The 107,601-nt window shown below is 70.6% G+C and carries 95 protein-coding genes and 1 pseudogene; 44 read left to right on the top strand and 52 right to left on the bottom strand.

The annotated features are described in order from the left end of the window. Nucleotides 1-30: 30 nt before the first annotated feature. Complete coding sequence (locus ACWGDX_RS19050) at nt 31-1,650, bottom strand: MDR family MFS transporter (RefSeq protein WP_453626954.1); 1,620 nt, start codon at nt 1,648-1,650, stop codon at nt 31-33. 119 nt (nt 1,651-1,769) lie between these two features. Between ACWGDX_RS19050 and ACWGDX_RS19045 the strand changes: the two genes are divergently transcribed. After that, entirely contained in the window at nt 1,770-2,348 is a 579-nt protein-coding gene (locus tag ACWGDX_RS19045) for a TetR/AcrR family transcriptional regulator (protein ID WP_453626952.1), read from the top strand. A 24-nt stretch (nt 2,349-2,372) separates the two neighbouring features. Here the strand turns inward: ACWGDX_RS19045 and ACWGDX_RS19040 are convergent, their stop codons facing one another. Further along, complete coding sequence (locus ACWGDX_RS19040; RefSeq protein WP_453626950.1) at nt 2,373-3,065, bottom strand: M23 family metallopeptidase; 693 nt, start codon at nt 3,063-3,065, stop codon at nt 2,373-2,375. Between the two features lie 521 nt (nt 3,066-3,586). Further along, nucleotides 3,587-6,109, bottom strand: a complete 2,523-nt coding sequence (locus ACWGDX_RS19035) for an ATP-dependent Clp protease ATP-binding subunit (RefSeq protein WP_453626948.1) — start codon at nt 6,107-6,109, stop codon at nt 3,587-3,589. A 433-nt stretch (nt 6,110-6,542) separates the two neighbouring features. On the opposite strand from ACWGDX_RS19035, the gene ACWGDX_RS19030 reads away from it, so the two are divergent. Beyond that, nucleotides 6,543-7,184: an SCO3374 family protein gene (locus ACWGDX_RS19030; RefSeq protein ID WP_363082711.1), complete on the top strand. Its 642-nt coding sequence runs from the start codon at nt 6,543-6,545 to the stop codon at nt 7,182-7,184. Here the strand turns inward: ACWGDX_RS19030 and ACWGDX_RS19025 are convergent. The 10 genes from ACWGDX_RS19025 to ACWGDX_RS18980 all read right to left on the bottom strand — a co-directional run bounded on the left by ACWGDX_RS19025 (nt 7,163) and on the right by ACWGDX_RS18980 (nt 15,745). Then, entirely contained in the window at nt 7,163-7,498 is a 336-nt protein-coding gene (locus ACWGDX_RS19025; protein WP_066953721.1) for a histone-like nucleoid-structuring protein Lsr2, read from the bottom strand. The genes ACWGDX_RS19030 and ACWGDX_RS19025 overlap by 22 nt on opposite strands. Nucleotides 7,499-7,645: 147 nt before the next feature. Next, on the bottom strand, nt 7,646-8,185 hold the full coding sequence (locus tag ACWGDX_RS19020) for an amino-acid N-acetyltransferase (protein ID WP_363082710.1): 540 nt from the start codon (nt 8,183-8,185) through the stop codon (nt 7,646-7,648). 9 nt (nt 8,186-8,194) lie between these two features. Continuing rightward, nucleotides 8,195-8,626, bottom strand: a complete 432-nt coding sequence (locus tag ACWGDX_RS19015; RefSeq protein WP_453626946.1) for a BlaI/MecI/CopY family transcriptional regulator — start codon at nt 8,624-8,626, stop codon at nt 8,195-8,197. A gap of 161 nt (nt 8,627-8,787) precedes the next feature. Then, a complete protein-coding gene (locus ACWGDX_RS19010) occupies nt 8,788-8,985 on the bottom strand; it encodes a hypothetical protein (protein ID WP_453626944.1) in 198 nt (65 codons plus the stop codon). Between the two features lie 14 nt (nt 8,986-8,999). After that, nucleotides 9,000-9,746, bottom strand: a complete 747-nt coding sequence (locus ACWGDX_RS19005; RefSeq protein WP_453626975.1) for a hypothetical protein — start codon at nt 9,744-9,746, stop codon at nt 9,000-9,002. A gap of 219 nt (nt 9,747-9,965) precedes the next feature. Next, the gene (locus ACWGDX_RS19000) at nt 9,966-10,763 is read right to left on the bottom strand and encodes a type III pantothenate kinase (protein WP_382863084.1); all 798 of its coding nucleotides are present in this window, start codon (nt 10,761-10,763) and stop codon (nt 9,966-9,968) included. Continuing rightward, a complete protein-coding gene (gene nadC, locus ACWGDX_RS18995; RefSeq protein WP_453626942.1) occupies nt 10,763-11,800 on the bottom strand; it encodes a carboxylating nicotinate-nucleotide diphosphorylase in 1,038 nt (345 codons plus the stop codon). Before nadC ends, ACWGDX_RS19000 begins: the two co-directional genes overlap by 1 nt. Next, entirely contained in the window at nt 11,797-13,731 is a 1,935-nt protein-coding gene (locus ACWGDX_RS18990) for an L-aspartate oxidase (protein WP_453626941.1), read from the bottom strand. Before ACWGDX_RS18990 ends, nadC begins: the two co-directional genes overlap by 4 nt. Continuing rightward, entirely contained in the window at nt 13,728-14,750 is a 1,023-nt protein-coding gene (gene panC / locus ACWGDX_RS18985) for a pantoate--beta-alanine ligase (RefSeq protein ID WP_453626939.1), read from the bottom strand. Before panC ends, ACWGDX_RS18990 begins: the two co-directional genes overlap by 4 nt. Further along, nucleotides 14,747-15,745 carry a Rossmann-like and DUF2520 domain-containing protein gene (locus ACWGDX_RS18980; RefSeq protein WP_453626937.1) on the bottom strand — a complete coding sequence of 333 codons (999 nt, stop codon included), beginning with the start codon at nt 15,743-15,745 and terminating at the stop codon, nt 14,747-14,749. Before ACWGDX_RS18980 ends, panC begins: the two co-directional genes overlap by 4 nt. Before the next feature lie 80 nt (nt 15,746-15,825). Here ACWGDX_RS18980 and ACWGDX_RS18975 point away from each other — a divergent pair, with 80 nt between their 5' ends. Then, entirely contained in the window at nt 15,826-17,028 is a 1,203-nt protein-coding gene (locus tag ACWGDX_RS18975) for a threonine aldolase family protein (protein ID WP_453626936.1), read from the top strand. A gap of 322 nt (nt 17,029-17,350) precedes the next feature. Here the strand turns inward: ACWGDX_RS18975 and ACWGDX_RS18970 are convergent, their stop codons facing one another. Both ACWGDX_RS18970 and ACWGDX_RS18965 read right to left on the bottom strand, forming a co-directional pair. Further along, entirely contained in the window at nt 17,351-18,037 is a 687-nt protein-coding gene (locus ACWGDX_RS18970) for a response regulator (RefSeq protein ID WP_453626934.1), read from the bottom strand. 28 nt (nt 18,038-18,065) lie between these two features. Beyond that, nucleotides 18,066-19,265: a sensor histidine kinase gene (locus ACWGDX_RS18965; RefSeq protein WP_453626932.1), complete on the bottom strand. Its 1,200-nt coding sequence runs from the start codon at nt 19,263-19,265 to the stop codon at nt 18,066-18,068. A 135-nt stretch (nt 19,266-19,400) separates the two neighbouring features. On the opposite strand from ACWGDX_RS18965, the gene ACWGDX_RS18960 reads away from it, so the two are divergent. After that, on the top strand, nt 19,401-20,402 hold the full coding sequence (locus tag ACWGDX_RS18960; RefSeq protein WP_453626973.1) for an SAM-dependent methyltransferase: 1,002 nt from the start codon (nt 19,401-19,403) through the stop codon (nt 20,400-20,402). 88 nt (nt 20,403-20,490) lie between these two features. Continuing rightward, nucleotides 20,491-21,642, top strand: coding sequence for an NADH-quinone oxidoreductase subunit D (locus ACWGDX_RS18955; protein ID WP_382863107.1), 1,152 nt, complete (start codon nt 20,491-20,493; stop codon nt 21,640-21,642). A gap of 137 nt (nt 21,643-21,779) precedes the next feature. Here ACWGDX_RS18955 and ACWGDX_RS18950 read toward each other — a convergent pair whose 3' ends face one another. From ACWGDX_RS18950 to ACWGDX_RS18935, 4 genes are all read right to left on the bottom strand, one after another. Then, nucleotides 21,780-22,943, bottom strand: a complete 1,164-nt coding sequence (locus tag ACWGDX_RS18950; protein ID WP_453626930.1) for a hypothetical protein — start codon at nt 22,941-22,943, stop codon at nt 21,780-21,782. A 165-nt stretch (nt 22,944-23,108) separates the two neighbouring features. Continuing rightward, nucleotides 23,109-24,098, bottom strand: coding sequence for an ABC transporter substrate-binding protein (locus tag ACWGDX_RS18945; protein WP_453626928.1), 990 nt, complete (start codon nt 24,096-24,098; stop codon nt 23,109-23,111). Between the two features lie 37 nt (nt 24,099-24,135). Next, nucleotides 24,136-24,891: an ABC transporter permease gene (locus tag ACWGDX_RS18940; RefSeq protein WP_453626926.1), complete on the bottom strand. Its 756-nt coding sequence runs from the start codon at nt 24,889-24,891 to the stop codon at nt 24,136-24,138. A gap of 1 nt (nt 24,892) precedes the next feature. Next, nucleotides 24,893-25,663 carry an ABC transporter permease gene (locus ACWGDX_RS18935; protein ID WP_453626924.1) on the bottom strand — a complete coding sequence of 257 codons (771 nt, stop codon included), beginning with the start codon at nt 25,661-25,663 and terminating at the stop codon, nt 24,893-24,895. 141 nt (nt 25,664-25,804) lie between these two features. Between ACWGDX_RS18935 and ACWGDX_RS18930 the strand changes: the two genes are divergently transcribed. Next, nucleotides 25,805-26,980 (top strand): ABC transporter ATP-binding protein, encoded by a 1,176-nt coding sequence (locus tag ACWGDX_RS18930; protein WP_453626922.1) that lies wholly within the window; start codon nt 25,805-25,807, stop codon nt 26,978-26,980. On the opposite strand, the gene ACWGDX_RS18925 is transcribed toward ACWGDX_RS18930, so the two are convergent. Beyond that, nucleotides 26,967-28,079: an alpha/beta hydrolase gene (locus ACWGDX_RS18925; protein WP_453626920.1), complete on the bottom strand. Its 1,113-nt coding sequence runs from the start codon at nt 28,077-28,079 to the stop codon at nt 26,967-26,969. The two genes, ACWGDX_RS18930 and ACWGDX_RS18925, sit on opposite strands and share 14 nt — an antisense overlap. Nucleotides 28,080-28,467: 388 nt before the next feature. On the opposite strand from ACWGDX_RS18925, the gene folP reads away from it, so the two are divergent. The 5 genes from folP (at nt 28,468) to ACWGDX_RS18900 (ending at nt 31,536) form a co-directional block, all read left to right on the top strand. Further along, on the top strand, nt 28,468-29,328 hold the full coding sequence (folP, locus tag ACWGDX_RS18920; protein ID WP_453626919.1) for a dihydropteroate synthase: 861 nt from the start codon (nt 28,468-28,470) through the stop codon (nt 29,326-29,328). After that, a complete protein-coding gene (locus ACWGDX_RS18915; RefSeq protein WP_453626917.1) occupies nt 29,325-29,786 on the top strand; it encodes a nuclear transport factor 2 family protein in 462 nt (153 codons plus the stop codon). The genes folP and ACWGDX_RS18915 overlap by 4 nt, the downstream gene beginning before the upstream one ends. A gap of 226 nt (nt 29,787-30,012) precedes the next feature. Next, the gene (folB, locus tag ACWGDX_RS18910; RefSeq protein WP_382863125.1) at nt 30,013-30,372 is read left to right on the top strand and encodes a dihydroneopterin aldolase; all 360 of its coding nucleotides are present in this window, start codon (nt 30,013-30,015) and stop codon (nt 30,370-30,372) included. Then, the gene (folK, locus tag ACWGDX_RS18905) at nt 30,369-30,983 is read left to right on the top strand and encodes a 2-amino-4-hydroxy-6-hydroxymethyldihydropteridine diphosphokinase (RefSeq protein WP_453626915.1); all 615 of its coding nucleotides are present in this window, start codon (nt 30,369-30,371) and stop codon (nt 30,981-30,983) included. The genes folB and folK overlap by 4 nt, the downstream gene beginning before the upstream one ends. A 49-nt stretch (nt 30,984-31,032) precedes the next feature. Beyond that, nucleotides 31,033-31,536, top strand: coding sequence for a DUF3180 domain-containing protein (locus tag ACWGDX_RS18900; RefSeq protein WP_453626913.1), 504 nt, complete (start codon nt 31,033-31,035; stop codon nt 31,534-31,536). A 31-nt stretch (nt 31,537-31,567) separates the two neighbouring features. On the opposite strand, the gene folE is transcribed toward ACWGDX_RS18900, so the two are convergent. The 6 genes from folE to dacB all read right to left on the bottom strand — a co-directional run bounded on the left by folE (nt 31,568) and on the right by dacB (nt 39,231). Further along, nucleotides 31,568-32,173, bottom strand: coding sequence for a GTP cyclohydrolase I FolE (gene folE, locus ACWGDX_RS18895; protein WP_363081699.1), 606 nt, complete (start codon nt 32,171-32,173; stop codon nt 31,568-31,570). Between the two features lie 112 nt (nt 32,174-32,285). Next, nucleotides 32,286-34,313, bottom strand: a complete 2,028-nt coding sequence (ftsH, locus tag ACWGDX_RS18890; protein WP_453626911.1) for an ATP-dependent zinc metalloprotease FtsH — start codon at nt 34,311-34,313, stop codon at nt 32,286-32,288. Nucleotides 34,314-34,521: 208 nt separating this feature from the next. After that, the gene (gene hpt / locus ACWGDX_RS18885; RefSeq protein WP_453626972.1) at nt 34,522-35,061 is read right to left on the bottom strand and encodes a hypoxanthine phosphoribosyltransferase; all 540 of its coding nucleotides are present in this window, start codon (nt 35,059-35,061) and stop codon (nt 34,522-34,524) included. Between the two features lie 90 nt (nt 35,062-35,151). Further along, the gene (tilS, locus tag ACWGDX_RS18880) at nt 35,152-36,192 is read right to left on the bottom strand and encodes a tRNA lysidine(34) synthetase TilS (RefSeq protein WP_453626909.1); all 1,041 of its coding nucleotides are present in this window, start codon (nt 36,190-36,192) and stop codon (nt 35,152-35,154) included. A 187-nt stretch (nt 36,193-36,379) separates the two neighbouring features. Further along, nucleotides 36,380-37,510, bottom strand: coding sequence for a zinc-dependent metalloprotease (locus ACWGDX_RS18875; RefSeq protein ID WP_453626907.1), 1,131 nt, complete (start codon nt 37,508-37,510; stop codon nt 36,380-36,382). Between the two features lie 260 nt (nt 37,511-37,770). Beyond that, entirely contained in the window at nt 37,771-39,231 is a 1,461-nt protein-coding gene (gene dacB / locus ACWGDX_RS18870) for a D-alanyl-D-alanine carboxypeptidase/D-alanyl-D-alanine endopeptidase (protein WP_453626905.1), read from the bottom strand. 175 nt (nt 39,232-39,406) lie between these two features. Here dacB and ACWGDX_RS18865 point away from each other — a divergent pair, with 175 nt between their 5' ends. Next, nucleotides 39,407-39,901, top strand: coding sequence for an inorganic diphosphatase (locus ACWGDX_RS18865; protein WP_046504875.1), 495 nt, complete (start codon nt 39,407-39,409; stop codon nt 39,899-39,901). 261 nt (nt 39,902-40,162) lie between these two features. Next, the gene (locus tag ACWGDX_RS18860; RefSeq protein WP_453626970.1) at nt 40,163-41,893 is read left to right on the top strand and encodes a threonine/serine exporter family protein; all 1,731 of its coding nucleotides are present in this window, start codon (nt 40,163-40,165) and stop codon (nt 41,891-41,893) included. Between the two features lie 57 nt (nt 41,894-41,950). On the opposite strand, the gene ACWGDX_RS18855 is transcribed toward ACWGDX_RS18860, so the two are convergent. Continuing rightward, complete coding sequence (locus ACWGDX_RS18855) at nt 41,951-42,685, bottom strand: DedA family protein (protein ID WP_453626903.1); 735 nt, start codon at nt 42,683-42,685, stop codon at nt 41,951-41,953. Nucleotides 42,686-42,879: 194 nt separating this feature from the next. On the opposite strand from ACWGDX_RS18855, the gene ACWGDX_RS18850 reads away from it, so the two are divergent. Further along, complete coding sequence (locus ACWGDX_RS18850; protein ID WP_453626901.1) at nt 42,880-44,316, top strand: glutamate decarboxylase; 1,437 nt, start codon at nt 42,880-42,882, stop codon at nt 44,314-44,316. Between the two features lie 133 nt (nt 44,317-44,449). On the opposite strand, the gene ACWGDX_RS18845 is transcribed toward ACWGDX_RS18850, so the two are convergent. The 5 genes from ACWGDX_RS18845 to ACWGDX_RS18825 form a co-directional block, all read right to left on the bottom strand. Continuing rightward, nucleotides 44,450-45,247 carry an ABC transporter permease gene (locus ACWGDX_RS18845; RefSeq protein ID WP_453626968.1) on the bottom strand — a complete coding sequence of 266 codons (798 nt, stop codon included), beginning with the start codon at nt 45,245-45,247 and terminating at the stop codon, nt 44,450-44,452. Nucleotides 45,248-45,291: 44 nt separating this feature from the next. Further along, complete coding sequence (locus tag ACWGDX_RS18840; protein ID WP_453626966.1) at nt 45,292-46,320, bottom strand: ATP-binding cassette domain-containing protein; 1,029 nt, start codon at nt 46,318-46,320, stop codon at nt 45,292-45,294. Between the two features lie 128 nt (nt 46,321-46,448). Beyond that, a complete protein-coding gene (locus tag ACWGDX_RS18835) occupies nt 46,449-47,090 on the bottom strand; it encodes a PadR family transcriptional regulator (protein WP_453626899.1) in 642 nt (213 codons plus the stop codon). Between the two features lie 78 nt (nt 47,091-47,168). Then, the gene (locus ACWGDX_RS18830; protein ID WP_363082457.1) at nt 47,169-48,635 is read right to left on the bottom strand and encodes an aldehyde dehydrogenase family protein; all 1,467 of its coding nucleotides are present in this window, start codon (nt 48,633-48,635) and stop codon (nt 47,169-47,171) included. A 54-nt stretch (nt 48,636-48,689) separates the two neighbouring features. After that, nucleotides 48,690-49,571: a helix-turn-helix domain-containing protein gene (locus tag ACWGDX_RS18825; RefSeq protein WP_363082458.1), complete on the bottom strand. Its 882-nt coding sequence runs from the start codon at nt 49,569-49,571 to the stop codon at nt 48,690-48,692. A 315-nt stretch (nt 49,572-49,886) separates the two neighbouring features. Between ACWGDX_RS18825 and ACWGDX_RS18820 the strand changes: the two genes are divergently transcribed. Then, nucleotides 49,887-50,381: an ATP-binding protein gene (locus ACWGDX_RS18820; protein WP_363082459.1), complete on the top strand. Its 495-nt coding sequence runs from the start codon at nt 49,887-49,889 to the stop codon at nt 50,379-50,381. 452 nt (nt 50,382-50,833) lie between these two features. On the opposite strand, the gene ACWGDX_RS18815 is transcribed toward ACWGDX_RS18820, so the two are convergent. From ACWGDX_RS18815 to rpmG, 5 genes are all read right to left on the bottom strand, one after another. After that, the gene (locus tag ACWGDX_RS18815; RefSeq protein WP_363082460.1) at nt 50,834-51,076 is read right to left on the bottom strand and encodes a DUF397 domain-containing protein; all 243 of its coding nucleotides are present in this window, start codon (nt 51,074-51,076) and stop codon (nt 50,834-50,836) included. A 286-nt stretch (nt 51,077-51,362) separates the two neighbouring features. After that, entirely contained in the window at nt 51,363-51,599 is a 237-nt protein-coding gene (gene rpsR / locus ACWGDX_RS18810; RefSeq protein WP_363082461.1) for a 30S ribosomal protein S18, read from the bottom strand. Continuing rightward, complete coding sequence (locus ACWGDX_RS18805; RefSeq protein ID WP_453626964.1) at nt 51,599-52,732, bottom strand: CobW family GTP-binding protein; 1,134 nt, start codon at nt 52,730-52,732, stop codon at nt 51,599-51,601. Before ACWGDX_RS18805 ends, rpsR begins: the two co-directional genes overlap by 1 nt. A 119-nt stretch (nt 52,733-52,851) precedes the next feature. Further along, the gene (locus tag ACWGDX_RS18800) at nt 52,852-53,109 is read right to left on the bottom strand and encodes a type B 50S ribosomal protein L31 (protein WP_453626895.1); all 258 of its coding nucleotides are present in this window, start codon (nt 53,107-53,109) and stop codon (nt 52,852-52,854) included. Nucleotides 53,110-53,116: 7 nt separating this feature from the next. Beyond that, nucleotides 53,117-53,281, bottom strand: coding sequence for a 50S ribosomal protein L33 (rpmG, locus tag ACWGDX_RS18795; protein WP_453626893.1), 165 nt, complete (start codon nt 53,279-53,281; stop codon nt 53,117-53,119). Between the two features lie 52 nt (nt 53,282-53,333). Here rpmG and rpmB point away from each other — a divergent pair, with 52 nt between their 5' ends. From rpmB to ACWGDX_RS18780, 3 genes are read left to right on the top strand one after another with little or no spacing between them, the layout of a single operon-like run. Next, a complete protein-coding gene (gene rpmB / locus ACWGDX_RS18790; protein ID WP_453626962.1) occupies nt 53,334-53,570 on the top strand; it encodes a 50S ribosomal protein L28 in 237 nt (78 codons plus the stop codon). Then, entirely contained in the window at nt 53,570-53,875 is a 306-nt protein-coding gene (rpsN, locus tag ACWGDX_RS18785; RefSeq protein WP_365903487.1) for a 30S ribosomal protein S14, read from the top strand. The genes rpmB and rpsN overlap by 1 nt, the downstream gene beginning before the upstream one ends. Nucleotides 53,876-53,913: 38 nt before the next feature. After that, on the top strand, nt 53,914-54,444 hold the full coding sequence (locus ACWGDX_RS18780) for a hypothetical protein (protein ID WP_453626960.1): 531 nt from the start codon (nt 53,914-53,916) through the stop codon (nt 54,442-54,444). 37 nt (nt 54,445-54,481) lie between these two features. On the opposite strand, the gene ACWGDX_RS18775 is transcribed toward ACWGDX_RS18780, so the two are convergent. Next, complete coding sequence (locus tag ACWGDX_RS18775; RefSeq protein WP_453626891.1) at nt 54,482-55,729, bottom strand: DUF2786 domain-containing protein; 1,248 nt, start codon at nt 55,727-55,729, stop codon at nt 54,482-54,484. A 162-nt stretch (nt 55,730-55,891) separates the two neighbouring features. On the opposite strand from ACWGDX_RS18775, the gene ACWGDX_RS18770 reads away from it, so the two are divergent. Beyond that, nucleotides 55,892-56,455, top strand: coding sequence for a sugar O-acetyltransferase (locus ACWGDX_RS18770; RefSeq protein ID WP_453626889.1), 564 nt, complete (start codon nt 55,892-55,894; stop codon nt 56,453-56,455). 38 nt (nt 56,456-56,493) lie between these two features. Here ACWGDX_RS18770 and ACWGDX_RS18765 read toward each other — a convergent pair whose 3' ends face one another. Both ACWGDX_RS18765 and ACWGDX_RS18760 read right to left on the bottom strand, forming a co-directional pair. Next, a complete protein-coding gene (locus ACWGDX_RS18765; RefSeq protein WP_453626888.1) occupies nt 56,494-56,967 on the bottom strand; it encodes an ATP-binding protein in 474 nt (157 codons plus the stop codon). Between the two features lie 86 nt (nt 56,968-57,053). After that, nucleotides 57,054-57,968 (bottom strand): NADP-dependent oxidoreductase, encoded by a 915-nt coding sequence (locus tag ACWGDX_RS18760; protein ID WP_453626886.1) that lies wholly within the window; start codon nt 57,966-57,968, stop codon nt 57,054-57,056. A gap of 138 nt (nt 57,969-58,106) precedes the next feature. On the opposite strand from ACWGDX_RS18760, the gene ACWGDX_RS18755 reads away from it, so the two are divergent. Then, nucleotides 58,107-59,822, top strand: coding sequence for a bifunctional 3'-5' exonuclease/DNA polymerase (locus tag ACWGDX_RS18755; protein WP_453626884.1), 1,716 nt, complete (start codon nt 58,107-58,109; stop codon nt 59,820-59,822). A gap of 25 nt (nt 59,823-59,847) precedes the next feature. On the opposite strand, the gene ACWGDX_RS18750 is transcribed toward ACWGDX_RS18755, so the two are convergent. The 3 genes from ACWGDX_RS18750 to ACWGDX_RS18740 form a co-directional block, all read right to left on the bottom strand. Continuing rightward, nucleotides 59,848-61,176, bottom strand: coding sequence for a hypothetical protein (locus tag ACWGDX_RS18750; RefSeq protein ID WP_453626882.1), 1,329 nt, complete (start codon nt 61,174-61,176; stop codon nt 59,848-59,850). Between the two features lie 45 nt (nt 61,177-61,221). Continuing rightward, entirely contained in the window at nt 61,222-61,764 is a 543-nt protein-coding gene (locus ACWGDX_RS18745; protein ID WP_453626880.1) for a SigE family RNA polymerase sigma factor, read from the bottom strand. 139 nt (nt 61,765-61,903) lie between these two features. Further along, on the bottom strand, nt 61,904-62,959 hold the full coding sequence (locus tag ACWGDX_RS18740) for a zinc-binding alcohol dehydrogenase family protein (RefSeq protein ID WP_453626878.1): 1,056 nt from the start codon (nt 62,957-62,959) through the stop codon (nt 61,904-61,906). A gap of 384 nt (nt 62,960-63,343) precedes the next feature. On the opposite strand from ACWGDX_RS18740, the gene ACWGDX_RS18735 reads away from it, so the two are divergent. The 11 genes from ACWGDX_RS18735 (at nt 63,344) to ACWGDX_RS18685 (ending at nt 82,805) form a co-directional block, all read left to right on the top strand. After that, nucleotides 63,344-64,933, top strand: coding sequence for a hypothetical protein (locus ACWGDX_RS18735; protein ID WP_453626876.1), 1,590 nt, complete (start codon nt 63,344-63,346; stop codon nt 64,931-64,933). Between the two features lie 125 nt (nt 64,934-65,058). Continuing rightward, on the top strand, nt 65,059-65,316 hold the full coding sequence (locus ACWGDX_RS18730; RefSeq protein ID WP_453626874.1) for a hypothetical protein: 258 nt from the start codon (nt 65,059-65,061) through the stop codon (nt 65,314-65,316). Between the two features lie 195 nt (nt 65,317-65,511). Further along, a complete protein-coding gene (locus ACWGDX_RS18725) occupies nt 65,512-68,532 on the top strand; it encodes a SpoIIE family protein phosphatase (RefSeq protein WP_453626872.1) in 3,021 nt (1,006 codons plus the stop codon). Between the two features lie 330 nt (nt 68,533-68,862). Then, nucleotides 68,863-70,131: a glycosyltransferase family 2 protein gene (locus tag ACWGDX_RS18720; protein ID WP_453626870.1), complete on the top strand. Its 1,269-nt coding sequence runs from the start codon at nt 68,863-68,865 to the stop codon at nt 70,129-70,131. Then, nucleotides 70,128-72,167, top strand: a complete 2,040-nt coding sequence (locus ACWGDX_RS18715; protein ID WP_453626868.1) for a right-handed parallel beta-helix repeat-containing protein — start codon at nt 70,128-70,130, stop codon at nt 72,165-72,167. Before ACWGDX_RS18720 ends, ACWGDX_RS18715 begins: the two co-directional genes overlap by 4 nt. 303 nt (nt 72,168-72,470) lie before the next feature. Next, nucleotides 72,471-73,694, top strand: coding sequence for a right-handed parallel beta-helix repeat-containing protein (locus ACWGDX_RS18710; protein ID WP_453626867.1), 1,224 nt, complete (start codon nt 72,471-72,473; stop codon nt 73,692-73,694). Nucleotides 73,695-73,822: 128 nt separating this feature from the next. Continuing rightward, entirely contained in the window at nt 73,823-75,151 is a 1,329-nt protein-coding gene (locus ACWGDX_RS18705) for a UDP-glucose dehydrogenase family protein (RefSeq protein WP_453626865.1), read from the top strand. Nucleotides 75,152-75,891: 740 nt separating this feature from the next. Then, entirely contained in the window at nt 75,892-79,314 is a 3,423-nt protein-coding gene (locus ACWGDX_RS18700) for a CARDB domain-containing protein (RefSeq protein WP_453626863.1), read from the top strand. Nucleotides 79,315-79,601: 287 nt separating this feature from the next. Further along, the gene (locus ACWGDX_RS18695) at nt 79,602-79,898 is read left to right on the top strand and encodes a hypothetical protein (protein ID WP_453626861.1); all 297 of its coding nucleotides are present in this window, start codon (nt 79,602-79,604) and stop codon (nt 79,896-79,898) included. Then, on the top strand, nt 79,895-82,054 hold the full coding sequence (locus ACWGDX_RS18690) for a sensor histidine kinase (protein WP_453626859.1): 2,160 nt from the start codon (nt 79,895-79,897) through the stop codon (nt 82,052-82,054). The genes ACWGDX_RS18695 and ACWGDX_RS18690 overlap by 4 nt, the downstream gene beginning before the upstream one ends. A gap of 118 nt (nt 82,055-82,172) precedes the next feature. Next, nucleotides 82,173-82,805 carry a response regulator gene (locus ACWGDX_RS18685; RefSeq protein WP_453626958.1) on the top strand — a complete coding sequence of 211 codons (633 nt, stop codon included), beginning with the start codon at nt 82,173-82,175 and terminating at the stop codon, nt 82,803-82,805. A gap of 64 nt (nt 82,806-82,869) precedes the next feature. Here the strand turns inward: ACWGDX_RS18685 and ACWGDX_RS18680 are convergent, their stop codons facing one another. The 7 genes from ACWGDX_RS18680 to ACWGDX_RS18650 all read right to left on the bottom strand — a co-directional run bounded on the left by ACWGDX_RS18680 (nt 82,870) and on the right by ACWGDX_RS18650 (nt 87,425). Beyond that, the gene (locus tag ACWGDX_RS18680) at nt 82,870-83,151 is read right to left on the bottom strand and encodes a hypothetical protein (protein ID WP_453626857.1); all 282 of its coding nucleotides are present in this window, start codon (nt 83,149-83,151) and stop codon (nt 82,870-82,872) included. After that, the gene (locus ACWGDX_RS18675; protein WP_453626855.1) at nt 83,151-83,432 is read right to left on the bottom strand and encodes a hypothetical protein; all 282 of its coding nucleotides are present in this window, start codon (nt 83,430-83,432) and stop codon (nt 83,151-83,153) included. The genes ACWGDX_RS18680 and ACWGDX_RS18675 overlap by 1 nt, the downstream gene beginning before the upstream one ends. A 147-nt stretch (nt 83,433-83,579) precedes the next feature. After that, nucleotides 83,580-84,539, bottom strand: a complete 960-nt coding sequence (locus tag ACWGDX_RS18670; RefSeq protein WP_453626853.1) for an aldo/keto reductase — start codon at nt 84,537-84,539, stop codon at nt 83,580-83,582. After that, nucleotides 84,536-85,369 (bottom strand): amidohydrolase family protein, encoded by an 834-nt coding sequence (locus tag ACWGDX_RS18665; RefSeq protein WP_453626852.1) that lies wholly within the window; start codon nt 85,367-85,369, stop codon nt 84,536-84,538. Before ACWGDX_RS18665 ends, ACWGDX_RS18670 begins: the two co-directional genes overlap by 4 nt. Before the next feature lie 80 nt (nt 85,370-85,449). After that, entirely contained in the window at nt 85,450-85,773 is a 324-nt protein-coding gene (locus ACWGDX_RS18660) for an L-rhamnose mutarotase (protein WP_453626850.1), read from the bottom strand. Nucleotides 85,774-85,777: 4 nt separating this feature from the next. Continuing rightward, nucleotides 85,778-86,590, bottom strand: a complete 813-nt coding sequence (locus ACWGDX_RS18655) for an SDR family NAD(P)-dependent oxidoreductase (RefSeq protein ID WP_453626849.1) — start codon at nt 86,588-86,590, stop codon at nt 85,778-85,780. Between the two features lies 1 nt (nt 86,591). After that, a complete protein-coding gene (locus tag ACWGDX_RS18650; RefSeq protein ID WP_453626847.1) occupies nt 86,592-87,425 on the bottom strand; it encodes a fumarylacetoacetate hydrolase family protein in 834 nt (277 codons plus the stop codon). Nucleotides 87,426-87,771: 346 nt separating this feature from the next. On the opposite strand from ACWGDX_RS18650, the gene ACWGDX_RS18645 reads away from it, so the two are divergent. The 10 genes from ACWGDX_RS18645 to ACWGDX_RS18600 all read left to right on the top strand — a co-directional run bounded on the left by ACWGDX_RS18645 (nt 87,772) and on the right by ACWGDX_RS18600 (nt 100,580). Next, nucleotides 87,772-88,632: a FadR/GntR family transcriptional regulator gene (locus ACWGDX_RS18645; protein WP_453626845.1), complete on the top strand. Its 861-nt coding sequence runs from the start codon at nt 87,772-87,774 to the stop codon at nt 88,630-88,632. Nucleotides 88,633-88,923: 291 nt separating this feature from the next. Next, nucleotides 88,924-92,118, top strand: a complete 3,195-nt coding sequence (locus ACWGDX_RS18640) for a discoidin domain-containing protein (protein WP_453626843.1) — start codon at nt 88,924-88,926, stop codon at nt 92,116-92,118. Between the two features lie 77 nt (nt 92,119-92,195). Further along, on the top strand, nt 92,196-93,293 hold the full coding sequence (locus ACWGDX_RS18635) for an enolase C-terminal domain-like protein (RefSeq protein WP_363081709.1): 1,098 nt from the start codon (nt 92,196-92,198) through the stop codon (nt 93,291-93,293). A gap of 112 nt (nt 93,294-93,405) precedes the next feature. Further along, on the top strand, nt 93,406-94,797 hold the full coding sequence (locus ACWGDX_RS18630; RefSeq protein WP_453626841.1) for an ABC transporter substrate-binding protein: 1,392 nt from the start codon (nt 93,406-93,408) through the stop codon (nt 94,795-94,797). Beyond that, the gene (locus ACWGDX_RS18625; protein WP_453626839.1) at nt 94,794-95,726 is read left to right on the top strand and encodes a carbohydrate ABC transporter permease; all 933 of its coding nucleotides are present in this window, start codon (nt 94,794-94,796) and stop codon (nt 95,724-95,726) included. Before ACWGDX_RS18630 ends, ACWGDX_RS18625 begins: the two co-directional genes overlap by 4 nt. Further along, on the top strand, nt 95,723-96,673 hold the full coding sequence (locus ACWGDX_RS18620; protein ID WP_453626837.1) for a carbohydrate ABC transporter permease: 951 nt from the start codon (nt 95,723-95,725) through the stop codon (nt 96,671-96,673). Before ACWGDX_RS18625 ends, ACWGDX_RS18620 begins: the two co-directional genes overlap by 4 nt. 16 nt (nt 96,674-96,689) lie before the next feature. Further along, nucleotides 96,690-97,445 (top strand): (Fe-S)-binding protein, encoded by a 756-nt coding sequence (locus tag ACWGDX_RS18615; RefSeq protein WP_453626956.1) that lies wholly within the window; start codon nt 96,690-96,692, stop codon nt 97,443-97,445. After that, nucleotides 97,442-98,917, top strand: coding sequence for a lactate utilization protein B (locus tag ACWGDX_RS18610; RefSeq protein ID WP_453626835.1), 1,476 nt, complete (start codon nt 97,442-97,444; stop codon nt 98,915-98,917). The genes ACWGDX_RS18615 and ACWGDX_RS18610 overlap by 4 nt, the downstream gene beginning before the upstream one ends. Then, nucleotides 98,914-99,594, top strand: coding sequence for a LutC/YkgG family protein (locus ACWGDX_RS18605; protein ID WP_453626833.1), 681 nt, complete (start codon nt 98,914-98,916; stop codon nt 99,592-99,594). Before ACWGDX_RS18610 ends, ACWGDX_RS18605 begins: the two co-directional genes overlap by 4 nt. A 68-nt stretch (nt 99,595-99,662) precedes the next feature. Next, entirely contained in the window at nt 99,663-100,580 is a 918-nt protein-coding gene (locus ACWGDX_RS18600) for an alpha/beta hydrolase fold domain-containing protein (RefSeq protein ID WP_453626831.1), read from the top strand. Between the two features lie 211 nt (nt 100,581-100,791). Here the strand turns inward: ACWGDX_RS18600 and ACWGDX_RS18595 are convergent, their stop codons facing one another. Together ACWGDX_RS18595 and ACWGDX_RS18590 are read right to left on the bottom strand one after the other, a co-directional pair. Beyond that, nucleotides 100,792-101,148: an STAS domain-containing protein gene (locus ACWGDX_RS18595; protein WP_453626830.1), complete on the bottom strand. Its 357-nt coding sequence runs from the start codon at nt 101,146-101,148 to the stop codon at nt 100,792-100,794. Next, a complete protein-coding gene (locus ACWGDX_RS18590; protein ID WP_453626828.1) occupies nt 101,145-102,473 on the bottom strand; it encodes a PP2C family protein-serine/threonine phosphatase in 1,329 nt (442 codons plus the stop codon). The genes ACWGDX_RS18595 and ACWGDX_RS18590 overlap by 4 nt, the downstream gene beginning before the upstream one ends. Nucleotides 102,474-102,674: 201 nt before the next feature. Between ACWGDX_RS18590 and ACWGDX_RS18585 the strand changes: the two genes are divergently transcribed. The 3 genes and pseudogenes from ACWGDX_RS18585 to ACWGDX_RS18575 all read left to right on the top strand — a co-directional run. Then, nucleotides 102,675-106,817: a SpoIIE family protein phosphatase gene (locus ACWGDX_RS18585; protein WP_453626826.1), complete on the top strand. Its 4,143-nt coding sequence runs from the start codon at nt 102,675-102,677 to the stop codon at nt 106,815-106,817. After that, complete coding sequence (locus tag ACWGDX_RS18580) at nt 106,817-107,104, top strand: STAS domain-containing protein (protein ID WP_453626824.1); 288 nt, start codon at nt 106,817-106,819, stop codon at nt 107,102-107,104. The genes ACWGDX_RS18585 and ACWGDX_RS18580 overlap by 1 nt, the downstream gene beginning before the upstream one ends. Before the next feature lie 249 nt (nt 107,105-107,353). Further along, nucleotides 107,354-107,521: pseudogene (locus ACWGDX_RS18575) on the top strand (hydrophobic protein); the annotation flags it as partial. Between the last annotated feature and the right edge of the window lie 80 nt (nt 107,522-107,601).

The following is a 107,601-nucleotide window of genomic DNA, read 5'->3' as shown; positions in this document are numbered from 1 at the left end:
GCCTAAGGGCCGCGGAGACGGGGGAGGGGATCAGGCGGACTGCGGAACCTTGCCGGCCGGCACCGCGGCCGCGTCGGCCGGCGCCGGTCCGGCGCCCCGCAGCGGGACCTCCTTGACGAAGAAGGCCGCGACGAATCCGATCACCGCGACCGCCGCGCCGAGCGTGAAGGCGGCGTGCGTACCGGACGAGACCGCGACCTGGTACGCCTCGCGCACCGCGTCCGGCAGCTTCGCCAGGCTCGCCGCGTCGAGCTGCGCGGACTGCTGGGTGGCGCCCGAACCGCCCGCCGCGGCCATCTCGTCCTGCACCCGGCTGGTGAACAGCGCCCCCATGATGGCGACACCGAAGGAGCTGCCGAGCGTACGGAAGAGGGTGGTCGCGGAGGAGGCGACCCCCATGTCCTTGAGCTCGACGCTGTTCTGCGCGACCAGCATGGTGATCTGCATCAGGAAGCCCATACCGGCGCCGAGGACGGCCATGTAGACACCCGAGGTCAGCCGTGAGGTGCCGGTGTCCATCTGCGCGAGCAGGAACAGCCCGACGGTCATCAGCCCGCCGCCCATGATGGGGAAGATCTTGTACTTGCCGCTGCTGGTGGTGACGCGGCCCGCGATGAGGGAGACGAGCATCATGGACAGCAGCATGGGCAGGAGCAGCAGTCCGGAGTTGGTGGCCGAGGCGCCCTGGACGGACTGCTGGTACAGCGGCAGGAAGAGCACCGCGCCGAACATCACGAAGCCGGTCAGGAACCCGATCACCGACATCAGGGTGAAGTTGCGGCTGCGGAAGATGTGCAGCGGCATGATCGGCTCCGCGACCTTGGTCTGCACGACGACGAAGCCGACGAGCGAGACGACCCCGATCGCGATCAGTTCCATGATGATGGCCGAGCCCCAGGCGTACTCCGTACCGCCCCAGGTGGTCACCAGCACGATCGAGGTGATGCCGACGGTCAGCAGCGCGGCGCCGAGATAGTCGACCTTGACCCGCGACCGGTCCTTGGCGGGCAGATGCAGTACGGCGGTGATCATCACCAGCGCCACCGCGCCCAGCGGCAGATTGATGTAGAAGCTCCAGCGCCAGCCGAGATGATCGGTGATGGTGCCGCCGACCAGCGGACCGCCGATCATGGCGAGCGCCATCACACCGGCCATCATGCCCTGGTACTTGCCCCGCTCCCGGGGCGGTATCAGATCGCCGATGATCGCCATGACCCCGACCATCAGACCGCCGGCGCCCAGGCCCTGGACGGCGCGGAAACCGATGAGCTGCCCCATGTCCTGGGCCATACCGCTCAGCACGGATCCGATCAGGAAGATCACGATCGAGGCGAGGAAGACGCCCTTGCGTCCGTACATGTCGCCGAGCTTGCCCCAGATCGGGGTGGAGGCGGCGGTCGCCAGGGTGTACGCGGTGACCACCCAGGACAGATGCTCCAGCCCGCCCAGCTCACCGACGATGGTCGGCATCGCCGTACCGATGATCATGTTGTCCAGCATGGCCAGCAGCATCGCGATCATCAGCGCGAGCAGGACCACGCGCACGCTGCGCGGCTGAGGCCCGTCCTTGGCCGCCCCGTCGGGCTTCGGCGCCGTTTCGACACCGTCGGTCGGCGTGCCCTTCCCCGTCTGTTTCCCGGTCCGACTCATGTTCCCCACTCCCCTGCACTCCCCTGACACTTACTTGCCGCCCGGCAAGCTGACTACACTGGGGAAGGTAGACCCGTTACTTGCCGGGCGTCAAGTAAGCCAATCGTCGGGAGAGCACCATGGGCAGCACACAGCACCCGCGGCGGGGTAACACCCGTCAGCGCATCCAGGACGTCGCGCTGGAGCTCTTCGCCGAGCAGGGGTACGAGAAGACCTCACTGCGGGAGATCGCCGAGCGGCTGGATGTCACCAAGGCCGCGCTGTACTACCACTTCAAGACCAAGGAAGACATACTGATCAGCCTCTTCCAGGATCTGACCCGCCCGATCGACGAGCTGATCACCTGGGGCCGGACCCAGCCGCACACGCTGGAGACCAAGCAGGAGATCCTGCGCCGCTACAGCGAGGCGCTGGCACAGGCGACACCGATCTTCCGGTTCATGCAGGAGAACCAGGCGACGGTGCGCGATCTCAGCATCGGCGAGACCTTCAAGAGCCGCATGATCGATCTGATGGATCTGATCCAGGACCCCGAGGCGTCCCTGACGGACCGGGTCCGCTGCATCAGCGCGCTCTTCACCATGCACACCGGCCAGTTCGCCCTCCGGGAAGTCGAAGGAGACCCCGAGGAGAAGCGTCAAGCCATCCTGGAGGTCTCCACCGAACTGATCAGCCGGGCCCATCGGGTCAATCCATGACACGGGCCGGCCCATGGCCCCGGGTCACACCGTGACGCCCACCGAACGCAGGAAGTTCACGGGGTTCACGGCCGAGCCGTAGTTCGGGGTCGTACGGATCTCGAAGTGCAGGTGCGGGCCGCTGGAGTTGCCGGTATTGCCGGACAGGCCGATCCGCTGGCCCGTCTTCACGTACTGGCCCACGAAGACCTTGATCTTCGAGAGATGCGCGTACTGGGAGTACGTACCGTTCGCGTGCTTGATCACTATCGCGTTGCCGTACGCGGGACCGTCACCGGCGCCGTAGGAGCCGGCCTTGACGACCGTGCCGCCGTGGACGGAGTGGACCGCGGTGCCGATCGGCACGGCGAAGTCCTGGCCGGAGTGCTTCGCGGCCCACATACTGCCGCCGCGGCCGAATCCCGCGCTCAGCGTGTACTTGGTGACCGGATCGATCCAGGAGGCGGCCGTCCTGGCGTTCGCCGCGGCCTTCGACTCCGTCGCCTTCGCGTCGCCGGCCTTGGCGACGGCCTTGGAGGCCGCCTCGGCCTGCGCGCCGGCCTGCTGCTGGACGGCGGCCGTGGCGACGGGCGAGCCGGCGGGGGCGTCGCCGCCGGTCGCGGCGAACGCCGCCCCGGTTCCGGCCGCCAGCGATACCCCGAGTCCGGCGGCCAGGACACCGGCACGGGTACGAAGGACGGACGGGCGGGCGAGACGGGACAGCTTGCGCTGCGACATTCGGGAAACCTCCGGGCATCAAGGGACCCGGCACCTGCGCGCCGGGCTGACCACACCTTGGTAACCCGGCCCCCCTCGCATCCCAAAACACCCCATCTACGACATCTCTACGTAGAAATGCCCCGGCCGTTCCCCCTCCCGGCCACTCGCCATCCCCAGCAGGACACGCCTTTATGTGCCGATATAAACGCGTTTAGCCGCAGGTGAAACGGTACGAAAACCGGCATCTCATCTGGCCGGGTGAGCCAACAGCACCGGACCGCCGAAGGACCCGCCCGGCACCGGGCCGAAAGTCCCGCCCGTTGCCCACCGCGGCCACTATCCCGGCTCGTAGGACCGGAATCGGCTGTGCGGCACATCACGGCCACCGGGCCGAAGGGCCGTCCGATTCAGGACCAAGGACCCGGGTCGCCGGGGCGCCCGCACAGCACAAGCCCGCACAGCACAAGGGGCTGCCCCGGACCGTGGGAAACGGTCCGGGGCAGCCCCTTCAGTCACTCAGCCCGCGGCGGAGACGAACCTCAGGCTTCCTTGCTCAGGTTCGGACCGCCGCCCGCCGCCTGCTCGATCGGAGGAACGTCCGGCAGAGGCGACTTCTCCTCGCCACGGAAGGTGAAGGCCTTCGCCTCACCCTCGCCCTCGGCGTCCACGACCACGATATGACCGGGACGCAGCTCTCCGAAGAGGATCTTCTCGGAGAGGATGTCCTCGATCTCGCGCTGGATCGTCCGGCGCAGCGGCCGGGCGCCCAGGACCGGGTCGTAACCCTTCTTGGCGAGCAGCGACTTGGCGGACGGGCTGAGCTCAAGGCCCATGTCCCGGTCCTTCAGACGCTCGTCCACCTTGTCGACCATGAGGTCGACAATCTGGATGATGTCTTCCTCGGTGAGCTGGTGGAAGACGACCGTGTCATCGACGCGGTTGAGGAACTCGGGCCGGAAGTGCTGCTTCAGCTCTTCATTGACCTTGTTCTTCATCCGCTCGTAGTTGGTCTTGGTGTCACCCTGCGCCGCGAAGCCCAGGTTGAACCCCTTGGAGATGTCCCGGGTCCCGAGGTTGGTCGTCATGATGATGACCGTGTTCTTGAAGTCCACGACCCGGCCCTGGGAGTCGGTCAGCCGACCGTCCTCCAGGATCTGCAGAAGGGAATTGAAGATATCGGGGTGGGCCTTCTCGACCTCGTCGAAGAGGACGACGGAGAACGGCTTCCTGCGCACCTTCTCGGTGAGCTGGCCGCCCTCTTCGTAACCCACGTATCCGGGGGGAGAACCGAAGAGCCGCGACACCGTGTGCTTCTCGCTGAACTCCGACATGTCGAGAGCGATCAGCGCGTCCTCGTCACCGAAGAGGAATTCGGCGAGCGTCTTGGACAGCTCGGTCTTACCGACACCGGACGGACCGGCGAAGATGAACGAACCACCGGGGCGCTTGGGGTCCTTCAGACCCGCTCGCGTACGGCGGATGGCCTGCGAGAGCGCCTTGATGGCGTCCTTCTGCCCGATGACGCGCTTGTGCAGCTCGTCCTCCATACGGAGCAGGCGCGAGGACTCCTCCTCGGTGAGCTTGAAGACCGGGATACCCGTCGCCGTCGCCAGGACCTCGGCGATCAGCTCCTCGTCCACCTCGGCGACGACATCCATGTCGCCGGCCTTCCACTCCTTCTCCCGCTTGGTCTTCGCGGCCAGGAGCTGCTTCTCCTTGTCACGGAGAGAGGCGGCCTTCTCGAAGTCCTGGGAGTCGATCGCGGACTCCTTGTCGCGGCGGACACCCGCGATCTTCTCGTCGAACTCGCGGAGGTCCGGCGGCGCGGTCATCCGGCGGATACGCATCCGGGAGCCGGCCTCGTCGATCAGGTCGATCGCCTTGTCCGGCAGGAAGCGGTCCGAGATGTAGCGGTCGGCGAGCGTCGCGGCGGCGACCAGCGCGGAGTCCGTGATGGACACGCGGTGGTGCGCCTCGTAACGGTCGCGCAGGCCCTTGAGGATCTCGATCGTGTGCGGCAGCGACGGCTCCGCGACCTGGATGGGCTGGAAGCGGCGCTCCAGGGCCGCGTCCTTCTCCAGGTGCTTGCGGTACTCGTCGAGCGTCGTCGCACCGATGGTCTGCAGCTCACCACGGGCCAGCATCGGCTTGAGGATGCTCGCGGCGTCGATCGCGCCCTCGGCGGCGCCGGCACCCACCAGGGTGTGCAGCTCGTCGATGAACAGGATGATGTCGCCGCGGGTGCGGATCTCCTTGAGAACCTTCTTCAGACGCTCCTCGAAGTCACCGCGGTAGCGGGAGCCCGCGACGAGCGCGCCGAGGTCGAGGGTGTAGAGGTGCTTGTCCTTGAGGGTCTCGGGCACCTCGCCCTTGACGATGGCCTGCGCCAGTCCCTCGACGACCGCCGTCTTGCCGACGCCGGGCTCGCCGATGAGGACCGGGTTGTTCTTCGTACGGCGGGACAGCACCTGCATGACCCGCTCGATCTCCTTCTCGCGCCCGATGACCGGGTCGAGCTTGGACTCACGAGCGGCCTGGGTGAGATTCCGGCCGAACTGGTCGAGGACCAGGGACGTGGAGGGCGTGCCCTCGGCAGGACCGCCCGCTGTGGCGGCCTCCTTGCCCTGGTAGCCGGAGAGCAGCTGGATGACCTGCTGCCGCACCCGGTTGAGATCGGCGCCCAGCTTCACGAGGACCTGGGCGGCGACGCCCTCGCCCTCGCGGATCAGGCCGAGCAGGATGTGCTCCGTACCGATGTAGTTGTGGCCGAGCTGAAGAGCCTCACGGAGCGAAAGCTCCAGGACCTTCTTCGCACGGGGGGTGAAGGGGATGTGGCCCGACGGGGCCTGCTGCCCCTGGCCGATGATCTCCTCCACCTGCTGGCGGACCGCCTCGAGCGAAATCCCGAGGCTCTCCAGGGCCTTAGCGGCGACACCCTCACCCTCATGGATAAGGCCCAGGAGGATGTGCTCGGTGCCGATGTAGTTGTGGTTGAGCATCCGGGCTTCTTCCTGAGCCAGGACGACAACCCGCCGCGCGCGGTCGGTGAACCTCTCGAACATCGTTAATCGCTCCTCAGAGCGGTCAGGCAGTAAAGGGGTCGGTCCCCTCCCTGTCCTTCCGCAGCTTAGTCCCGCAAGCGGGGACCGCTCATTCCAACTGCCGACTACCTGTCCCAGGCTCCCAGCCCCGAACACCGGACACCAGCTCCAACCCGATGGTGCGAGACGATGTTCCCGCAGGCCAGGCAGATACCCTCGCCATCAGTACGCCGATGGCGAACGCGAGACGCCCGGGACCGCGTGTCGCCCCTTCCCACTAGGAATGTCTTACCCGTAAGCAGTGACACTCCATGCGGCGCACCCCCGTTCCCTCCGCTACGGGCGAACACCCTTGCGCTCTTGAATGCGCCCGCACGCCCCCGCGATGGGCACGCTGTGCAAAGAGGCGCCGACGTAGCGTAACTCCGGGTACGGCTCGGGAGTTGCTCCGGTCATGGCCTTCAGTGTCCCGCCCCCTCGCGGCCCGCTCGAACACGGGCCGGGCGTACCCCGCCCCGGCGTTGACGGTCCGTTCGACGGCGGTCATGCGCGGTGGTACGAGGACGAACTGGGCTGGGCGGCGGAGGCCGGGCCGCCGGTGCTGCTGCCGACCGGGCTCCGCTTCGATGTGCTGGAGCTGCCCGCGGACGCGGGGGCGGCCGTACTGCGGAGGATCGGCCCGACGGGGCCGGTGGCGCTGCTCGGCGGGCGCATGGGAGTGCTGGTGGCCGCGGGAAGCGCGGACGAGCTGCCGGGACTGCTCGACTGGCTGGAGTGGGGCGGGATCGCCCTGGGGCTGACCGCTCTCGGCGTCGGCGGGCGGATCACCGCCCCCGCGCCACCACGGTGGCCCGGTCCCAGCGCACAGGGGGCCGCCGTATGGTTGCGGCCCCCCGAGCCCGGACTCGAGACGGAGTCGACACTGCCGGCGCTCGCTCTGTGCGGGCGGGGCGGCAACGGGGGCAGTGGTGGGGGTGCCCCCGATCTCGTACGACTCGTGGACGCGGCGGCGACTGAGTGCCACCGGGCCCGGTTGTCGCGCACTTCGCGCGGAAATACGCTTCGTACGAATACTCAGCCGTTGGCCTTCTCGTAGGCTTCGCGGATCTCGGCGGGAACACGGCCGCGGTCGTTGACGCTGTAGCCGTTCTCCTTCGCCCACTTGCGGATTTCCGCGGTGTCCTTGTTCCCGCCCGTGGCGACACGGCCCTTGCCGCGGCTGGCCGCGGCGCGGCCACCGGTACGCCGGCCACCCTTGGTGTACGGATCGAGGAGCCCACGCAGCTTGTCCGCATTGGCTGTCGTGAGGTCGATCTCGTAGGTCTTCCCGTCCAGAGCGAACGTCACCGTCTCGTCCGCCTCGCCGCCGTCGAGGTCATCGACAAGAAGGACCTGAACCTTCTGTGCCACCGGATTTCCTTTCATCGAAAATGCAGTACGCGGAAAGGAAACCGCTTTTCTCAGGAAAACACAAACCCCCGGCAGAGGTTCAGCCGCGCAAGAAGACGGGAAACGTGCGCGATTCGGACATAGGGATCGGCACTGGAGTCCGGGCGATCACAGGTGCAGAAGCATCCGGCTGTTGCCCAAGGTGTTCGGCTTCACCCGTTCGAGACCGAGGAACTCGGCAACGCCCTCGTCATAGGAACGCAGCAGCTCTCGGTAGACATCTCCGTCCACCGGTGTCTCACCGATCTCCACGAAGCCGCGCTTCGCGAAGAACTCGACTTCGAAGGTGAGGCAGAATACCCGGCGCACTCCGAGCCAGCGGGCCGTCTCCAGCAGCTTGTCAAGTAGTTGATGCCCTACTCCCGCTCCCCTGACGACGGGATCCACGGCGAGTGTGCGTACTTCGGCGAGGTCTTCCCACATCACATGCAAGGCACCGCAGCCGATGACACTCGCGTCCTCGTCGCGTTCCGCGACCCAGAACTCCTGGATGTCCTCGTAAAGCGTCACCGGCGCTTTGTCGAGCAGGATGCCTTCGCTCACGTAAGGGTCGACGAGACGGCGGACAGCCGGTACATCCCTGGTCCTGGCCCGCCGGACGGTGATGGCATTTGCTTCGGCATTGGGAAGCGGAAGGGCTGTGAGCATGACCGGACGCTATCGCCCCGCCTCCGGGGGGCCCTCGGCGCCCTCAGTCCCGGTGTCTTCCGCGGGGTCGCCTTCCGGACCGTCGGCCCGCACCATACGGACGGCGTCCTGAAGTGACCGCCGCTGCTCGGACGACATCATGCCGAAGAAGGCGACCAGTGCCGCCGCCGGGTTGTCACTCTTCGACCACGCTTCGTTCATCAACGCCGCCGCGTACGCGGCACGGGTGGAGACCGCTGTATATCGATAGGCGCGGCCCTCGACTTCCCTGCGTACCCAGCCCTTCTGATGGAGATTGTCCATTACGGTCATGACGGTGGTGTAGGCGATGGACCGTTCCCGCTGAAGGTCTTCGAGGACTTCCCTGACGGTGACCGGACGGTTCCATTGCCAGACGCGTGTCATGACGGCGTCTTCCAGGTCTCCCAATTGACGGGGCACGCCTTCACCATAGTGCGAGATGTCCGAATGGCCGGTTATTGACGTAACAAAAAGGACGTACGACTGGGAATCAGTCGTACGTCCAGGTCATACGGTGAAGTGCGCTCGGGGCGCCGGACGGGCTCCCCGCCGACGTCTCGGACACCGTCCGCGCTCGCGGTTCAGACGCCGTCGGCGCCCGGTGTGCCGGGGGTGCGGCCCTGCTGCTGGGCGGACTCGGTCCGGGCGAGGACCGCGTCGACCGCCGCGTCCTCCTTGGCCTTGTTGGGGCCGCCCTGGCTCTTGACGATCGTCACGACCAGGCCGATGAAGAAGGCGGCCATCACCACGGGCGGTACGAGCGCGGATACGTAGTCCATGCCGTCCAGAGTAGCTATCCGGCGGCCAGCTCCTCCGGCGGGGGCGCGGGACGGCGGCGGGGCGGGAAGACCTCGGACGGCTTGGGCATCGGCCGGCCGGGGGCGGGCGGCTGCCGCGGTCCGGGCTTCTTCCGGGGCTCCTTCGGCTCGCCGGGCTCCTTCCCGGGCTCCTTGACGTTCGGGTCCGCGGGCTCCTCGGGCTCGTTCGGCTCCCCGGACTCTCCGCCCTCCCCGCCCTCCCCGGACTCTCCGCCCTCCCCGCCCTCCCCGGACTCCCCGGACCCGCCGGGCCGTTCCGGTCCGTCGGAGGCGAGGCCCCCGGGAAGCGCCAGCAGCCGGGTACGGGGAGCGGGGGTCATGGCGGCGACCGTGCCGCCGGAGACGGTGGAGCGGGCGGCGAGACGGGCCCGTACGGACCGTTCCGCGAGCCGCTGGCAGCGGTCGAGCAGGGCCGCGGCGACCGGGTTGCCGCGCAGGGCGCGCAGCGCCGCGAGATCGTCCGGCAGCGGGACGTAGCCGGACGCCAGGGCGTCCTGGAGCAGTTCCAGATAGCCGGTGAGGGAGCCGGGGAGCGCCTCCCGGTACCGGGCGAGATCGGCCACCAGGAACGCCCGCAGCCTCCCCGCCTCCCGTACCGCCTCGTCCACGGACTCGGCGAGCCGCAGGCAGGCCTGGACGTCCTCGTTCGGGAGCGGGACGGGATGAAGGGCAACGGCGAGGGCGCGTCGGAGCACACGCAGCTCCTCGGCACCGAACGCCATGCCGCCGCGGGATCCGTATGGCGTGGGCATGCGGCGACACTACGCGCCAAAGGGACAAAATCCGTTTAACGCCTCTCCGCTGGCGCGGCCCGCCCGCCGAACGGGGTAGGCCGCCCCCGTACGCCCACCCGTACGCCCGCGCGCCCTGTCCGCTCCCGGTCCGCCGCCGGTCGGAGCGGACGGCGGACCGGGCGCGGCTCACGGCGGACCGGGCCCGGCTCACATACGGGAGACGTTCCGTTCGTACACCAGGCGCAGACCGATCAGGGTCAGCCAGGGCTCGTGCTCGTCGATCACGGAGGCCTCGCCGAGGACCATGGGGGCGAGTCCGCCGGTCGCGATCACGGTGACCTCCCCTGGATCCTCGGCCAGTTCACGGGCCATCCGCGCCACCACACCGTCGACCTGGCCCGCGAAGCCGTACAGGATGCCCGACTGCATCGCCTCGACCGTGTTCTTGCCGATCACACTGCGCGGGCGGGCCAGCTCGATCTTGCGGAGCTGGGCCCCCTTGACGCCGAGCGCCTCGACCGAGATCTCGATGCCGGGGGCGATGACACCGCCCGCGTACTCGCCCCGGGCACTGACCGCGTCGAAGGTCGTCGCCGTACCGAAGTCCACGACGATCGCCGGGCCGCCGTACAGCTCGACCGCCGCGACCGCGTTGATGATGCGGTCCGCGCCGACCTCCTTGGGGTTGTCCATCAGGATCGGCACACCCGTCTTGATGCCCGGCTCCACGAGGACGGCGGGGACATCGCCGTAGTAGCGGCGGGTCACCTCGCGCAGCTCGTGCAGGACGGAGGGCACCGTCGAGCAGATCGCGATGCCCTCGACCCCGTCGCCCAGCTCCTCGCCGAGCAGCGGGTGCATCCCCATCAGACCCTGGAGCAGTACGGCCAGTTCGTCCGCGGTACGCCGCGCGTCGGTGGAGATGCGCCAGTGCTCGACGATCTCCTCGCCGTCGAACAGACCGAGAACGGTATGGGTGTTGCCGACGTCGATGGTGAGGAGCATCAGGCTTCGACCTCGCGCAGATCGAGACCGATGTCGAGGATCGGGGCGGAGTGGGTGAGCGCCCCGACCGCGAGGAAGTCGACGCCGGTCTCGGCGTAGGCACGGGCGTTGTCGAGGACGAGCCGCCCGGAGGACTCCAGCAGCGCGCGGCCCGCGACGATGCCCACGGCCTCCGCCGTCTCGGCCGGCGTGAAATTGTCCAGCAGGATCAGGTCGGCGCCCGCGTCCAGGACTTCGCGCACCTGGTGCAGGGTGTCGGCCTCCACCTCGATCGGCACGTCGGGGAAACGGTCCCGTACGGCCTTGAACGCCTCGGCGACACCGCCCGCCGCGACCACGTGGTTGTCCTTGACCAGGGCCGCGTCGGAGAGCGACATCCGGTGGTTGACACCGCCGCCGCAGCGCACCGCGTACTTCTCCAGCGCGCGCAGGCCCGGTGTGGTCTTACGGGTGTCGCGGACCTTGGCGCCGGTGCCTTCGAGCACATCCGCCCAGGCGCGGGTGGCGGTCGCGATACCGGACAGCCGGCACAGGAGATTGAGCGCGCTGCGCTCCGCGGTGAGCAGATCGCGGGTGCGGGTGGTGACGCTGAGGAGCTTCTGCCCGGCCTCGACGCGGTCGCCGTCGGCGACATGGCGCTCCACCGCGAACTCCTCCGTGCAGACGACGGACAGCACGGCCTCGGCCACATTCAGGCCCGCGACCGTGCCGCCCTGGCGGGCGGTGAAGTCGGCGGTGGCGACGGCGTCCTCGGGGACGGTCGCGAGGGTGGTCACGTCCACGCCGTGGTCGAGGTCCTCCTCGATGGCCACATGGGCGATGTCCTCGACCAGTACGGGGTCGAGACCGGCGTCGGCGAGAAGCCGGGCGAGGGCGGGGTCGAGACCGCACTCCAGATCGGCGGCGCCGAAACCCTCCTCGCCGCCGGAGCAGCCGCAGCCGTCGCCGCAGCCTCCCGCGGCCGATGCCGGGGCACCGATCTGGATCAGCGGTACGTCCACGGGTTCGGGGCGTGGACTGTCTTCGGGCGTGCTCACGGTTTACGGCTCCCTGGGGGCGTCGGCGGGATGTGGGGATACGGGGCGGGTGGGGCGGGGGCGGCAACGGGGGCGGGGGCTGCGACCGGGCCGGCGGCGGACACGGGACCGGGGGCGGGCGCGGGGCCGACGGGCGGGAAGGCGGCCGTTTCGGTGCGCCGGATCGCCGGCCGGCGGTCGGGCATCAGCCGGACGACGAGATGGCGGCGCCAGTCGGTGTCGTCGCGCTCGGGGTGGTCCTCGCGCCAGTGGCTGCCCCTGGTCTCCTCGCGCTCCAGCGCGGCGGCGACCAGGACGCGGGCGACACAGAGGAGGTTGGAGGTCTCCCAGGATTCGACACCGGGCACGGCGGCCTTGTCACCGAGGCCGTTGAAACCGTCGGGGCCGCCGAGGCCGTTCCGGGGCCGGGCGATGTCCTGGGAGTCGTCCGCGGAGTCGTCCTCGGACCCGGCGATGTCCTGGGACCGGGCCGTGTCCGGCTGAAGGGCGCGCTGGAAAATGGTCTCCAGTGCCTCACCGGCCGTCTCCAGGCTCCGCGCCGATCTGAGGACTCCCGCGCCCTTGGACATGATCCGCTGGATTCCGGTCCGGGCCTCGGGGGCGATCAGCGGCAGAAGGCTGGTGGCGGGGGCCGGACCCGTGACACCCGCTTTAGGAGAGCGGTGCTCCGCCGGGCGCCGCGGCGCGGTCGCGATGTCCGCCGCGATCCGCTCCGCGAACACCAGGCCCTCCAGAAGGGAGTTGGACGCCAGCCGGTTCGCGCCGTGGACTCCCGTGCAGGCGACCTCACCGCACGCGTACAGCCCCGGCACCGTGGTGCGTCCGCGCAGATCCGTACGGACTCCGCCGGACGCGTAGTGCGCGGCGGGCGCCACCGGTATCGGCTCCGTGACCGGGTCTATGCCATGGCTGCGGCAGGCCGCCAGGATCGTGGGGAAGCGGCTCTCCCACATCCGCGCGCCGAAGTGCCTGGCGTCCAGATACATGTGCTCGGCGCCCTGCTCCCGCATCCGGCGCGTGATCGCCTTGGCGACGATGTCGCGGGGTGCCAGCTCGGCCAGTTCGTGCTGGTCGAGCATGAACCGTACGCCGTCGGCGTCGACGAGATGGGCGCCCTCTCCCCGTACCGCCTCGGAGACCAGGGGCTGCTGTCCCTCCGCCCCGGCGCCGAGGAAGAGCACCGTGGGATGGAACTGCACGAATTCCAGATCCGAGACCTCCGCGCCCGCGCGCAGCGCCAGCGCCACTCCGTCCCCGGTGGAGACGGCGGGGTTGGTCGTCGCGGAGAAGACCTGGCCCATACCGCCGGTGGCCAGCACCACCGCGGGGGCGTGGACCGCGCCGACGCCGTCGTGCTGGCCCTCGCCCATGACATGGAGGGTGACGCCCGACGTACGGCCGTGCTCGTCCGTCAGCAGATCGAGCACCAGCGCGTTCTCGACGGTGCGCAGCGAGGCGGTCCGGACCGCCTCGACCAGGGCGCGGGAGATCTCGGCGCCGGTCGCGTCGCCTCCGGCGTGGGCGATACGGCGGCGGTGGTGGCCGCCCTCGCGGGTGAGCTGGAGCTCACCGGTGGCGGAGGTGTCGAAGTGCGCGCCGGTGCCGATCAGTCTCCGTACGGCCGCGGGGCCCTCGGTGACCAGGGTGCGGACCGCTTCCTCGTCACAGAGCCCGGCGCCCGCGACAAGGGTGTCCGCGAGATGCTGCTCGGGGGTGTCCCCCTCGCCGAGCGCCGCCGCTATACCGCCCTGGGCCCAGCGTGTGGAGCCGTCGTCCAGGCGGGCCTTGGTGACGACGACCGTACGGAGCCCGGCGGCCGTGCAGCGCAGGGCCGTGGTGAGACCGGCGACACCGGAGCCGACCACGACCACGTCGGCGTCGATGGCCCAGCCCGGTGCGGGGGCGGTCAGCCGTATTCCGGTTCCGGTCACTTGGGGGCTCCGAAGGTCAGGGGGATGTTGTCGATCAGCCGCGTGGTGCCGACGCGCGCGGCGACGGCGAGGATGGCCTCACCGGTGTGGTCGTCGGGGACCTCCGTGAAGTCGGCGGGATCGACGAGGGCCAGATAGTCCAGGGTGAGGGGCGGGGCGGCGCGGGCCGCCTCGTCGAGCACGGCGCGGGCGGCGGCCCGCACGGCGTCCGCTCCGTACGGGCGGGTCCGCGCGGTGGATGTCCCGGCGACGGCCACGGCATGGGCGTCGGCGGCCAGCCGGGCCTCGCCGAGCGCGGAGAGCGCGGCGGCGCGGGCGCCCGGCGCGGGGGCGGACTCGGCGCGGGCGCGCAGCGCGTACAGCGCCCCGAGACGGTCATGGGCGGCGAAGAGGGCCCGGGAGAGGGCGAGGGCGGTGCGGCGCTCGGGCAGGGAGAGATAGCGGTTGCGGCTGGAGAGCGCGAGACCGTCGTCCTCACGGACCGTCGGTACGCCGATGATCTCGGCCGGGAAGTTCAGATCGCGGGCCATCCTGCGGATCAGCGCGAGCTGCTGGGCGTCCTTGCGGCCGAAGAAGGCGGCGTCGGGCCGGGTGAGGTGCAGCAGCTTGGCCACGACGGTGAGCATTCCGTCGAAGTGGCCGGGGCGTGAGGCGCCTTCGAGCCGCTCGCCCATGGGGCCCGCGGCGATCGTGACCCGCGGGGCGCCGCCGGGGTAGACCTCGTCGGCGGACGGGGCGAACACGGCGTCGGCGCCGGCCGCCTCGGCGATCTTCAGATCGGCCTGGAGCGTGCGCGGATACCGGTCGAGGTCCTCCCCCGCGCCGAACTGGAGCGGGTTGACGAAGACGGTGACGACGACGAGGCCCGTGGGCCCCGCGTGGGCGCGGGCCGCCCGTATCAGGCTCGCGTGCCCCTCGTGCAGCGCGCCCATGGTCATCGCGACGGTGGTGGGACCGCCGGTGTGCTGATCGAGCAGCCGGTCCAGCTCGGCGCGGGTGGCGGCGAGGGCGATCGTCATCGGGCGCCACCGCCGCGGGTGTCCCCGAGGCTGTCCCCGTCGGCGAGGACGTCCAGGAGGTCTTCGGCCAGCTCCGCCTTGAGCAGTCCGTGCGTCAGGGCGCGGTCCGCGGTCGTACGGGCCATCGCGAGATATCCGGCGACGGCGCCGGGGGCGTGTTTGCGCAGCTCGGCGACGTGCGCGGCGACCGTGCCCGCGTCACCGCGCGCGACGGGGCCGGTCAGGGCGGAGTCGCCGGAGCGCAGGGCGTTGTCCAGAGCCGCGCCCAGCAGCGGGCCCAGCATCCGGTCCGGGGCGGCGACCCCGGCCGTACGGAGCAGTTCCATCGACTGTGCCACCAGCGTGACCAGGTGGTTCGCCCCCAGCGCGAGCGCCGCGTGATAGAGCGGGCGTGACTCCTCGGCGATCCACTCGGGCTCGCCGCCCATCTCGATGACCAGGGCCTCGGCGGCCAGACGCAGCTCCTCGGGGGCGGTGACGCCGAAGGAGCAGCCGGCCAGCCGCTGGACATCCACCGAGGAGCCGGTGAAGGTCATCACGGGGTGCAGGGCGAGCGGCAGGGCACCGGCGCGCAGGGCAGGGTCCAGCACCTTGGCGCCGTACCGCCCCGAGGTGTGGACGAGCAGTTGTCCCGGCCGTACGGCACCGGTCTCCGCCAGTCCCTCCACCAGACCCGGCAGCGCGTCGTCGGGAACGGTCAGCAGCACCAGCTCGGCGCGGGCGAGGACCTCGGCGGGGGTGACCAGCGGAATGTCGGGGAGCAGGGCCGCCGCTCGCCGTACGGACGCGTCGGAGACTCCGGAGACGGCGACCGGGCGGTGTCCGGCGAGCTGGAGTGACGCGGCGAGCGCGGGACCGACCCGGCCCGCTCCCACGACACCGACGCTGAGCCGGGCGGGGCGGTCCCGGGGATCGAAGGGTTCCTGTGGTGGTGGGTTCACGCGGCGGGGCCTTCCGTTCCAGTCCGCGGGGGGTACCGGACGATTTCTCGCCATGCTACGCCAGCGTTCCGCCCCGCCACTTGGCTGTCCACAGGCTGTGGGCAGGTGGCGGCACGTGGGCGATGATGCGAGCCATGGAAGAGACGAACGAACGGACCGAACAGGCACCTGCCGACGGCGGGGGGACGGACGAGAAGACGGCGGACACCATGCGCCGCCGCAGGCTGGCCGCCTGGCAGGCGTCCGAGCGCGTGCTGACACGGCCCGGTATGAACCAGCGGCTCGGGGAGCGGCTCGCCGCCCTGGCGGCGGACGCGGAGTCGGTCCACGATCTGGACGAATGGACGGATCTGTACGGGAACGGGGTCGTCGCCGAGCTGGAGCGGCGGGTGGCCTCACTGCTCGGCTTCCCCGCCGCGGCCTTCTTCCCCACGGGCACGATGGCGCAGCAGGTGGCGCTGCGGTGCTGGGCGGGGCGCACGGGGAACGCGACGGTGGCACTGCATCCGCTCGCGCACCCCGAGGTCCACGAGGGCGGTGCGCTGTCGGCCGTCGGCGGTCTGCGTACGGTCCACCCGACCACCGAGCCGCGGCTGCCGACCGCCGAGGAGATCCAGGACCTGGCCGATCCGTTCGGCACGCTGATGCTGGAGCTGCCCCTGCGGGACGCGGGCTTCGTCCTGCCGTCCTGGGAGGAACTGGTCGCGGTGGTGGCCGCGGCGCGCGAGCGGGACGCGGTGGTGCACTTCGACGGCGCGCGCCTGTGGGAGTGCGAGCCGCACTTCGGGCGTACGCGGGCGGAGATCGCGGGTCTCGCGGACAGCGTGTACGTGTCCTTCTACAAGTCCCTGGACGGACTCTCCGGCGCGGCGCTGGCCGGTCCCCGGGAGCTGGTGGAGGAGGCGCGGGTCTGGCGCCACCGTTACGGGGGCCAGCTCTTCCAGCAGTTCCCGGCGGCGCTGTCGGCCCTGGTGGGCCTGGAGCGCGAGCTGCCGCGGCTGCCGTCGTACGTCGCGCACGCGCGGGTGGTGGCCGCGGCGCTGACGGAGGGCTTCGCGGCGTCCGCGGCGCCCTGGTTCCGCGTCCACCCGGACCCGCCGCACACGCACCAGTTCCAGGTCTGGCTGCCGTACGCGCCGGACGCGCTGAACGAGGCGGCGGTGCGGCAGGCGGAGGAGACGAAAACGGCGCTGTTCCGCGTCTGGGCGCCGGCACCGTCCGGCCCTCCGGGCCTCTCCTACACGGAGGTCACAGTGACGGAACCGGGCCTGGAGTGGACGGCGGAGGACATCCGCGCGGCGGTCACGGACTTCACCACGCGGCTGCCTGCCGGCTAGGGTCTTTCGTTTGGATCTGGCTGGATGAGGGAGCGGGGTCTGGTGCCGTGGATCGCAAGGCGGAGGAGGGAGCCCACGCGGAGCGTAGGCGACCGACGACAACGCGGCGAGGCGCGGTGCCAGGGCACGCGAGCCCAGCAAGATCCAAACGAGAGGCCCTAGGGGTCGTGGTCCGGGGTGCGGTGGGTGGGCGCCGTACGGGGATCCGGGGGTGTCGCCCGGGAAAACAAGCCCGTCCGGCGATTGAGGACGGACCGTCACGCGGACGGGCCCGCACCCCGACAACCGGCCCGAGCCGAAACGCGCCCTCGACCACGGCCCCCTAGCCGGGAGGCGCACCGCCGGGCGGCGAGCCCGCTCGGACCAGGCCCGTTTCGTATGCCAGCACCACCACCTGCACCCGGTCCCGCAGCCCCAGCTTGGTGAGGATCCTGCCGACATGGGTCTTCACGGTCGCCTCGGAGAGCACCAGCCGCCCCGCGATCTCCCCGTTCGACAGCCCCTGCGCCACCAGCAGCATCACCTCGCGCTCGCGGCCGGTGAGCCGTTCCAGCTCCTTGTGCCGCGGCTTGGCGGTCGTCGGCAGCATCGGCGAGAAGCGGTCGAGCAGCCGCCGGGTGGTGGACGGGGCGACCACCGCGTCACCGCTGTGCACCGAGCGGATCGCGCTCAGCAGTTCGCCGGGCGGCACATCCTTCAGCATGAAGCCGCTGGCCCCGGCCTTGAGCCCGGAGAAGGCGTACTCGTCCAGGTCGAAGGTGGTCAGGATGAGCACCTTCGGCGCGCCCGGCTGAGCGCAGATGCGGCGGGTCGCCTCGACGCCGTCGAGCCGGGGCATCCGGACGTCCATCAGCACGACGTCCACGGTGGTGGAGCGGAGATTCTCGATCGCCTCCGCGCCGTCGCCCGCCTCCGCGACGACCTCCATGTCCGGCTGCGCGGCCAGCACCATACGGAAACCGGTGCGCAGCAGCACCTGGTCGTCGACAAGCATCACGCGGATCGACATCTGGGGGTTCCTTGTCCGGTAGGGGGAATCAGTGCGCCGGCTTCAGCGGGAGCAGCGCGCTGATCCGGAAGCCGCCACCCGGGCGCGGTCCGGCGTCGAGCGTGCCGCCCACCATCCCGACCCGCTCCCGCATCCCGATCAGCCCGTGACCGCGCCCGTCGGCCCCGCCGTCCTCGTACACCTCGTGCGCCGCGCCCCGGCCGTCGTCCTCGACGAGCAGTCCGAGCCCGTCGTCGAAGTAGACCAGCCGCACGCTGGCGCCGACATCGGGTCCGCCGTGCTTGCGGCTGTTGGTGAGGGCCTCCTGCACGATGCGGTACGCGGTCAGCTCCACCCCGCTGGGCAGCGGCCGCGGAGTGCCCTCGATCTTGAAGTCCACGCTGAGGCCCGCGCCCCGCACCTTCTCGACCAGATCCTCTATCTGGCCGACGTCGGGCTGCGGTACGTACTCGCCGCCCTCCTTGGTGTCGCCGGTGCGCAGCACGCCGAGCAGTCTGCGCATCTCGGCCAGCGCCTGCCGGCCGGTGCTCGAAATGGTCTCCAGGGCCTCCTTGGCCTGGTCGGGCGCGGCGTCCAGCACATAGGCCGCGCCGTCCGCCTGAACGACCATCACCGAGACATTGTGCGCGACGACATCGTGCAGCTCACGGGCGATACGGGCGCGCTCGGCGGCCACCGCCACCTTCGCCTGCGCCTCGCGCTCCTTCTCCAGCCGGGTGGCGCGCTCCTCCAACTGGTCGAAGTAGGCGCGGCGGGTACGGGCGGAATCTCCCAGCACCCAGGCCAGGGCGAAGGGCACGCTCATGATGATGGCCACGACCACCCGGCCCGCGGTGCTCGTCCCGTCCTCGGGCCAGCGCACCTGGGAGATCGGCGCGGCGAGCAGTCCGCCGGTCAGCGCGAGCTGGGAGGCCCAGCGCGGGCCGCCCTGGGCCGAGACGGTGTAGATCACCACCAGCATGCCGAAGTCGGCCGGGTTGACCTGCACGTCCAGTGCGACCTGGGCGACCCCCAGGCCCAGTACGAGCACCAGCGTCTTCTCGGGTGCGCGGCGGCGCAGCGCCACGGACAGGCTCAGCAGCGCGACCACCACGATGGCCACCAGCCGGGGCCCCACACCCACGACCTGCTGCACCACCCACAACAGAGAGAACCCGAAGAGCAGGACAGCCCAGAAGCTGTCGACGCCCGTCGGGTGTCTGCGGAGAAAGTCGTAGAAGCGCTGCACGTAACCCAGCGTAGGTAAGCGGAAACGGCGGACGGGTCAACCGGAGGGTCGATCCGGTCGGCGGAAGCGTACTCCCCAAGGTGGAGACTTGGCTCCGTGACGGATGAGACGTGTAGGTCGCGGGGGGTTCGGGGCATACGGTACGGGCCCCGGGCGCGGCGCTGGCGCGTGGCCGCCGAGGACGCGCTGTACGGCCCCGGCGGCTTCTATCTGCGGCCCGAGGGACCGGCGGGGCACTTCCGTACCTCGGTGCACGCCTCCCCGCTCTTCGCCGCCGCCGTCGCCCGGCTGCTCACCGCGACCGCCGAGCGGCTCGGTACGCGGGACGTGGCGCTCGTCGACATCGGCGCGGGCCGCGGCGAGCTGCTGACCGGGATCCTGGCCGCGCTCCCCGCCGGGCTCGCCGTACGGCCGTACGCCGTCGAGCGCGCCCCGCGCCCCGCGGGCCTGGATCCGCGTATCGAGTGGTGCGACGAGCCGCCGGCCGGGGTCCGCGGGCTGGTCTTCGCGAACGAGTGGCTGGACAACGTCCCCGTCGACATCGCGGAGACCGGAACCGACGGGACCGTACGGTATGTCCTGGTGCGGCCGGACGGTACCGAGGCGCCGGGCGAGCCGGTCACAGGTCCGGACGCGGAGTGGCTGGCCCGCTGGTGGCCGTCCGCCGGACCCGGCAGCCGGGCCGAGATCGGCCGCCCGCGCGACGAGGCGTGGGCGGCGGCCGTCGCCACGCTGGAGCGGGGGCTCGCGGTCGCCGTCGACTACGCGCATGTACGGGACGCCCGGCCGCCCTTCGGCACGCTGACCGGTTTCCGCGCGGGCCGTGAGGTGCCCCCCGTACCGGATGGGAGCCGCGATCTCACCGCCCATGTGGCGCTGGACGCCTGCGCGCTGCCCGGCGCCGTGCTGCTCGGCCAGCGCGAGGCGCTGCGGGGCCTCGGGGTGAGCGGCGCCCGGCCGCCGCTGTCCCTGGCCGCCACCGATCCGGCCGGGTACGTACGGGCGCTGGCGGCGGCCGGGGAGGCGGCGGAGCTGACGGCGCGCGGCGGTCTCGGGGACTTCGGCTGGCTGATACAGCCCGTAGGTGTGGAACCGCCCGATCTCGGTGCCGCCGGGTCCTTGCCGCGCCCGGTCTGACGTGTGGTCCCGTCCGTCCGCCCCGGACGGGCCCGGCTCCGACGGCGCGCGCCGACCCCATGGGAGACCGTCTGAGAGACTGTCGCCCATGACGGAGACCACCCGGACGACGGTCGGCATCGGCGGCGCCGCGGAGAGCACCGACATGGTGCTCAACATCGGGCCGCAGCACCCCTCGACACACGGTGTGCTCCGCCTCCGTCTGGTGCTCGACGGAGAGGTGATCCGCAGCGCGGAGCCGGTCATCGGCTATATGCACCGGGGTGCGGAGAAGCTCTTCGAGGCGCGTGACTACCGGCAGATCGTGGTGCTCGCCAACCGCCACGACTGGCTCTCGGCGTTCTCCAACGAGCTGGGCGTGGTGATGGCCGTCGAGCGGATGCTCGGCATGGAGGTGCCCGAGCGCGCCGTCTGGACCAGGACACTGCTGGCCGAGCTGAACCGCGTACTGAACCATCTGATGTTCATCGGCTCGTACCCCCTCGAACTGGGCGGTATCACCCCGGTGTTCTACGCGTTCCGGGAGCGCGAGGAGCTCCAGGCGGTGATGGAGGAGATCTCCGGCGGCCGGATGCACTACATGTTCAACCGGGTCGGCGGCCTCAAGGAGGATCTCCCCGCGGGCTGGCTGGGGCGGGCCAGGCACGCGGTCGCCGAGGTCCGCTCGCGGATGGACGTGTACGACCGGCTGGTCCTCGGCAACGAGATCTTCCGGGGCCGTACCCACGGTATCGGGGTGCTGTCACGGGAGGCGGTCCACGCGTACGGGGTGTCCGGGCCGATCGCCCGTGCCTCGGGGGTCGACTTCGATCTGCGCAGGGACGAGCCGTATCTCGCGTACGGCGAACTCCAGGACACGCTCACGGTCGTCACCCGCGAGGACGGCGACTGTCTGGCCCGGTTCGAATGCCTGCTGGAGCAGACGCACAACGCGCTGGCCCTGGCGGACGCCTGTCTGGACCGGATCGCGGAGCTGCCGCCGGGGCCGATCAACCAGCGGCTGCCCAAGGTGCTCAAGGCACCTGAGGGGCACACCTACGCCTGGACCGAGAACCCGCTCGGGATCAACGGCTACTACCTGGTGTCGAAGGGCGAGAAGACGCCGTACCGGCTCAAACTCCGCTCGGCGTCGTTCAACAACATCCAGGCGCTGACCGAGTTGCTGCCCGGCACGCAGGTCGCCGACATGGTGGCGATCCTGGGGTCGCTCTTCTTCGTCGTCGGCGACATCGACAAGTAGCCGCCGTCCGGCGGGCGGACGGGCACGGGAAGGCGGGCGCTTGCGCCTGCGCTCACCGCGTGTCCGTCGTGGCCAGGAGCCTCGGTCAAGAGCCGTGGTCAGAAGCCTTGGTCAGGAGTCGTGGTCAGAAGCCTTGGTCAGGAGCTGACCGCGTTGCGCAGGGAGTCGAGTTCAAGCGGCTCGGTCTCGTCGTGCTCGGTCAGATCGATGACCTGGCCGACCGCGCGCTCCTCGGACCCGCGGCGCTCGGCGAGGGCCTCCTCGCCCACCACGTCGGCGAGATCCTCGGCCTCCACGGACTCCGCCGTCTCCGTACGCGCCAACTCGGCGGCCGGTGCGGGCCCTTCGCCGTCGGCCTCGCCCGTGGACTCCGCGTCGCCCGCCGGCTCCGCCGTCTTCTTGTGCTGGCCGCCTTCCTGCCCGCCCCGGGCACCCAGCGCGGCCTGCGTGTGCCCGTGTCCGTGCCCGGCCTGCGTACCGAAGAAGTCGAAACCGCCCTCGGACCGGCGCACCGGGCCGCGCTGCGGGGAGTACGGAACGATCGCGGACGGGGTCGCCGCCCGGGTGGCGGGAAGCGTGGACGCCGAGCGGCCGTGCTGCTCACCCCCGGCCTCCGGCGCCTGATCCCGCCGCGACTGCGCCGGCTCCGGCTCCATGGCCTGCTCGACCGCCCGCGCCGAGGCGCGCTCCACGGATTCACGCTCGCGGGCCGCCGCCGCGTCGGCCTCGCGCCTCGCCCGCTGGGCCACGCCGTTGCGCGACAGCTCGTCCAGGGCCCGCGCCGCGCTGAGATACACCCCCGCGATCGGCGTACTGCCCGCCGCCGCCAGGGCCTTGGGCACGACCGCGGCCTCGATGGCGAGCTGACGCCGTCCTTCGAGCGCGGTGGCGCGCTCGGTCTCCGCCGTGGCGTACCGGCGCAGCAGCGCCGCGTGCTCACCGCGCAGCTTGGCCAGCTCGACCCTCTTGGAGCGCAGCTTGGCCTCCAGCTTGAGGCGCAGCTCGCGCGCCTCCTCGACATCGGCCTCCAGCTCGGCCGTGCGCTCCTCGGTCCGCCACTGATCGCTCTCCCGCGCGCGGGTCAGCTCGGCGACCCGGCGGCCGGCGGAGCGGTCCCAGGCACGCATCAGGACCGCGCCGCCGACGGCCGCGGCCGCCGTGGCCGCGACCAGACCGCGGAGCACCACGGGCTCGGTGAAGAGCCAGGTGCCCGCGGCGCAGAGAACCGCGGCTCCGGCGACCGCCGACGGCGGCAGAAGCTTGTGGAGAGGTGGGGAATGGCGGTGGCGTCCACGTGGCATGGCCTGAAATTTACCGTGTGCGGAGACGGATTGGGGGGCCGGTCGAACAATCGGTCCCACCCCGTTTACCCGGGGTGCCGATCCCTTTCCCCTCTTTCCTCTACAGAACTCCGTTTTGCCTGCCGTCACTTACCTTCCGGCGGCCTCGCGGCCGCCGTTCGGCGGCTACTTCTTGACCAGACCTTTGGACTCCAGATACTCCTTCGCGACATCCTCCGGCTTGGCGCGCTCGGCATCGACCTTGAGGTTCAACTGCGCGAGATCGTCGGTCGTCAGCGCGGCGGTCAGCTTGCCCAGGACATCGGCTATCTCCTGGGAACCCGCGTCCTTGGCATTGACCACCGGGAGTACGTTGTCGGCGTTCTGGAGCTTCTTGTCGTCCTCCAGGACGACCAGTCCGAAGCTGTCGAGCGTGCCGTCGGTGGTGGAGCTGAGAACCACCTGGTCCACACCGTCCTTGACGGCCTGCTTGGACTGCGGGGTGCCGACGCCCTTGGGGTCGATCCCCGCGACATCGATGCCGTACGTCTTCTTCAGGCCCGGCGCGCAGAACGGCCGCACCTCGCACTCGTCCCCCGCCGCGATCTTTACTTTGATCTTGGACTTTCCAAGATCGGAAAGGGTCTTGAGGCTGTTCTTCTCGGCGAATTCCTTGGTGACCGCGAAGGCATTCTGGTCGACGGCCTGGCCGACCGGCAGCACCTTCAGTCCGAGCGGCTCGGCGAGCTTCTCCAGCTCGGCGACGGTGGCGTCCGCGTCGCTGGACGCGAGCGGCTTCGCCAGTGCCGCGTCGGCGCCGTTCACCTTGGCGTTGAGGAATTCCGTGATCGTGGCCGCGTATTCCGGTACGACATCGATCTCGCCCTTCTCCAGGGACGGTTCGTACAGCTCACGGTTCTCCACCGTGGTCACGGAGGTCGAGTAGCCGGCGTCGCCCAGGATCTGGGCGTACAGCTCCGCCAGCACCTTGGACTCCGTGAAGGCCGCCGCGCCTATGACGAGCGAGCCCTTCTTCGCGGAGCCGGCGTCGGAGCCGGCCGTGGAGCCGGAGCCCGCCTTGTCGTTCTCCAGGCTGTCGCCGCCGCATGCGGCGAGCGACGTGGTCAGAGCCACCGCGCCCAGTACCGCACCCGCGATGCGCGAGGTCTTGCTCATGAGGTTCACCATCTCCAAGAAGCCTTTGGGTCGGTCGTCACGCGGTCGTGCGGGACGGGGTCCTGTCACCGGAGGATCGGGACGGTCCGGAGGGTCCGGAGGGTCCGGCCGGCACTGAGGGTCCGGTGGCGACGGACGGAGCCGGGTCGATGACCCGGTCCAGTGCCACCAGCACTCCTTCGACGAGCAGAGCGAGCAGCGCGACGAGGAGTGCGCCCGCGACCACCTGCGGGGTGTTGTACGTGTTGAAGCCGGCGGTGATGATCCGGCCGAGCCCGCCCTGGCCGACCATCGCCGCGATGGTGGCGGTGGCCACCACCTGGACGGCGGCGGACCGCAGACCGGTCATGATCAGCGGGTACGCGAGGGGCAGCTCCACCCGGGCGAAGAGCTGGCGCCCGGACATGCCCATCCCCCGGGCGGCCTCGACGACCGCGCTGTCCACCTCCCGCATACCGACATAGGCGTTGGTCAGCAGGGGAGGCACGGCGAAGAGCACCAGGGCGATGACCGTGGGCACCGAGCCCGCGTTGCGCAGCGGCGAGACCATGAACAGGGCGAGCACGGCGAAGACGGGGATCGCCCGGCCCACATTGGAGATATTGATCGCGAGCGCGCCGCCCTTGCCGATGTGCCCCAGATACAGCGCCAGGGGCAGGGCTATCGCGCAGGCCAGCGCCAGCGAGACCCCGCTGACATAGATGTGCTCCGCCAGCCGGTGCCACACACCGCTGTCGCCCTGCCAGTGGGCGCCGGTCGTCAGCCAGCTCCAGGCGTCTCCCAGAACACCCATGTCACCCCACCGCCTTGACCGGGTCGCCCGCGCCCGCGGCAGCCGCCCCGGCACTCGCACGGCGGGCCGGGCCCGGCCCGTCCGAGGGACCCGCCGTACGCGTCGTCCGTATCCGGGTCCAGGGCGTCAGCAGCCGCTGTGCCCCGAGCAGCAGCAGATCCGCCACGACCGCCAGCAGCACACAGAGCACGGAGGCCGTCAGCACCTGGGCCTTGAAGAAGCTCGACAACGCGTCCTCGATCAGATTGCCCAGACCGCCCTTGCCGACGATCGAACCGACCGTGGTCAGCGCGATCGTCGACACCGTGGCTATCCGGAGACCCGCCATCAGGGCCGGCAGCGCCAGCGGGAGCTCGACCTCCCAGAGCATCCGCCCCGGTCCGTACCCCATCCCGCGGGCCGCCTCCCGTGCCTCTTCGGGCACCGAATCCAGCCCCGCCATGATGTTCCGCACAAGAATGGTCAGTGAATAGAGAACCAACCCCGTGATCACCAGGCCGGCGGAGAGCCCGAAGACCGGAAGCAGCAGCGAGAACATCGCCAGCGAGGGAATCGTGTAGAGCAGTGTCGTCAGCCCCAGCACCGGTCCCGCGAAAGAGGGCCTGCTCCGCGCCAGCAGTGCCAGGGGAAAGGCCACCAGCACTCCGATCACGACGGAGACGGCGGTGATCCACACATGCTGGACCGTGGCGTCGATCAGCTCCTGGCTGCGGGAGCGGAGATATTCGCCGCAGATCCAGTCGTTCGCCGCCAGGCAGCTCTGTGTCTTCACGCGTTCCACCTCCCCCGTCTGTCCGAACGAATGGCTGGTTCCTACTGTCTGGCGACCTTATCCCCGACCACTGACATTCGCGGAAGCCCGCCACATTCCAGCAACATGGCCTTCACACAACACGCCGCACAATGGGGAACCATGATCCGATTCGAGCACGTCACCAAGCGGTACGCGGACGGTACGACCGCCGTCGACGACCTCTCCTTCGAGGTCTCCCAGGGCGAACTGATCACGCTCGTCGGACCTTCCGGCTGCGGCAAGACCACCACCATGAAAATGGTCAACCGGCTCATCGAGCCGACCGAGGGGCGGATTTTCCTCGACGGGGACGACATATCAGCCATCGACCCGGTCCAGCTCAGGCGCCGTATCGGCTATGTCATCCAGCAGGTCGGCCTCTTCCCGCACAAGACGGTCCTGGAGAACACCGCGACCGTTCCGCATCTCCTCGGCTGGCCGCGCGCCAAGGGCCGCAGCCGTGCCGCCGAGCTCCTCGATCTGGTCGGCCTCGACCCGTCCGTCTACGGCGACCGCTACCCCGAGCAGCTCTCCGGCGGCCAGCGCCAGCGCGTCGGGGTCGCCCGCGCCCTGGCCGCCGACCCGCCCGTCCTGCTGATGGACGAACCGTTCGGCGCGGTCGACCCCGTCGTACGCGACCATCTCCAGAGCGAGTTCCTCAAGCTCCAGGCGGCCGTCCGCAAGACTGTGCTGTTCGTCACGCACGACATCGAGGAGGCCGTCCGTCTCGGCGACCGTATCGCCGTCTACGGACAGGGCAGGATCGAACAGTTCGACGCCCCCACCGCGGTGCTCGGCACCCCCGCCACCCCGTATGTCGCGGACTTCGTCGGCGCCGACCGCGGCCTCAAGCGGCTCTCCGTCACCCCCATCGAGGAGGGCGATCTGGAACAGCCGCCCGTCCTCCATCTCGACGACCCGCTCGAACGCGCGGCGGCGAAGCTCACCGAGGAGGGCGCGCGCTGGGCCGTCGTCCTGGACTCCCAGGACAATCTGCACGGCTGGATCTCCACCGACCGGACCGGTGCCTCGGCGGCCGGGACCGTACGGGAACACGCCCGCCGGATGGACGCCTGGCTGCCCCTCGGCGCCTCGCTCAAGCAGGCGTTCGCCACGATGCTCCAGCACGACGCCGGCTGGATCGCGGTCATCGACAAGGAGGAGACGGGACGGTTCCTGGGGGTCCTCACCCCCGCGCGGCTGCACGAGGCGCTGCGCCGCTCCATCGACGCGGACGCGCAGGACATCCCCCGTACCGAGGTGGAGCTGGAGACGATCAGCCTCAGTCGGCGCTGAGCCGGCCGCTCATCCACTCCAGCGCCGACGGGATCTCCCTGCGCCAGGTGTTGAAGTTGTGCGCGCCGCTGTCGAGGATGATCGACGACACCTGCGCGGGCGGTCTGACCTTGCTGATGAACTCGCGGGTGGCCCGGAGGTTGCGCTCGCCCTTCCTGGAACTGGTGACGAGCAGGGACGAATTGCCCTGCGGGAGATGCTCCAGGCTCCAGAGCAGATCGGCCCGGTTCCTCAGCCGCTGGTCGCCGTGGAAGAGATCACCGGTGGTCGGATCCTCGGCCGCCTTGTAGTCCGCGGAGAGTCCCGCGCCCACCGAGTACCGCTCGGGGTGGTGCAGAGCGATCTTCAGCGCGCAGTAGCCGCCGGTGGAGTTGCCGATGATGCCCCAGTTGCGCGGCTCGCTCTTGACGCGGTAGGTCCGTGACACCGCCAGCGGCAGGTCCCTGGCGAAGAAGGTCTCGGTCTGCGGACCGCGGGGCACGTCCACGCACTCGGTGTCCCTCGGCGGCGACACGGTGGGCCGCAGCATCACCAGGACCATCGGCTGCATCTTGCCCTTCCTGGCCAGCTCCCAGGCGGTCCTCGGATAGTTCAGGCCCTTGATCAGATTCTCCGCCACCCCGGGATAGCCGGTGAGCACCACCGTGGCGGGGAAGGACAGCCGCGAGAAGTGATGCTGGAAGTACTCGGGCGGCAGATAGACATACGCGGTGCTGTCGATTCCCGACCTGGGGCCGCCGATGGCGATCTTCTGGATCTGGCCGGCCACCGTGGGCTGCTTGCTGCCCGGCACGGGCGACCGCTGGGTGTCCATGACCGTGATGTTCTTGCCGTTGCCCGCCCGGCCGACGACCGCTCCCAGCTCCCGCTCCTGGCCGAAGAGGTCCCGCCAGGAACCGTAGAAGAGGAAGTACTGGTTCGCCACCAGGGCGACGGCCATGAAGAGGCTCACCTGAGTGGCGAACAGCAGACCCACACGGCCGAACACGGCACGCGGTGTACGCGCCGACAGCCGCGGCCACAGCCAGACCGTGGCGAAGAAGAGCAGCACGGCCAGCAGGACGGCCAGGGCGAGGACTTTACGGCTGGTAAGACCCATGACCACCGAGCTTTCTCCCGTGAGATTTTCCGGAACGCGGAGGAACCCTCCCCCCGAAGGCTCCGTCCTGGAGGTCGCGAAATATCCGATGACGCGCGGATGGGGCGAACATGGACACCACACTCTCCCGCGGAGCCACGGGAAGCGATGCCAGTGACGCTAGATGGGGATAAATCGGAATCGGTTCCGACTCGGCCGCGGCACACCCCATGGATACCCGCCAATCGGCTGACGGGCCGTCCGCTCCGCCGGATTTCACCCCGCCCGGACGCGCGACACGGCGGGTACGCGTCCGGCGCCCCCGCCCGGCCCCTCGCCGTACGGCCTTCCGAGCCGGACCCGGGAGGATCCCCCGGGCACCCGACCGGACAGGGCCTAGGGTGGGCATATGAGTACGTTGCGTGGACGGGGCACCGTCGAGGGTCTGCCGGGGTGGGACCGCTGCGCGGTCATGGGGGTCGTCAATGTGACACCCGACTCCTTCTCGGACGGCGGACGCTGGTTCGACACCACCACCGCCGTCAAGCACGGCCTCGACCTGGTCGCCGAGGGCGCCGATCTGATCGACGTCGGCGGTGAGTCGACCCGGCCCGGCGCCACACGGGTCGACGAGGACGAGGAGCTCAGGCGCGTCGTACCGGTCGTCCGCGGCCTGGCGGCCGAAGGCGTCACCGTCTCCGTCGACACCATGCGCGCCTCCGTCGCCGAACAGGCCGTCGCGGCCGGCGCCGTCCTCGTCAACGACGTCAGCGGCGGGCTCGCCGACCCGGCCATGGTGCCCGCGGTCGCCGCCGCCCGGGTGCCCTTCGTGGTGATGCACTGGCGCGGCTTCAGCCAGGACATGAACAGCCGCGCCCTCTACACGGACGTCGTCGCGGACGTCGTCACCGAGCTGCGCGCACGGATGGACGCGGTGATCACCGGCGGTATCGGCCCCGAGTACCTCGTCATCGACCCCGGGCTCGGCTTCGCCAAGCGGGCCGAACACGATCTGGCCCTCCTCGCCCACCTTCCCGAGCTGCGCTCCCTGGGCCGGCCCCTGCTGGTCGCCGCCTCCCGCAAGCGGTTCCTCGGCCATGTCCTCGCCGGCGGCGAAGGCGCCCCGCCGCCCGCCCGTGAACGCGACGCGGCCACCGCGGCCGTATCCGCCATCGCCGCGCACCAGGGCGCCTGGGCGGTCCGGGTCCATGAGGTACGGGCGACGGCCGACGCGGTCCGCATGGCCCGCGCGGTCGAGGGCGCCGCGTGACCGCCCTCACGGACAACGAGCAGGTCGAACAGGCGAACACGACCTTCTACGAGGCCATGGAGCGCGGCGACCTCGATTCGCTGTCCGGGCTCTGGCTGGACGGCGGCAAGGACGACGAGATCTCCTGTGTGCACCCGGGCTGGCCGGTCCTCACCGGCCGCGGCGACGTACTGCGCTCGTACGCCCTGATCATGGCGAACACCGAGTACATCCAGTTCTTCCTCACCGATGTCACGGTCTCCGTCGCCGTCGACACCGCCCTGGTGACCTGCACCGAGAACATCCTCAGCGGCGGCCCCGCCGAGGAGAGCGGTGAGCTGGGACCGCTCGTCGGCCAGCTCGTCGTCGCCACCAATGTGTTCCGGCGTACGCCCGAGGGCTGGAAGATCTGGTCGCACCACGGTTCACCCGTTCTGACCGAAACCGATGACGAGCCGGAGGACGAGACACCGGCGTAAGTGGGTAGGCGGCCCCCGTGAACGGACGCCGGGAGCGCGGGACAGCCGGGAGCGAGGGACAGGGGGTGGACAGAGGCGGTGGACAGCGGTGACCACGGGCCGTGTGACACACCGCCCGTCCCCCGCGGGGGAACGGTGTCGGCGCTCGCGGGTAGATTCAAACGAGGGCACGGTGCCGCCCTTGACCGGACAGTGCCCGAGACCAACGACAGCAGGAGTGATTCGCGTGGATCGTGTCGCGCTGCGCGGCCTCAGGGCCCGTGGGCACCATGGCGTCTTCCCCCGGGAGCGCGAAGAGGGGCAGACCTTCATCGTGGATCTGGTGCTCGGCCTCGACACCCGCCCCGCGGCCGCCGACGACGACCTGGCGAAGACCGTGCACTACGGAATCGTGGCCGAGGAGGTCGTGGAGATCGTCCGGGGAGAGCCGGTCGCTCTGATCGAGACCCTCGCCGAGCGCATCGCCCAGCGGTGTCTCAAGCACGACGGCGTCCAGGAGGTCGAGGTGGTCGTCCACAAGCCCGACGCCCCGATCACCGTCCCCTTCGACGATGTGACCATCACCATCACCCGGAGCCGAGTATGACCCTGTTCTCAGCCAATGGGTCGCAGAGCGACCCGACCGCGCAGCCGGTACCCGCCTCCGTGGTCGCGCGGGTGGACGCGGCGGACACCACCCTCTCCAATCCGAAACGGGCCGTGGTCTCCCTCGGTTCCAATCTCGGCAACCGGCTGGAGACGCTCCAGGGCGCCATCGACGCGCTGGAGGACACCCCCGGACTGCGGGTCAAGGCGGTCTCCCCGGTCTACGAGACCGAGCCATGGGGGGTCGAACCGGGCTCCCAGCCCGCGTACTTCAACGCGGTGGTCGTGATCAAAACGACCCTGCCGCCGTCCTCACTGCTGGAGCGCGGCCAGGCCATCGAGGAGGCCTTCGACCGGGTACGCGACGAGCGGTGGGGGCCGCGCACCATCGATGTGGACATCCTCGCGTACGCGGACGTCGTCTCGGACGATCCGCGGCTCACCCTTCCCCACCCCCGGGCCCATGAGCGGGCCTTCGTCCTCGCCCCCTGGCACGACGTGGAGCCGGAGGCACAGGTACCGGGCCATGGCACTGTCGCCGAGCTGCTCTCGTCGATCGGCCATGGCGGTGTGCGCCCCCGGGACGATCTGGAACTCCGCCTGCCCGAGTAGTCGTTAGGCTCAGCGGGTCGGTACGGCAAGGCGAAGGGCGGCTCTCTCGGTGAAGCAGTTGCGGATCGGCGTCCTGGCCGGCCTGTTCGTGGTGGCCGGTGTGCTCTCCTGGGCCGGGGCCCGCCTCTGGGACTCGCTCGGCACCCTGCCGAGCGTGCCGCTCGCGGCACCCATCGTCCTCGCCGTGATCGCCGTCGTGCTCACGGCGACCGCGCTCTCCCTGCGCTCCCGGCTACGCGCCCAGCGCGAGCGGCGCCCGGACGCCAAGGGCGTCGACCCTCTGATGGCGGCCCGCGCGGTGGTCTTCGGCCAGGCCAGCGCCCTGGTGGCGGCCCTGGTCTCCGGGATCTACGGCGGTACGGGCGTCTATCTGCTCAGCCATCTCGACATCCCCTCGCGCCGCGACCAGGCCTTCTACGCCGGCTTCTCCGTGCTGGCGGGCCTCGCGGTGATCATCGCGGCCTTCTTCCTGGAGCGTGTCTGCAAACTCCCCGAAGGCCCGGAGGACGACGACCACGACAAACACGGCGCGGCGCCCGCGGGTCCGGTCTGATCCACCGCGGAAGTCCGGCCGGTGAGCCGGATCAGCGAGCCATGATCAGGCTCATGGCCTCCGCGCGGGTCGCGGGAACGCGCAGCTGGCCGCGGACCGCCGAAGTGATCGTCTTGGCGCCGGGCTTGCGCACCCCGCGCATGGTCATGCACATGTGCTCGCACTCGATGACCACGATCACACCGCGCGGATCCAGAATCTTCATCAGCGAGTCCGCGATCTGCGTCGTCAGCCGCTCCTGGACCTGCGGCCGGCGGGCATAGACATCCACCAGCCTCGCCAGCTTCGACAAGCCCGTGATCTTCCCGTCGGCCGAGGGGATATAGCCGACATGGGCGACACCGACAAAGGGGACAAGGTGATGTTCACAGGAAGACATGACCTCGATGTCCTTCACGAGCACCATCTCGTCGTGGCCGAGATCGAACGTCGTCGTCAGCACATCCTCGGGGGTCTGCCAGAGCCCGGCGAATATCTCCTTGTACGCCCGTGCCACCCGGCCCGGGGTCGCCCGCAGTCCCTCACGGTCCGGGTCCTCCCCCACCGCGATCAGCAGCTCACGCACCGCATTCTCGGCCCGCTTCTCGTCGAATTCGCGTACGGGGCTCTCGCCCTCCAGCGTCACCGGGTCGGTCATGTGTGCCTCGTTCCTGTGCCGTCCTCGTGGGCGCGCATAAGAATGCCGCGCTCCCACAGGCTAAAACCTGGGGGGCGCGGCATCCATTCCGGGCCGGTGGAGGCGTCCGGGGTCAGCTCTCGGGGCGCTCCTCGGGGAGGGCCTCGGTGGAGGTGTCACCGTTGGTCCCGGCGGGCATTCCGCCGTTCGCACCGGCCGCGCCATTGGTCAGCGCCAGCTCCTTCGGCGAGAGCACCGGCGGCCGCGTCGAGGGTGTACGACGCGAGGAGCCGGTCCATGCCGGGCGGGCCGGACGCTTGACGACGGTCGCGAAGACCTCGGCGATCTGGTCCTTGTTCAGCGTCTCCTTCTCCAGGAGCGCCAGAACCAGATTGTCGAGAACGTCACGGTTCTCGACGAGGATCTCCCAGGCCTCGTTGTGCGCGGTCTCGATGAGCTTCTTGACCTCCTCGTCGACCAGCGCCGCGACCTCTTCCGAGTAGTCGCGCTGATGCGCCATCTCCCGGCCGAGGAACGGCTCCGTGTTGTCGCCGCCGAACTTGATCGCGCCGAGCCGCTCGGTCATGCCGTACTGCGTGACCATCGCACGGGCCGTGGTCGTGGCCTTCTCGATGTCATTGGCCGCGCCGGTGGTCGGGTCGTGGAAGACCAGTTCCTCGGCCGCGCGCCCGCCCAGCATGTAGGCCAGCTGGTCGAGCATCTCGTTGCGCGTGGTCGAGTACTTGTCCTCGTCGGGCAGGACCATGGTGTAGCCCAGGGCCCGGCCGCGGGACAGGATCGTGATCTTGTGCACCGGGTCGGAGTTGGGAGACGCCGCGGCGACCAGGGCGTGTCCGCCCTCGTGGTACGCGGTGATCTTCTTCTCCTTCTCGGACATGATCCGGGTCCGCTTCTGCGGTCCCGCCACGACGCGGTCGATCGCCTCGTCCAGAGCGTGGTTGTCGACGAGCTTCTTGTCGCTGCGCGCCGTCAGGAGCGCCGCTTCGTTCAGCACGTTCGCCAGATCCGCGCCGGTGAAGCCGGGCGTACGACGGGCGACCGCGCCCAGATCGACGTCCGGTGCGACCGGCTTGCCCTTCTGGTGGACCTTGAGGATCTCCAGCCGGCCCTGCATGTCCGGGCGGTCGACGGCGATCTGCCGGTCGAAACGGCCGGGGCGCAGCAGCGCCGGGTCGAGGATGTCGGGCCGGTTCGTGGCGGCGATCAGGATGACGCCGCCCTTCACATCGAAGCCGTCCATCTCGACGAGGAGCTGGTTCAGGGTCTGCTCGCGCTCGTCGTGTCCGCCGCCTAGGCCCGCGCCGCGGTGCCGGCCGACGGCGTCGATCTCGTCGACGAAGACGATCGCCGGGGCGTTCGCCTTGGCCTGCTCGAAGAGGTCGCGCACCCGGGAGGCACCGACACCGACGAACATCTCGACGAAGTCGGAACCGGAGATCGAGTAGAACGGCACACCGGCCTCACCCGCGACCGCGCGGGCGAGCAGTGTCTTGCCCGTACCGGGCGGGCCGTAGAGCAGCACACCCTTCGGGATCTTGGCGCCGACCGCCTGGAACTTCGCCGGCTCCTGGAGGAACTCCTTGATCTCGTGGAGCTCCTCGACCGCCTCGTCGGATCCCGCCACATCGGCGAAGGTCGTCTTCGGGGTGTCCTTGGTGATGAGCTTGGCCTTGGACTTCCCGAACTGCATGACCCGGGAGCCGCCGCCCTGCATCTGATTCATCAGGAACAGGAAGACCACGACGATCAGGACGAAGGGCAGCAGAGACAGCAGCACCGAGACGAACGGGCTCTGCTTCGAGGGCGAGACCGTATAGCCCTTGCTGATGTCGCCGTTCTGGAACTTGGTCTGAAGGGTGCCGGCCAGCGCGGATCCCTGGCTGCCGATATAGCTGGCCTGGATCTTGTCGCTGCCCTTGACCTTCACACCGTTCTTGAGGTCGACCTTGATGATCTGTTCGTCGCCGGTGGTCAGTTTGACCTGCTCGGCCTGGTTCTTGTCGATCGCCTGGACAACCTCACCGGTGTCCACCGTCTTGTAGCCGCCCGACGAGCCGACGACCTGCATCAACACGACCACGGCGAGGACGGCCAGCACGATCCACATGACCGGCCCACGGAAGTATCGCTTCACGTCCATCCATACGGAGCGAAGTCGCCCCGTCCCTCCTGCCCGTAGGTAAATGCCGCTGTGAGAAAAGACTGTTCTTCGGACGGTACCCCAGCATTGTGGCCCGCGATGGCACGGGACGGCTGACAAACCCGTCTTCCCATGCTCCAACGGCGCGAGAAGCGCTGGGGTTCCCGGCGGCTACGGAGCCTTTCCGCGCCGGACGGGATCCAGCGGGCTAGCCGCCGTAGACGTGCGGTGCGAGTGTGCCGACAAAAGGCATGTTGCGGTACTTCTCCGAATAATCCAGGCCATATCCGACGACAAACTCATTGGGAATGTCGAAGCCGATCCATTTCACATCGATCGCGACCTTCGCGGCGTCCGGTTTGCGGAGCAGGGTGCACACCTCCAGCGAGGCGGGCTCCCGTGAACCGAGGTTGGAGAGCAGCCACGACAGCGTCAGACCCGAGTCGATGATGTCCTCGACGATCAGGACGTGCTTGCCCTTGATGTCGGTGTCCAGGTCCTTGAGGATCCGGACCACACCGGAGGACTGGGTGCCGGCTCCGTACGAGGAGACGGCCATCCAGTCCATCGTCACAGGGGTGGACAGCGCGCGCGCCAGATCCGCCATGACCATGACGGCGCCCTTGAGGACCCCGACGAGAAGCAGATCCTTGCCCGCGTACTCCGCGTCGATCCGCGCGGCCAGTTCGGCCAGCTTCGCGTCGATCTCTTTCTTGGTGATGAGCACCGACTGGAGGTCGTCGCCCATGTCCTTGTCGTCCACCCGTATCACTTTCGTTGTCGGCCGGGGGGTCCGGGACTCGCGCCCCGGGAGACACAGCCGTAGTGCTTCCGCGCTTCAGCCCTGCCGGACGACCAGTCTGCCACCCTGCCTCCTGGCCTCCACGCGGCCGGGCAGGTTGATGGCTCCCTGGCCGCGCCAGCCCGTGATCAGGCGGTCGACCTCTTCGATGTGACGGGCGAACAGCGATCCGGCGGGGGCGCCCGCGGCGATGACCGCCCGGCGCAGCACACGGCGGCGGACGGCGGGGGGCAGCGCGTACAACTTGGCGCAATCCAGCAGCCCCGCCTCGTCCCGTACGGCGCGGTCCGCGTCGGCGGCCCAGGCGTCGAGGGCGTCGGCGTCGTCGCGGGAGAGCTGCGCCGTACGCGCCAGGGCCTCGACGACGCCCTTGCCGAGGCATTTCTCCAGCGCGGGCAGGCCCTCGTGGCGCAGCCGTGAGCGGGTGTAGGCGGGATCGCTGTTGTGCGGGTCGTCCCAGACCGGGATCGACTGGACCAGACAGGCCTTGCGGGCGGTCTGGCGGTCGAGCTGGAGGAAGGGGCGCCGGTAGCGGCCGGCCGTCCCGGAGACGGCCGCCATGCCGGACAGGGACCGGGTGCCCGAGCCGCGGGCGAGGCCCAGCAGCACGGTCTCTGCCTGGTCGTCGCGGGTGTGGCCGAGCAGGACGGCGGCGGCGCCATGGCGCTCGGCCGCGGCGTCCAGGGCGGCGTAGCGCGCGTCGCGCGCGGCGGCCTCGGGACCGCCCTCGCGGCCCACGGTGACGGCGACGGACTCGACAGGGTCGAGCCGCATGGCGCCGAGACGGGCCACGACCTCGGCGGCGCGCAGATCGGAGCCGGCCTGGAGACCGTGGTCGACGGTGACGGCACCGGCCCGGACGGAGAGCTTGGGGGCTTCGAAGGCGAGGGCGGACGCGAGCGCCATGGAGTCGGCACCGCCGGAGCAGGCGACCAGCACGAGCGGCCGCCCGCCGCTGGTGGGCCTGGCGGCGGAGGGGGGTGTGGTGGGGGGATTTTCCGCGCGATCGGTCAGGACGTCGTGGAGTACGCGGCGGACCGCCAGGCGTATCGCCGCGACCGCAGGATGGGGACCCATATCCGGTGCCCTTCGTGATGTTATTTGGGGGGTGCCTCGGTCGGTGTACGGACGGAGAGCGTCACTCAGAGTGCGTCGATGGTGACAGAACCGAGCCATTACCCGAGCATTGCACGCCTATCCCTCACTCACGGTCCCTCGGATGGGTGATACATGTGGCGTTCTTCCGCCGAGAGCCGGGTCGGGCTCAGGAATCCGGCCTGCGGTGCACCCGCGCGATCCAGTCCGCCGGTCTGGCGATCTCCGTCTTGGTCGGGAGCGTGTTCGGCGAGGTCCAGACCCGGTTGAAGCCGGCCATGCCGACCTCCTCGACGACGGACCGTACGAACCGTTCGCCGTCCCGGTACTGGCGCAGCTTGGCGTCGAGGCCGAGCAGCTTGCGCAGCGCCTGGTCGAGCCGGCTGGCGCCACGGGCCCTGCGCTGCTGGAACTTCTCCCGGATCTCGGCGACGGAGGCCACGACATCGGGGCCGACGCCGTCCATCACATAGTCGGCGTGGCCTTCGAGCAGGGACATCACGGCGGTCAGCCTGCTGAGGATCTCGCGCTGTCCCGGTGTCTGGACCAGCTCGACGATGCTTCTGCCGTGCTCGGCCTCCTCGCCCTCGGGACGGCCGCCCGCGAGCGACTGGGCCGCCTCGCGCAGCCGCTCCAGGACGGTCATCGGGTCGACCTCGGTCTCGTCCAGGAAGGACTGGATCTCACCCTGGAGATGGTCCCGCAGCCAGGGCACACCGGTGAACTGCGTACGGTGGGTCTCCTCGTGGAGCGCCACCCAGAGCCGGAAGTCGTGCGGATCGACGTCCAGTTCACGCTCGACGTGGACGATGTTGGGGGCGACGAGCAGCAGCCGTCCCGCGCTGTGCTCGCCCGCCGGGAGATCACGGGTGGCGGGGGCGAACGTCTCGTACTGGCCGAGCACCCGGGAGGCCATGAACGACAGCAGCATGCCCAGCTCGACACCGGTCACCTTGCCGCCGACCGCGCCGAGCACGGCGCCGCCGGGGGTGCTGGCGCGGCGCTCCAGCATCTTGTCGAACAGGGGCTTGAGCAGCTCGCGGAACCCCGCGACATTGGCCTTCACCCAGCCGGCCCGGTCCACGACCAGGACCGGGGTGTCCGGTGGTTCGTGTCCGTCGGGGATCATCCGTGTGTACGCGCGGACATGCTCCTCCGAGGCCTTGGCATGCCTGCGCAGTTCCGCGACGATCTCACGCGCCTCGTCCCGGGTCACCTCGGGCCCCGGCCGTACGAGGCGGGTCGCCGTCGCCACCGCGAGATTCCAGTCGACCATCTCGGCACCACCGATGCTCGTCATGCGTCAACCGTACGTGCTCGGCCCGCGGAGCGGTGAGGTGTCCGTGGCCCGGATCTTCCCTCGTACCGTCCCCTAAGGGATCGCGGAAGGCCCGGAATCGGAGCGGGAGACCGGCCGGGAGACCGGCCGGGGAGCCCATTGGGCCGTCGGAGGGGCGCACGGGGGCGGGAAACGCGGGGGCGGGAGGGACGGACGGGAAGTACGGGGCGGAACGGGGCGGGACGGGGCGGGATGAGGCGGCGGGGGCGGGACGAGGGGGTTCAGCGGACCAGGGCGGCCGAGAGCCTGTCCAGGGCCGCCTGCGCGCCTGCGGGCTCAGGGGTGGAGCCCGCCATGAACGCGAAGACCAGCAGCCGGCCCCTGGCGTCGACGACCGTGCCCGCCAGGGTGTTCACCCCGGTGAGCGTGCCGGTCTTGGCCCGGACCAGTCCGGCGGCGGGCGCGGCGTCCTGGTACCGGCTTCTGAGGGTGCCGCTGAACCGCGCGACGGGCAGTCCGGTGAGAACGGGACGCAGCTCGGGGTGGGCCGGGTCCGCCGCACGGGCCAGCAGGGCGGTGAGCAGCGCGGCGCTGGCCCTGTCCTTGCGGTTCAGACCGCTGCCGTCGGCGAAGCGGGCCCCGGTGAGGGGCAGTTCGAGCTTTTCGAGCTGGGCGTGGACGGCCTGTCCGGCGCCCTCGAAGCTCGCGGGGCGGCCCGCGGCGAGCGCGGTCTGCCGGGCCAGGGACTCCGCGATGTCGTTGTCGCTCTCGGTCAGCGCGCGTTCGACCAGCGCGGAGAGCGGCTGGGAGTAGGTCCTGGCGACCACCGTGTCCTTGGTGCCCTTGGCGTCCGTGCCGGACGTGCCGGGCTTGGCGTCCGTGCCGGGCTTGGCCGACTTCGCGGGTTTGGCGGACTTGACCGCGGTGGGGGCCGCGGTGGTACGGACACCCTCCTCACGCAGGAACTGGGCGAAGAGATCGGCGGCGTCGCCCGCCGGATCGCCGCTGCGCGGCGCGGGACCACTGGCGGACCTGTCGAGCCGCCCCTGCCCGGCCATCAGCGCGTCGACGGGGGCGATGTTGTCGTTGGGGCCGATGGGGTGGGCCCGGGGACCCGAGTAGAGGGACGCGTCGTAGCGCAGCGCGACCTTCGTGACCCCGCGGTCGCGCAGCGCGCGGGTGGTGTCCTCGGCCAGGTCGCGCAGTCCGCCGCGGTCGAGGGTGGCGTCCCCGCCGCCGACGAGGGTGAGCGTCTTCGCGTCCGGGGTGGCCGTCACGGTGGTGGCGATGCGATGGGCGGGGCCGAGCGCGGAGAGCGCGGCGGTCATGGTCGCGATCTTGATGGTGGAGGCCGGGGTCATCGGGGTGTTCGCGCCCCTCCCGTACAGCGGCTCACCGGTGGTGGCGTCGACGACCGAGGCCGTACGCAGCGGGCCCAGGGCCTCGTCGTCCAGCAGCGGCCCCAGCGTCTTCCCGAGCCCCGCCGACAGATCCGCCGGATCCGCGTCCCGGGCGGTGAGCACGGAGAGCACATCGGGCGCGCTGGGGGCGGGCGAGGGCGTACGGGGAGCGGTCGGGTCGTGATGTGTGCCACCCGTACGGCCCTGGGCGGCGGCCCACTCCCGCTCGGCCTTACGCTGACCGGAGTCCCAGGGGCCGGCCACGGCCACCGCGACCGCCGCGAGCGCCAGGCCGGCCACCACGGAACCCGTCGTGAGCTGCCACACTTTCGGCTCAAGCACGGCTGACCAGCCCCTTTCGCGATCACACTGCTGCGTGGGGGACACTTAATCACTGCGTCTTGCCACGAGCATGGCACCCCGGCCCAGAAGCGGTCCTGGACCGCCGGTCCGGGGGTCCTCCTGCGCGAAGACGCGGTACCACCGGAGATATGTGTTGATCATGGAGGAGCCACCCGTGGAGTTCGACGTCACCATCGAGATCCCTAAGGGTTCGCGGAACAAGTACGAGGTGGATCACGAGACCGGTCGGATCCGCCTTGACCGTCGTCTCTTCACCTCGACCAGCTACCCGGCCGACTACGGCTTCGTGGAGAACACGCTCGGTGAGGACGGAGACCCGCTGGACGCGCTGGTCATCCTGGACGAGCCGACCTTCCCCGGCTGCCTCATCAAGTGCCGCGCCATCGGTATGTTCCGGATGACGGACGAGGCCGGCGGGGACGACAAGCTGCTCTGCGTCCCGGCCTCGGACCCGCGCGTGGAGCACCTGCGTGACATCCACCATGTCTCGGAGTTCGACCGCCTGGAGATCCAGCACTTCTTCGAGGTCTACAAGGACCTGGAGCCCGGCAAGTCGGTCGAGGGCGCCGAGTGGGTCGGCCGCGCCGAGGCCGAGGCCGAGATCGAGGCCTCGTACAAGCGACTTGAGGCGCAGGGCGGCGCGCACTGAGCACGCACTCCTCCTCCGTGTGACCGGCCTGACGGCCGGACGGACGACGGGCGGCGTACCTCTCGGGAGGTGCGCCGCCCGTCCGTGTGTGCGGACACATGTGCGGTGACACGCGTGCGGAGATGCGGACGTGCGTGCGGGTGCGGGTGTGGCTCGTCATGTCCGTGCTCATACTGGGCAGACGCGGAGCTACGGATGGATCGGCGGAAGCGGCACACGAGAGCGAGTACGACAGGGAGCCAGTGAGTGACGGCGTCGACAGTGGTGGCCGAGCCGGACGGCCCCGAGGAGCGTAAGCCTCAGCCGGACGAGGCCCGCAGTGCCTTCACCCCGCCGCACGGGATGGAGCGGCCGTCGCCCGCCGAGGACGACCGTCCGACATCGGAGTTCGCGCTTCCCGAGGGGCTGAGCACGGACCAGCAGGCCGGGCCGGGCGGCTCGGCCTTCGGCAGGCCGGGAGGACGGCGGGAGGACGGGTCCGGAAGCAGGACGGGCCGTACGTCCCGCAAGCCGCACCCCGTCGCCGCGCCGGCCGGCCCCCCTGTCGCCATACCCTCCGGTGTCCCCGCCGCCGTCCCCGCGGTCCCGCTGGCCAAGGGGGCTCCCTGGCAGGACCGGATGCGTACCCTGCTGCGGATGCCGGCCGGGGAACGGCCCGTACCGGAGACCGTGCAGCGGCACGACGACAACGGGCCCGCCGTACCGCGCGTGCTGGATCTGACGCTCCGTATCGGCGAGCTGCTGCTGGCCGGCGGCGAGGGCGCCGAGGATGTCGAGGCCGCGATGTTCGCGGTGAGCCGGGCGTACGGACTCGACCGCTGCGAGCCCAATGTCACCTTCACCCTGCTGTCGATCTCCCATCAGCCGTCGCTGGTGGAGGATCCCGTGACGGCCAGCCGGACGGTACGGCGGCGGGGCACCGACTACACCCGGCTCTCCGCCGTCTTCACGCTCATCGACGACATCACCAGCGAGGACACGGATGTCACGCTGGAGGAGGCGTACCGGCGGCTGGCGGAGATCCGGCGCAACCGGCATCCGTACCCCGGATGGGTGCTGACCGTGGCCAGCGGAGTGCTGGCCGGCTCCGCGTCCGTGCTGGTCGGCGGCGGGTTCCTGGTGTTCGTGGCGGCGGCGCTCGGCGCGATGCTCGGGGACCGGCTGGCCTGGCTGTGCGCGGGCCGCGGGCTGCCGGAGTTCTACCAGTTCGTGGTGGCCGCGATGCCGCCCGCCGCGATGGGTGTGGCGCTGACGCTGGTGGGCTCGGCCGCGCAGTGGGAGGTGCGGCCCTCCGCCGTGATCACGGGTGGACTCTTCGCGCTGCTGCCCGGACGGGCACTGGTGGCGGGGGTGCAGGACGGGCTGACGGGCTACTACATCACCGCGTCGGCGCGACTGCTTGAGGTGATGTACTTCTTCATCGCGATCATCATCGGGGTGCTGACCGTGCTGTATCTGGGGGTGCAGCTCGACGCCCAGCTCAACCCGGACGCCGCGCCGCACACCGCGGAGCGTCCCGTGGTGCAGATCCTCGCGGCCGTGGTGCTGAGCTTCACCTTCGCGATCCTGCTCCAGCAGGAACGTTCCACCGTGCTGATGGTGTCCCTCAACGGCGGTATCGCCTGGGTCGTCTACGCGGCGCTGCATGACACGGGCGGGATCTCGCCGGTGGCGGCGACGGCGGTGGCGGCCGGTCTGGTGGGGCTGTTCGGACAGCTCTTCTCGCGCTACCAGTTCGCCTCGGCGCTGCCGTATGTCACGGCGGCGATCGGGCCGTTGCTGCCGGGCTCGGCGACCTACTTCGGACTGCTGGGGATCGCGCAGAACAATCCGGACCGCGGGCTGACCTCGCTCTCCAAGGCGGCGGCGCTGGCCCTGGCGATCGCGATCGGGGTGAACCTCGGCGGCGAGATCTCCCGGCTGTTCCTCACGGCCCCGGGAGCGGGCCGGGCGTCGAGCCGCCGCGCGGCCAAGCGGACGCGCGGCTTCTAGCGGGCTGTACTGCCCAGGTTCACGGCCGCTACGGCGGCCAGGGCGGCGCCCGCCGGGTCAGCGCTTGGCGTGGCGGCCGCGCTGGCCGCCGCCCGGGGCACCGGGGGCGCCGGGTGCCTCCGGGGCGGGCATACCGGGAGCCTGGTGCTCCTCCGTCAGCGCGGCGGCCTTCTTGGACTTGGAGCGGGCCCGCAGGAACTCGATCACGATCGGCAGCACCGAGATCACCACGATGCCGATCAGGATCATCTCGATGTGCTGGGTGACGAACTCGATCTTGCCGAGCGCGGCCCCGAGCAGCGTGACCCCCGCGCCCCAGAGCGTGCCGCCGATGACATTGAAGATGATGAACGAGCGGTAGTTCATCCGGCTCACACCGGCGATGATCGGGGTGAACGTCCGCACGACGGGCACGAAGCGCGCCAGCACCAGAGACTTGGGGCCGTACTTCTCGAAGAATTCGTGCGCCTTCTCGACGTTCTCCTGCTTGAAGAGCTTGGAGTCCGGGCGCTTGAAGAGCGCGGGCCCGACCTTCCGGCCGAAGAGATAGCCGACCTGGTCACCGATGATCGCGGCGAGCACCACCAGAACGCAGACCAGCCAGAGGGGGTAGTCGAGTGTGCCCGCCGTCACCAGCAGGCCGGTGGTGAAGAGCAGCGAGTCACCCGGCAGGAAGAAACCGATGAGAAGGCCGGACTCGGCGAAGACGATGGCCAGAACACCGATGAGCCCGAAGGTCCCGATCAGATAGTCCGGGTCCAGCCAGCTTGGTCCGAGCGCAAAGGTGGTCACGGTTTCCGGACTCCTGTGTCGATAGTCGGTCGATCGTCAATTCGGCGTGGTCGGCCGCGCACAAGCTATCAACGCCTGTCCACTCCTCCAGGTTCCACCTGGTTCCCTTGGTCCGCCCCTCGGATGCGCCACGGTTATATTTCGGGCATAAATAAGGAAAACCGGCCGCGCTGATGCCCCGAGGAGAACCGCCGATGCCACTCCACCGAGGCGCGGACAGACGAGCCGGTGTCCCCGAGGCCGAGCGCGCCGAGCAGCGGAGGCTGTCGCTCAACCCCTTCTACGGCGAGGCCGATCCGATCAGCGGAATGACGTCGGCCCCGCCCGTGCACCGCCTTCCCGACGGGCCGATCCCGCCCAATGTCGCGTATCAGCTCGTCCATGACGAGTTGATGCTCGACGGCAACTCCCGGCTCAATCTCGCCACCTTCGTCACCACCTGGATGGAGCCGCAGGCCACGGTGCTCCTGTCGGAGTGCCGGGACAAGAACATGATCGACAAGGACGAGTACCCGCGGACGGCCGAGCTGGAGCGGCGGTGTGTGGTGATGCTCGCCGACCTGTGGAACGCCCCGGACCCCGCGGCGGCCGTCGGCTGTTCGACGACCGGGTCCAGCGAGGCGTGCATGCTCGCCGGAATGGCGTTCAAGCGCCGCTGGACCAAGCGCAACGCGGAGCGCTATCCGGCGAGCGCCCGGCCCAATCTCGTCATGGGCGTCAATGTCCAGGTCTGCTGGGAGAAGTTCTGCGACTTCTGGGAGGTGGAGGCGCGGACGGTGCCCATGGAGGGAGACCGCTTCCATATCGATCCGCGGGCCGCCGTCGCTCTCTGCGACGAGAACACCATCGGCGTCGTGGCCGTGCTGGGCTCCACCTTCGACGGCTCGTACGAACCGGTCGCCGAGGTGTGCGCGGCGCTGGACGCCCTTCAGGAACGTACCGGGCTGGACATCCCCGTCCATGTCGACGGGGCGTCGGGGGCGATGGTCGCGCCCTTCCTCGACGAGGACCTGGTGTGGGACTTCCGGCTGCCGCGCGTCGCCTCCATCAACACCTCCGGGCACAAGTACGGGCTCGTCTACCCGGGCGTCGGCTGGGCGCTGTGGCGCTCGCCCGCCGACCTCCCGGAGGAACTCGTCTTCCGGGTGAACTATCTGGGCGGCGACATGCCGACCTTCGCGCTGAACTTCTCCCGTCCGGGCGCCCAGGTGGCCGCGCAGTACTACACGTTCCTGCGGCTGGGCCGTGACGGCTACCGCGCCGTCCAGCAGACGGCCCGGGACATCGCCACGAAGCTGGCGGGACAGATCGAGGGGCTGGGCGCCTTCCGGCTGCTCTCCCGGGGCGACGAACTGCCCGTGTTCGCCTTCACCATCGCCCCCGGGATCGAGAACTTCGATGTCTTCGACGTCTCGGCCCGGCTGCGCCAGCACGGCTGGCTCGTGCCCGCGTACACCTTCCCCGCCAACCGCGAGGATCTCTCCGTCCTGCGGATCGTCTGCCGCAACGGCTTCTCCGCCGATCTCGCCGCGCTGCTCATGGCCGATCTGGAAGCGGTGCTCCCCGAACTGCGCCGCCAGCCGCATCCCCTGGAGCGGGACAAGGCCGCCGCGACGGCCTTCCACCACTGACGTACGTACCGCGCCGCCCCGCCCCCGGTTCCGCTCCGGGGGCGGGGCTTTCCCGCGTACCGCTCGCGCACTCGTCCGCGCGCCGCCCTGTGCGCCACCCCGCGTACCACCCCGCGCGCCGCCCGCGTATCGCTCAGCGGCTGAGCCGGGCGAACCTCCGTACCGCCAGCGGGAAGAACACCGCGAGCAGTGCCACCGGCCAGAGGACCGCCAGCGGTCCGGCGTGCTCCGCCGCCCAGGAGCCGCCCGCCGCGGCCGGGTTGCCGAAGAGATCGCGCACCGCGGTGGCCGTCGCCGACATCGGGTTCCACTCCACGACCGCGCCCAGCCAGCCCGGCATGGACTCCGGTGTCGCGAACGCGTTGGAGAGGAAGCCGACCGGCCAGACCAGGATCTGCACCGCCTGCACCATCTCGGGCCGGCCCGCCACCATCGCGAGATGGATTCCGGCCCAGAGCATCGCGAACCGGAACAGGAGCAGCAGTCCCACGGCGCCGAGGAAGGACGCCGTTCCTTCGTGCCAGCGCCAGCCGAGAAGGCGTCCGACGCCGGTCATCACGGCCAGGCTGAGCGCCGACTGGAGCATGTCCGCGGCGCTGCGGCCCACCAGCACCGCGGACGGCGCCATGGGCATCGAGCGGAACCGGTCCACCACGCCCTTGTTGAGATCCTGGGTGACCGCGAGCATCGTGGACTCGATGCCGAAGGCCATGGTCAGGGCGAGCATGCCGGGAACGAGGAACTCGACGTACTCCCCCTCGACCCCCCGGCCGCCGCCGATCAGATAGCCGAACATCAGAAGCAGCATCACCGGGAAGACCAGCCCGACGACGACCTGGACCGGCTGCCGCGCCCAGCGGGCGAGTTCGCGTCCGGTCATGGTCCAGGAGTCGGCGAGTGCCCAGCGGAGCCTGCCGCCCGCCGCGTCCATGGGCGCCGTGTCCACGGGCGCCGGAGCCGTCGCGTTCACCGTCGTCACGCCGGCACCTCCCGCCGCCCGTGAGGGACGGCGCCGTCCCCTCCCTTCCCGTTCTCCCTTCCTCTCCCGGCGTCCCCTCCCTTCCCGTCCACCCGCTCCTGCGGCTTCCCCTCGCCGGTGAGGTGGAGGAAGACCTCGTCCAGCGTGGGCCGTCGCAGCGCGATGTCCTCCGCCTCGATCCCCTCCTCACGCAGGGCCCGTACGGTCTCCGTGAGCGCCTCCATCCGGTCGGTCACCGGCGCGCTGAGCAGCCGCCGGTCCCGGTCCGTGCCGACCGCGTCCGTACCCGCCGTACGCGCCAGGGTCCGGGCCCCGTCCGCGAGCCGGTCCGCGTCGCGCAGGACGACATCGATCCGGTCGCCGCCCGTCCTGGCCTTGAGTTCGTCCGCCGTTCCCCCGGCGATGACCCGGCCGCCGTCCACCACCGAGATACGGTCGGCCAGTTGGTCGGCCTCCTCCAGATACTGCGTGGTCAGCAGTACGGTCGTACCGCCGCCGACCAGTGAGCGCACCGCGCTCCACACCTCCGCCCGGCCGCGCGGATCGAGCCCGGTCGTCGGCTCGTCCAGGAACAGCACCTCCGGGTCGGTGATCAGCGACGCCGCCAGATCGAGCCTGCGCCGCATACCGCCGCTGTACTGCTTCACCGGCTTGCGTCCGGTGTCCAGCAGACCGAACCGCTCCAGCAGTTCGTCCGCCCGCGTTCCCGCGCGCCGCGCGCCGAGATGGTGGAGCCGTCCGAACATCGCCAGGTTCTGCCGGCCGCCGAGGTCCTCGTCGAGTGCCGCGTGCTGTCCCAGCAGCCCGATCCTGCGCCGTACCTCCCGGCCGTGCGTCCGTACGTCGAAGCCGGCCACGCGCACCAGCCCCTCGTCGTGCCGCAGCAGTGTGGTCAGGATCCGCACAGCCGTGGTCTTGCCCGCGCCGTTCGGACCGAGCACGCCGTGCACCGTGCCCCGTTCCACCGTCAGATCGAGTCCGTCCAGGGCCCGTTTCCCGCCGTACCGCTTCCGGGCGCCCGCCATGACGATCACATCGGCCGTATCCGTCGCGTCAGCCAATTCCCTCGCCTCCCCATCCCCCATCATCGGTAATCAAATTTGACTACCGAGACACGAAGAGTATGTCGCGCAACTCGATTGGTCAAACTTGATTAGTCGAGATCCCCGTCATCGTGGATCCCTGTCGCGTAGGGGTTCTCCTGGCCCTCGGCGAGCACCCCCACAAAGGGCTCGCCCTCACCCGCGAAGGTGTAGGCGCCGTCCTCGATGCGCTTGATCAGGCCCCGCGTCCACTCCGCCCCCGTGTCCGCCGAGTGCACCCACAGATTCATGATCTCGCCGATGTGGCCGAGCTGCTCGGGGCCCTCCTCGGGCACATAGTGCTCGGTCACCGCGGAGCGCCATGCCTCGATGCCGGCCACCCGCTCCTTGAGCAGTTCCACGACCTCGGCGCGCGGCAGGTCGACGATGGAGCCGAGCCCCGCCGACAGCACATCCATCCGCTGGTCGTACGAGGTCAGCGACTCCCGCAGCAGTCGGAAGTACTCGTCCCGGCCCGCGTCCGTGATCTCGTACTCGGTACGCGGCGGCCCGCCCGCCGTGCTCGGCGCGACCTCGTGCGCCAGCAGCAGGCCCTGCTTCGCCATCTGCTTGAGCGCGTGATAGATCGAGCCCGGCTTGGCGTTGGACCACTCGTGCGCGCCCCAGTACTCCAGGTCGTTGCGCACCTGATAGCCGTGGGCCCGCCCGTGCTGACGGACCGCGAAGAGTACGAGCAAACGGATCGCTGACATTCCTCCAGATTATGACCCGCCGCTCAGGGACCGGCCGGGGCCTCGGCCCCACGCGGTCGTCAGAGCTGGAAGGTCTCGTCAGAGCGGGAACGTCGTGCGGCCGTGCTGCACCGAGATCCACTTCTGCGTCGTGAACGCCTCGACCGTCGAGTCACCGTTCAGCCGGCCGAGCCCCGAGAACTTCTCCCCGCCGAACGCCACCAGCGGCTCGTCCAGCACGGTCGAGTCGTTGACATGCATCATGCCGGTGACGATCCGCTTGGCGAACGCGACACCGCGCTCCAGGTCCGAGGTGTGCACGGCGCCGCTCAGTCCGTACGGGGTGTTGTTGGCGAGCCGTACCGCCTCCTCCTCCCCGTCGAAGGGAATCAGCAGCACCACGGGACCGTAGATCTCCTGCCGCATCAGCGGCGAGTCCTCGGCCAGCCCCGCCAGCACCGTCGGCTCCACGAGATTGCCGCGCGTACGCCCCCGCACGAGCGCCGTGGCGCCCTCCGCGAGCGCCTGCTCCACCAGCGCCGTCAGGGCGTCCGCCTGGAACGTGTTGATGACCGGGCCGATCTGGGTCTCGGGGTCGCGCGGGTCGCCGGTCCTGAGCGCGGTCACCTTCGCCACGAACTTCTCGGTGAACTCGCGCTCGACGCTCCGGTCCACCAGGATCCGGTTGGCGGCCATACCGACCTGCCCCTGGTAGATGAATCTGCTGGCGACCGCCGCGTCCACCGCGTAGTCGAGTCCCGCCTCGTCGAGATCGTCGAGGACGACCAGCGCGCTGTTGCCGCTCAGTTCGAGGATGGCCCGCTTGAAGTTGCCGCCCGCGACGGCGCCGACATGGCGGCCGACCCGGTCGGAGCCCGCGAAGGAGATCACCTTGGGGACGGGGTGCTCGATCAGCGCGTCGCCGACCTCCGCGATATCCGTCACCAGGACATTGAGCAGTCCGGCGGGCAGTTCCGCGTCCTCGAAGAGCTTGGCTATGAGTCCGCCGCCGACCACGGGCGCGTTCTGGTTGGGCTTGATCACCACGGCGTTGCCGAGCGCCAGGGCCGGCGCCACGGACTTGATCGTCACCAGGAACGGGTAGTTGAAGGGACTGATCACTCCGATGACACCCACCGGCAGCCGGTAGACGCGGTTCTCCCGGCCGTCGACCGGGGAGGGCAGGATCCGGCCCTCGGGGCGCAGCGCGAGCTGGATGGCCTCGCGGAGGAACTCCTGGGCGGTACGGACCTCGTACTCCGCCTTGACGCGTGTCCCGCCCAGTTCGTCGATGATCGCCTCGACGATGTCGTCCCTGCGCTCCTCGACCAGTCTGAGCACGCGCTCGAAGACCAGCCTGCGGGTGTACGGATTTGTCTCGGCCCAGTCGCGCTGCGCGCGTTCGGCGGCGCGGTACGCCTCGTCGACCTCCGCGACCGTCGCGATCGTGATGGCGGCGAGCTTCTCCCCGTTGTACGGATTGAAGTCGATGATGTCCCACGAGCCGCTGCCGGTCCGCCACTCGCCGTCGATGTACTGGTGGGCCAGATCGGTGAAGTAGGACATGCGATCCCTTACTGCAGGTGCAAACTCCTGATGTGAGGTCATCGTACTGATGTCTCAGATCAGTTGGAGCAGTCCGCGGAGGACATCTCGGCTCTCCTCCGGTCCCGGGCTGTCCACCTGTAGCCGAGCCATCACCCGTTCGTACTGGGCGACCTCCTCGCGCTTGTCCAGATACAGCGCGCTGGTGAGCTGCTCCAGGAAGACGACGTCGGACAGATCCGACTCGGGGAAGCTCAGCATGGTGAAGGCACCGCTCTCGCCCGCGTGCCCGCCGAAGCTGAACGGCATCACCTGGAGCGTGATGTTGGGCTGCTCCGAGATCTCGATGAGGTGCTTCAACTGGCCCTGCATCACGGAGCGGTCGCCGTACGGGCGGCGCAGCGCGGCCTCGTCGAGAATGGCGTGGAAGCGCGGTGCCCGCTCGGAGACGAGGACCTTCTGCCGCTCCAGCCGGAGCGCGACACGGCGGTCGACCTCGCTGCGCGGCGCCTCCGGCTGGCCGCGGGTGACCACGGCGTGCGCGTACGCCTCGGTCTGGAGCAGACCGTGGACGAACTGCACCTCGTAGATACGGATCAGTGAGGCGGCGCCTTCCAGCCCGATATAGGTCTGGAACCAGCCGGGCAGCACATCACCGAAGCTGTGCCACCACCCCGCGACATTCGCCTCCCGGGCGAGGCCGAGAAGGGCGGCACGCTCGCCCTCGTCGGCGACCCCGTAGAGGGTCAGCAGGTCCTCGATGTCTCTGGCCTTGAAGCTCACCCGTCCCAACTCCATACGGCTGATCTTGGACTCGGAAGCGCGGATCGAGTAGCCGGCGGCTTCACGTGTGATGCCGCGCGTCTCGCGCAGCCGCCTCAGCTGTGAGCCAAGCAGGATGCGCCGCACCACGGAACCGCCCGATTCGGCTGCGGTCACGTCTCCAACCCTCCCCATCGCATGTGGTTCTCCCCGGAGCACCCCCGAACTCCAAGTGCCGGATTCTGCCATCAAAACGCTTCAGCCCGTACTCATTCGATTACGGAAATAAGAAGGCTTTGCGTAGAGAGCAAAATTGGTCACAGGAAGAAACATGCCAGAAACGGTACGGGATCGGTCAAGTCCGGCACGTGCACGTGCATCTGCCCTTGCATCTGCCCTACGCATTGGGAACCATGGGCCTCGCGCACCTGCGTACTCGTTCGTGTTTGACGTGATGTGACGCTGGACCACCGCAGTATCGCTACGGCCGCGAATCCCGGGAGTGCCCGCATGGGGATGAATGGATCGACCATGCTCGAGCCGTTAAGGCAGGGACTTCCCCCGATCGATCCCGCGGGGGCCGCCGGTTCGGCGTCGTGCGCTCTGCCCGCCCGCTACGAAGCGGTGCGCGGGGCGCGGCAGTTCACCCGCGCCACCCTGAACCAGTGGGAGCTGGACGACCGTTTCGACGATGTCGCGGTGGTCGTCTCCGAACTCGTCACCAACGCGCTGCGCCACGCCCTGCCCGCGGACACCCCGCGGGAGCAGCACGATCCGCCCGTACGGCTGCATCTGATGCGGTGGACGTCACGGCTCGTGTGCGCGGTACGTGACCCCAGCCACGCGGGGCCGACGGCGCGGAAGACCGAGGAGGACGGCGCGGCGGAGTCGGGGCGCGGGCTGTTCCTGGTGGAGTCGTTCAGCGACACCTGGGGATGGCACCCGCTGGCGGGGTCGCTGCACGGCAAGGTGGTCTGGGCGCTGTTCCAGCTGCGCCGGGACTGACCCGCCCGGTCCGGAATCGCCCGACCGCCCGGTCCGGAAGCGCCCGGTCGGGGACGGACCGGCGCGCGGCGCGGTCCCGGACCCGTGACCCCCGCCCGGCGCGCGGTCCCGGGCCGACTCGTGCGCCCGCGTCGGCGCGCGGTCCGGGACGGTCTCGCGTCGGCGCGCGGTCGCGCGCGCTGTCCCGTGGCTCCGTACAGGCTGTCCCGTGGCTCCGTACCGACCGGACCACCGGCACCCGGTCGGACCAACGAGGACCAGACCAACCGTGACCAGACCAACCGTGACCGGACCAACCGGACCACCTCGCCGGGATCACCCCGTGGGGCCCGGTGGCTGAAACACGCCGTTGCCGTAACGGCGCACAGGCACGCCTGAGGGACCCGACTGCCGGGCGTGGTACGCGCAGGATCGTTCCTGCGCGTACGGGACGCCCGGCTCGGCCGTCCGCCTCAGGCGTCCGCCGTCAGGTGATCGAATTCCCCGTCCTTGACCCCCAGCAGCAGGGCCTCGATTTCCGCGGGCGTGTATACGAGTGCGGGACCGTCCGGGAAGCGCGAGTTACGCACCGCCACCTCCCCGCCCGGCAGCTTGGCGAACTCCACACAGGACCCCTGGGAGTTGCTGTGCATGCTCTTCTGCCAGACGACTCCGTGAAGCTTTGTGGCCGTTATGCCGTTGTACACGTGGTGCACAGGTCGCTCCCCGAGTTGCAAGGTGCAGGTGTCAACTGTCTCGGATCATAGCTGTGTTTCATGTGCTGATGCATGAGCAAATGCACGTGCACGCGGGGTGGTCCTTTGATTACAGACACCGCACCGAGACGGCCGTCCGGAGCGAATCCCCCCGTGCTCTTGGGAAGAGACGCGTTTCACGGTCATTCGGATCCCAATTCCCCGCTCCAGTCTCCACGTATGAGACCGGTACGACATGGCGGGGCCCCTCCTGACCTGCTCAGGAGGGGCCCCGGTGGGATCGGCGTCACACCGAGCGGTACGGCAGCAACCCCATTTCCCGGGCGTTCTTGACCGCGCGCGCCAGCGCCCGCTGCTGCTGAGCGCTCACGCGTGTCACCCGGCGACTGCGAATCTTGCCGCGGTCCGAGATGAATTTCCGCAACAGATCTGTGTCCTTGTAGTCGATATAGGTGATACCCGCGCGGTCCAGTGGATTGGGCCGGGAGGCGGGCGGTTTGCGATCCCCGCGACGGGTGGACATCAGACCTCCAGCAAGGAGTCGAACGCGGGCGGTAGTCGCTTCCAGGCCGCATGGCCCGCCGCGTACTCGGTATCGGTGAGCAGACAGGATTCGAGAAGCCGCTCGATCCCCTCCCGGTCGAGACCGGGCGAGGTGAAGACCAGGTGCTGGCAGCGGTCCCCGTGCCGGGGATGCCAGTCCAGGGAGGCGGCGGCCCGGCGCGACGGCGGGACCGACTCCCAGGCGGCGTCCGGCAGCGAGGCCAGCCAGGGACCCGCGCTCTCCACACAGAGCGCGCCGCCCGCCGCGTCCCAGGCCAGCAGGGTGTCGGGACGGTCGGCGAGCCAGAAGCGGCCACGGCTGCGGGCCGCGGCACAGGTCAGCTCCTCCAGCGCCTGGTAGAGCCGCTCCGGGTGGAAGGGCCTCGCGCGGTGCCAGACATACGTACCGACACCGCACTCGTCCGCGTCCTGCGGCAGCAGCGCGCACGCCGGATGCTGACGGGCGGCGGCGGCCTCGACGTCGAACCCGGCGAACGCGGCGGCGGCCAGTTCCCCGGGGGACGCCGCCTCGCCGTCGATCCGCACCCGCCGCGCGGTGGGGTGCAGCTGGGCCAGCAGCGCGCGGTCCTCGTCGTCCGCGAGCGGACTGTCGGCCAGGGCCAGCACCGGCGCGTACTCCAGCTGCCGGGCCCAGGTGTCCGCGACGGTCCGCTGGTCGGAGGCGGCCGCCGCGAGTCCGGCGTCGGCGAGATCGTCGCCGTTGCCGAGATACGGCAGCAGCAGCGCCGGGTCGACCGCGGTCAGCACGGAGCTGACCACCAGACGCTCTCCGTGCGCCGCCACGACCTCGGCCATCGCCCGGGGCTCGACCGAGTCCCACAGCTCCACGACGGCGAGCCGGGTCAACCCGCCGTCCGCGAGCCGCTCCAGCTCCGGTACGAGATCCTCCCGCAGCGCGCAGCAGGCACAGTCGTTGACCAGCGGCGCCTCCCCCGTGGAGAGCGTTCCCGTGGCGTCGCGGACCGTCCGTACGACGGTGCCCCGCGCGGCCGTCGACAGATCGTGGTGGAGTGCCACGCTGCCGGGCACGGCGGTCAGGAGCCGGCGCACGGTCGCCCTGCGGGCGTCGGAGTGCAGCCCGCAGACGATCACGACGGGAAGCCGACCGTCGAACCGATCGCCGGACCGGCCGTCGGACCGATCGCCACCGGGGAGTCCGTCGCCGCCGGGGAGGCCGTTGTCGCCGGGGAAGCCGTTGTCGATGCCTTCCACTAACGGGCCCCGGGTCGGCGGCCGTAGCGGCGTTCGAAGCGCTCCACGCGGCCGGCGGTGTCGAGGACGCGCGCGGTGCCCGTGTAGAAGGGATGGCTCGCCGAGGAGATCTCCACATCGATGACGGGATAGGTGACGCCGTCCTCCCAGACCACCGTCTTCGCGCCGGTCGCGGTGGAGCGGGTCAGAAAGGCGAAGTCGGCCGCCTTGTCACGGAAGACGACGGGTCGGTAGGCGGGGTGGATTCCGGGCTTCATCTCGCGGTCAGCGCTCCTCACGGAAGTCGACGTGCCGACGGGCGACCGGGTCGTACTTACGGAGGGTCATGCGGTCGGGGTCGTTACGGCGGTTCTTGCGGGTCACATAGGTGAACCCGGTTCCCGCCGTGGACCGGAGCTTGATGATCGGTCGTAGTTCGTTGCGTGCCATGGGGCTAGTATATGGAAATGGTTTCCATTTCCAAAGAGAGAGGGGTGTGACCTTGTCCGCCCACTGTGTGCTGACCGGGGCCGAGCCCGGATTCGGCCGTCGGATCTCCCACTCGCACCGGCGCACCTCACGCCGCTTCGACCCCAACATCCAGCGCAAGCGCTACTGGCTGCCGGGCGAGGGCCGGTATGTACGGCTCACGCTCAGCGCGAAGGCGGTCAAGACCGTCGACACCATCGGTATCGAGGCCGCCGTGGCCCGTATCCGTGCCCGGGGGGTGAAGGTCTGATGGCCAAGAGAAGCAAGATCGTCCGCAATGAGCGGCGGAAGGTGATCGTCGAGCGGTATGCCGTACGGCGCGCCGAACTCAAGGAGATCCTGCGGCAACCCGGCACCTCCGAGGAGCAACGGATCGAGGCCTGGCGGGAGTTGCGGCGTCAGCCGCGCGACGCGAGTGCCACCCGGGTGCGGAACCGGGACAGTGTGGACGGCCGGCCGCGCGGACATCTGCGGAAGTTCGGGCTGTCGAGGGTCCGGCTGCGCGCCCAGGCGCACGCCGGATATCTGCCGGGAGTGCGCAAGTCGTCCTGGTAGCTTGGCGCGGTCCGGTAACCGACAAGGGGGACTTGAACGTGCAGAAGCTCGTACGCGCCGGCGTCGCCACGGCCGGCCTCGTCACCGCACTCGCACTCACGCTCACCGGCTGCGGCGGTGACAGCGGCGGCGACCCGGCCAAGGACAAGGGCGGCGCCGACGCGCCGAGCGCGACGGCCGACGGCTCGGACCCCGCTCCGGATTCGGCTACGGATTCGAGTACGGACGCGGGCGCGGACGGGGACGGCGCGAGCGCCGTGGAGGGCACCTGGGCCGGACTGACCGACGGCAAGGCCGTCGCGCTGTCCGTGAAGGCCGGCAAGGTCGCGCTCGTCGCCGACAGCCATGTCTGCCAGGGCTCGGTGGAGGACATGGGCGAACCGATGCTCTCCCTCACCTGCGCCGACGGGAACACCGACCGCACGATGGGGTCGATCGAGTCCAACGACGGCAAGACGCTGGTGGTCTCCTGGGACAAGGGCAAGAAGGACACGCTGGCGAAGACCGACAGCGGAGCACTGCCCGAGGACCTGCCCGAGGACCTGCCGACAACCCTGCCGACGTCCTAGCCTCGGCCGGCCGGTAACGCCGTTCGCGTGGTGCGCGCTATCGGCCGGGGCGGATACGGGCGCGGGGGTCCTTGCCGTCCTTGCCGTCCTTGCCGTCATTGTCTGCCGCGTTGCCCGTGCCGGCCGGTACGTGCGCCGCGTCCGCCGCCGACGTGCCGTGGTGCCAGCCCTCGGCGTCCGTCGCTCCCCGGACGCGGGTCGCCACCGTTTCCGGGAACATCCGGTCCGTACGGTCGGTCACCGCCACATCGCGCGCCGCGAGCACCGGCAGCAGCCCGCCGCCTTCCGTGTCCGCCGCCGCCTCTCGCGTCGTCCGCGCCGTGGCCTCGGCCAGGCGTTCACCGATGCGGTGGGCGTACGCCATCAGGAACGACTGCCGGAACGTCTTCGTCCGTTTGCGCCCCGCCGCCCGCTGGGCGGCCTCCGCGCGGGTCATCGCCGCCGTCCCCTGCACCAGCAGGGAGGTGTGGAGCAGTTCGACGGCCTCCAGGTCGGGTTCGAAGCCGACGACCGTGGAGAAGCCGTACGCGCTGTTCCACACGGCGCGGCAGCGGTTCGCCGACGCGACGGCGTCGAGCAGGATCGCCTTCGCCGTCTCGTACGGGGCGTCCACCCCGATCCGGCAGGCGCCCGGTACATCGCCCCGGTGGGTGCGGTCGGCGAGCACCGCCTCGTCGATGCTGTGCCGCGCCATCAGCTCCTGCGCCTTGGCGGTGAGCGCCTCCGCCTCCTGCGGATAGCCGGTCGCCTCGGCCTTGGCGAGCAGCGCCCGGATCCGGGTGAGCATGCGCGGCTCGCCGTCCGGGGACGGCAGATGTACGGGCGTACCGGGCACGGGCCCCACCGGCTCGACCGCGGGCAGCCGGACGAGCAGCAGATACAGCTCCAGCACGGCGGTGGCGTATGAGAAGCGGTCGGCCCGGTAGGGCCGCGAACCCAGTTCCTCGTCTATTTCCGTGAGCTGCGCGGCCCAGCGCGGCGCCTGCCGCTCGTACCGCCGCGCCTCCGCCGCCATCAGCTCGGCGAGCAGCCGCAGATGCGCGTCGTCGAGGTCGCGCCGTACGAGCCGTACGACATCGGCGGGCTGCCAGCCGCGCTCCCAGGCCAGCCGCACGAACCCCACGCCGCGCAGCCGCAGTTCGGCGTCGGCCCCCGGGTCGGCGGCGAGGAGCGAGGCACCGGAGTCGAGGCCTTCGCTCCGCTCGCCGCCGCGCGTGGAGAGCACGGCGCGCAGGGCCCGTTCGACGGTCCCGGCACCCGCGTCCGCGGCATCGGTGTCACTCATGGTTCCGATGATCCCAGGTGCGGACGGCGGACCGGGGCCGGTGCCGGATCCGGGCGGGTGCCGGATCCGGGCGGCCAGCGTTGTCCACAGGCTGTGGACAACGGACTCCCCGGGCGCGACGCCGGGCTACCGTGGCTGTCTCCGGCACGGGAAAGGACATCCATGGGCGAGAACAAGCGGCGCATGCTGGCCGGCGAGTGGTACATCCCGGACGACGAGGAGCTCGGCGCGGACACCGAGCGCCGGTTCGCGCTCTGCGCGGCGTACAACGCGGACGGCGGTGCCCGGCCGGACGAGCGCGCCAGGATACTGACGGAGCTGCTCGGTTCGGTGGGCGAGGATGTGCGAATCCGGCCCCCGTTCCAGTGCGACTACGGCGAGTACATCAGTATCGGCGCCCGTACGTTCGTCAACTTCAACGCGGTCTTCCTGGACGCGGCACCGATCACCATCGGCTCCGATGTCCAGATCGGTCCGAATGTGCAGCTGCTCACCCCGGCGCATGAACTCGACACGGAGCGCCGCCGCGCGGGGTGGGAGCGGGCCGCTCCGGTGACGATCGGCGACAACGTCTGGCTGGGCGGCGGGGTGATCGTCTGTCCGGGGGTGACGATAGGCGAGAACACGGTGGTGGGCGCGGGATCGGTGGTGACGAAGGACCTTCCGGCGGGGGTGCTGGCGGTGGGCAACCCGGCGCGGGTGGTCCGCACGCTGGAGAGCCGGTAGCGGCTACCGGCTACCGGCTACCGGCTACCGGCTACCGGCTACCGGCAAGTGAACTCGCACCACACCACCTTTCCCCGCACCGGGCCCGCGTGGTCGCCCCAGTCCGCCGCCAGAGCCGTGACCAGCAGCAGACCCCGGCCCTCCTCCGGGTCCGAGGGGTCGACACCGGCGGGCCACGGCCCCGCCGGCCATCTCGGGGGCGTGCGGGACGGGTCGGCGACCTCCACCCGCAGCCGGTTCTCCGTGCGCAGGATGGTGAGGGAGACCGGGCCGCGGGTGCAGCCGCAGAGACAGACGCCGTGGCGTACCGCGTTGGTGACGAGTTCGCTGACCACCAGTTCGACGGTGGCGGTCAGTTCGGCGTCCACGCGGCGCAACGCGAGCACCTCACGGGTGTGACGGCGCGCCCTGGGAGCCGCCTCCGGCTTGTGAGGAAGCGGGATCCGGGTCAGGGGTAGCCAGGACCGGCCGGGGTCGAAGACGCCGTGCACAAGTCCACTGTCAGTGGGCATCGTTACTCTCGGACATCAAAGGGTTACTGAGAGCAATCTACGCTCCATGAGAGGAGCCTGTTGTGCCACGTCGCCCGTCCCTGGCCTCAGGGCGTGATCACCAGCTTCCCGCTCACATGGCCTTTCTCGCTCGTCTCCTGGGCCTTCACCGCGTCCGCGAGCGGAAAGGTCCTCGCGACCCGGAGCCGCAGACCGCCCTCCGCCGCCAGACGGACGTTCTCGGCCAGGGCGGCGCGCTTGCTGCCGGGCGCGGCGACACCGGCGGAGAAGATCACGCCGTGGTCGGCCGCGTTCGGGTCCGCGATGGTGATGATCCGGTCCGTCGTACCGCCGCGCAGCTCGATCGAGTCGGGCAGCGCGTCTCTGCCCGCCACGTCGAAGACCGCGTCCACGCCCTGGGGCGCGACCGCGCGGACACGCTCCACCAGGCCCTCGCCGTAGGTGACAGGAAGGGCGCCCAGCGACCGGATGTAGTCGTGGTTGGCGGGAGACGCCGTACCGATCACGGTCGCGCCGCGGGCCACCGCGAGCTGTACGGCCACGGAGCCGACCCCGCCCGCCGCGCCGTGCACCAGCAGGGTCTCGCCCCGGCGCACCGCGAGCCGGTCGAGCACCCTGCGGGCCGTCTCGCCCGCGACGGGGATCGCCGCGGCCTCCTCCCACCCCAGGGAGGGCGGCTTGGGCACGACGGTCTCGGCAAGGGCGTACTGGGCGTAGGCACCGGTGGCGGTCCACCCCACCACCTCGTCGCCGACGGCCACTTCGGTGACGCCGTCCCCCGTCTCGTCCACGACTCCGGCGAACTCGGAACCGGAGATGGCGGGCAGCCGGGTGGAGAAGAGCTGTTCCATCCATCCGTGGCGGATCTTGTAGTCCATCGGGTTGACGCCGGCCGCCCGGACCGCCACCCGGACCTCGCCGGGTCCGGCGTGCGGTTCGTCGACGTTCCGGATGTGCAGCACGTCCGGGCCGCCGAACCTCTCGAACACAGCCGCTTCCATATCAGCATCCCTTCCGTGTCCGTGCGGGCCGTGGTCATGGGGCTCATGGCCACATCTCCGATCCTCCCGTCGTCCGGCCGGGCCCGCCTTCCGAGCCGGTGCCGGGGCGATGTCCGACCGGACTGCGAGACTCTGTCCATGACGGGGAGATGGGCACTGGCACCGGCGGAGGGCGGCGGCGCGCTGCTGGCTCCGCTGGGCGAGGACGGCCGCGCGGCGGGACCCGTCGTACGTGAGTCCGATCTCGTCGCGGCGGTCCGGGCGCGGCTGCCCGAGGTCGGGCGATGGGTGTGGCGGTCCACCGCCGAGGTGTATCCACGGCTGCTCGCGGCGGGTGTGCGGATCGAGCGGTGCTATGACATCGAGGTGGCGGAGCTGCTGCTCCTCGGCCATGAGGGACGGCTCGGGGAGCCCCGGTCGGCCGCCGCGGCCTGGGCCCGGCTGCGGAACGCGCCGGTGCCGCCCGATCCGCCCGCGCGCTCGGCGGAGCCGGGCTCGCAGTCCTCGCTGTTCGAGCCGCACGCGGGGACGGGGATTTCGTTCGAGGGGCTGCTCGATGTGTACGCGGAGCAGCTGCGCCGGCACACGGCCGCCGAGCACCCCGGCCGGATGAGGCTGCTGACGGCGTCCGAGTCGGCGGGGATGCTGGTCGCCGCCGAGATGCACCGCGCGGGGCTGCCCTGGCGGGCGGATGTGCACCGGGAGGTGCTGCACGAGCTGCTCGGCGAGCGGTACGCGGGCGGGGGCGAGCCCCGGCGGCTGGCCGAGCTGGCGAGCGAGGTGTCGGAGGCTTTCGGGCGGCGGGTGCGGCCCGATCTGCCGGCGGATGTGGTGAAGGCCTTCGCGCGGGCCGGGATCAAGGTGCGGTCGACCCGGCGCTGGGAGCTGGCCGAGATCGACCATCCGGCCGTGAAGCCGCTGATCGAGTACAAGAAGCTCTACCGGATCTGGACGGCGCACGGCTGGAGCTGGCTCCAGGACTGGGTGCGGGACGGCCGCTTCCGGCCGGAGTATCTGCCGGGCGGTTCGGTCTCGGGACGCTGGACGACCAATGGCGGCGGGGCGCTTCAGATCCCCCGGGTGATCCGGCGCGCGGTCGTCGCCGACGAGGGCTGGCGGCTGGTGGTGGCGGACGCCGATCAGATGGAGCCACGGGTGCTGGCCGCGATCTCCCGTGATCCCGGGCTGATGGAGGTGGCGGCACACGACGGCGATCTGTACACCGCGCTCTCCGACCGGGCGTTCTCCGGTGACCGGACCCATGCGAAGATCGCGCTGCTCGGGGCGATCTACGGACAGACCTCCGGCGACGGGCTGAAGAATCTGGCCGCGCTGCGCCGGAGGTTCCCGCTGGCCGTGGCGTATGTGGACGAGGCGGCGCGGGCGGGCGAGGAGGGCAGGATCGTACGGACCTGGCTGGGGCGGACGAGCCCGCGGGCGGTCGGGGCCGAGGACGACGGCGAGGCCGGGATTCCCCAGGAGATACCCGTGGGGACGGAGCACGGGGTGGAGGAAACGGGCGGCGGCGGCGCCGACTTCACCCCCGGGTACGCGTCGACGAACGGCCGGGCGCGCGGCCGTTTCACCCGTAACTTCGTCGTCCAGGGAAGCGCGGCCGACTGGGCCCTGCTGATGCTGGCGGCGCTGCGCCGGGCGACCGCGGGGATGCGGGCCGAGCTGGTCTTCTTCCAGCACGACGAGGTGATCGTGCACTGCCCGCGGGAGGAGTCGGCCGAGGTCGAGGCGGCGATCCGCGAGGCCGGTGAGCTGGCCGGGCGGATCGCCTTCGGGGAGACCCCGGTGCGGTTCTCGTTCACGATGGCGACGGTCGAGCGGTACTCCGACGCGAAGTGAGCAGGACAGGGCCCAGGACAGGGGCTCAGTAGTTCGCGCGCCACTTCGGGCTGGTGGCGATCGCGGTGAGCTGCTTCATGGTGAGCGCGGGTGTGGCGCGGGTGGGCGGGCCGTGCTGGTCACCGGCGTTGAAGGCGGAGACCACGACCCGCAGACCGTCGGGCCGCAGGGTGTCGGCGGTCCACATCACCCCGCCGGGGACGCCCTTGTCGCCCGGCCCCTTCTTGGTCTGGAGCAGTGTGCCGTCCGGCAGGGTGGTGGCCTCGGTGAACAATTCGTCGGCGAGGTCCGAACTCCCGGGCTGGACATTGATCTGCACCAGGGTCCGGCCCGCGCCGTCGTCCACCACGACATAGCCGAATTCCGGCCCGCTACCGCCCCGATCGGTCACCTTCAGCCCGCGGGGAACCAGCGTGACAAGGATCTCGCGCGCCTCGACGCCGCCGGCGCCGTCCTCGGGGTTGTCGTCCGCCGGCGGTGCCGGGGGCAGCCGCTCCAGCGTTCCGCGCCACTTGTCCGAAGTGACCAGGGTCTTCAACTGCCCGGGATTCAGCGGCGGGTCGGTGCGGGAGATCTCCGCGCCCTTCTCCGCCGGGGCGTTGTACTCACTCGCGTCGATCAGAAAGCCGTCGGAGGTGAGCAGTACGGCCCGCCAGTTCTTCGTCTCCTCGCGCCGGTCGGGGTATTCATACCCCTGGAAGATCATGAGCCGGCCGCCGTCGGGCCGTTCGACGCTCGTGCAGTGGTCGTACGGCACGAAGACCTTGTCGGGGCAGGTCACGTCCTGCGTGCCGTTCAGGCCGTTGGCGCGGGACAGCGCGATCGAAAGCGCCGCCTTGCCCTTCCCGTCGTCGAAGACCGCCGTCACGCCGGCCCCGCCGAGCCCGTCGACCCCGCGTTCCCGTATCTCGGTCAGCTCCCCGGGGGGCAGCAGCCGGGTGAGAATCGCGGTGATACCTCCGCCGCTCGCCACCGCGGGGCCGGAGGACATCGCTCCGGGCTCCGACACCCGCCGCGCCTTCTCGGGGTCGGCGGCGGGCCCCGGCGCCTTCCCGGGCTCGGCGGGCCCCGCCCCCCACTGGGTCTTCCCGGCCGGGTCCCCGAGCAGTCCGGCTCCGTACCCGCCGCCGATCCCGACGGCCGCCAGGGCGAGCACGCTGCCCGTGACCGCGGCCGTACGGCGCCGGGCCAGCCTGCGGCGGCCCCGCGTCAGAGCGTTGTTCACCAGGCCGGTCCGGTCCTGGAGGGTGAAGGTCCCACCGGTGCGTTGCATCGCCTCGGCGAGTGTGTCCTCGAAGGGCGGGTCCTCGAAGGGCCCGTCGGGGGCTCGGTCGAAATGGTTGTCTGAGGGCATGGTTCGACCCCGCTTCCTGCTCGTTCAGCCGGACAGAATCAGTTGTCAGCGGTCGGCGAACTCGGCGAATCTGCCACCCAGTTGCTCGCGCAGCTTCGCCAGCGCACGCACGGATCTGGTGCGTACGGCGGCGGGGCTGGCGTTCATCGCCTCCGCGGTCTCATCGATGCTGCGGTCCTCCCAGTACCGCAGTACCACCACCGCGCGGTCCTTGGGCGTGAGGCGCCCGAGCGCGTCGAGGAGCGCGACACGCAGGGCCGGATCGTCGCCCGGGTGGGCGGCCGTGTCGGGGATCTCCCCGAGAGGCCGTTCGCCGGCCGAACGCCGCCGCTGATGGGTGAGAAAGGTACGGACGAGGACGGTCTGGGCGTACCCCGCGGGGTTGTCTATCCGGGAGACCCGGCCCCACAGCGCATACATCCGGCCCAGGGTCTCCTGCACCAGATCCTCGGCGAGATGGACGTCGCCGCTGGTCAGCAGGCATGCGGAACGGAAGAGATGGTTGGTGCGGCCGGCCGCGAACTCTCTGAAGTCATCGGCACGGGAGGTATGTACGCCGTCCCCCGCGATGCGTCCTAACAGCCCCACGGGCCGCATACTCTTCCCCGATCCTGGTCCCCAGGTCCGCGCGGCCGTTCGCCGCGCGGTTCCCCGTCCCCGCCTCTCACGTCCCTACATCTGACTGACGCGATGAGCCGCCGGAAATGTTTCAGGGGGCGAGGCCCGATCAGAAACCGGTGAGCGTGATCTTGCCGATCGAGGTGCCCGACTCCTGGATCCGGTGTGCGTCACGGAGGTTGGCCGCGTTGATCGGGCCGAGGTCGCGGTGGGCGGTCGTCGTGAGGGTTCCCCGGTCCACGAGGCGGGCGACCTGCGCGAGGATATGGCCCTGCTTACGCCGGTCGGGGGTGCGGAACATCGAGCGGGTGAACATGAACTCCCAGTGGAAGGACACGCTCTTGCGCTTGAGCACACCGATGTCGAGCGAGGGGTAGTCGTCGATCGACACGATGTGCCCGAAGGGGTTGAGGATTTCGGCGTACGCCTCGATGTTCCGGTCGGTGGCGGTCGTGCCGAAGATGTAGTCGATCCCGTCCGGAGCCACCTCCTTGAGCTGGTCGACGAGCGACCGGTGGTGGTCGATCACATGCTGGGCGCCCATCCGGCGGGCGAACTCGACGGTCTCCGGGCGTGAGGCGGTGCCGATCACCGTCAGACTGGTGAGCGCCCGCGCGAGCTGTACGACCATGGCGCCCACCCCGCCGGCCGCCGCCGTCACCAGCAGCGCCCCGGTCTGCTCCAGGGCTCCGGTGCGCAGCCCCATCCGGTCGAAGAGCCCCTCCCACGCGGTGAGCGAGGTCAGCGGCAGCGCGGCGGCCTCGGCGTAGGTGAGCGTGGCGGGCTTGCGGCCGACGAGGCGCTCGTCCACGGCGTGGAAGCGGGAGTTGGCCCCGGGCCGGTCGACCGCACCGGCGTAGTACACCTCGTCCCCGACCCGGAACAGCTCCACCTCGTCGCCGGCCGCGACGACCGTGCCGGCCGCGTCCCAGCCGAGGACCTTGGGCTTCCCGCCGGGGTCGGTGTTCCGACGGACCTTGTAGTCCACCGGATTGAGGGCGACGGCCTCCACCCGTACGAGCAGATCGCGCGGACCGGGCTCGGGGACGGGCAGTTCGACGTCCTCCAGGCTCCGGGGGTCCTCGATGGGGAGGCTCTCGCGGTACGCGACGGCGGGCATCGTCGTATCCGCGAAGGCGCCATGACGGTTCGCGTTCGTGTTCATGGACCCACGCTAACGGGGCCTGATCCTGTCCGGTCGCTCTCCCGTGGAACCGCGGTCGCGGGGCACGCCGATGACCGTCCGCGGACCCCCCGGCACCGGCCTGTCCACGTACCGACACCCGCACGTTCCCGCAGGTACGGGCACTCGTCGCCCAAGCTCCCAGGTCAACCCACCAGTGGGCCCAGGGGCCCTGTGTTCTGGGCCCAGGCCCATCTTTAGATGGCTGTCGGGTCGGGGGATCGTGGCGTGACGCATGGGCGAGGAGAACCGATGATGGGCGCCGACAGGTTCCCTGCATGGCGTGGGCATGCCCGGAGATGGGGCGGCCGTCGACGGAGGGACAGCGGGCAGAGCGGGGCCGAGTACGCGGCGATGGTCGGGGTCGTGTCGCTGGTCGTGGCCGCGATCGTCGGTGTGAGTGTGCCCACCGACACGGCGACCGGGCTGAAGAGCGCGGTGTGCCGAATACTCCACCCGCTGAGCGGGTCCGACGCCTGTGCCTCCGGCGACTACGCGGACGGCGAGGGCGACGGCGGAGGCGAGGGAGACGGCGGCGGGGGCGGGGGCGGCGGGGAGGGGGACGGGGATCCCTTCGTGCCGGGCGACGACCCGTTCGAGCCCGCGAGGTGTCTGCTGTCCCAGGACCAGACCAAGGACTCCGTCGTCATCCAGGTGGTCTTCATCAAGATCAGCGCCTCGGAGACGGTCAAGCTCCAGCAGTGGTCGGACGGCACCGTCACCCTGGAGCGGGTCACCGACACCGCGGGCGGGGTCTCGGCCAGCATCTCCGCGGGCATCCCGGGCCTGAAGGACTGGGGCGGCAGCGCCAAGCTCAGCGGCACATACATGGCGGGCAGCGGCAACGGCGGACAGTGGCTCTTCAACGGGAACAAGAGCGACGACCCCCAGGCGGACCTGGAGGCCAACCTCGCGGACGCGCAGAAGTTCGCCGCGTACCTCAGGGCGAACGACGGCTGCCGCTACCAGAGCGGCTACAACCCCGGCGCGGCGATGGGAGCCTGCGCCCAGGACGCGGCCTCCAAGAAACCCGATCTCGAACCGGAACTGGCACCCGACGTCGACATCACCAAGACCACCACCGAGGCGTCCGGCAGTGTGAGCTTCGGCGGGAAGTTCAAGAGCAACGGCAAGAGCGGCAAGGACGCGGGCAAGAGTGACGGCCCGAAGGACCTCGGCAAGGTCTCCGGCGAGGTGCTCTCCGGCACGATGACCGAGGATGTCGTGGTCATGCGCCACAACTCCGGCCAGAACGCCGGGAAGATCACCTTCATCTACACCTTCACCGTCAAAGGCATAGCGGGCGCCGGAGGCGTGGCCACGGGCGAGCGGATGCAGCAGGTCGCGGTCACCTATGACGCGGCGGCCTACGACCAGGAGTCGGAGGACGGCACCGCGCACCACCCGGAGAAGCTGGTGATCACCACCAGCCAGGAAGCCGGCGACGGCAACGGCTTCAAGGGCGAGGCGGGCGCCAACGCGGGTCCCGTGACGATCGATGTCGGGGGCGGGGGCGGCAGCACGGAATCCGAGATACACACCGAGTCGGCCGAACTCATCCTCGACGACGACGCCGACAGCACCGCCGTCGAGGACTGGCTCCGCGGCAACGGCGACCCCGCGAAGAACCCGCTGCCCTCCCCCTCCGACGCGGCCGAGGTACCGGGCCCCGACGCGAGCCCGCTGGAACGGCTCCTGCACGACAAGGGCAAGCTCAGCAAACTCGACTACAAGGCCAACACCGACTGGTGGAACGCCTCGCTCGGCATCGGCTTCGGTGTCTCCGCCGGGCAGTTCTCCCTCGGTTTCAAGCTCTTCGGGATCGAGATCACCCATGAGAGCAAGACACAGACCATCACCGGCAACCCGACCTATGCCACCGGCCCGAAGAGCGGCGGCGCCCGGCCCTGGGTCGAATGGAAGAACTGCACCCAGACCAAGCCCATCCCCACCTGACCGGAACCACGTCAGCCGACCGGAACCACGTCACCCGACCGGTACCACGCCGCCGGCCCGCGGTGGCCGCTGTCCGCCGGGCGCCACCCGCGTGCCCTACAGCGCCGCCGCGCGTTGTACCGATCATGAACTCGCATCGTTTTCTCCTCGCCGTGGCGGGCTCCGCCCTCCTCGCCGCCGTCATGCCCTCCGCGGCCCAGGCGGCCGATCTCGGTGACACCCTGAGCAGCACCGCCAAGACCGCGTCGGCCGTCGGCGAAGAGGCCGGCCCGGTGGTGGAGGGCGTCATCGGCGACAAAGTGAGCAGGAAGGTGGCCGCCGCCAAGGGCGTCGTCAAGGGCAGCACCGACGCCGTCAAGTCGGGCAGGGAGCTGATCGGCTAGATCCTGGCTCCGGGCGGGCCCGGCCGGACCCGGACAGGCCTGGAGCGGGAGGCCCGGACGGGCCTTCCGACCAGGCCTTCTGATGTGCACCGGGCCGGGTGGGCGCGCCGGGTAAGGAGTGGTGCTTGTGCGGGGCAGGGGACACCATGGACCCACAAGCACGCTTCTCATCCGATTTGTATATGATTGGCGCATATGAACGAGCGGCTGGCTTTGCTGAATGCCGTGGACGCCGTTCTCCCCGAGACCGAGGTGCTGCGGCTCGCCCTCCAGCAGGCGGTCGCGGAGCTAGGCGGCCTCGGCGGGGTCGTCCACCTCCGTGGATCGGCGAACACCCACCGCATGTACCTGGTGGCCGTCAGTGGCCTGCCCAGGTCGTTCACCCGGGCCTGGGACGGGATCGCGGACGGCGCCCCGAAGGCTCCGGCGAAGGCCGTACGGGAGAGCGCCACCGTATGGCTGCCCAGCGTCGCCGGGCCCGGCAGCGGTATGGCGTCCACACCGCTCATCTCCCGCAAGGGAACGTTCGGGGCGCTCTCCGTGGTGACGATCACCCCCGGTGAGCCGACCGCCGCACAGCTGGAGACGCTGCGGGCCGTCGCGGGATGGGCCGCCGAACGCCTCCGACGCGACGGGAAAACCCGCGACACGCCCCCGGACCGGCATGCCGTGCCGGGGGCGCCGGACGTCACGGGAGCGGGAGCAGCGGGAGCGCCGGACATACCAGGAGCAGCGGGAGCAGCGGGAGCGCCGGACATACCGGGAGCGGGAGCAGCGGACGCGCCGAGGGCGGGAGCGCCGGCCATACCCGCGGCGGGGCCGCCGGACATACCGGGGGCACCCGACACCCCGGAGGCGGAGGACGTGCTCCGGGCGACACGTATCGGTTCCTGGGAGCTGCACGCGCCCTCCGGCCACCTCCATGTCGACGATTCCCTGCTGGAGACGTTCGGCGTCGACCCGGACACCTACGACGGCCGGACCGAGACCTGGATGAGCATCATCCATCCCGACGACCGGGCCTGGGTGGCCAACGAGTGGGACCAGGCGGTGAGCACGGCCGGACTGATCGACCTGGAGTACCGCGTGCTCCGCCCCGACGACGGAACCCTGATGTGGGCTCATATCCGGGGCCGCGCGGAGTCCGACGGGGACGGAAAGCCCTCCCGCGTCGTGGGCACGGCATGGGACAGCACCGAGTCGGGCATCGGCCGTGACGCCATCCGCCGTGCGCTGCGCTTCATGAGCGACGGATTCATGTCCCTGGACGGCGCGTGGCGGATCACCTTCGTCAATGTGGAGGCGGAGCGCCTGCTGAACTCCTCGCGCCGCCGGCTGGTCGGCGCCGTGCTGTGGGACGTGCCGGTGGTACGGCGGGTGCCCGGCCTGGAGTCCCGCTGCCGTGAGACCGCCGCCGGCACGACCGCCGCCGGCTTCGACGCGGAGTGGCCGGACACCGGGCGCTGGTTCCATATCCGGCTCGTCCCCGTCCCCGACGGACTGGCCTGCTACTTCGCCGACATCACGGAAGCCAGACAGCGCGAGGCCGACCGGGTGGCGGCCGAACGGCAGGCGGCCGAACGGGCGGCCCGTATCCAGGAGCTGACCGCCGATCTGGCCGAGGCGATCACCACACAGGATGTGACCGACGCCGTCGCCCGGCGGGTGCTGCCGCCGTTCGGCGCCTCCGGGCTGATCATCCAGGTCAACGAGGACGACCGGATGTGGATCGTCGGGAGCGTCGGCTACCCCCAGGCGTTCCTGAACAAGGTCGACGGCGCGTCGATGTCGGTGAGGTCCCCCGGCGCCGACCGGCTGCGCACCCGCGCGCCCTGGTTCTGCGCCACGCCGGAGGAGTACGTACGGACCTATCCGGAGCACGCGGACCGGCCCGGTGTGATCGGGAAACAGGCCTGGGCGTTCCTGCCGCTGATCGTCTCCGGGCGGGCCGTCGGTGTCTGTGTGATCGCCTTCGACGAGCCGCACCGCTTCACCGGTGAGGAACAGACGCTGCTGATGGCGGTCAGCGGTCTGGTCTCGCACGCGCTGGAGCGGGCCCGGCTGTACGACGCCGAGCACAGCCGGGCCCAGCAGCTCCAGCGCACGCTGCTCCCGCAGACGCTGCCCGAGCTGCCCGCGGTCACGGCCGCCGCCCGCTATCTGCCCGCCGGACAGGGCATGGACGTGGGCGGCGACTGGTACGACGTCATACCGGTCTCCGGCTGCCGGGTCGCCCTCGTCATCGGCGACGTCATGGGGCACGGTCTGCCGGAAGCGGTCACCATGGGACGTCTGCGTACCGCCGTACGGACCCTCACCGACCTCGAACTGCCGCCCGACGAGATCCTGAACCACCTCAGCGACCTGATCTCCGGGCTCGACGACGACTCCTTCGCCACCTGCCTCTACGCGGTGTACGACCCCACGAACGGCGTCTGCACCTTCGCCCGCGCCGGCCATCCGCCGCCCGCCGTGGTCCGCCCGGACGGCACGGTGTCCTTCCCCGACTCGGCCCCCGACCCACCGCTGGGCACGGCCGAACCGCCCTTCGAGACGGTGGAACTGACGGTTCCCGAGGACGGCCTCCTCGTCTTCTACACCGACGGGCTGGTCGAGTCGGCCTGCCGTGACATCGACGCCGGGATGAGCCGCCTCGCCGGGCTCCTCGGCGAGCGTCCCGACGGCGATCTCGACGAGCTGTGCGACACCCTCACCTCCGCCCTGCTCCCGGCCGATCAGCAGAACGCCGACGACGCCGCGCTGCTCGTCGTACGCGCCCACCGGCTGGCCGCCGACGCCGTCGCCACCTGGACCCTGCCCGACGACCCGCAGTCCGCCGGCACCGCCCGGAAGTATGTCGGCGAACAGCTCGCCGCCTGGGATCTCGAAGACCTCGTGACGACCACCGAACTGCTCGTCAGCGAACTGATCGCCAATGTCGTACGGCACGCCAGGGGGCCCGTGCGGCTGCGCCTGCTGCACAGCACGACGCTGGTCTGCGAGGTCTACGACGGCAGCCCCACGACCCCCCGTATCCGGCGTGCCGCCGAGACCGACGAGAGCGGCCGCGGGCTCCAGATGGTCGCCGCGCTCTCCGAGCACTGGGGCACCCGCTACACGGCCACCGGAAAGTGCATCTGGACCGAACAGCCCCTGGTCCTGCCGGACACCGCGGCGCCGCTCATGATCGTGCCCGGCCTCGACGAAGTCGCCTGACCTCGCCCCGGGCCCTTCCGCTTTCCTTCTTGGCTCCCGCCTCCCGCCGGTCACCCAGGGGGCGCATTCCGGCCAGTTGCGCCGGTTACGCTCACCAACCGTGACGGACTCGTGGAGGTATCCGGAGAAGAGTGAGTGAACCCTGCGTTTCAGGTGTGAAGAGTTACTCCCATTGGCCCTAGATTCTCCCGTACAGTTGCGCGTCACGCGCATATCTGACTCAAATCAATCGCCATGTGGGGTGGGGGGCACGGTTAGGTGTCGGGCTTTTTCGACGAAATATGGTCATGGATCGTCACGGCGGTAGGAGAGACCTCGTGGCGTGAGGTGATGCCGCTGGGGCTCGCGGGCGCCTTCGTGTGGGCACTGTGGCTCTACCGCGCGGTGCTCTCCCGTTTCGCGAGACCGGTGGTGAACGAGTTCCGCACCACGGTCTCGGTCGTGGTCCCGGCCTACCGCGAGGACCCCGACATCCTGATGGACTGTCTGGAGACCTGGCTGAACCAGGACCCGGCCGAGATCATCATCGTGCCGGACGTGGAGGACACGGAGGTCCTGCGCAGGCTGGCGCAGGTGGAGGACCCCCGGGTGCGGGTGCTGGCGTTCGAGCACCGCGGCAAGCGGTCGGCGCTGGGTGTCGGCATCCGGGCCGCGACGAGCGAACTCGTCGTACTGGTCGACTCGGACACCCGCTGGCAGCCGGGACTCCTGGCGGCCGTCCAGATGCCGTTCGTGGATCCCGAGGTCGGCGGGGTCGGCACCCAGCAGAACGTCTATCTCCGGGGCACCAGCGTCTGGCGGCGGGTGGCCGACTGGCTGGTCAACCTCCGCTACTACGACTACGTCCCGGCCATGGGGCGGGCGGGCGCGGTGGCGTGCCTCTCCGGCCGTACGGCCGCGTACCGGCGCTCGGCGATCGAGCCGGTGCTGGAGAACCTGGAGAACGAGTTCTTCCTCGGCCGCCGCTGTGTCGCCGGGGACGACGGCCGGCTGACCTGGCTGGTACTGGCGTCCGGTTACAAGACCGTGCACCAGTCGTCCGCGCGGGCGCTGTCGATGTTCCCGTCGTCGCTGTCCGCCTTCGTGAAGCAGCGGGTGCGCTGGAGCCGTAACTCCTACCGCTGCTATCTGACCGCCGTGTACAAGGGCTGGCTCTGGCGGGTGCCGCTGGTCACCAAGATCACCGTGCTCCAGATCCTGCTGACACCGGTGACGATGGGGATGGCGCTGGGCTATCTGCTCTTCAGCCGGCTGGAGATGAACGGGCGCGGGATCGTGCTCGTACTGATCTGGCTCATCGCGGGACGCGGTATCCGCGGCTACTCCCATCTGCGCAGATATCCGCAGGACATCTTCCTGCTGCCGCTGCTGGCGCTGGTGGTCATCATGATCTCGCTGCCGATCAAGCTGTACGCCTTCCTCACCATGAACAAGCAGGGCTGGCTGACCCGTACCAGCACGAGCGTGGGCGGCGCGGGACAGGACTCCGCCTCGCTGATCAACTCGGGGCGGGCGGGCGCGATTCCGGGCGCCTCTTCCATGTCGGGCGGCGGGGCTCCGGCCGACGCCGCTTCCCGGGCAGGGGTGGTCCAGAAATGACGCAGCAGCACAGACGGTTCTCCTGGCGGAGCCTTCGTACGACGCGCACGGCACGTACGGCGCGTACGACGCGCGCGGCACGTACCGCGCGTGGCGCACGCCTCGCGGCGGTACTGCCCCTGGCCGCGGCCCTGTTCCTCGCCGCGCCCGCACCCGCGTCCTTCGCCGCGCCGGGCGACGGCGGGGACGGCAAGGACGGCGGGCAGGTCACCACCGCCGAGGACGCGGAGAACGAGACCGCGCTCGTCGCCGCGGAGGACCACCGGCTCGACCAGGTCCGCGCGGTGGCCGCCGTCGCCCCGCTGAAAGGCGACAAGTGGACGCGGCCGTACCGGCTGGAGACCGCGGGCGGCTACACCCTGGTGTTCACCCCGCGCACCCAGCCGTACGGTGTCTCCGACCTGCTCAAGTTCGCCCCGCAGACCTTCGTCCGCAGCAAGCGCGACGGCTCGTATCTGCTGACCGAGAACATCTATCTGCTCGCCGGGGCGAAGCTGAAGCTGTCCAGCCCCGGCGGACTGACACTGCGGCTGGCGAGCAACAGCAGGGGCTTCGTCTCCATCGTCTCGTTCGGCGGCCGGCTGACCCTGGAGGGCACCCCGCAGGCGCCGATGCGGATCAGCAGCTGGGACCCCAGCGCCAACAAGCCCGACACGGACGTACGGGACGGGCGGGCCTATGTGCGGGCCATCGGCGGCCAGTTCTCCATGACCCATGCCCAGGTCTCCGACCTGGGGTTCTGGAGCGGACGCACCGGCGGTCTCAGTCTCACCGGTACGGACCGGCCCGACACCGGCAACATCAAGTACGACGACGGCGAGCAGGATCTGAACCGGCGCGAGCTGGCGGCGGCGGACGACAAGGCCGAGCAGGAGTCGGAGCAGACACCCCACGCGGGCGGGGTGATCGCCCAGCCCGCCGGTGAACTGGCCACACCGGACAGCCGGTTCTCCGTACCCGATCTGTCCTATGTGTCCGCCGAGATCACCAATTCCACCATCACGGGCAATCTGTACGGTCTGTTCCTCTCCGGCGCCACCGGTGCCAACATCATCCGGACCAAGGTGGTCGACAACCTGGAGGACGGGGTGGTGCTGCACCGCGGCGTCACCAATGTGGTGGTCGACCGGACCGTCTCCCAGGGGAACGGTGGCGACGGCTTCGTCCTGTCCCGTGCCACCCAGCAGGTCCGCGTGACCGGTTCCAAGGCGCTGTCCAACGGCGGCAACGGCTTCACGCTCAGCGGCCGGCCGCTGGCCAACGGTCCCTCCGCCTCCGGTGAGTCCATCAGCAGCTACGGCTCCAACTCGGTCTCCGACAGCACCGCGCGCGACAACGGCCGGTACGGCATCGAGGTCTTCGGCGGGGAGAACGTCGGCGTACAGAACAACGAGGTCGACGGCGGCGACATGGGCATCGTGGCCCGCGAGGACGCCACCAAGGTCGCCATCACCGGCAACCACCTGACCGGTCAGACGCGGCAGGGGATCTCCGTACGCGACGGGGTGTCGGCGGCCACGGTCACCGGCAACATCATCGAGGGCACCGAGACCGGTGTCTATGTGCGCGACTCGCAGGCCGAGGTACGGGGCAACACCGTCCAGGAAGCGACCAACCACGGGATCTCCCTGGTGGGCGACATCGACAAGTCCACCGTCTCGTACAACGTGGTGGCCGGGGTCGGCCCGAGCGCGGTGGACACCAGCCGGGCCCACGGCGGTGTCACGGTCAAGGAGAACCAGACCTTCGCCTGGCACGACACCAGTGCCTTCTGGGTCAAGTTCAAGCACTACGCGAGTCCGATGACGCTGCTCTGGGTGTCCATCCTCCTGCTGATCCTGTTCTCCGCGCTGCTGGGTGCCCGGCGCAGCAGCCGCCGGGGCGGTGTGGAGCGCCTGGGTGTCCACCCGTACGCGGACAAGAAGCCGCTGCCCAGCGCGCCCGCCACCGAGGTGGGCAGCGCGGCGAGCAACGGGAACAGGCCGACGGGACGCCACAGGGTTCCGGCGATGACGGCCGGGCCCGGTCCGACGTAGCAGCCGCCGGGCCGGCCCGGGACCCGGGCCGGCCGGGACGGCGGTGCGGCTCGGAACCCGGGCCGGCTCGGGCGGCGCCAGGGCCTGGCCCGCTCCCGGTCCTGGTCCCGGCCCGCTTCCGACCCTGGTCCCGGCCCGCTCCAGGCCCTGGTCCCGGCCCGATCGATGCCCGTATCCGACCGACACGCACATCCCGAGCGAGACGCACATCCCGACCGACGTCCATGTCCGACCGGGGCGCCGGTCCCACGGGGCCGGTCCTGGTCCCCCCACAACGTTCCCGCGAAGCCGGAGTTACCGCCCATGTCATCCACCCCGCCCCCGCCCCAGGCTCCGCCCCCCGCCGAGCCGCCGCACTCACCGGAGCCGCCCGGCCGGGCCGCGCTTCCCGGCGGACCCGCCGTCTGGCTGTCCGGGGGCGCGCTCGTGGTCGCCCTGATCGCACTCGCCGTGGCCATCGGCGGGGGCGGCGACGGCTCGGGGTCCAAGGTGACGGTGGGAGCCACCACGGCGGGACCCAATGCCACCTGGTCCACCCGGCCCGGGAGCCTGCCCAGCGACCCGGCCGAGCCCGACCCGGTGGTGACCGACACCCCCGGCGCCACCGGAGCGGGCTCGCCCGCGCCGACGGCCGAGGTCGACTGCCCGCCCGCCTCGGTCACGGTGACCGACGCCCCCTCGCTGGAGCAGGCCCTCGACCAGGCGCGGCCCGGGGACAGCATCCGGCTCTCCGACGGCGTCTACCGGGGTGAGTTCACCGCGGCGACGCCCGGCACCGCCGAGCAGCCCGTATTCCTGTGCGGGGGCCCCGGCGCGGTCATCGACGGCGAGGACATCAAGGGCGGTTACGCCGTCCATCTCGACGGCGCCAGCTACTGGCGGCTGGCGGGCTTCACCGTACGGAACGGCCAGAAGGGCGTGATGGCGGACCGGGTGCGGGGGACGGTCATCCAGGGCCTCACCGTCGAGCAGATCGGTGACGAGGCGATCCATCTGCGCAACTTCAGCTCCGGCAACGTGGTGCGGGACAACACCATCCGCTCCACCGGGCTGCGCAAGGAGAAGTTCGGCGAGGGCGTCTACATCGGCTCGGCCGAGTCCAACTGGTGCACGGTCACCGACTGCGAGCCGGACGCGAGCGACCGCAACACGGTGATCGGCAACCGCATCAGCGGCACCACCGCCGAGTCCGTCGACATCAAGGAAGGCACCACCGGCGGCAAGGTCATCGGCAACACCTTCGACGGCTCGAAGCTGAGCGGCGACCACAACGACTCCTGGGTCGATGTGAAGGGCAACGGCTGGCTCGTCCAGGGCAACACCGGGCGCCATGCGCTGGAGGACGGCTTCCAGACCCATCAGATCCTCAAGGGCTGGGGCACCGGGAACACCTTCAAGGGCAATGTCGCGCAGGTGGACGGGCCCGGCTTCGGCTTCAACCTCACGTCCGACGGCAACAAGGTCACCTGCGACAACAAGGTGACCGGCGCGGCCGAGGGCCTCGCCAATGTCGACTGCGCTTCCTGACCCACTCGCTCCACCCGCTCCACCCGCACCACCCGCTCCACCCGCACCATCCGCTCCACCCGCACCATCCGTCCCCACCGCCCTTTCGTCCCCACCGCCCAACCGCCTGACCGCTCCTGGAGGCCGGCATGACCACCCCATCCCCTCGTCTCACCGTCATCGGCACCGGCTATCTCGGAGCCACCCACGCCATCTGCATGGCCATCCTGGGCTTCGACGTCCTGGGCGTGGACGTGGACCCCGTCAAGATCGAGCGGCTGCGCTCGGGCGAGGTGCCCTTCTTCGAACCCGGCCTGCCGGAACTGCTCGCCAAGGCCCTGGACTCCGGGCGGCTGCGCTTCACGACGAGCTCCGAGGAGGCCGCCGAGTTCGGCGACGTCCACTTCATCTGTGTGGGAACTCCGCAGCAGAAGGACTCGTACGCGGCCGATCTGACCTATGTCGACAGCGCGGTCGAGTCGCTCGCCCGGCATCTGCGCAGACGCGCGCTGGTGGTCGGCAAGTCCACCGTGCCGGTGGGCACCGCGGCCCGGCTGACCGAGCTGGTGCAGCGGGTGGCCCCGGCGGGTACGGACGTCGAACTGGCCTGGAACCCGGAGTTCCTGCGCGAGGGCTACGCGGTGGAGGACACCCTGAGACCCGACCGGCTCGTCTTCGGTACGAGCTCCGAATGGGCCGAGCAGCAGCTCAGGGCCGCCTTCGCACCGGTCATCGCCCAGGACACCCCGGTGGTGGTGACCGATCTGCCGACCGCCGAGCTGGTCAAGGTCGCGGCCAACTCGTTCCTCGCCACCAAGATCTCGTACATCAACGCGATGGCGGAGGTCTGCGAGGCCACCGGCGCCGATGTCACCGGTCTCGCCACCGCCCTCGCCTACGACGACCGCATCGGCGGCCGGTTCCTGAAGCCGGGGCTCGGCTTCGGCGGTGGCTGCCTGCCCAAGGACATCCGGGCCTTCAGCCACCGCGCCGAGGAACTGGGCGTCGGCCAGGCCGTCGCCTTCCTGCGCGAGGTGGACGGCATCAACCAGCGCCGCCGGGCCCGTACCGTCGACCTGGTACGCGAACTGACCGGCGGTGAACTCGCCGGTGTCCGGGTGACCGCGCTGGGCGCGGCGTTCAAGCCCAACTCCGACGACATACGTGACGCCCCGGCGCTGGATGTGGCCAGGACGCTGCACCGCGCGGGCGCCCAGGTCACGGTCGTCGACCCGGCGGCCACGGAGAACGCCCGTCGCGCCTTCCCCGAACTCGACTACGGGACCGACGCGATGACCGCCGCCGCCGGCGCCGATGTGGTGCTGCTGCTGACCGAGTGGTCCCAGTTCCGCGAGATCGACCCGCACGCCATGGGCGAGGTGGTCGGGCAGCGCCGTATCGTCGACGGCCGCCATGTCCTCGACCCGGCCCAGTGGCGCGCGGCGGGCTGGGAGTACCGCGCGCTCGGCCGCCCCTGACCTCCCGTAACCCGCCGGACTCTCCCCGTACCGGCCCGGCTCCCCCGGTCGAAGGCCCCTGAGGCCCCGGCCGATCGCCTGGCCGGTTTCACGGGTCCGCCCGCCGGACCACTTTGATCCACACCTTCTCGGGGGCCGGCCCGCCGGGTGGCCGCACAGAAGTCGCGGGCCACGCCCGGCGAACCCGTCGGGTCACCGTCGAGGACACCCTCCGGTCACCGCCCCGCGCGCCCCGCGCCGCGCCCCGCGCCCCGCGCCGCACAACGCCGCGCCCCGCCCCGCCCCGCCCCGCGCGCGCCGCACAACGCCGCGCCGCACAACGCCGCGCCGCGCCCGCCGAGGCGCCACACTTCACCGCGCTCACCGCGCAGACCACGCCCGCCGATCCGAGCGGCAAGCTGCCGTCGCGCGCGTGGTCGCGCCAAGAAACTGGTCGGCGTGCGAGAACCGTTGACAAACCGGTGACATGATTGGAACCTTTGACTCGCAAAAAGATGGATAACTAGCTCAATTTTTTTGCGCTACTTGTGCAACTTCACGGCAGTGCCTCGCTCGCCTCGTTCCCCCACGTCGTACGTCCCGCACCAGGCACGTCCCGCACCACGTACGCCCCGCACCAGGCACCGCACGCACCTCATGTCCCACGCACCCGCTAGACGCGTGACGCGGGTCCCGCGCGTCGCACGGCCGGCCCGGACCCGCGGGCCGCCGCTCTCTCGTTCCGACGAACAGAGGACACCATGAAACGGAAACAGCTCCGCTGGCGGCTGATCATCGGCGCGGTCGTGGCCGCCATGATCTCCGTCGGGCTTCTGCCCGTCTCCGCCTCCGCGGCCGACGGCCCCAACCTCGCCCTCGGCAGAACCGCGTCCGCGAGCGGATCCGAGGGAAGCCATCCCGCCTCCAACGTCACCGACGGCAACCAGGCGACGTACTGGGAGGGGCCGAACAACACCTTCCCGGCATGGATCCGGGTCGACCTGGGCGAAGAGACCGAGGTCGACGGGGTGGTGCTCAAGCTGCCGACGACCTGGGAAGCCCGTACCCAGGCCCTCAGCGTGCAGGGCAGCACCGACGGGATCACCTTCGGCACCCTGTCCACCTCGCAGGGCCGGTCCTTCACCCCGGCCGCGGGCAACACCGTCACCATCGACTTCACCGTCGCGAGCGTCCGTTACGTACGGGTGAACATCACCGGCAACACGGGCTGGCCCGCCGGGCAGGTCTCCGAGTTCGAGATCTACGGCCCGGAGGGTGACGACGGCGGCGACGGCGGGGACGGAGGCGACGGCGAGGAGCCCACCGGCACCAACCTGGCGGTCGGCAAGCCGATCGAGGCGTCGTCCTCGGTGTTCACCTTCGTCGCGCGCAACGCCAACGACGACAACACCGGCACCTACTGGGAGGGCGCCGGCCACCCGTCGTCGCTGACGGTGAAGCTCGGTGCCAACGCCGACATCACCGGAATCGTGGTCAAGCTGAACCCCGGCTCGGCGTGGGGGACCCGTACGCAGAACATCCAGGTCCTCGGCCGTGACCAGGCCGCCACCGGCTTCACCTCGCTGTCGGGCCGCGCCAACTACACCTTCAACCCGGCGACCAACCAGAACTCCGTGACCATCCCGGTCACCGGACGCGCCGCCGATGTCCAGCTCCAGATCTTCAGCAACACCGGCGCGGGCGGCGGACAGGTCGCCGAGCTCCAGGTCGTCGGAACACCCGCGCCCAACCCGGATCTGACCGTCTCCGCGCTGTCGTGGACCCCCGCCTCCCCCGTGGAGACCGACACGATCAGGGTGAACGCGACCGTACGGAACGCCGGTTCGGCCGCCTCGGCCGCGACCACAGTCAATGTCAGCGTGGGCGGAGCGGTGGCCGGCAGCGCCGCGGTCGGCGCGCTCGCCGCGGGCGCCTCGGCCACGGTCCCGGTCGATATCGGCCGGCGTGCGATGGGCAGTTACACGGTGACCTCGGTGGTGGACCCGACCGACACGATCATCGAGCAGGACAACGCCAACAACAGCCTCACCGCGACCTCGCAGCTCGTGGTCGCGCAGAGCCCCGGCCCGGACCTCCAGGTGCTCGGCATCGAGTCCAGCCCGCAGAATCCGGCCGTGGGCGCGCCGGTCCGCTTCACCGTGGCGGTCAAGAACCGCGGCACCACCGCGACCGGCGCCACCACGGTCACGCGGGTCGCCGTGGGCGGCACCACGCTCAACACCGACACCCCGTCGATCGCGGCGGGCGCGACGGCCAATGTGAGCGTCAACGGCACCTGGACCGCCACCAACGGCGGAGCCACCATCGTCGCCACGGCCGACGCGACCAACACCGTCACCGAGACCAGCGAGACCAACAACACCTTCACGCGCTCGATCGTGGTCGGCCGCGGGGCGGCGGTCCCGTACACCGAGTACGAGGCGGAGTCCGGCCGCTACCAGGGCACACTGCTGGAGGCCGACCCGCTGCGCACGTTCGGGCACACCAACTTCGCCTCCGAGTCCTCCGGGCGCAAGTCGGTGCGGCTGGGCAGCACGGGCCAGTTCGTGGAGTTCACCTCGACCAACCCGGCGAACTCGATCGTGGTGCGCAACTCCATCCCCGACGCCGCGGGCGGCGGCGGCACGGAGGCCACCATCAGCCTCTACGCCAATGACACCTTCGTCCGGAAGCTGACGCTCTCCTCGAAGCACAGCTGGCTGTACGGCGACACCGACGGCCCCGAGGCCCTGACGAACACGCCCCAGGCCGACGCCCGGCGGCTGTTCGACGAGTCGCACGCGCTGCTGTCGACGACGTACCCGGTCGGCACGAAGTTCCGGTTGCAGCGTGACGCGACCGACTCGGCCGCCTTCTACATCATCGACCTGATCGACCTGGAGCAGGTCGCGCCCCCGGCGAGCAAGCCCGCCGAGTGCACCTCGATCACGGCGTACGGCGCGATCCCGGACGACGGGAACGACGACACGGAAGCCATCCAGCGCGCGGTGACCGCCGACCAGGAAGGCACCATCTCCTGCGTGTGGATCCCGGCGGGCCAGTGGCGCCAGGAGAAGAAGATCCTCACCGACGACCCGCTGAACCGCGGGCAGTACAACCAGGTGGGCATCAGCAATGTCACGATCCGCGGCGCGGGCATGTGGCACTCCCAGCTCTACACCCTGACCGAGCCGCACCAGGCCGTGGGCAGCATCAACCACCCGCACGAGGGCAACTTCGGCTTCGACATCGACAACAACACCCAGATCTCCGACATCGCCATCTTCGGCTCCGGCACCATCCGGGGCGGCCCCGGCGGCGCCGAGGGCGGAGTCGGTCTCAACGGGCGATTCGGCAAGGACACCAAGATCTCCAACGTCTGGATCGAGCACGCCAACGTGGGTGTCTGGGTCGGCCGTGACTACGACAACATCCCGGATCTGTGGGGCCCCGGCGACGGGCTGGAGTTCACCGGGATGCGTATCCGCAACACCTACGCCGACGGCATCAACTTCACCAACGGCACCAGCAACTCGCGGGTGTTCAACTCCTCCTTCCGCACCACCGGTGACGACTCGCTGGCCGTCTGGGCCAACCGGTATGTGAAGGACCCCTCGGTGAACATCGCGCACGACAACCAGTTCCTCAACAACACCGTGCAGCTGCCCTGGCGGGCGACCGGTATCGCGGTCTACGGCGGCTACGGCAACAAGATCGAGAACAACCTGATCTACGACACGGCGAACTACCCGGGCATCATGCTGGCGACCGACCACGATCCCCTGCCCTTCTCCGGGCAGACCCTGATCGCCAACAACGCCCTCCACCGCACCGGCGGCGCCTTCTGGAACGAGGATCAGGAATTCGGCGCCATCACCCTGTTCCCGCAGGCCAGAGATATCCCGGGAGTCACGATCCGGGACACCGACATCTACGACTCGACGTATGACGGCATCCAGTTCAAGACGGGTGGCGGCAATATGCCGAATGTCGCGATCAGCAATGTGAAGATCGACAAGTCCAACAACGGCGCCGGGATCCTGGCCATGAGCGGCGCTCGCGGCAACGCGACGCTGACCAACGTGACCATCACGAACTCCGGCGACGGCAATATCGTCACCCAGCCCGGATCGAGCTTCGTGATCACGGGCGGGGCCGCGGCGGCGGCGCGCGACCGCCGGTGAGCGACTGACCGGCATCACCCGCACACACCGAGGCCGGTGTGACGGCTCCCTTTCCTGACGGAGGGGGCCGCCGCACCGGCCTTGCCGGTTCTCCGACGGCGGGACCGGCGGACAGTGGCAGGATCGGCGGAATGAGAATTCTCGTCATCGGTGCGACAGGAACGATCGGCAGCGCGGTCGCCGGGCCGGGCCGGGACTGAAACGTCGTCGTCGGTGGGTCGTTATCCCTTACGCCCGGGTGAGGCGTGCCGTCCGCCGGCGGACGGTCAGGTGAGAGAGGGATGCCCATGCGTAGTTCACCGAGGAGGTTCGTCGCTTCCCTGATGGTCGCGACCGCCGCTCTGATGGCCATGAGTACGGAGGCCGCCGTGAGTACGGAGGCCGGCTCCGGCGCGACACCCTCCGCCGCGACACCCTCCGCCGCCCTGGCGGAGCCGAAGAGGGAGCGCGTCAAGGACTACCCCACCCGGGAGGAGTGCGAGGCCGCCGGGAAGGCGGGGGTACGCGCGCGGAAGTGGAAGGACCCGGTCTGCTGGGCGTACTGGAGCACCGGGTACTGGTCGCTCATCGTCACCCGGCTGTGAGCACCGGGCCCGCGGTGACCGCCGCCCGTACGCATATACGGGCGGCGAAAGCGGCGAGGGCGGCGGGGGCCGCCTCTTCACTGCTGCTCGGCGGCCTGGGCGTATGGCTCGTGGTGCTGGCCTCGGCCGGTGCGGAGCACCTGTCGGCGGTCTACTCGCTGCCGCGCGCCACCGCCGAGATCACCCGGCTGGTGGTGGGTCTGCCGGTCTGCGCCGTGGGCGTGCTGCTGCTGGCCGACCGTTTCGCGCGCCGGGCCGGCGGTGTGCTGCTGGCCGCGGGCGTCTGGTGGATCCTTCCCACCGTCGCCTCCGATGTGCTCTTCGTCGTCCATGGCGACGGAACTGCCCCGGCGCCGGTGGCCGCGGTGGTGATCCTGCTCAGGGCCGTCGGAGCACTCGCCCGGCCGCTGACCGTACTGCTCCTGCCGTTGTGGATCTTTCCCTCGCCCTTTCCCTCCCGGTCCGCCGTACGGTGGCGGCGCGGCCTCGCGGCCGGGATCTGCGCCGTTCATGTGGGACACACCGGGGTGTGGGCGCTCGGTGTGCCGGTGGTGAACGGGTTCGTCAGCCCCTGGGCCCATACCGGTATCGGGAGGGACAGCGAGTCGCTGCAACTCCTGGGGGAGGAAGTCCTCTTCTGGGTGCGCCTGGTGGTGACCGCGCTGGTGGTGACGGTCTGCCTGGTGCGGGCCCGTACCGCTCCGGCGGGCGGAGACCGGCGTCTGTGGACGTTCCTCGCCCTCGTCTACCCGGCCTGTGCGTTCCTGCTGCTCGGATCCGTGCCGGGAGAGGGCTGGGCCGTCGCCGCCTCCACGGCGGGGAGCGCGCTGTGGATGGCCATGATGTGTCTGGCGGCGGCCCGCGGCGGTCTGTGGCGGCTGGAGCGGGCGACCAGCCACCGGCTGTCCGTCGCGTTCGTGCTCACCGCGCTGGCCAACGCCGCGGTGTGCGCGGCCGTGGCGGTGTGGGTGGCGTACCCGGCCGCGCGAGGTGCGGCGACCTTCGGTGTCGCGGGCGCCGCCCTGGTGGCCGGCGGGGCCGCCCGCTCCGTGACACGCCGCGCGTCGCTGGCGGTGGAGCGGGTCTTCTACGGGCCGCGTGCCCGACCGCACGAGGCCGTACGGGCCCTGGCGGTCCGGCTGCGCGAGGCCCCGAACCCCGGCGACGTGCCCGAGCAGATCTGCCGCAGCGTCGTGGAGGACCTGGGGCTGTCCGGGGCGGTGATCGAGGTCGACACCCGCTCGGGGCCGCGGCGGCTCGCCCGCGCCGGCGCTCCCCCCACCGACCTCGGGCAGGTCTTCGTCCTGCGGCACCACGGGCAGACGGTGGGCCGTCTGACGGTCGCGCGCGACGGCGCGAGCACACCCGCCGAGCGTGACAGCGATCTGCTGTCCCTGCTCACCGATCAGGCGGGACCGGCGCTGGCCGCCCTGCGGCTGGCCGAGGAGGCGCAGGGCGCGAGGGAACGGCTGGTGCTCGCCAGGGAGGAGGAGCGCCGGCGGCTGCGCCGGGAGATCCATGACGGGCTCGGTCCTCAACTGGCCGCCGTGCAGATGCGGTTGGGGACGGCCCAGGCCTGCGGTGCGATGGAATCGGCGGCGGCCGGGCAGTTGCGGATGGCGGCCGAGGGACTCCGTGAGGCGCTGACGGAAGTGCGCCGTATCACCGCGGGACTGACCCCCGCGATCCTGGTGGAGAGCGGTCTGCTCGACGCCACCCGGATTCTCGCGCACCGTCTCAGCGGCGAGGACGTACAGGTGACGGTGACCACCCCGCGGACCCCGCTGCCGGCACTGGCCCCCGCGGTGGAGACGGCCGCCTACCGGATCGTGGCGGAGGCGATCACCAATGCCGTACGTCACTCCGGGGCCCGGCGTGTCCAGGTCGCCCTCGGCGTCGGTACCGGCGCGCTCACGGTCACCGTCGCCGACGACGGGACCGGACTGGACCCCCGCGCCGTGCCCGGGACGGGCCTGGCCTCGTTCACCGAACGGGCCGAGGAGATCGGCGGCACCTCGGCCATCAGCAGCGGTCCGCGGGGCACCACGGTGCGGGCCGTCCTGCCCGTCACCGTCCCGCACCAGCACGACCACCAGCACGACCACCAGGACGACCACCAACAGCGGCACCGGGAAGGAACACGGCACCATGGGTGAACAGCCCGCGCGATCCGCCGACCAGAGTGACGGCCAGGACGGCGGCCGAAACGGCGGCCAGGACGGCGGTCAGAGCGGTGGCCGGGGCGGCGGTACGCCCGGGTCCGCCTGGCGGGTCATGCTCGTCGACGACCATCCCCTCTTCCGCGAGGGGCTCGCGGCGGCGGTCGACCTGGACGACGGTTTCACCGTGGTCGCCGAGGCCGCCACCGGTGAGGACGCGCTCGTGGAGGCCGCCCGTACGGCCCCCGACCTGGTGGTGATGGATCTCGGCCTGCCCGGCCTGTCCGGCCTGGAGACCACCCGGCGGCTCCTCACCGCCCGTCCGGAGACCCGGGTGGTGGTGATGACGATGTCCGAGGACGACGACAACCTGCTGGCGGCGATGCGCGCGGGCGCCCGTGGCTATCTCCTCAAAGGCGCGCTGCGGGAGGAGATCCTGCACGCGCTCCATACGGTCGGCGGGGGCGGGGCGGTGTTCAGTCCCCGGATGGCCGAGCGCCTCGGCTCCCTGTTCGCGGCGGTCGGCGGCTCACCGGCGAAGGAGGCCTTCCCGACCCTGACGGCGCGCGAGCGGGAGATCCTCGATCTGCTGGCCGCCGGGCTCGGTTACCGGCAGATCGCACAGCGGCTGTTCGTCGTGGACAAGACCGTGCGCAACCATGTCGGAGCGATCTTCGCCAAGCTTCAGGTGCACGACCGCGCCTCGGCGATCGTAAGGGCCCGTGACGCGGGACTGGGCTCCGGGTGATCCCCCGTTTTCGTCCCCCCTCTTCTCCCTGATCCCGCGTCACGGGCCGGTCATACGCGGCGGTTCAGCGGTCGGTCCACAGGTACCACTTGAATCCGCCGCTCGCGCACCGGTACCAGGACCACTGCCCGCCGTCGACTCCCCTCCCGCCGGCCTCAAGACACTCGGCCAGCCTGAAGTACTGGCCACGCAGGACGGGACCGTCCGCCGCGGAGGTGCCGGCCTCGTCCTTCGGCTGTACGTGGACCCGCTCGGCGGCCGCGGCCCCGGTCACGGCCACGCCCGTTCCCGCGACGGCGGCCAGGGCGACGGCGAGCCCGCGCAGGGCCAGGGTGACGCGTGCCATCAGTCGGTCCACAGGATCCAGAAGAAGGTGCCGTTGGCGCACTGGAATCCGGTCCAGTGGCCGCGGGCGACTCCCTCCTGGCCCGCCTCCAGACAGCCGCCCCGTGTGACGTACTTGCCCCGGAGGTTGGGATAGCCGTCCGCCGCCGCGACGGCGGCGGACGACGCGGTCGCCCGGGTGAGCTGGTCACTGCCGACGGCCACGGCCTGGGCGGTGCCGATTCCCATCGCCGTGACCGCCGTGACGGCCAGGGCGGCGGCGAAAGAAGCGGGACGCTTCATATCTGTTCCTTTCCCGAGAACGGGACCGGGCGGCCGAAGCTCTTGTCGTCCGCCCGGTCCGGACACCAAGAGCTTCGGCCGCCCGATGACCCAGGCACATGGGTCAACCGCCCTGCCCCGCCCGCCCCAGGTCCGAACGCGCGTGGCTCACCCGGCCGAATCGAGGGCCGACCAGGTGGTGGCGGGGAGGTCGTGGGCGCTCCAGCGGGCGGCGGAGGTGACCTCCTCGGGGGAGCGGAAACCGGCGACGACGGTGGCCACGACGGGATCGCGGAGGGGGAAGCGGACGGCGGCGTGGGGGAGGACGGTGCCGTGGTCGGCGCAGACGCCGGCGAGGCGGCGGGCGCGGCGCAGCAGGGCCTCGGGAGCGGGGCCGTAGTCGAAGGAGGCGTCGTCGGGAGGGCAGGGGCGGCTGAGCAGACCGGAGTTGAACGGCGCCGCCGCGACCACGGAGACACCGCGCTCCGCGCACGCGTCGAGCAGCGGGCGGGCGCTCCGGTCGATCAGGGTCCAGCGGCCGGCCACCATCACGGCGTCCACGTCCGCCTCGGTGACGAAGCGCAGCAGGGGCGCGACGGTGTTCATGCCGACGCCGACGGCGCCGACGACACCCTGGTCGCGCAGGTCCGCCAGGGCGGGCAGGGCATGGCGGAGGGCCGCGTCGAGATGGGCGTCGGGGTCATGGACGTAGACGATGTCCACCCGGTCCAGACCGAGCCGGGCCAGACTGCCCTCCAGGCTCCGCAGGACGCCGTCGCGCGAGTAGTCGGGACGGCGGATCAGGGTGTCCGGTACGGCGAAGCCCCCCGCGGCCAGATCGGATCCGGTGGGCGCGGGGTGGGGTTCGAGCAGCCTGCCGACCTTGGTGGAGACGGTGAACTCCGCGCGCGGCCGGTGCGCGAGCGCCTCGCCGAGCCGGCGTTCGGAGAGTCCGAGGCCGTAGTGCGGGGCGGTGTCGTAGTAGCGCACCCCGGCGTCCCAGGCGGCGTCGACCGCGGCCCGCGCCTGGTCGTCGCCGATCGGGGTGTAGAGATTGCCGAGGGGGGCGCCGCCGAATCCCAGGGGGCTGACGCGGACCCGCGTACGGCCGAGCCGCCGGGCCGTCACGGGGCGATCCCGTACCAGCGCGCGGCCGTCGTGCCGAAGACCGCCTCGCGCTCGTCGGCGCTCAGCCGGTCCGTGAGCGTCCCGGCGACGGCCAGGACGTCGTCGTACTCGGCCGCGAGCAGACAGACCGGCCAGTCCGAGCCGTACATGAGGCGGTGCGGACCCACCGTGGCGAGCAGCACGTCGGCGTAGGGGCGCAGAGCCCGCGCGGGGCTTTCCTCCGTCCTGGTGACCAGGCCGGACAGTTTCACGGCGACGTTGGGGCAGTCCGCGAGATCGGTCAGCAGCGCGGTCCACGGCTCCAGCCCGTCCGCCCCGACGACCGGATTGCCGGCGTGGTCCAGGACGAAGCGGACGTCCGGCAGCTCGCGTACGGTCCGTACGGCGGCGGGCAGTTGGTCGGGCCGCACCAGCAGGTCGTACACGAGACCCGCCGCGCCGACCGCCTCGATGCCGCGACGGACCTCGGGACGGTCCGTCCAGTCCGGGGCGGTCTCGTCCTGGACGCCGTGCCGGATGCCGACGAGCGCGGAGCCGCCCGGCCCCTCGCGCAGTTCCGCGAGACGGTCGGCGATACCGGGATCGGTCAGGCTCGTCCAGCCGACGACCGCCCGGACGTGCGGGTCCCGCGCCGCCAGGGCGAGCAGTTCCGGTGTCTCGTCCGGTACGGGGATGGTCTGGACGACGACGGTGGCGTCGATGGCGTTCCGGTCGAGCGCGGGGCGCAGATCGGCGGCGGTGAAGGTCCGGCGCAGGGCGGGCACGTCTCGGGTCCACGGCTGGTCGCGCACTCCGAGGTCCCACAGATGGTGATGAGCGTCGATGCGCACCGTTCTTCGATCCTTCGGGTCGGCGGAGTGGGCATGGCGGACGGACGGTGGACGGCTGAACGGAGGGAGGGGGCGCGCCCTCAGTCGAGGTGGAAGATCTCCTCCGCCGGGGCCCACCACTCCCCCTCGGCCACCCCCTCCAGCGGCTGCTGGCACGGGTCGGTCAGCGCCCACCACTCACGGGACACCGGATCGGCGGCGATCGCCGCGGTGTCGGCCGCGTAGTCGGTCCCCGTGTACTCCAGATAGCTGAAGAGCAGACCGTCCCGCAGGAAGATCGAGTAGTTGCCGATGTTGGCCCGCTTGAGGGCCGCGAGCACACCGGGCCACGCGGCGGCGTGCAGTGCGCGGTACTCCGGCTCCTTCTCGGGGCGCAGCCGGATCACGGCGGCGAAACGCTGCACGGGCTCAGCCCTCCTTCCTCAGACGCAGCCCGTCCATACCGCCGTCCACGGCCAGGGCGGTGCCCGTCGTGGAGGCGGCGGCCGGGGAGGCCAGATGGACGACGGCGGCGGCGATCTCGTCGGCGGCGACCAGCCGGCCGTGCGGCTGCCGCGCCGCCAGCGCCGCATATTCGGCGGCCGGGTCGTCGGCCCGCTCCAGCAGCCGGCCCACCCACGGGGTGTCGGCGGTGCCGGGGTTGACGGCGTTGACCCGGATGCCCTCCGCCAGCAGATCGGCGGCCATCGCCCGGGTCAGCGAGAGCACCGCGCCCTTGGTGGCCGAGTACAGCGCCCGCCGCGGCAGTCCGGCCGTCGCCGCGATCGAGCCGATGTTGACCACCGACGCGTGGGCGGAGGCGCGCAGTGCGGGCAGCGCGGCCCGGGTCACCCGCACCAGCCCGACGACATTGATGTCGAGGACGCGGTGCCACTCGTCGTCGCCGTTGTCCTCGATACCGCCCTGCGCGCCGATCCCGGCGTTGTTGACCAGTACGTCCAGCCCGCCGAGGGCCGCGACGGCCTCCCCGACACCGGCCACGACCGAGGCGTCGTCGCCGATGTCGGCCCGGACGTACACCAGGCCCTGTCCCCCGGACGCCGCCTCCGACGTCACCTGCGGCACCTCCTCGGGCGCCGCCCGGTCGAGCACGGCCACCCGCGCCCCCTCGGCGGCGAGCAGCCGGGCGGTGGCCAGACCGATGCCGGAGGCACCGCCGGTGACCAGGGCGCCGAGTCCGTCGAACGCGCCCGTGTGACGAGCACCGATGTGAGCGCCCATGTCAGGCCTCCCCGAATGTCTGCCGCTGGCGGCCGAGGCCGTCGATCTCCACGACCACGACATCTCCCGCTCGTAGATAGGGCCCGCCGGGACGGCCCAGGGCAACGCCCGCGGGCGTTCCGGTGTTGATCACATCGCCGGGGCGCAGCACCATGAAGTGGCTCAGATAGCGGACCAGCTCGTGCACTCCGAAGATCATGTCGGCGGTGCTGCCGTTCTGGCGCGGCTCGCCGTTGACCGAGAGCCGCAGACCGAGCGTCTGCACGTCGGCCACCTCGTCCGCGGTGAGGAGCCAAGGACCGAACGGATTGAACGTCTCGCAGTTCTTGCCCTTGTCCCACTGGCCGCCGCGTTCGAGCTGGAACTCGCGCTCGGAGACGTCGTTGCTGATCGCGTAACCGGCCACGCAGGCCGCCGCGGCGCTCTCGTCGGGCAGATAGCGGGCCTCGCGGCCGATGACGACGGCCAGTTCGACCTCGTAGTCGGTCTTCACGGAGCGGCGCGGGATCAGCACGGGGTCGTCGGGGCCGACCACGGTGTCCGGGGACTTGAGGAAGACGATCGGCTCCTCGGGGATGGCGGCGCCGGTCTCGGCCGCGTGCGCGCGGTAGTTGAGGCCGACGCAGACGATCTTCCCGATGCCGGCCAGCGGCGGGCCGAACCGGCCGGGCGTCCCGGCCACCGGCAGCGCGTCGAGGTCGACGCCGTCCAGGACCGTACGAAGGGTGGCGGGCGTCAGATCGCCGACGACCGGGCGCAGATCACGCCACACCCCGTCGGCCCCGGATATCAGGGGCTGTTCGGCTCCCGCCCTGCCGTGCCGTGCCAGTCTCATCGCCGTCTCTCCCACAGGTGTGCGCTCGGGTGCGCGCTCGGACACGCGCCCGGACGGCGGGTCCCTTCGGCAGCCGCGCCGGGCGCCCGTCCCGGCGCCACCGCACTCTCCATCACCATGGATCTGCTTCAAGGATCTGCTTCATCCGACAGGCAGGACCATAAGGATCTGATCCCTTCCACGCAATAGTTGCGGATGAGACGTCCCTTTTATTGCGATAAGTGCCGCTACAGAGGGCCGATGAATGAAGTTTCGTCCGGACTCTTCTCAACACGAAACGTGGATGTCATAGTTACCCCCGCCGATGAACCTGATTAATCCGAACATGGAAAACGGGGGTTACACCATGGCAGCTCCATCCCAGGGCCCTGGCGAAGGGGATGACGACGCGTCGCGTCCCTACCGGCCGGGGTACGAGCTGGTCGCCGAGCAGCTCCTGAACTACATCGCCGAGCAGAATCTGCGCTCCGGGGACCGGCTGCCGACCGAACAGGGTCTGGCCGAGATCCTGGGCGCCTCCCGCAATGTCACCCGCGAGGCGGTGAAGGTCCTGGCCGCCATCGGCCGGCTGAGTGTGCGGCGCGGCGCGGGGATCTTCGTCGCCGACTCGGCCGGCGGGCTGGTGGACGACCATCTCTCGCACTTCCGGCCGACGAGCATGGAAGACGTCCTGATGCTCCTCGACTACCGGACGGTGATCGAGTCGGAGACGGCCCGCCGGGCCGCCACCCTCGCCACCCCGATCGAGGTCAGGGCCGTCCGGGAGTGCGCCGAGACCTCGCTGGTGGCGGGCCGGGCGGCCGACGGGTACGCCTTCGCCAAGGCCGACGAGGCGTTCCACGACGCGGTCGGTGCCGCCGCGCACAACGTGTTCCTCAGATCGAGCGTCGCCGGTGTGCGGCGCCTGGCGTCACAGTCCGATGTGCTGCTCTTCCACGGTGACGCGCCCGGGTCGCTGGAGGTCGCCGCACGCCAGCATCTCGCCATAGCCGAGGCGGTCGCCGCGGGGGAGGCCGATCTCGCCGGGGAGCTGATGGTGGAGCACATCGCCACCACACAGAGCCAGTTCGAACGAAAGATCCGCGACCGGCTGTTCAACCTCGACGGCCGCGCCGCGTCCGGCACCTCCGGTGCCTCCGGGGCGTCCGTACGGCCCCCGAGGAGCGCCGGGGACGAACCCCTGTCCCCGGAGACATCCGCCTCCTGAACCGGCGCGGCACCGGCGCCCCATCAGCACCGCACCGGCGCCGCACCGACCAGCACCAGCACCAGCACCCCCATCGGTTCCACCCGCACCGCACCGGTGCCACGGCTCGCGGACCGAGCCGCCCAACGCCGGGGGGACCCGGAGGACGACCGGGTTCCCCCACTGTCACTTCCTTCAGGCGATTGGATTTCCGTGTCTGTTCCGTCTGCTCGCGGGAGCGTATTCATACCGCTCCGAAGAACACTGATAGCCGCCCTGTCCCTGGCCGCCGCGGCGGCGCCCCTGGCCGCCGTGCCGGCCCAGGCGTCCCCGTCGCGTGCGTCGGGCCTGGACGTCTATGTCTCACCGTCCGGCCGGGACTCCGGCTCCGGCACCGCCGCGCGTCCGTTCAAGACGCTGGAACACGCGCGGGACTACGTACGTGAGGCCGGGAAGAAGGTACGCGGCGATGTCCACGTACGGCTCCTGTCCGGTACGTACCAGCTCAGCCGCACCTTCAGCCTCACCGCCCAGGACTCCGGCAAGGACGGGCACCGGGTCGTCTACGAGGCCGCGCCCGGCGCGCGGCCGGTGATCAGCGGCGGCAAGCGGATCACCGGCTGGACCCCGGCCGACGCGTCGGGGAAGGTCTTCAAGGCGTCCGTCGGCGATCTCGACACCCGTCAGCTCTATGTGGACGGCGAACTCCAGACCCGGGCGCGCGGCGCGACGAACCCGTCCGGCTTCAGCAAGACGTCCACCGGCTACACCTTCACCGACAGCGGCATCAGCGGCTATCAGCGCCCCCAGGACCTGGAGGTCATCAGCAAGTGGGGCTGGAAGATGATGCGCTGCCCCGTGGCGTCGGTCTCCGGCACCGCGATGACGATGCGCCAGCCCTGCTGGCGCAACGCCAACCTCCAGTCGGGCCAGGAGATCCAGAACCCGACCTGGCTGGAGAACGCCCGCGAACTGCTGGACTCCCCCGGTGAGTGGTACCTGGACAAGGGCCGGGGCGAGGTCTACTACATGCCCCAGGACGGCCAGGACCTGTCCGCCGCCAACGTCACGGTGCCGCTCGTCCAGGACCTGGTCGATCTGAACGGCACCCGGGGCAAGCCGGTCACCGATGTCTCCTTCGAGGGCATCACCTTCTCCTACTCCACCTGGCTCGCGCCCAGTTCGCCCGACGGCCACATCGAGGGCCAGGCGGGCTTCCGGATGGTCGGCGAGAACAACCCCGACTTCGACTCCACCCGGCTGAACTGGCAGAAGACGCCCGGCGCGGTCAATGTGACCCATGGCCACCGGATCGGCTTCAGCGGCAACACCTTCACCCACCTCGGCGCCGTCGGCCTGAATCTCAACACCGGGACCCAGGACACCGACGTCACGGGCAATGTCTTCCGGCAGATCGCCGCCACCGGTATCCAGATCGGCGGGGTCGAGGCCGGGGACGCGCACCCGGGCGACCGGCGGGACATCACCAAGGACGTCACGGTCGACAACAACGTCGTCACCAGGGCCGCCGACGTGTACAACGGCTCGCTGGGCATCCTGGCCGGCTACACCGACCACACGGTGATCACCCACAACAAGGTCTACGACCTGCCCTACAGCGGTATCTCGGTGGGCTGGGGCTGGGGGCTGACCGACCAGGGCGGCAACAGCGCCTACCCGAACAACGCGGGCATCCCCGTCTGGGACACCCCCACCACCAGCCGGAACACCCTCGTCACCGACAACGAGATCGGCGACATCATGAAGTCGCAGGCGGACGGCGGCGGTGTGTACACCCTCAGCTCCAACCCGGGCGGTGAGGTCTCCGGCAACTACATCCACGGTGTTCCGGAGCACGCGTACGGCGCGGTCTACCACGACGAGGGCAGCCGCCACTGGCGCAACACCGGCAACGCGTTCTGCGACGTGTCCTTCCAGTGGCTGCTGATGAACCACGCGGAGGACAACACCGCGACGGGCAACTACACCAGCAACCCCAACTTCAGCGTCCAGTACCTCAGCAAGAACAACGACGTCAACGGCAACATCACCGTCGGCTCCTGCGACCAGCTCCCGGCCTCGGTCATCGCCAACGCCGGTCTCGAACCGCGCTACCGCCATCTCGACCCGGGCCCGGCCGTCACCGACCGCGAGGCGCCCACCGCGCCCGGCACCCCGGCCGTGGTCACCGACTTCCCGACCGTGGCCGACCTCACCTGGGCCGCGTCCACCGACGCCAAGGGCGTCACGGGCTACTCCGTCCACCGGGACGGCAAGCTCGTCAACGCCACCGGGACGAACTCGGTGCGCATCCCCGGTCTGAAGGCGGGCACGACCTACAAGTTCAAGATCACCGCACGCGACGCGGCCGGCAACGAGTCCCGGCCGAGCCGCGAGGTGAAGGTCACCATGCCCACCGGCGGTGACCTGGCGCTGAGGAAGCCGGTCACCTACTCGTCGTACTCGGAGGAGAACACCCCCGAGAAGGCCGTGGACGGAGATCTCTCCACCCGCTGGGCCCAGGGACTCGGACTGCCCGACCCCTCCTGGATCCAGGTGGACCTCGGCGCCCAGTACGACGTGAACGGCGCGATCACCACCTTCGAGAAGAGCAGCGGCTACAAGTACCGCGTCGAGGTGTCGCCGGACGAGATCAGCTGGAAGACGCTGGAGGACCACACCTCCGCCGACACCACGGCGATGACCGGCTACTTCCACACCGCCGAGCCGGTCGCCGGCCGCTTCGTACGGCTGACGGTCACCGGATCGCGCGGCAACGGCGGCAGTGTCTTCGACTTCCAGGTCTACGGCACCCCCCGGGCGCCCGGCCCGGACCGTACGCCGCCCTCGGCCCCCGGACAGCCCCGGGTCACCCCGCTGCTGCCCAGCCTGGTGGACCTCGACTGGGCCGCCGCGACCGATGACACCGGCGTGACCGGCTACGCCGTCTACCAGGACGGCAAGCGGATCGCCCTCACCGACGCCACGACACTGCGGGTCTCCGGGCTGACCCCGGAGAAGGAGTACACCTTCACCGTCGTGGCCCGGGACGGCGTGCTCAACACCTCCGAGCCCAGCGCGGCGGCCGTCGTCACCACGCCCGCCGACAACGATCTGGCGCTGCGCAAGCCCGTCACCGCCTCGTCGTACTCGGAGGACCACACCCCCGAGAAGGCGGTCGACGGAGATCTCTCCACCCGCTGGGCCCAGGGACTCGGACTGCCCGACCCCTCCTGGATCCAGGTGGACCTCGGCCGGGACACCGAGGTCTCCAGTGTGGTGACCACCTTCGAGCTGCCCAGCGGCTACCGGTACCGCCTGGAGTACTCGACCGACGGGACGGCGTGGTCCGTCCTCGATGACCACACCTCCGCGAACACCACATCGGCGGCCAACTACTCGTTCGCCGACCAGCCCGTCACCGCCCGCTATGTGCGGCTGACCGTCACCGGCTCCAGCTGGAACGGCGGCAGCATCTACGGGCTCCAGGTGTACGGCGAGTTCTGACCCGCACCCCGTACGCCCGCCCGGGACCGTAATCGCCCCCACCGGGCCGGCCCGCTCACACAGAAACGAAAGCCAGGATGAAGATCACCGAAGTCGAAGTACACCGCATCGACGTTCCGGCGGCCAGTCCGCCCTTCCGCTGGCGGAACGGGCTGAGCGGAAGCGCCCCGGTGGGGGACGGCGCGGTGCTGCGCATCGGCACCGACGAGGGGGCCGAGGGGGTGGCCGTGTTCGCCCGGCCGGGAGCCTTCACCACCCTGCGGGACCTGGTCGATCTGGTCTTCCGTGACGAGCTGGTCGGAGCCGATCCGTTCCAGCGCGAATGGCTGTGGCACCGGGTGTGGGAGCTGGACCGTATCCACGAACTCCCGCTCCCCACCCTGGGCCTGGTCGACACCGCCCTGTGGGACCTGGCCGGCCGCTACCACGGCCAGCCGGTCTGGCGCCTGCTCGGCGGCTTCCGGGAGTCCATCCCCGCCTACGCCTCCACCTCGACGTTCTCCAGCGTCGCGGAGTTCCTCGATGTGGCGGACCAGTGCCTGGAGCTGGGCTACCGCGGTATCAAGCTGCACGCCTGGGGCGATGTCCGCCGCGACGCCGAGCTGTGCCTGGCGCTGCGCGACCATGTCGGTCCCTCGGTGCCGCTGATGTACGACGGGTCGGCCGGCTTCGACCTGCCCGACGCGATCCGGCTGGGACGCGCGCTGTCCGAGGCGGACTACCTCTGGTACGAGGAGCCGATGCGGGAGTTCAGCATCTCCGCGTACCAGCGGCTGGCGGCGGCGGTGGACGTACCGCTGCTCGTCGCCGAGACCTCCGACGGAGCGCATATGAACTCCGCGGACTTCATCAAGGCCGGCGCCGCCACCTTCGGGGTGCGGGCCGGCACCACCCTCCGGGGCGGGATCACCGGTGCCATGCGCACCGCGCATCTCGCCGACGCCTACCGGCTCCGTGCCGAGGTGCACGGTTCGGACATCCCGAACCACCACCTGTGCATGGCCATCTCCAACACCACCTACTACGAGTCCCTGGTGACCGCGACGAAGGTCGTCCGCGAGCGCCATGTGGACGCTCAGGGCCTGGTCCACGCCCCCACGGCGCCCGGCATAGCCCTCCCGCTCGACTTCGGTTACGGAAGCGAACTCCAGCGCTTCGTCGAGCAGCCGCGCTGACCGGGCGGTGGCCGGGCGGCGTCCGTCCGCCCGGCCACCGCACCCGGCGCCCCCATCCGGCGCGTTCCCTGTCCCACGCGCGAACGAGCGCGAGTACAAGAAAGGCAAGACGATGAGGTCTTCCGGATCTCCGAGAGCCGGCCGGCGCCGCACCGCGATACGCACCGCCGCCGCAGCGCTCTCCCTGGCCACCGCGGCCGTGCTGGCGGGCTGTGCCAGCGCCGACACCTCCACCGACTCGTCCTCCTCCTCCCCGGGATCGGCGTTCAAGCCGGTCGCGCAGAAGGACGGATCGAAGATCACGGTGTGGGCGGACTCCACCCGGCTGCCGTCGGTGCAGGCGTACCAGAAGTCGCACCCGGACGTGAAGATGGAGATCGTCACCTACGACGGCGGCGCCGACGGCTCCACCTATCTCCAGTCGAAGGTGCAGCTCTTCGACCGGACCGGCAGCGGCTGGCCCGATGTGGTGTTCGGCTCGCCCACCGACATGACGTGGGCGTCCGAGCCCACCAAGCCGGGCGCGCAGCCCTTCGCCGCGCCCCTGGACGACAAGCTCGTGCCCCGGAGCACACTGGACGGCTTCGCCAAGGGCTCCCTCGCGCCGTGCCAGTTCAACGGCCACACCTACTGCGTGCGCAACGACATCGCGCAGGTGGTGCTCTGGTACAACAAGTCACTCATGGACAAGTGGGGGTACGAGGTCCCCACCACCTGGGAGCAGTACGAGGCCCTGGGCAAGCGGATCGCCAAGGAGCACCCCGGCTATCTGGTCGGCTCGGTCGGTGACACCAACTCCCACGAGTCGTACTTCTGGTCCGGTCAGTGCCCGGCGTTCAGCCTGGTGAAGCCGGACACCCTGCGCAGCGATCTGAAGGACGAGAAGTGTGTCCGGATGGCGACGCTGCTGGACGAGCTGATCTCCGCCAAGGCCGTCACCACCAAGGGCTTCTTCAGCCAGGGCTTCGCCAAGGACAGCGGCGGCAAGGTCGCGATGGCGTACGGCCCGTCCTGGTACGGCCAGTACCTGTTCAAGACCGCCTTCAAGACCCCGGCCAAGCAGATAGCCGTGGCGTCCCCGCTGACCTGGGAGGGTGAGACCACGGTCAGCACCGGCAATGTCGGCGGCGGTGTGTGGATGGTGTCCTCGCACAGCGCCAATCTCAAGGCGTCCACGGATCTGGCCACCTGGCTGACCACCTCCGACGAGAACCAGGCCGCCGCGCCCACCTACCCCGCCTACACCAAGGCGGCCGAGGCGTGGCTGGCCAACCCGGTCAACAGCGACTACTTCGCCAACGATGTGAGCAAGCCGTTCCAGGAGGCCGCGGACGAGGTGTGGACCGGCTGGTCGAACACCAAGTTCTCGGACGCCACCGCCTGGTCCAGCATCGTCCTGCCCGCCCTGACCTCGGGCAAGAGCCTGGTCGAGACCCTGCCGGCCTGGCAGGGGGAGATCAGCAACCAGGCGAAGGCCGAGGGGTACCAGGTGGTCAACGAATGACACTGCTGGAGACCGAGCGCGTCGCCGTCTCCACCCTCCGCCGCGGCAGCGTGCCGCGGCGGAGGGGCCCCGGCCTCGCGGGCTACTTCTTCGTCGCGGGATACACGGTGCTGCTGCTCGCGTTCGGCGTCTTCCCGACCGGCTACTCGTTCTATCTGGCGCTCACCAACGACCAGGGACAGTTCACCGGGTTCAACCAGTTCGTGAAGGTCGCCCAGGACTACCGTTTCGTCCCGGCCTTCACCCATATGCTGATCTATCTGGTCATGTGGCTGGTCGTCCTCGTCGTGCTGGTCGTGCTCGTCGCGGTGATTCTGCGCAGCCGGGTGCGGCCGGGCACCTCGGCGCTCTTCCGCTTCCTCTACTACGTCCCCGGCGCCCTCGCCGGGGTCGCCAGCGTCCTGGTCTGGCTGTTCATGCTGGACCCGGACGTCAGCCCGGTGTCCTGGCTGCTCAACAGCATGGGCCTGCACAGCTTCGCGGCCGTGCTCGCGCCCGGCAATCTGCCGCTGATCCTGATGCTGATCGCCTTCTGGACCGGCGCCGGCGGCTGGATGGTCGTGATGTACGGGGCGCTGAACAACATCCCGGACGAGGTGCTGGAGGCCGCCCGGATGGACGGCGCGGGACCCTGGCGTACCGCCTGGCACATCCAGATCCCGATGATCCGGCAGTGGATCGTCTATATGACGATCATGGCCTTCGCCACCGGCACCCAGCTCTTCGTGGAGCCCCAGCTCCTCCAGACCGCGAGCCTCGGCCGGGTGAGCCCCACCTGGTCGCCCAACCAGCTCGCGTATGTCTACGCCTTCCAGCAGGGCGACTTCAACGGCTCCGCCGCCATCTCGGTCTTCCTGCTGGCACTGGGGCTGATCGCCGCGGGTCTGCTGGTCGCCCGGTCGAACCTGTTCACGTTGGACGAGAAATGACACAGACCGCTCTCCCCCCGGCTCCCCCTCCGGCCCCCGCCCCGGCCCGTCCCCCGTCGGCCACGGGCCGGCGTGTGCGCCCCTCCCGCGCCGTCTCCTTCCTGATCGTGGGCCTGCTGCTCGCCGTACTGCTGGTGTTCTTCGTACTGCCGGTGGTCTGGCTGCTGCTCGCGCCGTCGAAGACCGCGGGCGAGATCGTGCGCGACAACCCGCTGTCCTTCGGCTCGTTCGGGCAGATCGGCACCGCCTGGCGCCATCTGTTCGACTTCCAGGACGGCGCGATGGGCACCTGGCTGCGCAACTCGGCGGTCTACTCCGGCGGCTCGCTCATCCTGACGCTGGCGGTCAGCGTGCCGGCCGGCTACGCGCTGGCGCTGACGAAGTTCCGGGGCCGCAAGACACTGCTGACCATCACCCTGGTCACGATGATCATGCCGCAGGCCACCCTGGTGCTGCCGATCTTCCTGGAGCTCAACCGCTTCCATCTGATCGGCACCGTCTGGTCGGTGATCCTGCCCTTCTCCTTCTACCCGTTCGGCGTGTACCTGGTGTACATCTACTTCGGCAGCAGCCTGCCCAGGGATCTGCTCTCGGCCGCGCGGATCGACGGCTGCACGGAGTGGCAGCTCTTCTCCCGTATCGCGCTGCCGCTGGCGAAGCCGGTGATCGGGCTGGTCGCGTTCTTCAGCTTCGTGGCCAACTGGAACAACTTCTTCCTGCCCTATCTCGTCCTGCCGAACAGCTCGCAGTTCCCCGTCCAGGTGGGGCTGAACCAACTGCTGACCTCGACTCCGTCGTTCAACCCGGTGGCCGGTGCCGGACTGGACATCACCATCCCGGAGCTGTCCCTGGCGATCCTTGTCGCCATCCTGCCCGTTCTGGTGCTCTTCCTGTTCTCGCAGCGCACGCTGGTGTCCGGGATGCTCGCCGGGGCGACCAAGGAATGACCGAGCGATGAGCGCCATGCGTGTCGCCCTGTTCCCCACCTGCGTCAACGACGTCGTCCATCCGGCCACGGCGATCGCCACCGTCACCGTCCTCGAACGGATCGGTGTCCAGGTGGACTTCCCCTTCGAGCAGACCTGCTGCGGCCAGCCCCAGTACAACACCGGCTACCGCCGGGAGACCGAGCCGCTGGTGCGCCGGATGGCCGAGGCCTTCGACGGATACGACTACGTGGTCGCCCCCTCGGGCTCCTGTGTGGCCATGGTCCGCGACAACTATCCCCGGCTGGGAGCGCGCGCCGCCGCCGAGGGACGCGGCGACGCCCTCGCCGGTCAGGCGAGTTCGCTGGCCGGCCGGGTCTACGAGTTCACCGAGTTCCTGGTCGACGTGATGGGCGTGACCGATGTCGGCGCGTACTTCCCGTACACCGTCACCTACCACCCGTCCTGCCACGGACTGCGGACGCTGGGTCTGGGCGACCGGCCCCGGCGGCTGCTGGAGGCGGTCGAGGGCCTGGAGCTGGTGGAACTTCCCGGCGCGGAGGAGTGCTGCGGCTTCGGCGGCACCTTCGCGATCAAGAATCCCGATGTCTCGGCGGCCATGGGCGCCGACAAGATCCGGCACGCCGAGTCCACGGGCGCCCGCGTGCTGTGCGGCGCGGACAACTCCTGCCTGCTGCATCTGGACGGGATGCTGCGCCGCCGGGGCAGTGAGCTGCGTCCGCTGCACCTCGCCGACATACTCGCCTCCACCCGGACGGAACCCCTGCGATGACCGGAACCTATCTGGGGATGCCCGCCTTTCCCCGCGCGGCGGCCGAGGCCACCCGCGACACCCGGCTGCGGGCGAATCTGACCCGGGCCACCGGCACCATCCGCGCCAAGCGCGCGCAGGCCGTCGCCGAGCTCGACGACTGGGCCGAGCTGCGCGCCGCGGGCGCGGCGATCAAGGACCGTACGCTGCGCCATCTCGACCACTATCTGGAGCAGTTGGAGACGGCGGTCACCCGGGCGGGCGGGGTGGTGCACTGGGCACCCGACGCCGCCGAGGCCAACCGGATCGTGGCGGAGCTGGTGAAGGCCACCGGGGAGACCGAGGTCGTCAAGGTCAAGTCCATGGCCACCCAGGAGACCGGCCTCAACGAGGCCCTGGCCGCCGAGGGCATCACCGCCTACGAGACCGATCTCGCCGAACTGATCGTGCAGCTGGGCGACGACCGTCCCTCCCACATCCTGGTCCCCGCGATCCACAAGAACCGCGCCGAGATCAGGGACATCTTCCGCGAGACCATGGGCCGGTGGGGACGCCCGGCGCCCGAGGGGCTCACCGACGATCCCGCCGAGCTGGCGGAGGCGGCGCGGCTGCATCTGCGGGAGAAGTTCCTGACCGCCAAAGTGGCCGTCTCCGGCGGGAACTTCATGGTCGCGGAGACGGGCACGCTGGTGGTCGTGGAGTCCGAGGGCAACGGCCGGATGTGTCTGACCCTGCCCGAGACGCTGATCTCCGTCGTGGGGATCGAGAAGGTGGTGCCCACCTGGCGCGATCTGGAGGTCTTCCTCCAGACCCTGCCGCGCTCCTCCACCGCCGAGCGGATGAACCCGTACACCTCGATGTGGACCGGCACCACCGACGGCGACGGGCCGCGGGAATTCCATCTGGTCCTGCTCGACAACGGACGGACGGACACCCTGGCCGACACCGTCGGACGCCAGGCGCTGCGCTGTATCCGCTGCTCGGCGTGTCTCAACGTCTGCCCGGTGTACGAGCGGGCCGGCGGCCACGCGTACGGCTCGCCCTACCCCGGTCCCATCGGCGCCATCCTCACCCCGCAGCTCCGGGGCACCGGCACCGAACTGGACGCGTCCCTGCCCTACGCCTCCTCCCTGTGCGGCGCCTGCTACGAGGTCTGTCCCGTCGCCATCGACATCCCCGAGGTCCTCGTCCATCTCCGCGAGCGGGTGGCGGAACAGGGCGGGCCGGGGCACCGGCTGGAGAAGGCGGCCATACGCGCGGCGGGCTGGGTCCTCGACCGTCCCGCCGTACTCGCGGCGGCCGAGCGCGCCGCCTCCCGCACCCGGCGGCTGCATCCCCGGCGGCTGCCCGGACCCGGCGCCGGTGCCTGGAGCGGGTCCCGCGATCTGCCCCGGATGCCCACCGAGCCGTTCCGCGACTGGTGGCGCGCCAACCGCGCGGACCGCGCCGACGGTACGGACGACGTCAACCGTACGGAAGAGGAGCGGGCATGAGCAGCGGAGCGCCGACGGGACAAGGAGCGTCCCCGAGCGGCCGGGACCTGGTCTTCGGCCGTATCCGCGCGGCCCTGGGCGATGTCCCCCGCCAGGAGCGCCCGCAGGACGTCCCCGTCACCCGCGGCTACCGGACCGCGCACGCCCCGGACGATCCCGCCGGGCTGCTGGATCTGCTCCAGGACCGGCTCACCGAGTACCGGGCCACCGTGTACCGCTGCCGTCCCGCCGAACTGCCGGGGACGGTGGCCTCGGTGCTGGCCCGGCGGGGCGCGCGTACGGTGATCGTCCCCAGGGGACTGCCCCCGGAGTGGCTCGCCGAGGCCTCGGTCGGACATCTCACCGACACCCCGCCGCTCACCCCCCGGGCCTGCGAGGCGGCGGACAGTGTGGTGACCGGCTGCGCGGTCGCCGTCGCGGAGACGGGCACGATCGTGCTGGACGGCGGACCGGGCCAGGGCCGCCGCGCGCTGAGCCTGGTCCCGGACCATCACCTCTGTGTGGTGCGCGCTCCGGAGCAGCTCGTCGCCTCGGTGCCGGCCGCGGTGGCGAGGCTCGTACCGACCCGTCCGCTGACCTGGATCTCGGGCCCTTCCGCCACCAGTGACATCGAACTGGAACGGGTGGAAGGCGTGCACGGCCCACGGACGCTGGACGTCGTACTGGTCGAGGCCTGAGGCTTGCGCCCGGACCCGCCGGTCTTTCCGTCCGCCGGGAATCCCATCCACCGAGAACTGGAGCAGCCGTGGAATCCGAACCCGGTCCGATCACCTGGCCGCCGCCCGAGCTGGCCGTGGCGCCCGTACAGCTGCCACCGGCCGCTCCCGCCACCGGCGCCGACGGGGCGCGCCGCTACGACGGGCTGAGCTATGCCACCAACTCCGGCTACCGGCCGCGTCTGCTCGACCTGTCCGTACCGGCGGGGGCCGCACCCGTGCCCGTGGTGGTGTGGATCCACGGCGGCGCCTGGATGGAGGGCGACCGGCGCTACCCGCCGCCGACCGTGAGCGCGGATCTCCTCTTCGGCTCCCTGCTGCGCGCCGGACTGGCCGTCGCCACCATCGACTACCGCCATGCCCGCGAGGCCCCCTTCCCCGCCCAGCTCCACGACGTCAAGGCGGCCGTCCGCTATCTGCGCCACTACGCGGGGACGCTCGGGATCGACGCGACACGGATCGGCGTCTGGGGCGAGTCGGCGGGCGGCCATCTGGCGGCGCTGGCCGGACTGACCGGCGCGGCCGGCCCCGCGCTCGACGGTACGGAGGGGATCGCGGAGGGCGACACGAGCGTCGCGGCGGTCGTGGACTGGTACGGCGTCGCCGATCTGGAGTCGCTGCTGACGGAGTGGTCCGACCCCGGCAACCCCGCCGTCACCTTCCTGGGCGGCGCCCCGGCCGACCACCCGCGCCTGGCGGCGGCGGCCTCCCCCGTCACCTACGCGCACACACCGGCGCCGCCCTTCCTGCTGATCCACGGCACCGCCGACACCGTCGTCCCCTTCGCCCACAGCGAGCGCCTGGCCGGACTCCTGCGCGCCGCCGGCAACGACGCGGAAGTCGTCCCCGTCCCGGGCGCCGAACACATCTTCCTCAACGCCGACCCGGCCCCGCTCGTCGCCCGCAGCGTCGCCTTCCTGGTCCACCACCTGCGCCGACCGCGATGACAGGGAGTTGGGTCCTGGCCGCTTCTCACCGGCCCCCGGCCGCCCAGGACCACCAACGGCACGGGCGTGGCGCCGTGGCGCTCGAACTCGAACCGGTGGAACGGAAGCAGAACCGACTGGGTCTCCAGATGACGCGCCGAGGCCACGTCGGACCACGGCACCACATGCCGTACCCGGCACTGTTGGCCGAGAAAGCGGCACACTGCCACGGCTAACGATGCAGGGCGCTGATGGCGTGTTCGACGGTGGGCTGGAAGCTGAAGAGCTGGTCGAGGCCGACGATACGGAAGACACGCGTCAGGTCGGCGTTCAGCCCGACGAGGACCAACTGGGCGTCGGCCTGCCGGGCGCGGTTGTACGCGGCGACGAGCACGGTGATGCCCGTGGAGTCGCAGTAGGTGAGACCCGTCAGGTCGATCACCACGGGCGCGTCGGAGCCGAAAGGCGTCTCTTCGATGGCCTGGGTGAGTTCCTGGGCGGTGTGGTGGTCGAGTTCGCCGGTCACGGCCACCACGGTGGCACCCGCGGGGTGGAGTCGTCGGGTCGTGGTCAGAGTGCGGTCGGTCACCTGTTCTCCTGTGCGGGTGAGGGGGCGCTGCCCGGCGGGACGGAAAGGACCAGCAGAGCGGTGTCGTCGCTGACTCCGGTGCCCAGATCGGTGAAGAGGCCGTGCAGCGACGCGAGCAGGCCGTCGGCCCCCCGGGCCGCGTGGGCGGACACATGGTGCGCCAGTCCGTCCTCGCCGAGCATGGCGCCGCTCGCGGTACGGGCTTCGGTGAGCCCGTCGGTGTACAGCAGCAGCGCGTCGCCGGGGGCGAGCCGGGTGGCGGCCTGCACGAAATGAGGATCGGGCAGCAGTCCGATCAGCTGGCCACCAGTGGTGGAGATGGCCTCGACGGTGCCGTCCGCGCGCAAGGCCAGGGCCGGAGGGTGGCCGCCGCCGGCCAGGGTGACGGCGAACGATCCGTCGGACACCGCGTCGAGCACACCGAACACGGCGGTGCAGAACCGGGGAGTGCCGCCCTGGTGTTCCCCTTTGAGGACCGTGTCGAGGTTGGCCAGGGCGGTGCACGGGTCGGGGTCGTAGATGGCGGCGGCGCGCAGGGTGTAGCGGGTCAGGGAGGTCAGGGCCGCGGCGTCGGCACCCTTGCCGCACACGTCGCCGAGGAAGAACGCCCAGCGCCCGTCGTCGAGGGGGAACAGGTCGTAGAAGTCGCCGCCGACCTCGTCGACGGAGGCGGTGTGATAGGCGGCGGCCGCGTCGAGGCCGGGCACGGAGGGCAGGGCCGGGGGCAGCAGGGTGCGCTGCAGAGTACGGGCCAGGCGTTCGGCGTCGGTTCGCCGCTCGCGTTCGGCCGCCACGGTGCGCAGGGCGGACAGGCGCAGTTCCAGCTCGTCCATGACGAGCGCGGCCAGGTCCGCCAGCGCTTCGAGCTGGTTCCGGGTGGGGTGCCGGGGGCGGGTGTCGAGGACGTCGACGGTGCCCAGGCGGTAGCCGTCGGCGGTGGTGATCGGCGCCGCGGCGTAGAAGCGGACGGGCGGCTCGCTCCGGACGAGGGGGTGGGCGGCGACGCGCGGGTCGGTGAGGGTGTCGCTGACGACATAGGGCCCGGCGTCCAGGATGGCGGAGGCGCACAGGCCCGGATCGGGGCTGGTCCCGCCGATGTTCTTCAGGCCGTGGGCGGCCTTCAGCCACACCCGGTCACTGTCCACGATCGCCACGGTGGCCATGGGCGTGTCGAAGATACGGGCGGCCAGGGCAGCGATCTTGTCGAAGGCACCGCCGGGCGGGCTGTCCACGATCTGGTAGCGGCGCACCGCGGCGAGGCGCCGCTGCTCATCCGCCGCGGACCGTCCCGCGTCCGGGTGGAAGGCGTCCTGGGCCACCGTCATCGCTGCCTCCCCACCGCCGGCCGCCGTACCTGCCGACCGAGGCACGGCTGCCCTATTCTACGGATCGCGTCCACGAGCCCCCACGGGCGGCGCGAAGCTCTCCCCCGGTGCCCGGCCGCGCGGTCATGGCGCGTGCCGCAGGGGCGCACACTGGAAACGGCCCGCGGGGGGGCGGGACCGGCGTGAACGAAAGGGAGAGCAGTGACACGTTCCGAGGACGCCGGGTTCGAAGGCCCTCCCGAGGCAGGCGCGGCCGTGTTCACCGCCGATGAGGAGGTCGGCCGGGATCTGGCCCTGGTGGACTGGGCGGCCACCCCGCTCGGAGATCCGGCCGGCTGGCCGCAGAGCCTGCGGACAGCGGTGAGCATCCTGCTCTCGTCACGCTTCTCCATGTGGATGGCGTGGGGTGAGGACCTGACGTTCTTCTGCAACGCCGCCTACCGCCGCGACACCCTGGGCCGCAAGTACCCCTGGGCGCTGGGACGTCCCGCCAGGGAGGTGTGGGCCGAGATCTGGGACGACATCGGCCCCCGCATCGACACCGTCCTGACCACCGGCGAGGCGACCTGGGACGAGGCGCTGCTGCTCTTCCTGGAACGCTCCGGCTATACGGAGGAGAGTTATCACACATTCTCCTACAGTCCGCTGCGGGACGACGCGGGCCGTATCGTCGGCATGCTCTGTGTGGTCAGTGAGGAGACCGAGCGGGTCATCGGCGAGCGCCGGATGGCCACCCTGCGCGATCTCGGCTCCGACCCGAGCGTGGTGCGCACCGAGCAGGAGATGCTCGACTTCACCGGCCGCCAGCTGGAGCGGAACCCGCACGACCTGCCGTTCACGCTGACCTATCTCTTCGACGACGACGGCGGCGCCCGGCTCGCCGCCGCCACCGGGTTCGCGGCGGGCCATCCCGCCGCGCCGGAAATCCTCCCCGCCGCCGGGAGCGGATGGCCGACGGCCGCCGCCGCCGACGGCCGGTCCGTGGTGGTGGCGCTGGACGGCGGCCCGTTCCCGGACCTGCCGACCGGGGCGTGGCAGGAGGCACCCGCCCAGGCCCTGGTGGTGCCGCTGCTCCAGCAGGGCGGTACGCCGTACGGGTTCATGGTGGCTGGCCTGAACCGCTACCGGTCCCTGGCCGAGGGCTACCGCGGCTTCGTGGATCTGGTCGCCGGTCATGTCGCCACCGGGGTGGCCAGCGCCCGTAGTTACCAAGCACAGCAGCGCCGGGCGGAGGAACTGGCGGAGCTGGACCGTGCGAAGACGACGTTCTTCTCCAACATCAGCCATGAGTTCCGCACCCCCCTCACCCTGATCACGGGACCCGTTCAGGAACTGCGCGACCGGCTCGCCGACGCGGACCCGGAGGTGCGCGAGGAGCTGGAGGTCATCCACCGCAACGGGCTGCGGCTCGGCAAACTGGTCAACACGCTGCTGGACTTCTCCCGCCTTGAGGCCGGCCGTATGCAGGCGAGCTACGAACCGGTCGACCTGGCCGCGGTCACCGGCGAGCTGGCCAGTGTCTTCCGCTCCGCCATCGACAAGGCCGGTCTGGACTTCCACGTCGACTGCCCCCCGCTGCCCGAGCCCGTCCATGTCGACCGCGGCATGTGGGAAAAGGTAATCCTCAACCTCCTCAGCAACGCGCTGAAGTTCACCTTCGACGGCTCGGTCCGGGTCGGCGTGCGCGCCGTGGACGGGGTGGCGGAGGTGACGGTCGAGGACACCGGGATCGGCGTCGCGGCCGGGGAGATGGCCAGGCTGTTCGAACGGTTCCACCGCATCGAGAAGGCCCGCTCCCGCTCGAACGAGGGCAGCGGCATCGGCCTGGCCCTGGTGAAGGAGCTGATCGGCCTGCACGGCGGCACCATAACCGCCGTATCCACCGAGGGCCGGGGCACCCGCTTCACCATCCGACTGCCGTTCGGATCCGCGCATCTGCCCGCCGGCGCCGTCCTCCGGGAAGGCGGTACGGACGCGGCACCCATCACCGCCGATCCCTTCGTGCGGGAGGCCCTGCGGTGGCTGCCCGGAGAAGCGGCCCCCTCGGCGCCCGCGGAGATGGATGAACCGGGGCCCGGCGCGGGGAGCCCGGCCCGGGTGCTGGTCGCCGACGACAACGCCGATATGCGCGAGTACCTCACCCGTCTGCTGCGCGGCGCCGGCTACACGGTCAGCACGGTCCACGACGGGCAGGAGGCCCTGGAGTCCGTCCGTACCGAGGCTCCCGACCTGGTGGTCAGCGATGTCATGATGCCCCGTCTGGACGGCCTGGCCCTGGTCGAAGCGCTGCGGGGCGACCCGCGGACCGCCTCGGTGCCGGTGCTGCTGCTGTCCGCCCGAGCCGGACAGGAGGCATCCATCGAGGGCCTCCAGGCCGGCGCCGACGACTATCTGGTCAAACCGTTCGCCGCCGCCGAACTCCTCGCCCGCGCCAGGGCGAACATCCAGCTGGCGCGACTGCGCGGCCACCACGCCCGCTGGCGCACCGCGCTGGTCGACTCCCTCCAGGAGGCCTTCTTCGTCTGCGACGAGGACGGCACGGTCGTCGAGATCAACACGGCGTTCACCGACATCCTCGGCTACGGCCCCGAGGGCCTGCCGTACCCGCCCCTGCAACCGTGGTGGCCGGACGGCGACACCGATCCCGAGGCCCACCAGGAAGTACGGAGCGCCTTCGGCCGGCTGCTCGGCCGCCCTAAGGGCAGCTACACCGTCCCCCTCACCCACCGCGAGGGACACCGGATCTGGGTCAGCGCCACCTTCAACCAGGTCCAGGATCCCGACACCGGCCGCACGGTGATCGTCGGCACCTTCCGCGATGTGACGGCCGAGCACTACGCCATCCAGCGCGAAAGCGCCCTGGCCGCCCTGGGAACCTGTCTGTCCCGGGCGACCAGCCTGTCCGAGGCGCTGGACGGCGCGCTGCGTGAGCTGAAGAAGCTCTGGCACGCCCGGAGGGTCATGGCCGCGGTCTTCGACCACGGCGACGAACCCGCCATGACGGCCACCGACCCGGACCTGACCTGGCGGAATCTGCCCGAGAAGAGGCGCCGGACGCTCACCGGTCTGCGCCGGCACTCGGCGCTCACCCCGGTCGCCGACCCCCCGGGGGCCGGCATCCTCCTGAAGCACCCCGACGGCCCGCTCGTCCTGTGGATCGATCTGGGTGAGCCCCGGCCCTTCACCGGGGAGGACCAGCTGCTGCTGTCCCTGCTGGCCGGTCATCTCGCGCAGGGCCTGGCCCGCGCCCACCAGATCGACCAGCAGCGCGAGACCGCCCTCGCACTACAGCGCGCCATCCTCGGTCCCTCCCACCTGCCCGACGGCTTCGCCGTCCGCTACGAGCCAGCCACCCAGCCCCTGGAGGTCGGGGGCGACTGGTACGACACCATCTCCCTGCCCGACGGGCGTATCGGCATCGTCGTCGGCGACTGCGTCGGCCGCGGCCTGCAAGCCGCCACCGTCATGGGGCAATTGCGCAGCGCCTGCCGCGCCCTGCTGCTCCAGGACGCCCGCCCCGCCCAGATGCTGATGGCCCTGGACCGGTTCGCCGCCGGTGTCCCCGGCGCGGTCTGCACCACCGTCTTCTGCGGTGTCCTCGACGCCGGGACCGGACATCTGACCTACTCCAGCGCCGGCCATCCGCCCGGCATCCTCGTCCATCCGGACGGCACCACCCGCCTCCTGGAGGAGGGACGTTCACTGCCCCTGGCCGTCCGTCCCGGCACCGATCGCCCCGACGCCAGCTGCACCATCCGCGCCCGCTCCACCCTGCTGCTGTACACCGACGGCCTCGTCGAACGCCGTCGCCGTCCGCTCAGCGCGGGTATCGACCAAGCGGGCAAGGCACTCCAGGACGGCCGGAACACCGCCATCGACGACCTCGCCACCGATGTGATGGCCCGGCTGGCCCCCGCCGACGGATACGACGACGACGTCGCCCTGCTGCTGTACCGCCACCCCGCCCCGCTGGAGATGTCCTTCCCCGCCGAGTCCGCCCAGCTCGCCCCCGTCCGCAAGGCCCTGCGCGGCTGGCTCGACCAGTGCGACCTCCCCCCTCACACCGTGCAGAACGTCCTGGTCGCCGCCGGCGAAGCGTGCGCCAACGCCATCGAGCACGGCCACCGCGACGCCCCGGGCAACCCCGTCCACTTCCGAGCAGAGGCACTCGTCGACGACCTGCATCTGACCATCTCCGACACGGGCCGCTGGAAGACCCCCGAGCCCGAGCTCAACGCCCACCGCGGTCGGGGCATGAGCCTGATGCATGCCCTGATGCACGAGGTCACCGTCACCCCCGGCCCGTCCGGCACCACCGTCGACATGCACGCGAGGATCCCCTGATGACCACGCCCCTGACCCTCACCCCCGGCCGACGGCCCGACGGCACCGCCCTGCTGACCGCGGTCGGCGAGATCGACATGAGCAACACCGATGTCCTGGCCGCCGCCCTCGACAGCACGGCCGGCCCTCTCGTCCTCGATCTCACCGGTGTCGAGTACCTCGACAGCGCGGGACTCAGCGTGCTGTTCCCCCACGCCGACCGGATCGAGCTCATCGCCAACTCCCTGCTCGAACCCGTCCTGACCATCTCGGGCCTCGCCGGCCTCACCACCATCCACGATTCGTGACCTCCCGCAGGGGACCGGGCGCGGACGGAAAGGGCAGGGGCGTGGACCACACCCGTACGAGCGCCCAGGAAACGGCGTCCGGGGCCGCCCGAAAAGCCTTTCTTCTCACCGCGAACGCCGTCCTCAAACCTGGCGGCCCGTCACCGGATTCCCGGTGATCCCGCGGCCGGAAACAGGCGCGGACTTTATGTGATGCGAACGCATGGCGGGGGAACTTCAGGGCACACGGTCTCCTGGAGGTTGATAACTATGGTTCCCCTGCTACTCGTTCTTCTGCTCGCCCTGATCCTTTTCGGTGCGGGCTTCGCACTCAAGGCCCTGTGGTGGATCGCGGTCATTATTCTCGTCGTATGGGTACTCGGATTCGTGATTCGCCCTGCCGCCACCGGCGGCAAGCGAGGCCGCTGGTCGCCGTGGCCGCGATCGCCCTGCCGGGCACCGCCCACGCCGACACGGTCGTCACCACGAACCAGACCGGCACCAACAACGGTTACTAC

Source organism: Streptomyces sp. NPDC055025 (assembly GCF_053608565.1).
The sequence above is the reverse complement of the archived record's forward strand: the minus strand, read 5'-3'. Positions and strand labels throughout refer to the sequence as shown.

Excerpts from the sequence above, each read along its gene's own strand:
- ACWGDX_RS19050 (WP_453626954.1), bottom strand. The coding sequence starts at position 1,650 with ATGAGTCGGACCGGGAAACAGACGGGGAAGGGCACGCCGACCGACGGT.
- ACWGDX_RS19045 (WP_453626952.1), top strand. The coding sequence starts at position 1,770 with ATGGGCAGCACACAGCACCCGCGGCGGGGTAACACCCGTCAGCGCATC.
- ACWGDX_RS19040 (WP_453626950.1), bottom strand. The coding sequence starts at position 3,065 with ATGTCGCAGCGCAAGCTGTCCCGTCTCGCCCGCCCGTCCGTCCTTCGT.
- ACWGDX_RS19035 (WP_453626948.1), bottom strand. The coding sequence starts at position 6,109 with ATGTTCGAGAGGTTCACCGACCGCGCGCGGCGGGTTGTCGTCCTGGCT.
- ACWGDX_RS19030 (WP_363082711.1), top strand. The coding sequence starts at position 6,543 with ATGGCCTTCAGTGTCCCGCCCCCTCGCGGCCCGCTCGAACACGGGCCG.
- ACWGDX_RS19020 (WP_363082710.1), bottom strand. The coding sequence starts at position 8,185 with ATGCTCACAGCCCTTCCGCTTCCCAATGCCGAAGCAAATGCCATCACC.
- ACWGDX_RS19010 (WP_453626944.1), bottom strand. The coding sequence starts at position 8,985 with ATGGACTACGTATCCGCGCTCGTACCGCCCGTGGTGATGGCCGCCTTC.
- ACWGDX_RS19005 (WP_453626975.1), bottom strand. The coding sequence starts at position 9,746 with ATGGCGTTCGGTGCCGAGGAGCTGCGTGTGCTCCGACGCGCCCTCGCC.
- ACWGDX_RS19000 (WP_382863084.1), bottom strand. The coding sequence starts at position 10,763 with ATGCTCCTCACCATCGACGTCGGCAACACCCATACCGTTCTCGGTCTG.
- panC (WP_453626939.1), bottom strand. The coding sequence starts at position 14,750 with ATGACGATCGCCCTCGCCGCCACCCGCGCCGAGCTGGACCGGCTGCTC.
- ACWGDX_RS18980 (WP_453626937.1), bottom strand. The coding sequence starts at position 15,745 with ATGGCGAGAAATCGTCCGGTACCCCCCGCGGACTGGAACGGAAGGCCC.
- ACWGDX_RS18975 (WP_453626936.1), top strand. The coding sequence starts at position 15,826 with ATGGAAGAGACGAACGAACGGACCGAACAGGCACCTGCCGACGGCGGG.
- ACWGDX_RS18970 (WP_453626934.1), bottom strand. The coding sequence starts at position 18,037 with ATGTCGATCCGCGTGATGCTTGTCGACGACCAGGTGCTGCTGCGCACC.
- ACWGDX_RS18955 (WP_382863107.1), top strand. The coding sequence starts at position 20,491 with ATGACGGAGACCACCCGGACGACGGTCGGCATCGGCGGCGCCGCGGAG.
- ACWGDX_RS18950 (WP_453626930.1), bottom strand. The coding sequence starts at position 22,943 with ATGCCACGTGGACGCCACCGCCATTCCCCACCTCTCCACAAGCTTCTG.
- ACWGDX_RS18945 (WP_453626928.1), bottom strand. The coding sequence starts at position 24,098 with ATGAGCAAGACCTCGCGCATCGCGGGTGCGGTACTGGGCGCGGTGGCT.
- ACWGDX_RS18940 (WP_453626926.1), bottom strand. The coding sequence starts at position 24,891 with ATGGGTGTTCTGGGAGACGCCTGGAGCTGGCTGACGACCGGCGCCCAC.
- ACWGDX_RS18930 (WP_453626922.1), top strand. The coding sequence starts at position 25,805 with ATGATCCGATTCGAGCACGTCACCAAGCGGTACGCGGACGGTACGACC.
- ACWGDX_RS18925 (WP_453626920.1), bottom strand. The coding sequence starts at position 28,079 with ATGGGTCTTACCAGCCGTAAAGTCCTCGCCCTGGCCGTCCTGCTGGCC.
- folP (WP_453626919.1), top strand. The coding sequence starts at position 28,468 with ATGAGTACGTTGCGTGGACGGGGCACCGTCGAGGGTCTGCCGGGGTGG.
- folK (WP_453626915.1), top strand. The coding sequence starts at position 30,369 with ATGACCCTGTTCTCAGCCAATGGGTCGCAGAGCGACCCGACCGCGCAG.
- folE (WP_363081699.1), bottom strand. The coding sequence starts at position 32,173 with ATGACCGACCCGGTGACGCTGGAGGGCGAGAGCCCCGTACGCGAATTC.
- ftsH (WP_453626911.1), bottom strand. The coding sequence starts at position 34,313 with ATGGACGTGAAGCGATACTTCCGTGGGCCGGTCATGTGGATCGTGCTG.
- hpt (WP_453626972.1), bottom strand. The coding sequence starts at position 35,061 with ATGGGCGACGACCTCCAGTCGGTGCTCATCACCAAGAAAGAGATCGAC.
- tilS (WP_453626909.1), bottom strand. The coding sequence starts at position 36,192 with ATGGGTCCCCATCCTGCGGTCGCGGCGATACGCCTGGCGGTCCGCCGC.
- ACWGDX_RS18875 (WP_453626907.1), bottom strand. The coding sequence starts at position 37,510 with ATGACGAGCATCGGTGGTGCCGAGATGGTCGACTGGAATCTCGCGGTG.
- ACWGDX_RS18850 (WP_453626901.1), top strand. The coding sequence starts at position 42,880 with ATGCCACTCCACCGAGGCGCGGACAGACGAGCCGGTGTCCCCGAGGCC.
- ACWGDX_RS18845 (WP_453626968.1), bottom strand. The coding sequence starts at position 45,247 with ATGGACGCGGCGGGCGGCAGGCTCCGCTGGGCACTCGCCGACTCCTGG.
- ACWGDX_RS18840 (WP_453626966.1), bottom strand. The coding sequence starts at position 46,320 with ATGGCGGGCGCCCGGAAGCGGTACGGCGGGAAACGGGCCCTGGACGGA.
- ACWGDX_RS18835 (WP_453626899.1), bottom strand. The coding sequence starts at position 47,090 with ATGTCAGCGATCCGTTTGCTCGTACTCTTCGCGGTCCGTCAGCACGGG.
- ACWGDX_RS18830 (WP_363082457.1), bottom strand. The coding sequence starts at position 48,635 with ATGTCCTACTTCACCGATCTGGCCCACCAGTACATCGACGGCGAGTGG.
- ACWGDX_RS18825 (WP_363082458.1), bottom strand. The coding sequence starts at position 49,571 with ATGGGGAGGGTTGGAGACGTGACCGCAGCCGAATCGGGCGGTTCCGTG.
- ACWGDX_RS18820 (WP_363082459.1), top strand. The coding sequence starts at position 49,887 with ATGGGGATGAATGGATCGACCATGCTCGAGCCGTTAAGGCAGGGACTT.
- rpsR (WP_363082461.1), bottom strand. The coding sequence starts at position 51,599 with ATGTCCACCCGTCGCGGGGATCGCAAACCGCCCGCCTCCCGGCCCAAT.
- ACWGDX_RS18800 (WP_453626895.1), bottom strand. The coding sequence starts at position 53,109 with ATGAAGCCCGGAATCCACCCCGCCTACCGACCCGTCGTCTTCCGTGAC.
- rpmG (WP_453626893.1), bottom strand. The coding sequence starts at position 53,281 with ATGGCACGCAACGAACTACGACCGATCATCAAGCTCCGGTCCACGGCG.
- rpsN (WP_365903487.1), top strand. The coding sequence starts at position 53,570 with ATGGCCAAGAGAAGCAAGATCGTCCGCAATGAGCGGCGGAAGGTGATC.
- ACWGDX_RS18775 (WP_453626891.1), bottom strand. The coding sequence starts at position 55,729 with ATGAGTGACACCGATGCCGCGGACGCGGGTGCCGGGACCGTCGAACGG.
- ACWGDX_RS18770 (WP_453626889.1), top strand. The coding sequence starts at position 55,892 with ATGGGCGAGAACAAGCGGCGCATGCTGGCCGGCGAGTGGTACATCCCG.
- ACWGDX_RS18765 (WP_453626888.1), bottom strand. The coding sequence starts at position 56,967 with ATGCCCACTGACAGTGGACTTGTGCACGGCGTCTTCGACCCCGGCCGG.
- ACWGDX_RS18760 (WP_453626886.1), bottom strand. The coding sequence starts at position 57,968 with ATGGAAGCGGCTGTGTTCGAGAGGTTCGGCGGCCCGGACGTGCTGCAC.
- ACWGDX_RS18755 (WP_453626884.1), top strand. The coding sequence starts at position 58,107 with ATGACGGGGAGATGGGCACTGGCACCGGCGGAGGGCGGCGGCGCGCTG.
- ACWGDX_RS18750 (WP_453626882.1), bottom strand. The coding sequence starts at position 61,176 with ATGCCCTCAGACAACCATTTCGACCGAGCCCCCGACGGGCCCTTCGAG.
- ACWGDX_RS18740 (WP_453626878.1), bottom strand. The coding sequence starts at position 62,959 with ATGAACACGAACGCGAACCGTCATGGCGCCTTCGCGGATACGACGATG.
- ACWGDX_RS18730 (WP_453626874.1), top strand. The coding sequence starts at position 65,059 with ATGAACTCGCATCGTTTTCTCCTCGCCGTGGCGGGCTCCGCCCTCCTC.
- ACWGDX_RS18725 (WP_453626872.1), top strand. The coding sequence starts at position 65,512 with ATGAACGAGCGGCTGGCTTTGCTGAATGCCGTGGACGCCGTTCTCCCC.
- ACWGDX_RS18720 (WP_453626870.1), top strand. The coding sequence starts at position 68,863 with ATGCCGCTGGGGCTCGCGGGCGCCTTCGTGTGGGCACTGTGGCTCTAC.
- ACWGDX_RS18715 (WP_453626868.1), top strand. The coding sequence starts at position 70,128 with ATGACGCAGCAGCACAGACGGTTCTCCTGGCGGAGCCTTCGTACGACG.
- ACWGDX_RS18710 (WP_453626867.1), top strand. The coding sequence starts at position 72,471 with ATGTCATCCACCCCGCCCCCGCCCCAGGCTCCGCCCCCCGCCGAGCCG.
- ACWGDX_RS18705 (WP_453626865.1), top strand. The coding sequence starts at position 73,823 with ATGACCACCCCATCCCCTCGTCTCACCGTCATCGGCACCGGCTATCTC.
- ACWGDX_RS18700 (WP_453626863.1), top strand. The coding sequence starts at position 75,892 with ATGAAACGGAAACAGCTCCGCTGGCGGCTGATCATCGGCGCGGTCGTG.
- ACWGDX_RS18695 (WP_453626861.1), top strand. The coding sequence starts at position 79,602 with ATGCGTAGTTCACCGAGGAGGTTCGTCGCTTCCCTGATGGTCGCGACC.
- ACWGDX_RS18685 (WP_453626958.1), top strand. The coding sequence starts at position 82,173 with ATGCTCGTCGACGACCATCCCCTCTTCCGCGAGGGGCTCGCGGCGGCG.
- ACWGDX_RS18680 (WP_453626857.1), bottom strand. The coding sequence starts at position 83,151 with ATGGCACGCGTCACCCTGGCCCTGCGCGGGCTCGCCGTCGCCCTGGCC.
- ACWGDX_RS18675 (WP_453626855.1), bottom strand. The coding sequence starts at position 83,432 with ATGAAGCGTCCCGCTTCTTTCGCCGCCGCCCTGGCCGTCACGGCGGTC.
- ACWGDX_RS18655 (WP_453626849.1), bottom strand. The coding sequence starts at position 86,590 with ATGGGCGCTCACATCGGTGCTCGTCACACGGGCGCGTTCGACGGACTC.
- ACWGDX_RS18650 (WP_453626847.1), bottom strand. The coding sequence starts at position 87,425 with ATGAGACTGGCACGGCACGGCAGGGCGGGAGCCGAACAGCCCCTGATA.
- ACWGDX_RS18645 (WP_453626845.1), top strand. The coding sequence starts at position 87,772 with ATGGCAGCTCCATCCCAGGGCCCTGGCGAAGGGGATGACGACGCGTCG.
- ACWGDX_RS18635 (WP_363081709.1), top strand. The coding sequence starts at position 92,196 with ATGAAGATCACCGAAGTCGAAGTACACCGCATCGACGTTCCGGCGGCC.
- ACWGDX_RS18630 (WP_453626841.1), top strand. The coding sequence starts at position 93,406 with ATGAGGTCTTCCGGATCTCCGAGAGCCGGCCGGCGCCGCACCGCGATA.
- ACWGDX_RS18625 (WP_453626839.1), top strand. The coding sequence starts at position 94,794 with ATGACACTGCTGGAGACCGAGCGCGTCGCCGTCTCCACCCTCCGCCGC.
- ACWGDX_RS18620 (WP_453626837.1), top strand. The coding sequence starts at position 95,723 with ATGACACAGACCGCTCTCCCCCCGGCTCCCCCTCCGGCCCCCGCCCCG.
- ACWGDX_RS18615 (WP_453626956.1), top strand. The coding sequence starts at position 96,690 with ATGCGTGTCGCCCTGTTCCCCACCTGCGTCAACGACGTCGTCCATCCG.
- ACWGDX_RS18610 (WP_453626835.1), top strand. The coding sequence starts at position 97,442 with ATGACCGGAACCTATCTGGGGATGCCCGCCTTTCCCCGCGCGGCGGCC.
- ACWGDX_RS18605 (WP_453626833.1), top strand. The coding sequence starts at position 98,914 with ATGAGCAGCGGAGCGCCGACGGGACAAGGAGCGTCCCCGAGCGGCCGG.
- ACWGDX_RS18590 (WP_453626828.1), bottom strand. The coding sequence starts at position 102,473 with ATGACGGTGGCCCAGGACGCCTTCCACCCGGACGCGGGACGGTCCGCG.
- ACWGDX_RS18580 (WP_453626824.1), top strand. The coding sequence starts at position 106,817 with ATGACCACGCCCCTGACCCTCACCCCCGGCCGACGGCCCGACGGCACC.